Raw genomic sequence first — 112,721 nt, 5'->3', positions numbered from 1 at the left:
ATATTCGCTTGAACGTCGTTGCTACGCGTCACTCTCTGGTTCGGCTTCCGTTTTGGCTCCCGATCCAATCTCACTCCGATCGTCAAGCCCATGAATTAGCGGCTCCCGGAGGACATCTTCAGCAGCAATGTTCCACCCCTCAGGAAACGCCGGCTTGGTGTCGAGTCCAGGCAGGTCCGGGGAGACGAGCCCGCGTGGATAGCGGAATGAAACACCGGGATAGCTATACTCCATTCCTAACTCCGTTGAAATTCGCTTCCGTGCGTAGTAATCTTTTCTGTACTCCCCGAAGATGTGGTTTCCAGGGTGATCGTGCGTGCTGAGTTGCTCGATCCAGTCTTTGATAAACGGCCGGCACTCGCGTTCGAGTATCGGATCGTCGTTCTCGTGTTCAACGAGGAACGTTTCGAACGCTTGCTGATGGCTCTGTTCGTTCCGTGTGGACGCTTGTTCGACATCCCAGTGGGCGGTCATGTCCTGTTGAACGAGTTCTTGTGCCTCTGGATCATAGCAGTAAAGCGCCTCAACGAACTGAATATAGCTCAGATCAACGGGCCGATGACACGGGCGTAGTTTCGTGTTCTCGATGCCCGATTCCTCACTGCAAGTCTGTACCGGCTTCCCGTACTTGTTCTCGACAACGTAGTGGTCGCCATCTTCGTAATATCGTGGGACGTTGAACTCGAACGCCTCGAAGGGCTCCGTTGCGTCTCCCCGTGCAAGGATTTCGTCGTCATGGATGAGGAGATACTCGCTGTCACAGGTGAGCCACCATTTGGCTTCAGCGACCCCGTCGGGCAACAGCATTGTCTTCCCGTTGACGACGATTTCCCCTGAGCAGTTATGTACTCGTGTTTTGATGGGGTCTCGCTTCTTCATCGGGACAGCCAGACTGTTGAGTGCCCAGTTTCCAAGAGTATCGAGTGATTCGGTACGCCCGTTTTCATCCGTTTGGGGTACCATCACAGTAATTGTTTTGTAGCCCCAGACCGCCTGGCGGATGAGATTCGTGTAGAAACTCCCGGCCTTAGATCGCGTTCGATACTCAACTTCGACAGCGAAGATTTCGCCGTCGTCACGACGTACCCAGAGGTCCGGACGCGATCCGGTGTCTTGCCTGACGATAACCACATCGTACCCCTCGGTTTCGAAGGCGACAGCGACGTTCTTGATCGCTATCCAGTGGTCTTCTGTACCGTCATTGGCGGTTGTTGGCTCCTGATCGAATGCTGTGTCTTCGACCGGTGCATCAACGCTGATCGTCACTTCATCTGGGAGAATCTCGTCGGGGTCGATCCCGACTTCGTCGATGTCAGGGCCAGTCGCTTGTGGGGCCTTTTGCCATGGGTCAACGCCCGGATCCACGGTGCCAAGTCCGACGTAGTGTTCGAGATCAATCTCACGAGCGAGAAGACTCGTGTACGCACAGCGATTTTCAAGCACATCTGACGCTCCATACTGTCCCCGCCGCATCTGATCGAATTCTGCTTTGCCAGTGATAAGCGATTGGCCCGTACTGAAATGGGGTAGTTCGCTGTCACGGGCGGGCATCACTCCCTCCTGATCAAGCCACGAGACGTTATACCCGTCATCGATAACGGCGAGACTCGATGAGACTCCGAGGTTTGCAAACGAGTCGGCGGGGTCACACTTTCGGCCGAATCGAAGACAGTCGGCGTACTCACTCTCGGTGCTGATCTTGTATTTTGGATTAAACAGGAAAATCCGAACGGTGACTTGGTACTCGTTGCTCTCCGGGAGCTGGCTTGACCGGCGATACAGCGCGTGATAGAGGAACGGTTCACCGGCGAGAGACTCAAAAAGGGCGTTTGCGTCCGCATCGGCGACTTTCTCACGACCTGCTGGCTTCTGATTCTGATTTTCCATCACGAGCCGCGTTCCGAGTGCCGGTGACGAGTCGAAGGCTCCCATCGGCAATAGACCAGTACGGATCTCAAGTGACTCCGGGAGTTCGGCCTTCAGTTTCTGATATGTTGTGTGTAGCGGTTCTGGGAGTGAGTCGACGTCGCTCGAGAAATCTGTGGTTTTGCGCTGAACCGACGATTGTCGGGACGGTGTATACGCTCTGAAAGCGAACATCATCCCATCAGCGACTGGCCAGCCAAACTCCTCGACTCCGTCAAAGGTGAGTTCGGCGTCATCAAAGAGATCAGAAAGCACCGTCGAACCGCACTCTGGACCGGAATTGAATGTCTCACTCATTGATGCGGGTACTTTGACGAACACGACTTCTGTGCGGTCGTACTCAGGCGCTTCATGCTTTGATGGTTGGATGCTAATACTGTGATGATAGGAGGGTGATTGGCCCTCCGAGTCGGACTCTGTCTCCGACTGTGACTCTGTTTGGGTCGTTGCCATTGTGGTGGGTTCAGTGATTCGAGGCTGGTTGGTCGTTGGCTGGCGTTTCAGCGAGCGGCACTGAACTTTATGATGGGGCGTGATCAGTCAGTGCCAGCCGCTGGTCTTGCTGAGTCTCAGGTGGTAGTATTGAGTGGCTACTTGGGCAGCGTTAGTCGCCTGACGGCGACGGTGGGACGGCCCAAGCACGGCCACGGAGCTCTCGCTGACCGTCGACGGCTGTGCGCTGGATCGTGACGCTGTCTTCAGCAGTCAGTGCCTTGTTTAGCGCCGTTTTGTAGGGCTTGAACCCGCTCTCAGCTTGGAGTTGGTGAGTACACACCGCTGTGAACTCGTCGTAGCCAATCGTTGCTGTCGGGGACTCGACTGTCCGCTGGGCCAGCATTCGGCTGACGGTCGCGGTGACCTGCTGGAATCTAGCTCGGTCGTCGCGGGCGTCTTCTTGCGACAGTTCCTTCACCGGCGTTACCCCATCGCCGGACACGTCCGGGAGCGCGTACACAGTACTCTGTGTGAGCGGCGCTGTCGACGGGACGGTGAGGGGGAGTCCGACTGGATGCCAGGTGGTCGGCCGCGGGGTCGTCTGGTGGTCTTTGAGCGGTGTAATGGCTGGATGTGCCTGCTCCCCGGCCTGGCGCTGGATGTCGGTCCAGACGCCGTCTTCGAGTGTAACGGTGTCTTCTTCGAGGTCGTAGGTGGCCAGGATGCGATCTTCGTGTCGTAACTCGCAGACGCGAGCACGATCTGTGTCAGCGCCAGTGCCACGGACCCACCAGGCCGGCGCGGTGGTGTCGGCTGCGGTGACGACTACCGCGCCGTCGTGTTTGAGGACCTGCGTCCGGTTATAGAACCGGATGCCGTCGCCAGTCCACTTCATAACGGGAGCTTGCAGCCACTGGTAGATGCAGGTCCCGGTCACTTCGTCAGGGGTGACGATTATGTGGGCCCTGTCGCGTTGTGTGGCGTTATACGCTGCCTGTATCGCCGGCTCGGGTTTGTTCCCCGCGTTGATAACAGTCACATCTGCCGGCTCATCATCAAGATAACAGTGTAACTGGACGGCTGAGTGGCTGTCCGTACGCGCATCCCGTACGTGAGTAATGCGCGGTGTTGCCGCTAAGGCGTCGGCCACGTCGGTCGATATCGCCGAATGTGTATTGTGCTTGCTCATTGTTTCGTGGGGTCGACCCCCTACGAACACCATCGATAGGGGATGTAAAAATCGCTGTTAGAGTCAGTGGTCTGTCGAAGAATACTAAATATACATTTGGTATCGGTCGTAACAAAATCCAGTACTTGCGGGATTTTCATTCTGCGGTGGGTTCTTGCACTGTTTTTGCACTGTTTTTGCACTGTTCTTGCACTGTTTTTGCACTGTTCTTGCACTGTTTTTGCACTGTTCTTGCACTGTTCTTGCACTGTTCTTGGACCAGATCTTCGAGTATTCTTCAGTGGGAAAGGAGGGATTCAGCAGCTAGTCTTTCCCATGGGTTATGGGTTCAGCGGCCGGTTTCGGTTGTGAAGCTGTGGGTTTCTCGTCGAGTTTTGTCTGTGCTCAAGCGTGTACTGTCCTCAGGATGAACGTCGGTAGGTTTTGCGATAGACTCCTCTTCGTGTTCGCCAAGCAATCCACTGCGAGTTATCTGCGGGTGTCTCGACGCGGCTCTGCAGTGTCGCTGTTTTCATGGCGGCGCCCCCTGGAGAGTACAGAATGTTTGTAGCAGCGTTTGCAGTGAGTGCTTGAGTGTATTTAGGTCGTGCCTCGCTCCTTGCTGGCTAACTGGTGACGTTTGGGTGCTTTACCCCAGTTCAATCCCTGAGGTGCCTCAAGACGTGTAGTCGCAACCACTACGCATGATCGTGATCGCGGTGTGTGTCCGACGACCTTGCGATAGCCTTCGCACAGTCTCAGCCGATCGTTAGCTGGGCTCGCAACTGACTGGTGTCTTAGCGCTGTCCGTTTCTGTCCTTGATTGTGGATGGTCTCGCGCTGGCTGTTGTCTGCTGGGACTGAACGTGTCGCATAGACGTATCATGGCGTCGGGACACGGACACGTTGCTTTGGGCTTGGCTCTGTCATGGTTGAGTCCGTCCTCGATACTGCTAGCACGAGTGTCTGTGCTGAACTACCCTTGCGAAGCGGCGGAGCACGTGAGTTCTGCTGTGTCGTTGCTGGTGTGTAGGGAATGCTGGATTGTTGGAGAGCGTGTGATCGTGGCTTGCGAGAGTCATGCTGATTGTGCGTTGAGTTTTCACTGTTTGTGTAGTCAGTCTTCGTTGAGTTTTCGTTGTTTCTGTAGTCAGCCTTCGTTAGTTTTCGCTGTTTGTGTAGTCAGTCTTCGTTGAGTCTTCGCTGTTTGTGTAGTTAGTCTTCGTTAGTTTTCGCTGTTTGTGTAGTCAGTCTTCGTTGAGTCTTCGCTGTTTGTGTAGTCAGTCTTCGTTGAGTCTTCGCTGTTTGTGTAGTTAGTCTTCGTTAGTTTTCGCTGTTTGTGTAGTCAGTCTTCGTTGAGTTTTCGCTGTTTCTGTAGTCAGTCCTTGCTGAGTCTTCGCTGTGTGTGTGGCTGTCCTTTGTGGAGTAGCGTTGGCCGTTCGATGAAACTGTGACCAGGCCCCAATAGAGTAACAAAGCCATCTCGAGAGTGTGCTTGCACAGTGCTGAAAGTACACCGCGTGGTTGGTGACACGACGATGGGTCTGCTGGTGGCTTCGTGAGACACTCATCTGGCGGTGTGGCGTGTGACCGCCGCTTACCGCGGGCGGGAAGACATGAACCGACCGCTGGCTCAAGCCGGACGTCGAACCAGATCATATTTTGACCGGTACTGGACCGCTCTCTGGCGGCTGAAAGCCAGCTGTGTGGCATGGTGGAAGGCACCGACAGAGCTGTGAGGGACCGACCGGCACAATCGCAAGACGGCGGCGGCTGCAAGGCACCCACCACCGACTGATATAATACTAATATGCATGTCTCGTTGGGTACACAGGTGACTAACACAAACACCTCAGGGGGGGACCCGAGAGCAAGGACAACCGGCTCAATCTCAGCGCCAGCTAGGAGGCCCCGACACGGATACACTCCCCCAACTTCAAAACAGCATTCCGCTATAGAGACGGTCCCAGCAGACACCCCAACGATGACATCAGTATCAACGGTCGCAGACACCAGCCGATATCAGCCCCCAACTAGCCGATCGCAATCAAGCACCAGTCGACCGACGGTCAACACAGCAGTGCAGGTCTGTCCCACCAGAGACAGCGCAGTTGCGACGGCGGCAAGCGAACGCAACCGTTCGCACCCGACGACACCCGGGCCGTTCTCAGGGAAGCTGTCACACACCACTCAAATGGGGCCACCCACATCCGACCTACCACTCCACTTGACACTACTCCCACTCCTTCCTGTATGAGTCCCCACTCCGCTGCCGCCCGGAATCTAAAACTGCTGTCGACCTCCCTCGGATAGACACGGGCCAGTCTGGCCAGTAGCTTCGGCGCACGTTCATCGCCGCTGTAGTTACCGTGTGAGACATTCACAAAAAGATCTCATCCGACAGCGTCGATGTAGTCGCCAGTCCCAAGGCGAGTGAGCGATGGACCCGACACAGGTGCACGCAATTCCAAATCCATCGTGACATCCGGAGACGAACGAAGCGTACCCTGTGTCCCACTGGGTCGCGGTGGAAACAGATGTTTCGCGACCAGTCCTGTTCTCGCGGTCGGGGTGGCTCAACCGACTCCGATCGCGAGGGATGGGGGCGGGGCAACTGTCACCGCTTGTGTCTCCAACTCGGATCGAAGGACTGGCAACGCCGATCGAATCTCGGTCGTGAGCGATCTACCATGTGACTCGCTGTCATCTCCTGCGACCATCAGATACACTGCTGTTTGCATCCGGTTCCGTTACTCGTGTTGGGTCAGCTATGCCAATGGCCAAACCCCCGTGACCGAATCGTTGCCTCTCCGGGCCATTGGTAAAACATGTTTGATATTTTACCCTTCAATCGAGAATACTGTTATCAAGAGAAAACTGTTGGGAATTTTTGCCGTGTCGGTTTATGTGGCTTGGCTCGACCGAGCCGTACCGAGGCCAGGTCTAAGTTAACGACGCTTCAGTGTGGTGGCTACTCAGCTATGACCCAGCCCGCTTTGTGCCGACTCGACTGCCCGTCGTAGGGGTGTCGCCGTGTGCTGTCTACTGGGGTTTTTTCATCCCATTCAACTGCTTCGAGGACTTCCTGTTGGTCTATGCTTTTGCGGGCTGGCGGCCGATACGTGAGTCCCATTTCTTCGAGTTTCCGGGGCAAATATGCAGCCGCGTACTCGACGTCAAACTCGGTTTGCAGGATCGACTCGACTGTCTCTGTCGAGACCGGCTGTTGGCTGGCAATCCGCTCGAGGAACGCTTCCTGCTCTGACTCTGAGAGTTTTGGTGGCCGCCCACCCCCGTAATCAGGGAGCAAGGCGTCGAGGCCGCCATCGTTCCACCGGTGTAGCCAGCGATACCCGGTTGATTCCGAGCGGCCCTCCCGAACAATCGCTTCTGTAACCGAATCCCCCCGATACAGATTCTTGATAAATCCCAGTCGCCGGGCGCGTTTACCGTTATCGGCCGCTTTCAGTTGGTGGTCTAACTCCGCTTCGGAGAGCCAGCGTTTTACCGATACTGCATCGCCCATTGGCATGATACTATTCTCAATCCTTTTCTAAAATCTGTTGTCTCGGGACGGGGTATTATCTGACTGTTTTACCCGCCGTTGAGTCGTTTTGTTATCGGCCGTCGAGACGGGTTGGTCCCTTGCAACCGTCTTCGAATCTGGGTTCGCTGGCGGCCGCTATGTCCTGGGTTCCCCTAGGTGAATGGGGCTTCCGACCAACTCCTGGGTCCCTCCTGAATCAGTATTCACATGCCATCGGCAGAGTAGTACGGTGGGAGTATTAGTATTATATCAGTCGGTGGTGGGTGCCTTGCAGCCGCCGCCGTCTTGCGGTTTCTGGCAGTGTTGCTCCACAGTTATTTGGATGCCACACACCGTGGCTCACAGCTGCCTGACATAGGAACTGGATTGTGGGAGTGTCTGTGAGTTTCCGCTGGAGATCTCTCGTGAGTTCGCGCATACTCGGCTTATCGAACGAATATGAACAGCGATCGGTCGTCAATGGGGGCGTGTCTTATAATTCAGACAGCACATTGACCGGCAGATTATCTGGTTAGTAGTGTCCTAACTGGCAGAGAGTACACTATTCAACCTATTGAGGATAAACAAAAAGAGCGGGTAACCATCCCGTCCACTCGCAACACTCGATTGTTTACTTCCTGTTTTCGTCCACGCAGTCGATGGACCCGATTTGTGACTCCCAATCTTCCGTGGCGTAGCAATCGTCGGGTGCAGTGTCGAATAGTTGGGTCACTGCATCCAGTGACCTCAGCCGTCTGGCAAGCGTTTCGGCGGCGTCCGTGTGAATCTGAACCCCGTCAGTAACCCGTTCGATCGCTCCGATAGCTTCGAGACGGCTCAGCGCAGTCACAACCTTCGATTCTGGACATTCGGTTCCGTCAGCAATTGCTGCCGGTGTCACTGTCGATTTACGATGGGCACACAGGAAACGGAGGATAGCGTATGTGTCCGTTCCGGGCGTTGTTTGAAGGAGGTCACTGTGACGAAGCATCTCTTCAGGGGTCCCCATACCTGCAGATATAATTCGCCACAGTAAAGTAGGTTTTCTGGTCACCTCAAACGATGCTCATCGAGAGCGACCACGTCGATAGGGCCGTTCGTCGCAGTTCGGCGATACACGTCGTTCGCGTTTCCCTAAAGCGCCACACCTGCGACTTCGCCGCCAAACGCCACCTCGTACAGCGTCTCGCCAACGACGACATCCGGTGCGTACAGCACGTCCAGTCCGGCCTCGGCGCGGTCGAAGATCGTGCTTGCCTCCTCTGGGAGACTATCAACCAGATATCGCAGATACCCCATCGAACCGACGACATACTTCGTCACGTATCGGGCGTCTCCTTCGTCCGCCGGTCGTGTATCCGCTGAGTCAGTTCCTGTGCGATTTCTTCGCGCGTGTCCTCATCAGTATCATCGGGCACCAACATTCCGCGTCCGCCGCCGTCGACTGCCTTCGTTAGCATGACGCCATCTTCTGTCTCGACCCACTCCACGCTGTCACCCGGCTCGATACCGTACTTCTCACGGAGATCACGTGGAATCGTCGTTTGCCCCTTCTCCGTGACTTTCGTCGTTTCACCCATAACTGAGTATTACACCCCGTATTATTTGAATTCCCCGTCGGCCAGGTCGTAGTGGTTGGCTTGGAGCATCGTCCAGCATCCGAAGTGTCCACTGGACGTCGTAGGTTATCGCGACCCTGTTGACTACTTACCGAATGACTGGGTAGGTCGTTGCGTACACGATTAAAATATTGTTGGGCGGTACGTACTCCGTGCCGCTGGCAATCGCTTTGCGGACCGAAATGAAATCAAAAGGGCCGAAGCACGGATGCTCTGATCGTCTCGATTACGCAGATGTGACTTGTGTCACACCACGTTGTGTCACTCCTGTGACCGAGCATCGATGAACCATAGAATCTCGCAAAGAGTGTGACCGTAGAAAGACTAGAACGGCTCGTCTTCGTTAGACCCCGGATCGTCACCTGTGGTGCGTTCTCGTTCCGGAGGCTCCGGTGGCGCCAAAACCGAAACTGCGAATTTGTAGCCACGTGTCTCAGCAAGTGGGTCGAACACCCCCTCACTAAGGCGTTCGAACACACCTTCCGCGACCAAACCCACATGCGAGTGCTCCCATGCGTGCTTGACGTGCGGGATGATCCTATCTAGTAGTGCAATGAACGGACCGACAGTGTACGTCTCCCGAAGATCGATGACGATAACCTCTGGATCGGGCTCCTTGGTGAGCCAGCGATAGCAATACGACTCCTGAACAAAATCACTCGTTCGAGACCCGAGCGTTCGCACAGTGGTGATGACCCGTGATCCATCGCTAATGGCGCTTATTTTCTTTCCGACGGCATCAATGGGGCTCAGCGACCCGGATTCTTCGAACATCCGATTATATACTGGTTGGAGCGATTCAAGATATCGTTTGTGATGTGGGTCAGAAACCGATACTCACGACCGTCGCTTCGATAGTGATGGTCCCGAGATTGATTACAACTGTCGAGCCCTGCTGGACGGACTCGCCTTTGAACTGGACACCGTCTGTCGTTTCACGGACTCGGAGCTCTGTCGTGATGGTGACGTCACGCAGGTACGGATGATCGACAACGTTGACGGAGCCGTTTTCGCCCGTCGTAATAATGACAGATGGGTCAGTGGAGACACGACTGACGCGAGCGATTGTTTCGCCACCACTGGTTTCGGCCATGCCGGGTTCGATCGTATCGGCCATGTCCTCACGCATGTCGGTCATCCGCAGGGTTACCGTTCGATTGGCGAGCGCCCCGCGCGGTTCGAGTGCGCCAACACGTTCGATGGTCCCGGAGAGTTCGTAGCTTTGCGTCGAAATGGTGATGTCGTTCCCGCGCTGAACAGCAGCGCTGCCGAACTGCTGACGGCCAGCGTTTTCCAGGGTCGCCAGCGAGAGACCGACGAACACCTGTTTGCGGTCGGGGTTCTGTGTCGCGTACGTGGTGACCGTTCGTACTTCGGCGGCCTCGTACCCGGCGACGGTAGTGACGTCACCGGTAGCGATACGGCCAGCCGTTTCTGCATCGACGGTTGTTTCCAGGAGCACATCGGTAGTCGTTGGCTGGAGGCCGTTATCCACCTTTTCAATGCGACCGTCGAAGGTGTAGTCTTCGGCCGGGAGCGTGACTGTTTGCCCGCGCCGGATCTGTGTGCCGCCGAATCGACGGTCGGACTGCTGTCTGTGTGCGTCGAGTTCTGCTTCGACGAAGACGGTCTGTTCGGTTGAATTATCGGTTGTGTATGCAGCTACGTCTTCGATAGTCGCAACAGTGCGGCCAGCGAGGCGGATCTCATCACCGGGGGTAACGTCCCGGGCTTCGGCGGTGGCCATAGTGTCCCTGAGAACTACGGTCGTGTCCTCTTGGGCGAGACTGTTGTCACCACCTACAGCGCGTAGTTGACCGCTTACTTCGTATCGACTTGTCGCGATAGTCAGTGACCGGCCGAGGCGAGGGGGTGCATTCGCATATGTGAGACTATCCCCGTCAGGTGGTCCCTGCAGTGAGGCCCGAAGGATGACGCGTGTCTGATCGTCCTGCGGTGTCAGGTGAACGTCTGTGACGGTGAGCTTCGAATCGCCATCGGGACTGTACGTATCGCCTTCAGTGATCTCCGTGACGATGTACGATGGTTGTGTCCCGAGATCGAGGGTGACATTGGTTGTATTCGGTTCCGGTGACTCTGGCTCCGGCTGGAGAACGAGCGCAGCGCCTGCCACGACGACCGCAACGACGAGTAGGACGGCCAGCGCATCAACGACATTGACGAGGCCGAAAAGGTTCCCATTCTCGTCGAGGAGGGCCGACGAACGACTATCTGCCATGCTGTAGGCATTTCTTCCGAGTGGTTTGGGTGTTTCGTTGTCCTCTTTGTCGTCTGGGCGCGGCTATTCCTGCGTCCGGACTACACCGGATTGTTGACGCACAAAACGGCGCGACATTGCCTGAGGGTCGGTGATTGCGAAGGTGATTTACACGGTCGCGAAAATACCGACAGCGGGCGGGTACACTACCCCCGTGTTCGCTCTACAATCGCATCACGAGCCTTTTTTCCACACTCTCGGCCGCCGCGGTCGAAATGCAGCGTGTTCGGATTGACCGGGTCGCTCAGGAGGCCGCCACTTTCGACCGGGACATCCACCTGTTCGATCTGGATGTAGCCGATAGTGATGCCTCCGTCTTGACCCCCTCACCCGCCTGAAGGCGGGGTGAATCCCGACCGCACCGCAAGCGTTGGGATATTAGGGTTCGCGCGTCACTCGGCGGGTGCTCGCGGTTGGAATCCGCGAGTCCGGCTGAATTGAATGACGCAAGGCTGGGCCAAACAGCCGTTACCGCTATCCCCCAGTGGAGGAGTCACGGGTAGCGTTTTCTGTCTGATGTTATCGGCTCCATTCACGTCGCCGTGTGCGACAATGCCACAGCGGTCACACTTCCACAGTCCACGTTCAACACGGCTGTCTTCATCTTCGTGTCCACAGACACTACACGACGATGACGTGCCACGTTCGTCGGGCATTTCCACCTCGATGCCACGTTCACGGGCTTTGTAGTCGATGAGGTTCATCAATCGCTTGTACGCCCAGTTGTCGAGGCGTTTGTTGCCGTGTCTGCCCCAGTCGTCTTCATCGACACCACTTGGATCGCCCACAACAATAGTGCCAACGTCGTGGTCAACACACCGCTCAACAATGTCCTTCGACAGGGCGTGAAGGAAGTGGTCTTTACGCCGCGACAGCTTTTCACGCGCCCACTGTGCTTTCTGACTGGGGCCGTGCGGCCCTTCTGTCTGGTACTCTTCTTGCTGGAAGTAGTGCTTGTCTTCGCGCAACGTGTCGCCCGGATACAGCAGGGCGTCGTCAGGGAACGCGACAGCGGCGGGATTACAGATGCCAAGGTCAACGCCTGCCGTCTTCTCACCGGGTGACTCTGCGGTAATTTCCGTCTCACAGACGACGTGCAACTCCCATCGACGCTTCGCACTGTTGTAGACAGCACGAACCTGCTGGATGTTCTCCAAGTTAACTGCTGGTGGTGTCTGGTACTCGCAAAGGATGAAATCACGTCCGTCTTTGTGGTTTTTCCCTTTGCTCAGGCGGATTCTGTCGTGTTTTGTGTCGTGGCGGATGCCTTTTTTCTTCCACGTTACCGTTGAGCGGGGATGTTCTTCGTGGACTCTGTTGCCGTCGCTGTCGTAGTAGTTGGTTTTGCGGTAGCCCGGTGGGTTGTCCCGGTCGTCGTCGGAGCCAAACCACGAACTGAACGCTTCGGAAAGCTCTTCGAGAACTTTCTGGCTGGACTGGCTGTGCAGTCCCCTGTATTTTGGATGGGTTTTCAGCTCGCGTTTGAGTTCCTTTTCGTCGGGTATTTCGCCGGTTTCGTCCCACTGTTGTCGGGCGTAATAGAGTGCAACGTTCCAGAGTTTGCTGGCCGACCAGCCGTGTCTGTCCAGCACACCAGCCACTTGTGAGTGGTTGGTGATGCGACAGACATAGGTGCGGCGTGTTGTCGGCATCCGTTACGTATTGTTATGAGTCGCTAATTTTTAAGTACTTCAGAATATCCAGCAATAGTGTAGCCGGTGGATTGTTTCCCATCGTGTCGGCTTCATCACCCGCCTGTTCGTCGCTTGGTTCCGACAGTCGTCGGAACACTCCCTCCTCACGGGAAGGCGGGTGTATTCGCCTCGAATCTTTATAATCTGATTATCTGACCCGTGATACAGCTGTTTGTGCGGGACTACCGGCGACCCTTGACTCTACGCTATCGGCGGAGCCACCCAACGTTGCTCTACGGACCCTCTCTCAGCTGAAATTATCTTGTATTGACAGGTTGCCAAGCAAGCGATTCCACGAAGTGGCTATCCATATAGCACCTGAATTCGTGGCCACTATCTGTATAGTGGTAATATCCTTGTGTGCGATTCGTCTGGTGTCTACATGCGCAATACCGGCGACCAGGGGTCAGCGACCGAGGTGGACCAGCCAGTCGATGGCGCTGGGTACGGGCCGGCAAGCCCATCGGAGACAGATGGGACACCACGGGAGAAAAGCCTCGGTGTCGATCTGTGTCTGAGTCATCCGGAGCTGATTCTGACGGATGCAATTGAGAGCAGTCCAGATGTAACAGTCCGTCCGGAGCAGATGGTCAACGACGGCACGTCGAATTTTCTGGTGATAGAAGCCGTCGGTGAGGGTCTTGATCAGTTTGAAACAGAACTGGAGAGGGATAGCACGGTATGCGAGCCCGTCGTGTTAGACTGGACGGAGACGAACCGCGTCTATCGGGTTGAGGTGGCCGACAGCGCCGTCCGACTCACGCCCTCGCTCGTCCGCGCCGGTGGCCGGGCGCTCGACATCGAAGGGACGGGTGGACAGTGGCAGGTACAGGCACAGTTTCGGTCGCGAGCAGCACTGTCGCAGTTCCGATCTGAGTGTTCTGAACAGAATATCACGTTTAGACTGGATCGGCTGTACTGGACCTCTGGAGAGGCAAACGCCGGCGCATGCGGGCTGACCGCAGACCAGCAAGTCGCACTCGAGACGGCCCACAGCGAGGGGTACTTCGACGTGCCTCGCGGGATTTCGCAGGCCGAACTGGCGGACGAACTCGACATTTCACCATCGGCGATGTCACAGCGGATTCGGCGCGGGATGGATCAGGTCGTTGGGTCGGAGCTCGGACTATCAAACGAGTAGGTAGTCGGGCCGCGGGAAATATATCATTGAATTATCAAGTGTGTCTAGATGTGACAAGGAGACTATGTGCCAAAAAGGATATTGTCCCGCTGTGACACCCGTACTGTATGAGACACCGGATCGTGAGCGGGATATGCCCTTTCTTCCTCCTCCTGACAGTCGCGTCTGTCTCCGTAGGTGTCGCTGCTGCAGCGGACGCCGGGCAGTATGCTGAATACACAGCGACGGGCAACGAAACAGCACCAGCGATACAGTCGGCCGAGCCCACACAGGCTGTTGCGGATGGGCCGAACAGAACCTCGCTCGTCTGGGAACGGATAGACGGCGAGCGGGTCAGCGGATATCGGATCGCAGTGACCGTTAGCTCGCCGCAGGAAAACCTCTCAGTCTGTGCGCGTGCGAACGGGACGCTGAGTTGTACATCGGTCGGCCCGAACGGAACCGCAGCCCTCACAACCCCCGGAACCGCGGGGCTCGATGATCTCTCTATCTCGCTCTCCAACACGAGCTCTAACACCACGCTAGATCGGCAGTCGGTGTCTCTACAGCCGATTCAGCGTGCCGGTGATATTGACAACGACGGGCTCAACAACAGCAACGAGATCTCTCAGGGGACAAATATCACTGATGCTGACACTGACGGCGACGGGCTGACGGACGGTGCGGAGGTCCACCAGCACGGGACGGACCCAGCGGCCGCAGACACTGACGAAGACGGTGTCGCCGACAGGACTGAGCTTCAACAGGGCACTGACCCGCGACAGAGGGACACGGACGGCGACGGGCTATCGGATGAACGCGAACTGGCACTCGGGACGAACCCGACCGTCGCTGATACTGACGGCGATGGGCTGTCCGACCAGCGAGAGGCGTCCGGCACGACCGAACCGACTGACGCAGACACGGACGACGACGGCGTCGTCGACGGTCGTGAGCTGGCGGTCGGCACGAACCCGGTACAGGCCGACACTGACGACGATGAGGTCGCTGATGGCAGGGAGCTGGCCCTGGGCACGGACCCGACGGTCGCAGACACTGACGGTGATGGGATAGCAGATGGGACTGAACTCGAAGCGGGGACCGCACCCACCGAGAGTGATACAGATAGTGACGGTCTCAACGACGGAAAGGAACTGGCGGCTGGAACGTCCCCGACCACTGCAGATACAGACGGCGATGGTCTCAACGATGGACAAGAGGTTTCGGACCTTGGAACGGACCCACTCGCGTCCGATTCGGACGGTGACTTCCTGACCGACCCGCAGGAAGTCGCCTGGGGGACGAACCCGAACAGCGTGCTGACGCCAGTCTGGGTAACGAGTTCACTTCTGGGATTCCTGATCGGGATCGGGCTGACAGTCGCAGCAATCAGGCACGGCTGGGTCACGGGGCTCTCCACGGCGGCCAGACTGTTCATCTATCGCTCCCTCGAGCTGGACCGGGAGATACTCGAGGTTAACCGTGAAATCGAAGCCACGGACAGGGTGGTCGAAGCTGACAGTGCAGACATCGACGTGGACACTGCGGCTGAGGCCTTCGAGCAAGCCGACAGGGAACTCGCCCCTGACGCGCACCTCGTGAAGCTGATGCTGCGAGTTGAGAATGGCCGCATGCACCAGACCGATATCGTCGAGGCGACAGACTGGTCGAAAGCGAAGGTTAGCCGTCTCCTTTCGCGGATGGTCGACGAAGACGAGGTCGTAAAGATACGTCTCGGCAGGGAGAACCTCATCTGTCTGGAGCGGGCAAAGCCCGCAGCCGCGAACTCGCCACACGCGGGCGATATCAAGCCACCGACGCCCGGCGGATAAACTGGCTCACGGCTCGGATAGCCGGGTCGATAGTGGCATCACTGTTCGCTACCGGCGTTTTTCGGGTGTGTCTCCACCAAGTGAAACTATTCGCCACTGTCACGACAGTCGTAACTGAAGCCACACCGATAGCCGACAAGCACATAGAAACGATAACTTTCGCCCTCTGACTCTTCTATGGCCGACAAACGGCAGAATTAGCCCGAGAAACAACGCCTACCGCAACTGCATATATGTATATTTGTAGACATTATTTACCGTCGTAGTGATGAAACAATTTAGTATGCTGTGTGAAACAGCCGTAGAACAGAGTTCTTGACCCGAAACCCCCAGCAAATAGGTGTAGGCACTTCAGATCGCTGCTTTATCGCACGTTGGCCCCGGGTAAGTCGGCCATTATCGACCCGTTAAATCGGTGAAACAGTCGCAATCGGCGGAACAGTCGACCCGGTATATGTCGGTTGCTGGAAAAGGAACGAGCGAACATGTCCATAGCTGAAACGACTTCCGACCCCACGACAACTGAGGCCGAGGAGTCCGCGCCAGAGGAGTCGTCGTCTTCGGAGTCCACATCGAGCGACGAACTCACCCGCGACGACCTCTTCCACGTCCTCCAGTGTCGTCGCCGCCGTCTGGTCCTCAAATACCTCCACGAGTACCCCCGCGATGAGCCGGCCGATATGAGCGACATCGCAGAACACATCGCAGCGCTGGAACACGATACGACGGTCGATGCGCTCCGCTCGAAACAGCGCCAGCGCGTCTACATTGCCCTCTACCAGTCCCACCTCCCGAAGATGGACGATGCAGGCGTCATCAACTACAATCAGGACCGCGGACTCGTCGAAGCGACCGCACTCGCGGACTCCTTCGACGGGTATCTCGACGAGGAACCATCGCTCCTGTCGACGCCGGACGCGGAGTCGACGCCGTCGACTGAGTCCGTCACCAAGCATGATCGAACAGATGCTCACACGTCGGCCGGTGAGCGGTGGTCAGGTCGGTATCTCGGGACCGCGTGTGCCACGCTGATTGCGGTCGGTGGACTTGCACTCAGCGAGACCACAGTGTCAGGCGTCGCAATCGCGCTCGTCGTGAGCATGGTGTTTGTAGCACTGGCGGTGAGCCATCGACTCTCGCTGTCGGCACCGCAGTCGCTTTCCGACCGTCTACGGGCTGCCTTCGATACGGAGAGGTAAGCTACGTACTGGATAGATGTTTGGACACAGCGGCACATCCGGCGGGTGATAAACACATGCGACCGACGATCAGACTCGGCGCCGTCTTTGATGCTGGAAAGACGACTGAGCCCCCAGACCAGAACGGCCTCGGTGACGCAACAGTATTCGATATTCTCGGTAACGAGCGCCGCCGCGCATGCTTGCACTGTCTTGCCGAATGCGAGACAGCGCTCCCCGTCAGCGAACTTGGTAAACAGGTGGCGCGCGCCGTCGCCGATGCGGAGACCGATAGTGATGCGCTCTACGACAGCGTGTACGTTTCACTCTGTCAGACACACCTTCCCAGGCTCAACGCTGCTGGGCTGGTCGAGTACGAGCAAGACCGAAAGCGGGTCGGTCGGGGGCCCAGATTCGACGCTATCAGAGACCAGTTCGAAGCGGCCCGCACAACCGAGCAGCAGTCGGTCGATACCTTTCGAGTTGAGACCGTTGTGCGTATCCTGACGGTGGCGACAGGCGCGGCCGCGGTCGTAAGTCCACCGGCGGCCAGAACGGTACTGCTTCTGGGACTCGTTGCGGTTCACTGTCTCGTCCTCATACGTACATCCACGTCTACGTCCACCACTAGTCACTACGACTGTCTGTGTGGCTGGAAGTGACAGTCACACTGATAACCGATGGGATAGTAGTCACCTGTTACTATAATGAACAGTACGTCAGGCGGCCGCTGCGTGTTAGACAGGGCCGCAGACGAAAGACCTGTGTAGCTATGATGGCGAAGTGTTTGGCGGCGGTTCCCCGAACTGACCGGCAGAAGTACGCGTCTACCGGGGAGATAGCGGGCGTAAAGAAGCATATAATCAAACGGTGGGGCGACAGAGGAAATGTGTATGACCGACTACGCCAGTATGCGAAAGGCGATCGAAGAGACGAAAGAGTCGTTCGATTCGGTCGAACGGTTCCAACGTCGGTCAGCCCTCTTTCCCTGGCTGGACGTACCGCTTCGGGATGAGTCGTGAGCGGGTCGCAGGCTACATCTTGACCGACGATCGGCACTTGTGCACGGCCGGGTCTGGGAGCTTGTCCACCCCGGGAGAGCGGGCTCGCCGCTCGGATGAAAATACACTTCACCTGTCGGTGGAAAGCTGGTGCATATGTATCAGGCGGAGGCGCGGCCGTGTATATCGTAATTGTTGGCGCGGGCGAGGTCGGTTCGAACATCGCCGAGAGCCTCGCCGAAAGCCACGAAGTCGCCGTTGTGGATATCGACCCTGACCGTGTGGAGGCCCTGATGTACGAGGCTGACGTGCTCGGCGTTGAAGGAGATGGGGCGGAACTCGACACGCTCGCAGAGGCCGGTATCGAGAAAGCCGACGTACTCATCGCCAGCACCGACGATGACGAGACGAACATCGTCACCTGTGGGACGGCAATAACGGCCGCTGACCCGTTCACCATTTCGCGCGTCAAGAGTGCGAAGTTCCTCCGGACCTGGGAGAAATCTGGGGGCGCCTTCGGTGTGGACCACATGGTTGCGACAAACCTGCTCACCGCGGAGAATATCGCCCGAGTAATCGGCCTTCCCGGCTCGCGCGACGTGGAAACATTCGTTGACGGACAGATCCAGATGGGTGAGTTCGAGGTGCGTGAATCCAGTCCAATCGCGGACCAGACCGTCGCGGAGGCCGATCGCTACGAGTCGCTAACCTTCGCTGCCGTGTTGCGCGGTGACGAGGTCATTATCCCACGCGGAGAGACCGTTCTCAGGGAGGGAGACGACATCATCGTTATCGGCAGTTGCGAAAGCGTTCGTCTGTTTGCGACTGAAATCACACCGGAGTCAAAGACGACCCAGAACGTCCTCATCGTCGGCGGGAGCGATGTCGGCTATCACACTTCCCGGTTGCTTCAGGATCGTGGTATCAAACCGCGGCTCATCGAGCAAGATCATGACAGAGCGCGTGAACTCGCGGAGGACCTGCAGGGAACAACCGTACTTGAAAGTGACGCAACGGACAGGGAGTTCCTCGAACGAGAACACGTTTCAGACGCCGACGCCGTGGTTGCGACGCTCGACAGCGACGAGAAGAACCTTCTGGTGACGCTGCTGGCCAAGCGGCTCGGTGCGGAGCGAACCGTCGCTGTCGTCAACTCCGGCGAGTACGTCGACCTGTTCGAGGCCGTTGGCGTCGATGTGGCCGTCAATCCCCGTGAGACAACTGCCGAAGAGATTACGCGGTTCACCCGAGAGTACGACGCGACGAAGGTCGCTATCATCGAATCCGACCGCGCCGAGGTGCTGGAAATCGAGATAGCCGCCGACAGCGTCCTCGCTGGACGGCCGATTCAGGAATCAGTACAGGAACTGCCGACCGGCGTGGTCATCGGGGCTATCAGCCGCGGCGGCGAACTGGTCATCCCCCGTGGTGACACCATTATCGAACCCGGGGATCATGTCGTGGTGTTCGTCGACGCCGACTGCCTGGAAGCGGTCAACGACAAACTGTAGCCGCGCCGAGGCGGTCGCTCCCAAGGGACTAAGCCTGCCTCCCGCCTCAGCTAGTGCATGGCTTCCGTTGCGGACCGTATCGTGCTCTCGTTTGCCCCCAGCACCGCCGGTGGAGACCCGTGGTCAGGCGTCGACACCGAGTGGATAGTCGACGAACTCCGCGGGGACACCTATCAACAGTACCTCCGTCGCGCCCACGGCGGCCCGGTGGTTGTCGGCGAGGAGTGGGACGAGTTCGTGAGCTGTGGCTGTGCAACGCCACAGGACGTGGTGGTGCGCGTCGAACGCATCGAGGGCGGGACAGCACTCGGCGACGCGACGACGCTGGACGTTCGTCCCCGTGACGACGCCGAGACGGTGCCACAGTAGCCGGTTCTCGCTGTCGAGCGTCCCCGTCCCCGGATAGCACGCCCGCTGCTACCGTCGCGCCGGTCGGTATCGGGAGATATTGGGAGAAGGGAAAGGCTGATGCATACCACTAGCACATTCCGGACTATGCCACGCGATTCCTATCAGGAGGGACTGAACTCGCTCCGCGAGGATGTCCTCTATATGTCAGAAATCGTCCTCGAGCGGCTCAGGCTAGGTCTGGATGCGCTCGAACAGAAAGACGAGGAGATGGCCCGGGAAGTCATCGAGGGCGACCACGAGATCAATCAGCTGTATCTCGACCTTGAACAGGACTGTATCGACCTGCTGGCGCTGCAACAGCCGGTCGCGTCCGATCTCCGCTTTATCGCCGCATCGTTCAAGATCATCACCGATCTCGAACGGATCGGTGACCTCGCCACGAACCTCGGCGAGTATTCGCTCACTGCTGAACGCGATGTGTACCCCGAAGTTGATATTCAGGACGTCTCTGATGTGACGATCGAGATGGTTGAGAGCGCCATGGAGGCCTACAGCAATGAGGACGCCGACCAGTGCTATACCATCGCCGACGTTGACGACGAGGTGGACGAACGGTGTGAGGCCGCCTCCGAGACGGTCGTGCGCGACCTCATTGAGCGCGAAATCGACGCCGACTCCAGCGAAGCCGAGATCGAGCAACTGATGGCTGACGTGTCCCGTCTTCTGCTGACGATTCGTGACATCGAGCGGGTCGGGGACCACGCCGTCAACATCGCCGCGCGGACGCTGTACATGGCCGAGAACGACGACGACCTCATTTACTAGTACCTTTTTACTGCAGGGGGTTTCCTCGCGCCTGCGGCGCTGCGGGAACCCCCTTTGCAAAAATCTACGCTAAAAACGACCTCCGAGTCGCGGCCACGGCCGCGCTCGGAGCGAGACCGCGCTCGCTCCGCTCGCCCGGTATGCGTGAATCACAACAGCTACAAAACCGCGACAGCCACACGCCTCCCCAGCCGACTGCGTTGCTCGGCTCGCTCCGCTCGCCTGCGCGACTCGTCCCTCGCACTTGCGACGCGGCCGTCGCCGCGACGGCGCGCGCCCGAGACCAGTGTCGAAATTCGAGCGGTCTACTGCGGCGTTTCGGGCGTGTCATCGCCTACAAGTCCCGAGTCGGTGATGCGGAACTGAGCCGTGTCGCCGGCCGATTTGGCGCGGTGTTTCTCCAGCGTCGCGCGGCGGTTGCCGCCACGGAACCGGTCCAGACGGACGATTGCGCCGGACCAGTGGTTCAGAGTGTGGCCGCCAAGCGCCGTCGAGCGGTCGCTGTCCGGGTCGGTGAACACCTGATTCGTGTACAGGACGGCGATGTCATGTTTGCGGGCCAGCGAGAGCAGGTGCGTGATCTGGCGGGCCACGTCCCGCAGCGTCTCGCCGCCGTCCTCGTCGTCCCGGCGGAGCCGATAGAACCCGGTCGCGCTGTCCAGTACGATGAGTTCGACCTCGGCGGCGAACTCGGCGGCGTCCTGGACGGCTTCGGTCTGTTCGTCGTAGTCCAGCGCCTCCGTGATGATGAGTCGGCCGGCGAGGTCGTCCACAGTCTGGGCCGTCCCACGTGCGCGACCTCTTGCGACCTGCTCCATCCGGTCAGCCGAAAGCCCTTCGGTGTCGATGTACAGCGCCGCGTCGCCGGCAGCGGCGACTTCCATCACCGCCGACAGGGCGAAGTTGGTCTTGCCGGCCGCTGGCGGGCCGTACACCTGCGTGACCGCACCGCGCTCCAGCCCACCACCCAGAAGGTCGTCAATCGCGTCACACCCAGTCGAGACGTACTCACTCACGGGCAATGGTTGGGCAGGTTCGGGTAAAAACACTGGTACCTGACGGCACCGCTGTCAGTCGTCCGAAAGCCGCTCGGCCAGCGTCCATTCGGCGAGGGACACGTCGTCGATTTCGGCTGTTGCAAACCGCAGGTCTGCCCCCCATTTTCGGGTGATAACGAGCGATTCGGCGTCGAGGTCGTAGGATTCCAGTTCTTCCCAGGCATAGAACCGTCTGGCGACCGGCAATCTGATTTCGAGGCCGTTCTCGGTCGCAACGGCGGTTCGGGTTCCGCCCGTCGAGAGGAGGACGAACCCGGACGGGAACAGCACCTGACTGGTGTACTGGAGCAAGGCGATATCGAACACTGCGCCGATGGCGAAGCCGACAGTCGCGACGCCAGCGACGGCCCCGCCGACATACAGCCGCCGCCGCTGTGCGGACTCGGGCCAGCTCGCCCGCCAGCGAGTCAACTCCTCCGCCCCTGCGGTGACTGCCGCGGTGTACCGCGTCTGTGACATAACTGCGACAGCCACTCCGAACAAAAAGGCTAGCAGGCCGAAGAAAAACGCCAGCACGCCACTGACACCACTCATCCCCAGCGACGCAAAGCCGACGGCGGCGTACACGGCCGCTATCGCCACCGGAGACCAGCGCGCGCGAGTCGCGCCGAGTGTGACGGCCACTGTTGGTCGACCGGAGAGCACCCACCCCGTTACAGTGGTCACGACAGCGAACGTCCCGACCAGCGCGAGGTATAGCGCCCAGGCTTCGGTGACGCCGACCTGCTCCAGAACCGGTAGCACCGGCGGTGCCAGAAGCAAGCCCAGATAGGCACCGCTGATACCACCGAACAGCGGGTCGGACGCCGTACTCGCTCCACCAGCGCTGGCCGCCGGACACATCACTAACAGTTCATTCAGCTGTTATAAAAACCCAGTCAAACGTAATCGGAAGCAGAGAGATCTCTACATAGATGTATCAGCACGCGTCAAGCGATTATCTGCAACAGACACGCGGACCAACGGACTCCCACATCTGTAAGTAATCGGCGACCGAAATCCGGCCGTGATTGTCGTCGCCACAGCGGACTTCGAAGTGTACCACGGTGTCGTCAACGAGCTACGCGACCGTGGCGTGGCGTTCACAACCATCGAACCGGGCGACGAATGGCCCGAGGAGGCGGCGGTCGCGGTCATCGCGGCCGGGGAATCGGTCGAAATCCCCGACGGCGTCGACCTCGTGCAGGCTGACCCGGACACACCGCGTCGAGCCGTCGAAGCTGTTATCTCGACGCTTCGGGGTGGTGACGGCCGCACCGTCATCGGTATCGACCCCGGCGAACGGCCGGGCGTCGCGATTCTCCACGGCGATATGGTCGTCGCGGCGTTTCAGGTGCCTGCAGCGGACATCACCGAAATCGTTCGGGAAGAAGTCGAAGACGCGGTCGACCCGGTCGTTCGCATCGGCGACGGCGCGCGACTCGTCGGTGCACGTCTCATCGACGAGATCCAGTCTGTGCCGGTGGAGCTGGTCGACGAAACGGGGACGACGCCGTATCTCGGTTCCGGCGCACGCGGAATGGGCGACGTGCTGGCCGCGGTCAACATCGCTCGCCTCGACGGCGAGGAAATCGAGAGCCGGACCATCGAACCCACGGCCGGCGAACTCCAGAAGATCAAAGACCGCTCGCGGGAGGCAAGCGATACGAACCGGGCGATCAGCGAGGAACTCGCCCGACAGGTCGCGACCGGTGCACTCACCGTCGAGGAGGCGCTGGCCAAACACAACAGCGATAGTCCGACCGAGGAGGGTGAACCCGACAGTGGATAGCGTTACTCCCGGACCATCCGCTCGGCCCGGTGCATCACCTCGCGGACGGGGAGTCCGGTCGCGTCCGCGACAGCCGCGGCGTCATCGTATTCCGCGCTCACATCGAACACCGTGCCGTCCGTGTCACTTGCGATCTTGACCGTGACCTCGAACTGCTCGCCGTCAACGGAGAGTACGACTGTCTCGTACTCCCGGTCGGCGACCCAGCGGTGGCCGGCCCCGGATTCGCGCACGCCGAGCGTCCCGGTCGCTTCTGCGAGACGGCGCGCGACCCGTTCAGCGTCTTCCGGTCTGCAGATGACCTTGATGATGTGACCGGGCCGTGACTTCTTCATCGTCGTCGGGACTATCGACACATCGCGGGCACCGATGTCCGGGAGCGAGCGCTGGAGGTCGCCAAGCACCTCGGGCGGAGCGTCGTCGACGTTCGTCTCAAGCACCGTGATTTCGTCGCGGCGGAGTCGCCCCGCGCTGTCGCCGACCATCGCCCGCAAGACGTTGGGGCGGTCGTCAAGATCCCACCCGCCAGCGCCGTACCCCGACGCGTTGATGTCGAGCGGCGGCAGCGACTCAGTTCCCTCGGCGATGTGGGCGAGAATCGCCGCGCCGGTCGGCGTCAGGAGTTCCCTGTCGATGGGGCCACCCTGCAGCGACCAGTCGGCTTGCTCCGCGATTTCGACTACCGCCGGAGTCGGAACCGGGTAGGTACCGTGGCTCATCTCCACGGTGCCGCCCCCCGTCGCCGGCGTCGTCGTCACGACCTGTTCGACGTCGAGATCATCCAGCAGGAGGCAGGTACCGACGATGTCGGCGATGGCGTCGTCAGCCCCGACCTCGTGGAAGTGTGTGTCGTCAAGGTCCGTCCCATGAACCGACGCTTCGGCCTCGCCGAGTATCTCGAAGATCGCCAGCGCGTCCGCCCTGACGGCCGCCGACAGGTCCATCCCTTCGACGAGTTCGACGACTTCAGCGTACGTTCGGCTCGGGCCGTGGCCCTCGGCGTGGGTGTGCTCGTCGTGGGAGTGAGCATGTGCGTCGTCCCCAGTGTGGCCATGCCCCTCGTCATGGGTGTGAGAATGCGAGTGACCGTCATGAGCGTGGTCCTGAGACCCATCGCCGTCGCTAGCAGCGTTGGTCAGCAGCACGTCGACACGCGTTGCAGCAATCCCGCGGCGGTCCACCTCGGAGACAGCGTACTCGATATCCAGTGTGTCCTCAACGACCGACATGGCGTCGCGGTCGGCTCCGGCAGCCAGCAGCGCCCCCAGAAGCATATCACCGGCCGCGCCCATCCGGCCGTCGAAAGCGAGTGTTCGCATACCCGGAGGGTCAGGCCGCGCCAGTAAAAGCCCTCTTGCTACGTCCTCAAGTCCGGCGGACGATGTGGACGTCGTAGTCTTCGCCGTCTGTGACTTCGCCGATAGGGACGACGATATCCTCGGTGTCGTCGCTGCCGAGGAACACGACATTGGCGTCAACGTCGCGGGCGGTCTGTCTGATCGTCGTCGACAGTTCGCTGGTGGAGTGAGCGCTTACGTCGTCGTAGCGGAGTTCAGAGTCGTCGGTCGCCTCCTCGATCTTGCGCCGGAGGTCGTCCGCAGCGGTTTCGGCGGCGAAGTCCTCGGTCGGGTCGACGCGGCGGCGGCGCTCGGCGTAGTCGGCGCCAGTCGGAATAAACGCGACAGCGACGACGTCCTCGTCAAGCGCTTCAGCGTAGGTGACGGCGCGGTTGAGTGCCGCATCTGCAAGCGGTGACCCATCGAAGGGAACGAGAAATACCATACCGGCGCTATCGCGTCCAGCCTTATGAAACGCGGCGATGGCGGCAGTCTGTGTCACGGCAACCCAGACCGGTGGCTATTATTCCCTACTGTGCGGTGTGCTATTAGGTATCATATAAACCCGTCGCCCTGCGTCTTGGCCGCCGGTAGCATAAAGCATATCTCCGGGGCTACCCGAGTTCATTGTAAGCAGGCTCTACTATGAACGAAGTTCAATTGGAAGTGGCGAAGGCGTACCCGAACGACTCGGGACGCGGTATCGCCAGACTCGACCCCGATACGTTGTTGCATCTCAAGCTCTCCCCCGGAGACATCATCGAGATAGAGGGGAGCGACACGACCGCGGCCAAGGTGTGGCGGGCCGACCGGCAGGACTGGAACACTGACACTGTTCGTATCGACGGCTTCACGCGCCAGAACGCTGACGTGGGTATTGGCGAGCGCGTCACAATCCGGAAGGCCGAGGCCGAGAAGGCCGACAAGCTCGTTCTCGCGCCGCCCGAAGAAGCGTCGGTCCAGTTCGGCTCCGACGCCGCTGGCATGGTTAAGCGGCAGATATTGAAACGGCCGGTCGTCGAGCGCGACATCGTCCCGGTGATGTCCTCGACGAACCACCCGTTCATGCGCTCGCCCGGACAGGCCATCCCGCTCATCGCCGTCGAGACCGAGCCCGAGGGCGTCTGTCTCATCACCGAAGACACTGAGGTGGAACTCCGCGAGGAACCGATCTCCGGCTTCGAGAAAACCGGCGGCGGCATCACCTACGAGGACATCGGCGGCCTGCAAAACGAGATCCAGCGGGTGCGAGAGATGGTCGAGTTGCCGATGAAACACCCCCAGATCTTCAAGAAGCTCGGCATCGAGCCGCCACAGGGGGTTCTGCTCCACGGCCCGCCCGGCACCGGGAAGACGCTGCTTGCGAAGGCTGTCGCCAACGAGACCTCCGCTAGCTTCTTCTCTATTGCCGGCCCCGAGATCATCTCGAAGTACTACGGCGAGTCCGAACAGCAGTTACGCGAGATATTCGAGGACGCAAGCGAGGAATCGCCCTCGATCATCTTCATCGACGAGCTGGACTCCATCGCGCCCAAGCGCGAGGACGTAACCGGCGAGGTCGAGCGCCGTGTCGTCGCCCAGCTGCTGACGATGATGGACGGCCTCGAATCGCGAGGGCAGGTCATCGTCATCGCCGCGACGAACCGCGTCGACAGCGTCGACCCCGCGCTCCGTCGCCCGGGCCGCTTCGACCGCGAGATCGAGATCGGCGTGCCGGACGAGGTCGGCCGCGAGGAAATCCTGCAGATTCACACCCGCGGTATGCCGCTGTCGGACGACGTGAATCTCGCCAAGCTGGCGACGGACACGCACGGCTTCGTCGGGGCCGACATCGAGAGTCTGACCAAGGAGGCCGCAATGAAGGCGCTGCGGCGCTACCTCCCCGAAATCGACCTCGACGAGGAGGACATCCCGCCGAGCCTCATCGACCGGATGATAATCAAGCGCGACGACTTCAAAGGGGCGCTCAACGAGGTGAGTCCATCGGCGATGCGGGAGGTGCTGGTCGAGCTTCCGAAGATGTCCTGGGACAACGTTGGCGGGCTCAGTGGGCCTAAAGAGCAGGTCCAGGAGGCCGTCGAGTGGCCGATGAACTCCCCGGAGAAGTTCGAGCGCATGGGCGTGACGCCGCCGTCCGGAGTGTTGCTGTACGGCCCACCCGGCACCGGGAAGACGCTCATGGCGAAAGCTGTCGCCAACGAGACGGACGCAAACTTCATCTCGGTCCGTGGCCCGCAACTGCTCTCGAAGTGGGTCGGCGAGAGCGAGAAGGCCATCCGCCAGACGTTCCGGAAGGCCCGCCAGGTCGCCCCGACCATCATCTTCTTCGACGAACTCGACTCGTTGGCACCGGGTCGGGGCGGCGAGATGGGGTCGAACGTCTCCGAGCGCGTCGTCAATCAGCTCCTGACCGAACTCGACGGGCTTGAAGAGATGGAGGACGTGATGGTCATCGGCGCGACCAACCGGCCGGACATGATCGACCCGGCGCTAATCCGTTCGGGCCGGTTCGACCGGCTCGTGATGATCGGCGAGCCCGACATCGAGGGCCGTGAGCAGATCCTGAAGATCCACACGGACGACACGCCGCTGTCGCCCGACGTGAGCCTGCGCGAACTGGCCGAAGTCAGCGATGGGTTCGTCGGCTCGGACCTCGAATCTATCGCCCGGGAGGCTGCCATCGAGGCACTCCGTGAGGACGACGACGCGGAGGAAGTCAAGATGCGTCACTTCCGGCAGGCGATGGACAGCGTGCGCCCGACGATTACCGACGACATCCGCGAGTACTACGAGCAGATGGAAGAGGAGTTCAGAGGCGGTTCCAGCCCGCAGCGCCAGGCCGGAACCGGCGGCCGGATCGGCTTCCAGTAACTCCGGCGACCTCGATTCCTGTCCCTCACTGCGATTCGAACGCGTTTTTCTACGTCACCGCTCCTGAGCAGCGATGCGTTTTCGGTGGTTGCACAATATCCGTGTATAATTATTAGATAAACTATACAACCGGTGTTTGTTTCTCCTTTCGAAGCCCCCTTTCGGGTCCCAAGTGTATAGGGGGTGATGTCGAACACTAACCGCGTTTACAGGCTAGCGAAGCGCCCCGAAGGGACCCCCGACCACGATACGTTCGAGCTTTCCGAGGAAGAAATCCCTGAACCGGGGCCCGGCGAGGTGCTCATCAAGACGCTGTACCTCTCTGTCGACCCGTATATGCGCGACCGAATGCGTGACAGCGAATCGTACGAAGAGCCGTGGGACGTGGGCGACGCGCTCAAGGGTGCCGTTGTCGGTGAGGTCGTCGAATCCAACGGCGCACGCTTCGACGAAGGCGATGTCGTCACTGGTGAGCTAGAGTGGGCGGAGTACGCCACAGCACCTGGACCGGTACTCACAGAGGTCAACCCCGAACTCGCACCGATTTCGACGGCACTCGGCGTTCTGGGGATGCCGGGCCTGACAGCGTACTTCGGTACCCGGGAAGTCGCACAGCCTGCGGCCGGCGACACGTTCGTCGTCACCGGGGCCGCCGGGGCCGTCGGCTCCGTTGCGGGCCAGCTCGCCAAGCTACAGGGCGCACGCGTCGTTGGCTTCGCCGGCTCCGACGAGAAAGTCTCGTTCCTCGAAGACGATCTAGGCTTCGACGTGGGCATCAACTACAAGACGACCGACGACTACCGGGCCGCACTGGACGAGGCCGCACCGGACGGCGTCGACGCCTACTTCGACAACGTCGGCGGACCGATTACCGACGCGGTGTTCACGCGGCTCAACACCGACGCGCGCGTCGCCGTCTGCGGACAGATCTCGCTGTACAACAGCGAGGAGATACCGATGGGGCCGCGCAAGCTGACACAGGTCATCCAGTCCCGTGCGACCGTCGAAGGTCTCCTCGTCTCCGACTTCGAGCCGCGGTTCGAGGAAGCGACGAAGCAGCTCGGTCAGTGGGTCGCCTCGGGCGACATCTCCTATCGAGAGACCGTCACCGAAGGCATCGAGAACGCGCCCGACGCGTTCCTCGGGCTGTTCGAGGGTGAGAACATCGGCAAGCAGCTCGTGCAGGTCGCCGAACGGTAGAAAAGAGCGATTCCTCGGTTACAGTTCGCCGAGTTTGCGGAGGAGCTGGCCGCGGTACTCCTCGTCGGCCTGCACGCCCTTCAGTTCGAGCACGTTGCGCTCTAGCTTGTCGAGCGCGACGTTGAATGCGGTTTCAGCGCCGTAGCCTTCACCGGAGCCGGCCGCCTGACCCTTGTTGGTCCGCAGGCGGATCTGGCACTGGATGAGCGGCGTGCCACGGAGCTTCTCCTTGTGCTCGTGGAACCGGACGTGGGCGTGCTGGACCTGCATCGCCCCGTACTTGTCGGCGACCGTCTCGATGTCGGATCGGATGTCCGCACGGGAGATGGTGTCCAGCAGTTTGATGTTCGTGATCTGAACGTCCATGTGTTCCTCCTCGGTGTAGGTCAGTGCGCGGAGCACGTCGGTCTTCGTGAGGATGCCGGCGACGTGAGTGTCGTCGTCTTCCGGCGTGACGACGAGCCCGGCAAAATCGTTTTCGAGCATCCGCGCGACGGCATCCTCGACGGAGTCGCCGAGCTTCGCCGTCTCTACGGGGCTGCTCATCACGTCGTAGACGGGCATGTCGAGCACGCGCTCGATCTCGCCGGAGCGGTCGCCCCGCGTCGTCTTGTTCATGTCACGGACGACGACGTCGACGATGTCGTGGCGCGTGACCATCCCGGTCAGGCCATCGTCGTCACCGAGCACCGGAAGCCGGGAGATGCCGTGTTTCCGGAGGAGATTGACGACTTGCCCGACGTTGGTGTCTTCGGACACCGTGATGACATCCCGCGTGTAGATGTCGTCGACGCTCAGCGCGTCAAGGTTGTCGAGAACCGCATCGAGGATATCGTCCTCGGTGACGATACCCCAGAGCTCGCCCGCCTCGAACACCGGCGCGAGCTTGACACCACCCTCGACGAGGACGCGCGCGACTTCGCGCACGTCGTCGGTGCGCTCGACCTTCGGTGCCGAGCGCGTCATCGCCCCCGCTTTCGCGTTGTCCTCGACATGGGACTGGACCAGCTGTTTCTGCGTGATCACGCCAGTGTAGTCATCGTCTTCCGTGACGATGATACCCTTGGGATTCTCGCGTTCGAAGATAGACCGGACTTTCCCCAAGCGCTTGTTGGCGTCAACCTCGACAAATTCTCTGGTGGCGATATCAGCAATATCCATAGTTCTTCACAATTCGTAGATTCGACGTGTGGGGTTATCAAGGTTGGTTTAGTCCCCGGAAATCGAGAGACGAACTAAGCTTTAGGCCGTTGGATCTAAGGTGGCAGTATGCTACCTGACATCGGTGTCTTCGGCCCCTACACGTATCTGGTCACAGAGGTAGTCTGGGGGACTGTTGCGCTCGCGTTGCTCTGGCGTGCCAACGCCCTCCGGATGGCGGCCAAGACCATCGTCGTGCTTTATCCAATCGCGTACGTCTGGGACTGGTACACACTGACCGTCGGTGTCTTCGCGATCAAACTCCGAACCGGTGTCGACCTCCTCGGGATTCCCATTGAGGAGCATATCTTCATGATTGTCGTTCCCGCGCTCATCCTCGGCATCCACGAGAACCTCCACGGTCTTTCGTCTGGGTCGAACAGCGAATAGTTAGAAATCAGATATTGGTTTCAGCTGTTAACCGCTCCCGAGCCAGCGTTACGACTGGAAGGAGAGGTATGCACTGGAGCGGCTGATTTCACACTCTTCAGGCCCTGATGACACTATCTGCACTATGCAGGCATCTCTCACAGTATCTATATGTGTCAGCCGGGAGTGTCGTCCGATAGCTATGAGTGATACTACGCCGACACCTCACATCGAGCTGTATGTCCGGTCGATGCTGCCCGACGGCGCACACGAACGGCAGGAAGCTGTCATCGACCATCTCCAGACACTCGACGAGAACGACCACATCGACGGGTTCAACGTCATCGTCTGGGGCAAACAGATCGCGCCGCAGTCGGCCGCCGCACGGACGGAAGAAGGCAAGTACATTCTGAACCGTGTCGCCGAGTTCAAGCAGTGGGCACTGAGCAACAACGTCTCGCTCGAATCGTTCTATCAGGACACGACCGTTGATTCAGAAGTGGCGGAGTCGGCGTACGACGCCATGGCGCTGCCCGTCATGGGGCTGGCTGAGTACGACGGCAGCGAACTCGTCCATGTCGCACCGTGTACGAAAGACGACGTCGTCCATACGATCATGGACCGTCTCGAACGTCTCGAAGCGGGCCAGCCACCCGCCCTCGATCAGGAGCGCGGCGGCGTGAGCGTCGTCTAACGAGTGGGGCCCGCTATGAGGACCAGACCGCGTCGACGTACGGTTCAAACTCATCTGTCGCTGACAGCACTTCGAGCACTTCTTCTGGATCTCCGGCCAGTTCGTACCCCGGCCGTCCTTTCCCCGTCGGTGACTGCGTCTGTTCGGTGCGCAACAGCCCCTTGTCGGCGAGTTGGCCCAGCGCCGAGATGACCTTCTGGCGCTCGACGCCGCCGAACGGCTGTCGGTCGACATCCGCGAGATGTGCTTTCGCCGTCTGGGTCACATGATAGGAGTGGACTGGCGTTTCACCGGCCGTTTCGAGTTCTGCAACCGCAAGGAGCACGAACTGTTCGAACGCGTCCGCCGACTCGACCTGATCTCTCATATAGATGACTCTAACGCGGTTGGGGCAAGAAACTATGGGATGCCCCTGTCGGAGCGTCGAGATATGCGCCCTTGCACACGACTCTGCTTACTCCACAGGTCGCTGCCGACTCGCTCCGCTTGGGAGGTAGCGACAGTAGAAATGGGTTCGGGCGGATTTGAACCGCCGGCCTCCTCCATGTCAAGGAGGTGTCATAACCGACCTAGACCACGAACCCTCACTGCGAGGTACACCACATTGTTTTCGGTGGGTATAATTGAAGGTTTCGAATTCCGTATCACCACGTTGTCTGTTGATTGCCCACACATACTCGTCGGCGAGCAGGGGTCCCGATAGGCTTAAGTCAATGTACGGATTTGTACATCACAACACGAAAAAGTCCATTGGTGAATACAATGAAAGAGTATATTGAACGCGTCACTGACGGTGACGACCTGACACAGGTGGAAGCTCGAGCCGTTGCGACGACTGTTTTCGAGGATGCAACTGAGGCACAGATCGGTGCGCTCCTGACGGCACTGCGGGCAAAGGGGGAGACGGAGGCTGAGATCGCCGGCTTTGCCGAGGGGATGCGCGACGCCGCACGGACCATCCGGCCCGACCGCGAGGGGCTTGTCGACACCTGTGGAACCGGTGGCGACGACTACAACACAATCAACGTCTCGACAACGAGTGCCATTGTCGCCGCCGGGGCTGGCGTCCCCATCGCCAAACACGGCAACTACTCTGTCTCTTCATCTTCGGGGAGCGCCGACGTGCTCGAAGAGGTCGGCGTCGACATCGAGGCCGAACCGCCGGACGTTGAGGAGACGATCGAACGAGACGGCATCGGCTTCATGCTCGCGCCCGTATTCCATCCGGCGATGAAGGCCGTCATCGGCCCGCGACAGGAACTCGGAATGCGGACTGTGTTCAATATTCTCGGCCCGCTGACGAACCCTGCCGACGCGGATGCACAGGTGCTGGGCGTCTACGATCCGGACCTCGTGCCCGTGATGGCTGAGGCACTGGCCCGACTGGACGTTGAGCGGGCGCTGGTCGTCCACGGTGACGGCCTCGACGAGATCGCCATCCACGGCGAGACGGTTGTCGCGGAGGTCACCGACGACCGGATCGCGGAGTACACCATCACCCCAGAGGACATGGGTCTGGAAACCCGCGACATCGAGGCTATCTCCGGAGGATCGCCGGAAGAGAACGCGGCCGACCTTCGCGGCATCGTCACCGGTGACGTCACCGGCGCGAAGCGGGACATCATCCTCGCCAACGCCGGCGCAGCCATCTACGTCGCCGGCGTCGCCGACACGCACGAAGCGGGAGTCGAACAGGCCCGACAGGCCATCGAGTCGGGCGCGGCAGCCGACAAACTCGACGACCTGATCGGGGCATGACGCGCGTGAAGATCTGCGGCGTGACGGACACCGAGGACCGCGATGCTGTCGTTACAGCTGGTGCTGACGCGGTCGGTATCATCCACGGTGTCCCGGTCGATACGCCGCGGGAGGTCGACGAGGGAACGGCTGAGACGATCGCTGATGGCGTCCCGCCGTTCGTGACGAGCGTGCTGGTGATGATGCCGACGACGGTGCAAGAGGCCGTCAGACGTATCGACAGGATCGAGCCCGACGCGGTGCAGGTCCACGACGGCCTCTCGCCGGCGGAACTCGGGGCCCTCAACAACCGAATCACTCAGGACATTGTCGCCGTGGTCGAGGCAGACGCGCCGGCCATCGAGGACTACGCCACCCATGCCGACGCCCTGCTCGTCGATTCGGTCGACGCCGACGGCGGTGGCGGCACGGGCGAGACACACGACTGGGAGCGCACGCGCGATCTCGTTGACTCGCTTGACGTGCCTATCGTGCTGGCCGGCGGGCTGACCCCCGAGAACGTGACTGAGGCCGTCGAGACAGTCGAGCCGTTTGCCGTCGACGTGGCGAGCGGCGTGGAGTCCGCTGGCGGCATGAAAGACCACGACGCAGTTGGACGGTTCGTGCGGAACGCAAAGCAAGCGTCGGAGGGCGCAGTATGACTCTCGATATCTCCCGCGAGGAGTTCGTCGAACACGCCAAGGCCGACCGTCCGGTCGTCGTCCGCACCGCCGCGGAGCTGGCTGTCGACGTGGAGCCCCTGACCGCGTACGCGGCCCTGACTGGTCGCACGAGCGACGTGGCCGCCAACGACTACACGTTCCTGCTCGAAAGTGCCGAAAAGGTCGCCTCCAGCGACCCCGACGGCGCGTTCGCGCCGGAGACCGACGACCGTCACGCCCGCTTTTCCTTCGTCGGCTACGACCCGCGCGCCGTCGTCACCGCGACCGGTGACGAGAGCAAGGTCGAGGTCTTCGACGACCGCTACGCCGACCTCGTGACGACCGACGGCGGTGACGTGGTTGATGACCTCCGGGCGGCGATGCCCGATGTGGCACTGCGGAACTTCCCGGCGATGGACCGCCAGCACCTCGAAGGCGGCCTCGTGGGCTTTCTCTCGTACGACGCTGTCTACGACCTCTGGCTCGACGAGGTCGGCCTCGACCGCCCGGACTCGCGGTTCCCGGACGCGCAGTTCGTCCTCACCACGTCGACGGTCCGGTTCGACCACGTCGAGGACACTGTTTCGCTCGTGTTCACGCCGGTTGTCAGGCAAGGCGAGGACGCCGGCGAGCGCTACGGCGAACTGGTCGCCGAAGCTGAACGGGTCGAGGCCGTGCTCTCGGACCTGTCACCGCTTTCGACCGGCGGTTTCCGCCGCGAGGACGAAGTCGCCGGCCCCAGAGACGAGTACGAGGACGCCGTCGAACGCGCAAAGGAGTACGTCCTCTCGGGCGACATCTATCAGGGCGTTATCTCCCGAACCCGAGAGCTGTACGGCGACGTCGACCCGCTGGGCTTCTACGAGGCCCTCCGGGCGGTGAACCCTTCGCCGTATATGTACCTGCTGGGCTACGATGACCTGACCATCGTCGGCGCGAGTCCGGAGACGCTCGTCTCCGTCGCCGGCGACCACGTCGTCTCGAATCCTATCGCGGGGACGTGCCCGCGCGGGAACTCTCCAGTTGAGGACCGCCGCCTCGCCGGTGAGATGCTCGCCGACGGGAAGGAGCGGGCCGAACACACGATGCTGGTCGATCTGGCACGAAACGACGTGCGCCGCGTCGCCGAGGCCGGCAGCGTCCGAGTCCCCGAGTTCATGAACGTCCTCAAGTACAGCCACGTCCAGCATATCGAGTCCACCGTGACGGGTCGCCTAGCCGAAGACAAAGATGCCTTCGACGCCGCCCGCGCGACGTTCCCGGCGGGGACCCTCTCCGGTGCGCCGAAGATCCGCGCCATGGAGATTATCGACGAACTCGAACGCTCGCCCCGTGGCCCCTACGGCGGCGGCGTCGGTTACTTCGACTGGGACGGCGACACCGACTTCGCTATCGTCATCCGCTCGGCGACGGTCGAGGACGAGGGTGACCGGGACCGCATCACCGTGCAGGCCGGGGCTGGCATCGTCGCGGACTCGGACCCGGAAAGTGAGTACGTCGAGACTGAGCAGAAGATGGACGGCGTGTTGACCGCGCTTGAGGAAATCGAAGGGGAACCGGTCGACGTGGCAGAGCGCGCTGCAGGCCACGAGGAGGTGACCCGATGAGCACAGCACAGCCCGCTGGTGCGGACGCCGTCAGGGACGACCTCCGGGTGCTATTCGTCGATAACTTCGACTCGTTCACGTACAACCTCGTCGAGTACGTCTCCGAGCACGCCGAGACTGAAGTCGTCCGGAACACGGCATCGCTCGACGATGTCGAGGCGTTCGACCCCGACGCGATTATCCTTTCGCCGGGCCCGGGCCATCCGAAGAACGAACGCGATGTCGGGGTCACGCTGGATGTCCTCCGTGAGGTCAGTCCTGACGTGCCGACACTCGGTGTCTGTCTCGGCCTCGAATCGGCGGTGTACGCCTACGGCGGCACCATCGGTCGCGCGCCGGAGCCGATTCACGGCAAGGCGTTCCCCATCGACCACGACGGAAAGGGCGTTTTTGCAGGGCTGGAACAGGGGTTCCAGGGCGGACGCTATCACTCACTTATCGCCGACGACGTTCCTGAGGAGTTCGTCGTCAGCGCGACAACAGAGACCGAAGACGGCACGGAACTGGTGATGGGCGTCCGCCATCGTGAGCACCCCATCGAAGCCGTTCAGTTCCATCCGGAGTCGGTCCTGACCGCAGTCGGTCACGACGTGATCCGGAACTTCCTCGCGGGGCTCTAGATGACTTGAAAGCCCAGTATTCCGAGTATCCAGAGGACGGCGACGGCGATGATAGCGATGATGACGAGTCGCCACGCCACCTTCATCACGAGCCGACCGACCAGCAGTACCACGGCGATAGCCAGCAAGCCGACGAGTAACGCTGGCAGTGACGGAAGCGATCCGAGCTGGAGGAGTGGCAACATACTATAGAGAGGAATGGCCACGGGGAAATACTTCGTGGCCAGCAAGAGAGACTGTCCCGGCGTGGGGTTGGCGACCCGCTCCGGGTCACACCGCCAAAGATTCAAACGGTCAGCTATGCTACCAACTACCATGAGCGTAGCCGGACTGTGTGAAATCTGTGAGCGCCCCGACGTGGACCACACTTGCGACAGGTGCGGGCGACTCGTCTGTGACCGCCACTGGGACAAGGACATCGGGATGTGCGTCGAGTGCGGTGGGGAGGTCGGCCAGCCGGGCGACCAGAAGTCGCCGGAGAACATGCCCGACGGCGTGGACACGTACCGGTTCTAAGCTATCGGAACTGGTTCAGTCGCTGTTTGAGCTGTTTTGCCGACTGTCCGGCAGCTTTGAAGAACGCGTCGCCAGAATCGCCGCGCCGCGTGGCGGCGTCCTCGCCGGCGAAGATGATACCGCGCGAGGAGTTGACCAGACCGACGCCATCGGCGAGGCCGTGCTCGACAGCGGCCTCGGCGTCGCCGCCCTGCGCGCCGACGCCGGGAACGAGAAACGGGATGTCCGGGACCAGTTCGCGGATCTCTTCGAGTTCATCGGGGTTGGTCGCGCCGACGACAAGGCCGATGTTCCCGTTGCCGTTCCAGAGGTCCGCGAGGTGGACCACGCGCTCGTACAGTTTCTCACCGGAGGCCAGTTCGAGGTCCTGGAGGTCTTCGCCGCCGGGGTTCGACGTGCGCCCGAGGACGAACACACCCCTGTCCGCGCGCTGGAGGAACGGCTCCAATGAGTCGCGGCCGAGAAACGGGTTGACCGTGATGGCGTCGGCGGCAGGCCCTTCATCCTCGTCGAGAATCTGGGCGTACTGCCGTGCGGTGTTGCCGATGTCACCCCGCTTGGCGTCCAGCAGGACGGGCACGTTCTTCCCGTGTGCGTAGGCGATTGTTTCTTCGAGGGCGCGCCAGCCGTCGGGATCCTCGTAGAAGGCGGCGTTTGGCTTGTAGCACGCGGCGTGTTCGTGGGTTGCGTCGATAATCCGACGGTTGAACTGCCAGCGCGGGAGGTCGGCGTCCAGCACGCTGTCGGGCAGGCGGGCAGGGTCCGGATCGAGGCCGACCGACACCACGCTGTCGGCGGTCGCGATGCGGTCCGCGAGACGGTCGAAGAAGTGCATAGATACCGCAGCGGCTGGCAGCGATACAAGCGTTTCCTTCTCGTATCGTGGCCTGCTTTGGTGGAATCAGATTTGATATTTTCTCCCCCTGTCTATTTTACACCGTAGGCAAAAGCCCGCGTATGGATCGCTTCATGGATGTCGGCCACGTGGCCGAGACCCTCCCAGACCTGAGCGAAGCCCTGAACGACCCACGGCTACGGCAGTTCGGGCTCGTTGGTGGTGTCGTGCTCGTAGCCGTTGGCGCGTTTCTGTCGCTTGCGCCAGCGTCCGGGCAGTGGCTGTTCTGGTCGTATGCCGTCGCCGCGACGCTGGTGTTTCTCGGTGTCCCGCTGCTGTGTCTTGGCCTCGCTGCTCCCGACCCGGAGCCCGGGTCGCTGTTCCACCTCGGTATCGAACTGACGACGACACAGCGCCGGGCCGTCGCGCTTGGCTCGCTCTGTATCACCGTGACCCCGATTGTCCTCGCTGTCGGAACGCCGCTCGGTCTCCCGTCACTTGTGCTTGCTATCGCTGCCGCGACGGCCATACTCGGTTCCGTGCTCGTCCTCACTGGCTTCGTGGCGTGGACGTCCGCGGCTATTGCTGAGCCCAGCCGTCACTGATTCTAGGTAGTTCAGCTGGAGTGCAGTCGTGTCCTCACATCAAAAAAAGCCGTGCTACCCCGAGAGAGACCGCTCCAGCATGTCGACTGCAGTTTTTACCGCCGCGCCGCTGTGAACAACAACGGTTGTCCCGTCGACAGTGATATCATCACGCTCTGGCGCAGTCACGGGTGCCTGCTCTAGGACCAGTCGGGCCGTCTCCGGCGTTACTTCGACGACCGCAACCTCGGTGCCGTCGGCTGTCACGCGGTAGGCAAAGGCACCCGCCGGTGTCGGTTCCACGTCCCTGTCGGCATCGACGACAGAAACACCTGAGAGCGGTCCGCGCTGGAGGCCGGTCAGTTCCGAGGCAAGTAACTGCCCGATCCGTCGACCGTCAGAAATGCTGTCTTTGACCATTAGAGCTCCTCCCGGACATCCGCGGCGATGGCTTCGACATCGACGCCCTCACTGCGCGCATACACCACGGCTGCGGCCTCCAGTGTCACACCGATATCAGACTGAAGCGCGTTGATGCCGGCGACGGCGGTCTGTTTCTCGATGCCAGCCTCGATAACGGCGTCGAGTACCCGCTCGAACGTCGACCGCGACTGCAGGATTTCCTCGCCCGGTGTAAACCCGTCCGGAATCGCGGTGTGTGTCGCGTCGAAGGCGACAACGAGGTCGTCGTCGTCCCGCTCGACTAAGCCCTCGCTCGCGGCCACGTCGACCAGTGTCTTGGCCTGGTCGGGCGAGAACCAGTTCCGGTCTAGCGAGAGTGCAACGACGAACTCACTTTCCGCCATCCGGTCGGTTCCACGCTGGCGGAACGGCGCGGCGACGGCCGTCTTCAGACTCATCATCAGAGTAACCTGCCGGCGTGGGGGTAACGATTACGATGGCGCGTCGGCATCGAACGGTTCAAGTAGCCGCTGGGTCTTCCTTCCCGTATGAAAGACCAGGGACGCTCCCCTCGCAAGCGGACAGGCGGCCGACGACGACCGAACCACAAGAAGAAGAAACACGAGCTCGGTAAGGACACCGTTGAGACGCAGGTCGGCGAGCAGCGACTGAAGACTGTCGACTCACGCGGCAACACGCAGAAGGTCCGTGCGGTCAAGACCGACGTTGCGAGCATCGCCGACGGTGCGGAGACCATCGAAGCGACCATCGAAAACGTCGTCGAGAACCCGTCGAACCCGAACTACGCTCGGCGAAACATCATCACCAAAGGCGCAATCCTCGAGACCTCCGAGGGACAGGCCCGCGTGACCTCCCGCCCCGGACAGCACGGTCAGGTCAACGCCGTGCTGGTCGAGTAATCCGGCACGCAATCAGCTTTTTCAGCTGTTCACGAATTCGGAGCGACAGCGTCGGCTATGGCCGTGGGGCGGCCTTCTGGAGGGCGCTTTCGGCGATATTGCCGCCGTAGTCGGCGGTTCGGGACAGCGAGTCGACCACGCGGCCAAGCAACTGTGCGCTCTGTGGGTCTAGCTCTCTGACCTTTCCATCGACCTCGCGGGCGGTTTCGTCGACTTCGGGAATACGAGAGCGAGCCTCGTTTGCCAGTTCGACGGCCTCGTCGTTGTCGTCAGCTAACAGCGCATCCATCGCGGTTTCGGGGACAGCAATGGCCTCAGTCTCCAGTTGATCGAGAAGGTCAGCAGTCTCGCCGGTGATTTCACCGATCTCCTGAGAGAGGCTGGCAATCTTGGTCGCGTGGTCAGCGATACGCTCCAGCTGACGGGCGCTGGACTGGTAATCGAACACTGTCTCACGTGGGAAGCCGATCTCGTTGGCAGCCGTCGGATTGCGAAGGACGGTTCGGAACACTCGGGAGACCATGTACCAGAGGCGGTCCACGTCGTCGTCGCGCTGTATCACGTCCGCCGCAAGGTCATTGTCATCCTCGATGAGCGCCTCGACGGCGTCTGAGAGCATCGTCAACGAGACCAGCCGCATCCGTGTAATAGCATTAAGCACGGACAGTTCCGACGAATCGAGCAGGTCCTGCAGGACGACCCGGTCGGCCGTCTCCTCGATCATCTCTAGACCGACCAGTCCCTGTGTCGCATCGCGGATGATACGCCGCTGTTCGGCCGTTATCCGGGCGGCTTCCAGTCGGATGATATCGAAGCCGCTAACGTACATCGTCATCACCGCCCGCGTGAGTTCGTGCCTGTTTTCGAGGCCAGTCACGTCCAGCGTTCCCTCGACGTGGTCGTCGCCGTGCTGTGGTGAGACCAGTAGCAGGTCGTCTTCGGCATAAAACTCGACGACACTGCCGCTTTCGACGCCGTTCTCTGTTGCCCACTCCTTCGGTAACGAGACAGTATACGTGGACCCGCCCGTCAGCTGTACTTTGCGCGTCTCCATAGTACTTTGAATACGCGCTGCAGATTTATAAAATATACTGAGACTATATATCAACGGTCAAAACTCTGACTTGCGCTGTCATGGAATCACGACACGTGATGCGGGCGCTGAGCCAAGTGGTCTGCTAACAACATCATCCCGATGAATTGTTGCCTTGATCGGGGCTCAATCGGCTTTAGACAGCTTTTACGTCGTTTTTGCGGTGTAAGACGGTAGCGCCGCATAATAGTATATAGTAATATATAGTGTTTATACCTGGATATAGGGCTAATAGTAGGGTACTTATCCGCTCTTCATCTCCAATCTGATGATGACAGATTCACCGAGCGGTGGTATCTCTCGCCGTCGTTTTTTAACAAGTTCTGGTGCAATCGGGACACTGGCGCTGGCTGGCTGTGTCCAGAATACGAACAGTGGCGACGGCAGTGGCTCCGATGGCAGTGGGTCTGACGGTAGCGGTTCCGACGGGCTCTCGGGGCAGGTCATTATCAAGGGCAGCAGTACCGTGTTCCCCATCTCCGACGCGATGGCCGAGGAGTTCATGGCGGAGCATGGAAACGTCAACGTCACCGTCGACTCCACGGGGAGCGGCGGCGGTTTCGAGAACTGGTTCTGTCCCGGGGACTCCGATATTAACGGGGCCTCCCGTCCTATCACGGACGCCGAGATAGAGCAGTGTTCTGGCAACAATGTCGAGCCAGTTGAGTTCGAGATCGCGGGCGACGCTCTGACTGTCGCGGTCAACAACGATGCCGACTGGGTCGACTGCCTGACCTTCGACGAACTGCGCCAGATATGGAGCGATGAATCGGATGTCACGAACTGGTCAGACGTGCGTGACGAGTGGCCCGACATGGAGATCGAACGCTACGGCCCGGCGTCGACCTCTGGGACGTTTGACTACTTCAACGAGAACGTCGTCGGTGAGGACACCAAACACACGACCGAGTACCAGCCGACCGAAGAGGACGAGACTATTGTTCAGGGAATCCGTGACAACGAGGGCGGCATCGGATACTTCGGGTTCGCGTACTACAACTCAAACTCCGAAGCGGTGAAAGCCGTCGAAGTCAAGACCGAGGAGGACGGCGAATGCACCGCCCCGAGCCTGGCAAACGCCAAGGACGGCTCGTACCCGCTGGCCCGGCCGCTGTTCATCTATGCGTCCGAGTCATCCCTGCAGAACGAGGCGGTCTACGAGTTCATTCGGTTCTACCTCGAACAGGCCGAAACCGATATCGTTCAGGAGATCGGGTACGTGCCTTCGAGCGCCGAGCAGCGCGATGAAAACCTCGAAAAGCTGGACGAGGTTGCTGGCTAACACAGTATAGAGTCGGCTTACTCACATGAGCACATTATTGGAGACAACACAATGAGCACCGAGACGCCCGGGCCGGATATTACGTCCAGACCGAGCGGACGCGCAGCACGCGAGCGGATGTATCGATACGTCCTGCTCCTGTGTGCTGCCGCGTCGATTCTCGTCACCGTCAGCATCGTCGTGTTGCTCGCACGCGACGCGGTCACGTTCTTTACGCTGGTGAACCCGGTCGACTTCTTCACCGGAACGGAGTTTCTCATCAGCCGGAACGTCTATGGGTTGCTCCCGCTGTTGAGCGGCACACTGCTGGTGACGGTAATCTCTGCCGTCATCGCGCTCCCGACGGGCGTCGCGGCCGCGGTCTACCTCAGCGAGTACGCCAGCGACCAGATGCGCTCGGTTCTGAAGCCGGGGCTGGAAATCTTGGCTGGTATCCCGACGGTCGTCTACGGTATCTTTGCGCTCGTATACGTGACGCCGTTCCTCCAGACCATCGGGCTCCCGGTCAACACGTTCAACATCCTCAGCGCCTCCATCATGGTCGGCATCATGATTATCCCGATGGTCTCCAGTCTGAGCGAGGACGCGATGAGCGCCGTCCCGGACTCACTACGACAGGCCGGCTACGGGATGGGCGCGACGAAATTCGAGGTGACCACCGGCGTCGTCGTCCCCGCGGCGGCCTCGGGCATCTTCTCCTCGTTCATTCTCGCCCTGTCGCGGGCTATCGGCGAGACGATGATCGTCGTTGTCGCGGCCGGCAGTCGGCCACGGATGCTGAACCTCTCGGACCCACTGGCAAACCTCTTTCAGGGGTACCAGCCGATGACGGCAGCGATGGTCCAGATCAACAGCGCCGACAGCGTCAGTCAACTGGGCTTTACCAGTCTCTTCGCTATCGGCCTGACGCTGTTCGTCATCACGTTCCTGTTGAACCTGTTGAGCAACCGAATCGCGGCGCGCTACCGGGAGGAGTACGAATGAACACTGGGGGACTGAACTGATGGCAACACGAGAACCTGAAACAGGCTGGCACGGGGAGAACAGCGATGTCAACCATCTGCGTGGGCGTGCCTTTGAGGCGACCTGTCTCGCGGCGACCGCGTTCGGACTCGTCTCTGTCTTGATTCTCCTGCTGTTCGTCGCCAACGACGCGTTCCGGCCCTTTTCCGCCGACGCGGGCTGGCTGGCGACCTACGCCGCCACCGTGGTGGTGCCGCTGGCCGCACTGGCTGTCTACTACTATCGACTCGACGAACCGGCCGGCGAGGTTGCCTATGTCACCAGCGGACTCCCGGTCGTTGGACTCCTGCTTACCGGCGGATTTGCGGTGCTGTTCATCGAACTTATCTCCGTGCTTGGGTGGTTCGCCCTTCTCATTTCGCTGGCCGTGGCCGCCGGTCTAATTGTCGCCCACGGCCGACTGCGACCGAAGGCGGCGCTCGAACGGCTTGGTGTCGTGTTCCTCGCTCCGGTCATCACCGTGTTCGGTCTGCCACCTATCTGGTTCAATTCGTTCGTTACCGACGCCGCCGCGGCGCTCGGTCTCGATTTCGGGCTGTACTACCGCGTGATCAGCCTCCGGGAGGCGATCATGATGCTCCCGTTCGTGCCCACAGACTGGGTCATGTTGCTCCTGACGCTCGTGCTTCCAATCGCTGGTGCCGCAGGCTGGTTCGTCGAACAGCGACGCGAGTCGCGGCGTGACGGTCTGGCCGTCGTCGGGATGACGACGGCGGTTGCGGTGTTGGGCCCCGTCGCTGGGCCGCTACTCGGGATCGGGACTGAGGTGTGGCTACTTCTGGTCACCTTCGCCGCGCTCCCGCTTGGGGTCTACGTCGAAGGCGTGATTCGCCGTGGCGAGGGCGTCCGCGGACTCGCCTTCCCGGTCGTCGCCGTGCTGGGTGTGGCCGCTGGGGCCGTCGCCACCAGTGCGCTCGGGTTTGCCGGACCGAACCCATGGCTCGACTGGGGCTTCCTGACGAGCGCGACCTCACGGACCGCTGCTGATGCCGGTATCTACCCTTCGATGGTCGGCTCAGTGATGATGATTATCGTGATTGTGCTCACTACCTTCCCGGTCGGCGTCGGGGCGGCGATCTATCTTGAGGAGTACGCCCCCTCGCAGGGACTGATGGGGAAGTTCGTCACGCTCATCGAGATCAACATCGGAAACCTCGCCGGCGTCCCGTCGGTCGTATACGGCCTGCTCGGACTGGCGCTTTTCATCCGGGTTCTCCAGTGGCCCCAGGGGTCCGTCATCGTCGCCGGCCTCGCAGTCGGCCTGTTGATACTCCCTATCGTGATCATCTCCGCGCAGGAGGCGATCCGGTCTGTCCCCGACTCGTTCCGGCAGGCGTCCTATGGAATGGGTGCCACCCGCTGGCAGACGATCCGACAGGTCGTCCTTCCCGAAGCCCTGCCGGGCATTCTGACCGGAACGATACTGGCGCTGGGTCGGGCTATCGGCGAGACGGCCCCACTGCTGATGATTGGGGCGGCGGCGTCGGTCCGGCTCGCGCCGAACAGCTTCTTCGATGTGGCGAGTATGATGCCCCGCCAGATCTTCTCGTGGTCGTCGGAACTGGACCCGGCGTTCCGCCACGGCGTGCTGGCGGCCGGCGTGATTACACTGCTTGCAGTGTTGCTGGTGATGAACGCGACAGCGATTGTCATCCGGAACCGGTATCAGCGAACAGGATAATTCATGACAGAGAACGAGATGACGAGCAACGACAGTACCGAGCCCACACCGACCACTGAAACGGCCGCGTCGTCACCCGACCCGTCCGGCGACCCTCTCATCGAACAGTCGATCGACGTGGAGGGAACCGACTCGACCGCGGCCGAGACGGGGAAACCAGTCATCGAATCCAGTGACCTGAACGTGTTCTACGGCGAGACGCAGGCGCTACAGGGTATCGACCTAGCCATCCCGGAAAAACAGGTGACGGCCATGATCGGCCCCTCCGGCTGCGGGAAGTCGACGTTCCTGCGATGTATCAACCGTATGAACGACCTCATCGACGCGGCACGGGTCGAAGGGGACCTCCACTTCGAGGGGAAAAACGTCTACGACGCTGACGTGGACCCGGTGGCGCTGCGGCGACGCATTGGAATGGTGTTCCAGCACCCGAACCCCTTCCCCAAGAGTATCTACGACAACGTCGCCTACGGCCTCCGGATTCAGGACCAGACGGAGAACATCGATGAGAAAGTCGAGACGGCACTCAAGCGCGCCGCACTGTGGGAGGAAGTCAAAGACCAACTGGACAAGAGCGCACTCGACCTCTCAGGTGGTCAGCAACAGCGGCTCTGCATCGCCCGCGCTATTGCCGTCGACCCAGACGTGATTCTGATGGACGAGCCGGCGTCGGCGCTTGACCCGATCGCCACCTCGAAGATCGAGGACCTCATCGAGGAGTTGGCCGAGGAGTTCACTGTCGTCATCGTCACCCACAATATGCAGCAGGCGGCTCGCATCTCCGACAAGACGGCTGTCTTCCTCACTGGCGGCGAGCTCGTCGAGTTCGACGATACTGACAAGATTTTCGAGAACCCCGAGAGCCAGCGCGTCGAGGACTACATCACCGGCAAGTTCGGATAACCGCCACCACTCGCCATTCGCTGTCGCCACTCACCGCTCCAGCGTCGCTTCGGTGTCAATGCCGTACACCGCCTTCGGTGTCTCGACGTGTGCTGTTCTGACCGCGTCTTCGTCCCCGTGTTCGAGGAGCCAGCGGACGCGCCGCGGCACGGTCTTCGGGCCAAGTACTGCGCCGGGGCGGTCCGGGTCGTCGATGTAATCGGTCTCCATCAGGAACGGGTCGTCGGTCTCGACCGCGATTTCCAGTTCGTCCTTATCTGCAAGTACCGATTTGACCGGGCCGCGGAGTCGGCCCCCGGAGTAGTGTTTGACGACCTGCGTGCGGTCAAGGCCACGGTCTTCGGCCCAGCGAGCGACTGCTTCGAAGTCTTCGCCGCCCTCGGTGTGGAGCTGTATCGCACAGCCCACGTCGGCGGCGCGTTCGAACCCGTGGCACATCACTTCGTTCGAAGCCTCCCAGACGGCGTCGTCCACGTCGTAGTGCGGGCGGCCGGACTTCATCGCGAGCGCATCGCCGTTATCGACGTACTCCGCCGCCACGTCGAGGCCGGTCTGCATGATATCTCGCGCTTCCGGCGGCGTGTAGCCGTCGTCGACGAGCTTCGAAATTAGTGCCGGGTGGACGCCGAGGACGGGCCAGGCGCGCCCGTCCAGCACCTCGGTCGCTGTGGCGGCGGCCTCGACAGTCAGGTCGAACACTTCCCGGAAGATCGCCTCGTCAGTGGCCTTCTCAACAAGATGCCAGGACGGCTTGTTGAGCACCAGCAGGTGAGTTCCGCCCTGGGACGCGAACTCCTCGGCTGCCGCGACGTTCCGGCCGTTGACCGGGTCGAGATGGAGGTGGTTGTCCAGTACCGGCGTGTCGTCGATGTCCATACGTGCTCAATAGCACTGGCCGAAAAAACAGTTGGCGTCCTGGGCGTCGGAGATTAGAGCGTCACTGCGTCTTCAGCCGCGTTGCGTAACGCATCGGAGCGGCCGTACTCTCCCGGCGCGATGGCGACCGTCTTGACCCCTTCCCGTGCGGCCACTTCCAGCGCGGGCTTGAAATCCGTATCCCGCGAGGCGACGGCCAGCACGTCTATCTGTCCAGCAACGGCGGCGTCTGTCGCGTCAACAGCGAGTCGGACATCAACGTCACCGCTGGTTGTTCGAACCTCGAACCCGCGGGCTTCAGCGGCCTGAATGAGTCCGGGCGAGGCGTTCTGGTCGACGTAGAGACGGGTGACTGCCAGCGGACCGTACTCAGCTGCGATATCTCGGACCTCGTCTAAATCGACATCGAATTCAGACCTGAGCACATTTGGGCCATCGACGAACAGTCCGACGCGCTGGGGCGAGTCTTTGTCCTCGAATATCCGACGGAGCAGCTTCATGCGCCTCTTTCCCCGCCCGGCCCGCTTATGCGTGCCGCTTCGATCCGTAAACCGCCTCCCGCTATATAGAATGACACGGCACAAAACTTAGGATGATTCCTCCCACACACTACGGACACATTTGCATGCGGAGTCGGCCAGCAATAAGTGTGTATAAAGTGACACATGAGTAAAGAATCTCTTCACGATCAAGACGTGCTAAACGGGCTTTGTGAGATAATTTCAGACCCGGCTATCGTCCTAGACGCCGACGGCGTCTTTGTCGATGTTATCCACAACGCCCACAACGGGGCATTATTTTTCAAAGATCCGGAAACACTGCTGGGAACAGATCTCTGGGATATTTTCTCTACAGCACAGGCTGACCAGTTCTACGCGATTATCGAGGATGTTCTGGAAACAGGTGAACAGCAGCACTTCGAGTACCAGCTATCGCTTGATCATGGGGATCGACACTTTGAGGCTCGCGTCACGCCGGTCGGCAGTGACAACGTAGGGCGCGTGCTATGGCTGGCGGAGGATATCACACAGCGCAAGCGGCGGCGAGAAAAGCAGGCCCTCATTGAGCGGGTCTTCGAGGTCAGTCCGGTCGGCATCGTCGTCGTAGAACGATCTGGAAGAATTTCGCTGGCTAACGATCGTGCCGAGGAGCTACTCGGTCTTGAACGCGAGAAAATCACTCGAAGACGATACGACCAGCCGGAGTGGAACATATACTACAAAGACGGGACGGAAATCCCCGATTCGGAACACCCGGTTACGCAGGTGCTTGAATCGGGTGAACCGGTGTTTGGGTTCGAGCACTGGATAGAACTCGAGGATGGGAGCGAGCGGTGGCTTTCAAGCAATGCCGCGCCGATACTGGGCGACGATGGGACTGTCGAACGCGTCGTCGTTGGGCTGGACGACGCAACGAGATTGAAACAGCGGGAGGAACAACTGGAGTGGCTCGTCGGGACCGAAACCCTGGCCGACGTTGGCGGGTGGGAGCTCGATCTGGAGACGGGTCTGATAGAGGGAACTGCCGGCATGAAGCGCCTCTATGGAACGCCAGAGTACAATCCGACGCTTGAAGAGGCTATCAAACAGTACCATCCCAACGATAGAGCGGCCGTTCGCGACGCTATCGAGACCTGTCGTGAAACCGGCGAACCGATGGAACTAGAGGCGCGCCGTCAGACCGCTGACGAAACCGAGCGCTGGTTCCGACTCCGGGCCGAAAAAACGGTTCGCGACGGGACGCCGAAACTGCGAGGCATCGTTCGCGACATCACGCAGGACAAGGAGCGAGAGCAGCGGCTCATGGTCATGAGTCGGATTCTCCGGCATAACATCCGAAACAAGCTGACCGTGATACGGGGTAATTCAAGACTCCTCAAAGAAGAACTCGGCTCGTCCGATTTCTCTGTTGACGCCGCTAGCGGACACATCGACAGAATCGAAAACGCCTCGAAAGAACTTGATTCGCTGGCCGAGCGAGCACGGACGTTCGACCGGGCCATCGAGCGTGACCTCCGGAATGGGACACTCCACCTCGAGCAGGCGCTCACTGATATCCGAGACGACCTCACAGCACAACATTCTGAGGCAACCATTGAGGTCGCGCCGACCGACGTGGAGGTCTCGGGTGACAGGATGGCTATTGACCTGATACTGGAGGTTCTTGTCGAGAACGCGCTGGAATACAGTGATCTGCCCGCCCCGACAGTCAAGCTTACGGCCGAAGAGACGCCGATGGGTCAGGTGACAGTCAGCGTCGATACCGATGGGTCCGCTATCCCCGATATGGAACGCGACGTCCTGGATTCGGAGACCGAGGGGCCAGTGGCACACAGCCGTGGACTCGGATTGTGGGCGGTTACGTGGCTTGTCCGACGCCTTGGCGGGTCTGTAACGATCGACGAAGACCACGACGGCGAAACACGGGTCGAGCTCGTGTTCCCGCTGGCGCAAAGCGAGTAACGAAGGCCGACGGCGTATTTTCGGTCCCAGTCTTGTTGTCACATCTACCGCAGTAAGCGATTTGATATCGTCGTATATGGTTTATGAGAGGCCAGCAAGCGGTGGAGGGCCAAACGGTAAGACCACGGGGGACGAGAGGTCCGCGTATGACACTGCGGGCACCACCGCTCTCTGCGATTCACGAGCGAGCAGACGCTTCGTTCACCGATTTCGGCGGGTGGGAGATGCCGGTCGAGTTCGAGTCGATCCGCATAGAACACGAGGCAGTTCGGAGCGAAGCCGGGAAGTTCGACGTTTCGCACATGGGACAGATAACCGTGGCCGGGCCGGACGCGGCGACGCTGACACAGCGGCTGACCACCAACGACGTGACCGTGCTGGACCCGGGCGAGGCCCAGTACGGGGCCATCACAGATGAGGACGGGATTATGCTGGACGACACCGTTGTCTACCGACTGCCGGAAGGCGCGGCCGATGAGTTCCTGTTTATCCCGAACGCCGGGCACGACGGAGAGATGACCGAGCGGTGGCTCTCTGAGCGAGATGAGCGTGGGCTTGACGCGACGGTAACGAACCGGACAGAGGAGTACGCGATGATTGCCGTCCAAGGGCCTGACGCGCCGGACCTGCTGTCGGCCGAGACAGATGTCTCGCTCACTGCCCTGTCTCGGTTCGAGGTGGCTGCCGGGGCTGTCGCCGGCGTGGACTCGCTAATCGCCCGGACGGGCTACACTGGCGAACCGGGCTTTGAAATCCTCTGTCCGCCCGACGACGCCGAGGTGGTCTGGGACGCACTGGAGTGTCAACCCTGTGGGCTCGGCGCGCGCGACACCCTCCGCTTGGAAATGGGCTTTCTGCTCTCCGGCCAGGAGTTCCATCCGGTTGACGAGCCCAGAACGCCCTACGAGGCCGGTATCGGCTGGACAGTTAAGCTCGATACGGAGTTCGTCGGTCGGGACGCACTGGAGGGCGTCGCCGCGAACGGTCCCGAAGAGAAGCTCATCGGCATCGAGCTTGTCGACCGCGGCGTCCCGCGCCACGGGTACGACGTGACAACGCCGGACGGGGAGCCGATCGGCCACATCACCAGCGGAACGATGAGTCCGACACTGGGAGCACCGATTGCCCTCGCCTACGTCCCGTCGGCGTACGCTGAACCGGACAACTCCGTCCGCGTCGTCGTCCGCGGTGAACCGAAGAAAGCACGTACCAGGAGCACGCCATTCCTCGATAGATGAGCTTCGACGTTCCCGACGACCTGCGATATCTGGAGTCACACGAATGGGTACGCGTCGCCGGTGACACTGCCGAGGTCGGCATCACGGCGTTCGCACAGGACGAACTCGGCGACGTGGTGTTCGTCGAACTGCCCGATGAAGGCACGGACCTGACTGCGGGCGAGGACTTCGGCGTGGTGGAGTCTATCAAGGCTGTGTCCGACGTGTACGCCCCCGTCTCCGGCACCGTCACAGCAGTCAACGACCGACTCCGCGACGAGCCGGAACTGCTGAACGAGGACCCGTTCGGCGACGGCTGGATGCTCACTGTCGAGGTTGACGACAAGAGCGAAACCGACGACCTGCTTTCACCCGACGCGTACCGCGATCAGATCGAGTAACCCCGGTAGCAGCGGTCCCTTGCAGGGGGTGAAAGGAGTAACCTAATGTGGACACGGTCGCTAGCTGTCGATATCATGTCACCCCGGCGCTACTGGGTGGTTCTCAAATGAGTAACAGTAACTCACATGCGACAGGCAGTCCGTACGCACCGCAGACGGCCGCAGAAACCGCGGCGATGCTCGATGTCGTCGGAGCCGACGACCTCGAGTCGCTGTTCGACGTTCCCGAGTCCGTGGCCTTCGACGGCGAGTTCGGCATCGACGCCCGGAGCGAGCGGGCGACGCGCCGGGAAGTCGCTGGCCTTCTGAGCTGCAACGCCGACCTGACTGAGTTTCTCGGCCGCGGCCACTATGACCATTACGTCCCGAGCGTTGTTGACGACCTCGCAAGCCGGTCGGAGTTCCTGACCTCCTACACGCAGTACCAGCCCGAGGTCGCACAGGGATTCCTGCAGGCCCTCTTTGAGTTCCAGTCGATGCTGGTGGAACTCACAGGACTGGACGTTGCCAACTGCTCGATGTACGACGACGCGACGGCGCTGGGCGAGGCGGCGACGCTCTCCCAGCGCGTCCGCTCGGTGTCCGGCGACCGGATTCTGGTTCCTGAACACCTCCGGGAGGGCAAACGCGCCGTCCTGTCGAACTATGCCGAGGGACCAGACCTCACGGTCGAGTCCTACCCGATGACCGACGGCGTCGCCGACGTGCCGGCGCTGTCCGACCAGATAGGCGACGACACCGCGATGGTGTACGCCGAGTCGCCAACGGTCCGGGGCGTCATCGAAGAACGGCTCGGCGCAATCGGTGACCTTGCCCACGACCATGACGCGCTGTTCTGTCTCGGCTCGGATCCGATCGCGCTGTCCCTGCTGGAGCGCCCAGCCGATGTCGGAGCCGACGTGGTCGTCGGCGACGCCGCGTCGCTGGGGACTGGTACCGCCTACGGCTTCGGGCTGGGGATGTTCGTCACCCGCGAGGAGTATCTGCGGCAGGTCCCCGGTCGGCTGGTCGGGGCCAGCGAAGACGCAGCCGACCGTCGCGCGTACACGCTGACACTCCAGACGCGGGAGCAGCACATCCGCAAGGAACGGGCCACTTCGAACATCTGTACGAATCAGGCGTGGGTTGCGCTCCGGACCGCGATGCACGCCGCGTGGCTCGGTCCGGACGGGCTGGTCGATCTTGCTGAAGACTGCGTCACCCGCGCTCGTGACTTGGCCGACCGCCTCGACGATATTGTCGGGGTGACGGCCCCGATTCACGGCCGCCACCACTTCCGGGAGTTCCTCGCACACACGGACCAGCCCGCAAGCGCCATCGTTGCCGACCTCGCAGCCGATGGCTTCGCGGTCCACGCGGTCGACGACCACCTGGTGCAGGTGTGTGTGACCGAGACCACTACTGATGCCACAGACGAGTTCGTGGCGGCGTTCCGGGAGGTGGCGAAATGACACTCGCCTCGCGCTACTCGGCGAAACACCGTGGGACAAACCACGTCCCGCGAGCTTCACGCTCGACACGGGGGTGTCTCTTCGCCTCGCGCTACTCGGCGAAACACCGGGGGACAAACCACGTCCCACGAGCTTCACGCTCGACACGGGGGTGTCTCGCGTGAAATACGATCAAGCGCGCTGGACCGACGACAGCGACGACCTGTACGAGCCGCTGCTCTCGGAGAAGACGAGCAAGACAGTTGACATCGAGGATTCGCCGCTGCCAGATGATCTGACGCGGGACAGCCTCTCACTACCGGACCCGGCCGAGCCTGACCTGGCCCGGCACTATACGCGCCTCTCGCAGATGAACTACGGCGTCGAGAGCGGGCCGTTCCCGCTCGGCTCGTGTACGATGAAGTACAACCCCTCCTTCACCGAGGACGTGGCTGCACGGGCGGACGCCGCCATCCACCCTGGCCGACCCGATTCGACGGTACAGGGGACGCTGGCGCTGTGTCACCGGCTCCAGGACTATCTGGGCCGCATCGGCGGCATGGACGCCGTAACGCTGCAGCCGCCGGCCGGCGCGGCCGGTGAGTTCACCGGCATCCAGATCGCGAAGGCCTACCACGAACACAACGACGACGAGCGCTCGGAGGTCGTTATCCCGGACTCGGCGCACGGCACGAACTTCGCGACGGCGGCGATGGCTGGCTACGAGGTCGTGGAGCTACCGAGCGGTGACGACGGCCGCGTCGACATCGAGGCGCTGGAGGCGGCCGTCGGCGACGACACTGCCGCGCTGATGCTCACGAACCCCAACACGCTTGGGCTGTTCGAGCGCGATATCGAGCACGTCGCCGACATCGTCCACGACGCCGGCGGCCTGCTGTACTACGACGGCGCGAACCTCAACGCCTTGCTTGGGCGCGCTCGCCCCGGCGACATGGGCTTCGACGTGATGCACTACAACGTCCACAAGACGTTCGCGACACCCCACGGCGGCGGTGGCCCCGGTGCCGGCCCGGTCGGCGTCCGCGAGGAACTGGCCCAGTTCCTCCCGAACCCACACGTCAGGGAACGTGGTGGCAACTACGAACACTACGAGCCGGCGAACTCGATCGGGAAGGTGCATGGCTTCTATGGCAACTGGCCGGTATTGCTCAAGACCTTTGCGTACATCGCCAGATTGGGCGACGAAGGCCTCCGAGACGCCAGCGCGAAGGCCGTGCTGAACGCGAACTACCTCGCTGAGCAGATAGAGTACGAGGTGCCATTTGGCCCGTTCCATCACGAGTTCGTCGCCAGCGCGGGCGAGCAGGACGCTGCTGACGCGGCCAAGCGGATGCTCGATTACGGCGTCCATCCGCCGACGACGAAGTGGCCCGAAATCGTCGACGAGGCGTTGATGACCGAGCCCACGGAAGGAGAAACCAAGCGCTCGCTGGACCAGCTCGCGGCCGCGTTCAACGCCGTGGCTGGTGATTCGGACGCCGAACTGGCCGATGCGCCGTCGCGTCCGGCGGCGAAACGCATCGATCAGGTGACCGCGGCCCGGAACCCACAGCTCTCCTGGCAGGCGCTTGACGACACGTAGCCGCTCGTTTCGACATTTGATACTCTCGCCAGAGCGTATATGCCACCCCGTCGTATAGCAGTTACAACGGAACGCTATGTCCGATATGCCGAATTTGTTGTACGTATGCCCTGCCGGCGAAGACGCGGACACAGCCATACCTGACGCACCGGTCTCAGTCACGGCAGTCGCCACCGTGAGGGACGCGCTGTCGGAACTGGCCGAGCACGGCTACGATGCCGTCGTCTGTGAACAGCACCTGTCAGGGTCAGAAACCGGGCTAGATGTGTTAGCGGCGATACGTGAGGAGTACGACGCGCTCCCGGTCGTTCTCTGCACGGCCGAACCGGACGGGACGGTCGCCGCTCGCGCGACACGGCTCGATGTAACCGAGTACGTCCCTCGCAGCGAAGTGTCGCTGACGGATCGAGTGTACGACATCGTGACGCAGGGACGCGAACCGACAGGCCGGGACGACGAGAGCGACCCACCGGCTGCTCCCGATGACCGGCCGACGCGGCTCCCGCCGGAACTTGCAGACTCTTTTGATGCCATCGCCGGCAGTATCTCCGACGCCGTCGTCACCATCGACGCCGACAGCGAGGTCGTATACGCAAACGACGAGGCTGTCGAACTGACGGGCTACGACCGCAAGGAACTAGTTGGCGACGACTTCGCGAAAGTCATTCCCGAACATCTGCGAAGCGCTCACTTCGAGGGATTGGATCGATACCTTCGGACTGGCGACCGGAACGTCGACTGGGACTACCTCGAACTGCCGCTCGTGACCGCTGCCGGAGACCAGCTGACCGTCGCGGTGTCGTTCGGCGATTTCGAGCGAAACGGGCAGTGGTTCTGTACGGGCGTTCTCAGGGACATCTCCGACCGAAAGGAGCGCGAACGGGCCCTCGAAGAGACGAACCGGCGACTCGACCTGGCGCTGGACGGAACGGACACCGGCGTCTACGAGTGGAATCTAGAAACTGACGAGATGGTCTGGGACGAGGCGACCGCGGAACTCTTCGGGATGACACCGACGGCCTTCGAAGGCACCGCCTCGGCGTTCTACGAGTATATCCACCCCGACGACCGCCAGTCGCTCGAAGCGGCGTTCGAGCGGGTGTCTGAAAGCGATGAACGAGTCGACGCCGAGTTCCGTACCGACGTCGACGGGGAGACGCGGTGGCTCCGGACGCGCGGAGTCATCGAGGAACGCGACGCACAGGCTCCGCGTCTCGTCGCCATCGCCACGGATATCACAGCACGCAAGGAGCGCGAACGGACGCTGCGTGCCAACAACGACTCGCTACAGGAGCTGACACAGCTTGCTACCGGAAACGGACTCAGCGAGGCCGAGACCGTCGGTCGAGTCATCGAAATCGGGCTGGACCGACTCGACATGGCGTTTGGCTACCTGAGCCGTATCGAGGACGGAGTCCACGAAATCCAGACGGTCACTGGGAACACCCCTCTCGAATCCGGGACAGAGACGCCGCTTGCGGATACCTACTGCCAGCGAGTGCTCGACTCCGGTGACCTCTATGCGATTGCCGATGCCACCACCGAGGGGGGACACGCGGCGGACGTGTACCAGCAAAGCGGCGTCGCGTGCTACGCCGGTGGCCTCATCACGGTCGCCGGCGAGCCATACGGAACGCTCTGTTTCGGGGACGAACAGGCCCGGTCGGAGTCGTTCTCCGATAGCGAGGAGGCGTTCATGAAACTGCTCGTTGAGTGGGTCAACCACGAACTCGAACGCCGCCACCGTGAGGACGAACTCGAACGGTACGAGAACATCATCGAGGCGGTCGACGACGGCGTGTACGCCCTCGACTCCGAAGGGTACTTCCAGTTCGTCAATCGGGCGATGACCGACCTGACGGGCTACTCCGAGGAAGAGCTGCTTGGCTCGTACACCGGCTTCATCAAGAACGACGGCGTCGTCGAGCGCGCCGAATCCATCGTTCAGGAGATGATATTCGAGGACCGCGACGACGAGGAGACGTTCGAACTGGCGATCCAGCAGGCGTCGGGAGGGTCGTTCCCTGCGCAAGACCACATGACGCTACTGTACGACGACGACGAGCGATTCGCCGGGACCGCAGGCGTTATTCGGGATATCACGGAGCAGAAACGGCGTGACGAGGCGTTGTCCGGACTACTGGACACGACCCGGTCGCTCATGCAGGCACAGACGCCCCAGGAAGTCGCCGAAACGGTCATCGAGGCGACCCGGTCGGACCTCGGGTTCGACCACTCGCTCGTGCGGCTGTACGACGAGGAGACGGACACGCTCCGGCCAGCCGCTGCCAGCGACAAAGTCCCGGACCGGCCGGTATACAACGCCGACGAGGGGTTTCCCGGAGAAGCGTTCGAGCGCGGCGACCCGCTGGTCATCGACGAGTTCGACCGGGTCGACAACTACGACTCCGACGTTCTGTCGGCGACGATGTACCTCCCGATGGGTGACCACGGTGTCGTGAGTGTCGGTGCGCAACAGGGACACGAGTTCACCGAATCGGATGTCTCCGTCGGGAAGATTCTCGCGTCCAATGCAGCCGCCGCGTTCGACCGCGTCGAGCGCGAGCGGAGCCTGTTGCGGTACGAATCAGTGGTCGAAAATGTCCGTGATATGATGTACGTCCTCGACGACGAAGGCCGGTTCCAGCTGGTCACCGAACCGCTCGCGGAATGGCTCGGCTACGAGCGGGCGACGCTTCTGGGCCAGCACCCGCGCATTGTTCTCGATCAGGACGCGATTGATGAGTTTACATGTCGCATCGGTGACCTCTGTCAGCAGGGCGGAACCGGGGCGGTCCAGCTCGAAACGGCGCTGGAAACGGCACACGGAGAGCAGCGCCCGGCAGAGATCGAGGTGTCGCTGATCGACGCGGACCAGTTTCGTGGTACCGTCGGCGTCGTCCGGGACCTGACTGAACTCAAGCAGGCGCGGGCAGAGCTGGAAGACGAACGCGACCGGTTCTCGTACCTGTTTAACACGCTTCCAGACGCCGTCATCGAGACGGAGACAGTTGCGGATGAGTCGGTCGTCAGATCAGTCAACCCCGCGTTTTCCGACGTGTTCGGGTACGGTCAGGACACGGCCGTCGACAGTCCCCTATCCGACCTCCTCCGGCTGCCGGACACTACGAACGACGAACTACCCCAGTTTGACGATGGACAGGCAGACGGCGACCCTTTCCAGACTGAACTCCGACTGATGACCGAGACAGGGTTCCGTGACTTCCTCTTCCGGGGCGTGCCATACAGCCGGGACGGCGACAGCGTCCGCGGGTTCGGTATCTACACGGACATAACCGAACAGCGCGAGCGTGAGCGCCGGCTGAAACTGCTCAACCGGGTCCTGCGGCACAATCTCAGAAACGACCTGACCGTCGTCCTTGGCATGGCTGACGCGCTGGACGAGCGAATTGACGACGAGAATCATCGCTCCATTCTCCACAGGCTCCAGCGAAAGGCCGAAGAGATGGCGTCGCTGAGCGAGCGCGCACGCGACATGGAGCGGTCCGTGCGCCGCGACCAGTTTGGCACGGGCCCGGTCGACGTGTCAGCGACTATTACGGATATCGTGTCATCGTATCGTGATAAGCACGCCGGCAAAATTGAAACACACCTCCCGGAGACGCCGGTTACGGCGGGTGACGGGCGGCTACATCGAATTCTGGGCGAACTCGTCGAAAACAGCCTCGAACACGGCGGCGATGACCCTTCGGTCCGCGTCGACGTCCAGGTGGACCGACAAACCGTCTCTATCACGGTCGCTGACGACGGGCCGGGGATTCCACAGCACGAACTCGATGTTGTGACGGGCGACGAACCAATAACGCAACTGCGCCACGGAACCGGACTCGGCCTGTGGCTGGTCGTCTGGGTGGCCGAAACCTACGGCGGCACGGTGGACTTCGGTAGCGGTTCGGACGGCGGGGCAGTCGTCACGCTGAAACTGCCCCGGATAGACGTCTAGATAGTGTCGCGGATCCGGTCGGCGAGCACGCTGTACTGCTCCGTGCCCGTCCCTTTCTGGACCACGGCAGTGACGCCGTGCTCTGTGGCGGCATCTGCGACATCGTCGTGCTCACGGGCCGTAAACAGCAGGAACGGGATGTCAACGCCGTTCTCCCGAAGCGCGGCACACAGCTCCATCCCGTCGAGCCGGGGCATCTTGTAGTCACTGACGACTGCGTCGAAATCGCCGTCAGTGGCCAGGTCCAGTGCCGCCTCTGGGTCGGCCTCCGTCGTTATTTCGAATCCGTCTTCCTGTCCCAGAAACGTCCCGACGATTTCTAGAACGTCTACGTCCTCGTCTACCAGTAGGACCTCGATACTCATCGGTTCTATGTCTGTGGTTCCCCGATAAAAACTCTCGGTCACCGCATCGCATCTAGGTCGACCACGACTCGCTTGTCCACGGTAACCCACGTCGATAGCTTGGCAATGCCGGAAAGCCCCCGTGGTGACACGGTACAGCGGTCCGGTTCACCGGTGTACTCAACCACGGTCATCGACAGCTCGTGCGGGGCCTGCGCCTGTTCGGTGGTCGCGCTCCCTGCACCATCCGGGTCGAGATTCATCGGTAGTAGATATCTCTCGGGGAGAGTGTAAAACGGCTGCTAAGAGGTCTCTATACCGCTCCGGAGAGCTATGCCGCCTGCCCGGTGTCGACTTCGCCGTTGATACGAACGAACCCGTAGTCACACTCCGGGCAGTGCCACTTGACTTTGGTTCCCAGATGCATCGTCGTGCTCGCGACCTTCCAGAAATCGCGGTACTCTTCGCATTCAGGGCAGTAGTGTTCGAGTTCGAGGCTCATATCGAGTAGTTTCCGCGGGGGTACAGTTGAATTTCCCGGTTCCACTCGGGACGGCGAAGCAGGCAAACCACTCGAACCCCTGTCTTTCAGTATGACTCCGAGTGCGTACGAGCCGACCCATCCAACAGCACTGGCTGCCGATGCGGAGGCACCGCCGCCGTCGGCGACTGCAACGGCGACGTTCGGCATGGGCTGTTTCTGGGGCCCGGACGCGCGGTTCGGCGCGACACCAGGTGTGGTCAGGACCCGGGTCGGCTACGCTGGCGGAACGGAACCGGACCCGAGCTACTATTCGCTGGGCGACCACACCGAGGTTGTGCAGGTCGAGTACAACCCTGACACGGTGAGCTACGAAGCGCTGCTGGACGTGTTCTGGGCGAATCATGCACCGTTCTCTGCACCCCTGAAGCGCCAGTACCGCGGCGTGGTGTTGGCACACGACGACCAGCAGTGCGAGGCCGCCAAGCGGACACGAGACGACCTCGAATCGCGGACAGGGAAGGCCGTTGAGACGGCCATCGAAACACTCGACCAGTTCTATCTGGCGGAAGACTACCATCAGAAGTACGAACTCCGCTCGACGCCAGTAGTCGCCGACGAACTCGAAGACACCTACGGCGACGCGTTCGTCGATTCGACGGTCGCCGCCCGGCTCAACGGTTTCGTCGCCGGCCACGGCGAGGACGACGAACGCGAGGCGCTGTTTGCCGAACTGGATATTTCACCGGCTGCGCTCTCGGAGGTCCGCCGCCGACTCTGAACGCGGTGCCGGCGGTCCACAGTCGCCACGAGGCTCGGTCGCCTATGCTTGCCACGGGACTCGGCCGCCCACGCTCCCAAAGGATTCGCCCACGGCTATAAGACGCTGGCAGTGCCAGATTTAGTTATGACTATCTATACCGGCCGCGGCGATCAGGGCCAGACAGACCTCCGGAACATGGAGCGGGTCTCGAAGGACAGCCGCCGCATCGAGGCGTACGGCACCGTCGACGAAGTGAACGCGCTGGTCGGCGTCGTCAGACCGACCGGTCACGACGACATCGACGAGAAGCTCCGCGTCGTCCAGAACCATCTCCACATCGTGCAGGCCGACTTCGCCAACCCCAGCCCAGAGGAGGGCGACCCGCGGATACAGGAGTCCCACGTCGAGACGCTGGAAGAACTCATCGACGAGGCCGACTCAGAGATGGACCCGCTCGAATCGTTCATCCTCCCATCCGGGTCCGAACCCGGGGCGAAGCTCCACCACGCCCGCGCGGTCTGTCGCCGCGCAGAGCGCCGCTGTGTCTCCTTCGCCGCCGAGGAGGCTGGCGTCAATGAGACGGCTATCATCTACCTGAACCGGCTCTCTGACGCCCTGTTTACGCTTGCCCGCCTCGTCAACAAGCGTGAAGGCATCCGCGAGGAGAACCCCGAGTACTGACGACTACACCACTTTTGTCCGCCAGGTAGGTATCGGTGACTCGACGCCACGCCAGCGCCGGCGGTTCGCAATAGCAAAGTGACCGGCCCGGAAGGGTGAGGTATGAAAGCGACCGCGAAGGCACATCCGATTCAGGGGCTGGTCAAGTACCACGGGATGCGCGACGAGGAACTGCGACTGCCGTACCACGACAGCATCTCCGTCTGTACCGCGCCGAGCCACTCGAAGACGACGGCCGCCTTCGACCCGAACCGCGAGGAGGACGTGTACGTCATCGACGGCGAAACGGTCACCGGCCGCGGGGCCGAGCGTATCGACGCCGTCGTGGACCACGTCCGCGACCTCGCCGGCATCGACCACGGCGTCCGCTTCGAGTCGGCGAACAACTTCCCGACGAACATCGGCTTTGGCTCGTCCTCATCCGGCTTTGCCGCCGCGGCGATGGCCCTTGTCGAGGCGGCCGGTCTCGACATGACGCGACCGGAAATCTCGACCGTCGCACGCCGCGGCTCCTCCTCGGCCGCCCGCGCAGTGACGGGTGCGTTCTCTCACCTCCGGACCGGCATGAACGACAGGGACTGCCGGAGCGAGCGCATCGAGACGGACCTCGAAGACGACCTGCGAATTGTCGCCGGGATGGTCCCATCCTACAAGGAAACCGAGGAAGCCCACAAGGAGGCCGCCGAGAGCCACATGTTCGAATCCCGGATGGCCCACATTCACAGCCAGATTTCGGACATGCGCGACGCGCTGTACGACGGCGATTTCGACGCCGTCTTCGACCTCGCCGAGAAAGACTCGCTGTCGCTGGCCGCCGCAACAATGACCGGCCCCGCCGGCTGGGTGTACTGGCAGCCCCGCACCATCGAGATATTCAACGCGGTCAGAGAACTCCGGAACACCGAGGACGTGCCGGTGTACTTCTCCGTCGACACCGGCGCGAGCGTCTACATCAATACGACTGAGGAGTACGTCGGCCGCGTCGAAGAGACGGTCGCCGACTGCGGCGTCGACACCCGCGTCTGGGATGTTGGCGGCCCCGCACAGATTCTCGACGAGGACAAGGCGCTGTTCTGAACTAGTCGACTGGCCGCCGGAGGCGGATCTCGACTTCGGTTCCTCCGAACCGGCTCTCCGACACCGAGATCGACCCATCCGACTCGCGGACGATCCACTGCGTGAGCCACAGCCCCGTACCCGTGCTGTGCGTGAGCGGTGTCTCCGTTCCAGTTGTGAGAACCGCCTGCTCCGTCTCAGGGAGCCCCGGCCCGTTGTCAGCTACTCGGAGCACGACGCGGTCACCTTCGACCGCCGGTTCGACTACCACGTCGACCTGAGGCGTGTCGGCATCATTGTGTTCCACTGCGTTGTCGAGGACGTTATCAAGCGCGTACGGCAGGAGTTCGTGACCGACGACGTGGCCCTCGACCTGCATGTCTTGTTGGAGTTCGATGGTCGTGTGCTCGGCTTGCAGGCGGCCGGCCCGGTCACAGAGCAATACACGCGGGTCGAAGGTTGTCTGTTCTGTCTCGTCGCTGTTTTGTAGTTTCTCAATCTGGTGGGCAGCCTCACTCAAACCACGGATATCCTCGATACGGTCCGCAATAATGTCGATATGCTCGCTCTCCCGTTCGTCGCTGAGTAGCTCCAGATGCCCGCGGATGACGGTCACGTCGTTGCGGATGTTATGCCGAAACAGGCGGTTGAGGACCGTGAGTCGCTGCTCGCGTTGTTTTTGCTCCGAGATGTCGTGGACGAACAGCGATGCACCGTCCGTGCTCTCGCCGGTGAGTGGCGCACCCCACAGCCGCACGTCGAGCGATGACCCGTTGGCGTGCCGGTGACAGGATTCGACGCCGGTGAGCGATTCACCGTCGACAAGTGACGCCAGCAGCCTATCGAGCGTCTCCGGTGATTCGGCCAGCGTGTCGGCATACGGGCGGCCGACTACCTGACTCTCGTCCCAGCCAAACAGCCGCTCGGCACCGTCGTTCCAGAACTGAATCGACCTTTCAGCGTCCAGCACCACCACTGCGGCAGGTATTGACTGGACCATGGCTGAGAAGCGCTCCGTTAGCGACCCGACCGAATTCGCCAGTATTTCGACCTCCGTCTCGCGGTCGAGCCGAGCGTCCAGCAGCGCCAGTAGCTCAGACAGCAGCGTCCGAGACAGCGCCTCTCGCTCACGGACGGCGCTGTTCTGATACACGTCCAACAGCGCTTCGCGCGTTTCTGTGCGCCCTTCTTCAGCTAGCGATTGAAACAGCTCACCAACAAGTAACTCAGCGCCGTCGTCCATTTTAGGCTAGCCTAATCGGGGGGGTACATGAATATAAATGGAGCGATGGTCGCCGATTCGACTCTCTGCGGAGATAGGTCTATGAGCGTCTAGTTCCAACCGGGCAGTATGCGCGTCGCCGTCCTTGGAGCCGGATATGCCGGACTCACGCTCGCCAGAAAGCTCGAACAGACTCTCCCCGACAGCGTCTCACTGGTCGTCGTCGACGAACAGACGGAGCACCTCGTCCAGCACGAACTCCACCGGGTCGTCAGACGGCCGTCACTGGCCGAGGAAATTACCGTCGACCTCGATGACGTCCTCGACTGTGAGATTCGACAGGCGACGGTCACCGATGTCGACCCGGATGCCGGCGTGGCGACGCTGGACGGGTCGGAGACGCTGTCCTACGACGTGGGCGCGGTGTGTCTCGGCGCTCGGACGGCATTCTATGGGCTCCCGGGTGTGCGCGAGCACGCGACGCCGCTGAAGCGCCTTGCCGACGCCCACGATATCCGCGAGCGGTTCCACGGACTCAGTGACGGCGACCGTGTGGTTGTCGGCGGTGCTGGCCTGTCCGGCGTGCAGGTGGCCGGCGAACTGGCCGAGATGCGCGAGGACAGCGATATCGAGGTCCTCCTGCTCGAACAGGAAGACGCCGTCGCGCCGGCGTTCCCGGCGTCGTTCCAGTCGGCCGTCCACGACGCGCTGGTCGACGCCGGCGTGACAGTCAGGACCGGCACCGGTGTGGCCGAGGCCGATGCCGATGTCATTACGCTCACGGACGGCTCGGACCTGACGATGGACCAGTTCGTCTGGACCGGCGGTATCGAGGGGTCGCCGGCGCTTGACGCCGACCGACCCGTCGTCCGGGCGGACCTCCGACTCGGCGAGTCGACGTTCGCCGTCGGCGACGCCGCTCGGGTCGTCGACAGCGACGGCGAGGCTGTGCCAGCAAGCGCAGCGGCGGCCATCCGGGAGGCCCGCGTCGCCGCCGACAACATCGGAACACTCGTCGAGCGGTTACAGGGTAGCTCCGGCGAGTTCCAGCCCCGACTGACACAGTACCAGTTCAACGTGCCAGGGTGGCTCGTCTCGGTCGGCGACGACGCCGTGGCGAAGGTCGGTCCCTCTGTTCTCACCGGGCGGGCCGCGCTGGCGCTCAAGACAACTGTCGGCGCGGGCTATCTTGGAACGGTGGGTGCCGTCCAGAATGCCGTCGACCTCGTCAGCGAGGAATTGGATCTTACCGGCGAGGTAGAGAACGAGTAGAAATACTGCGACAACTGTCGACCGGCGCGTCAGTCCTCGCCGTCCGCGGTTGCGTTCCCGAGCACGTCGTCGGGTTCGATCCAGATGACGAATTCGTCTTCGCCGTCGCGGTCGACGACACCGTTGATGTAATCGCCGTCGACTGGGGCGGTGTTCACTTCGGATTCAGCGACAGGCACGACCTGCCGGACCTCGTCGACGATCCAGCCCATCGCGCCCTGTTCCTCGAACACACCTGCATCAAAGACGACGATGAGGTTCTCCGACCCGTCGCTTTCGATATCCATCATCTCCTTGGGGTTGAGGATCGTCGTAATCTGCCCCCGGAGGTCAACGACGCCCTCGACGTAGTCGTCGGTGTTGGGAACGCGGGTGACCGACTCGCGTTTGACAATCTCCTCAACGTAGTCGATGTCGAGACAGTAGTACTCGTCGCCAAGCGCGAATTCGAGTACCCGGACCAGTTCTTCTGTCTGGGTCGCGTCGTCGTCGATAGCCGCGGCGCGAGCGCCACCCTCGGTTGTGGCGGTGTTGTCCGACGCCATCGCCTCCTCAATGAGTTCCTGGTCCGGCAACTCGACGCCAGTCGGCCCCTGCATCGGGCTGGCCGACGCCGACAGGTCATCCGTTGGCTGGTCGGCAACACCGGCGTCGACGTTCTCAGGGGTCATCTGTGCGGAGGCCTCTGCCGCTCGCTGTGCGGCGGCCATCGCGTCGGTGTCGCTCTGGTCAGTGGCGGCGCTGTCGGAGTCAGTGTCGGTGTCGCCGTCATTGGCAACCTGTCCATCGGCCGCAGCCGCTTCGTTAGACGCGTCATCGCTGGCGGCGGTCGCCGGCTCCGCGTCGGCGGCCTCGCCCGCCGTCGCCTCGGTTTCGCCCTCATCGTCGGGCTGTTTGCCGGACCCGTCCGCGGAGGCCTCGTCTGACTCCGCGGTGTCGTCGGTAGTTTCTGCCTTGTTCCCCTCGCGCATCTGTCGGATGCGCTCCGCTCTGTCCATGCGTTCGTCGTCACTCATGCTGGTACCTCTGTGTCGGTAAAGCCGAACTGCTCGTCGAGTTCTTCGGCGATGTCCTCAAAGACAGCCGCCATGTCGCACGATTCCTCGGTCGCGAAGATAGACTGGCCGGCGCTGAACGCGCGCTGCAGCGCTACCCGTTTGCGGACCTCCCAGACGGGGCTGTCCGGGAACGCCATGTTGAACCATTCGAGCATCGTCTCGTCTTCTGATGTCGTTTCGACCCGGTTGGCGACGACGCCGAGCGTGTTGATCGACGCGTCGGTCTGGCGCTCCATTGCGGCCATCTGGTCCATCAGCAGTTCGATGGCTCGCTCGGAGGTGGCCTCAGTCAGTGCGGGAATGAGGACGTTCTGTGCGGCGTACATACCGGTGTCGGTCAGCTTCCCGTAGAACGGCGGGCAGTCGATGATAACGTAGTCGTAGTCGGCATCGAGTGTCGACAGCGCCCGGTCGAGCGTGTCGAGCGCGTGTGACCCTGTGACCATCTCCGGCGTGATGTTGATAGCGAACGAAGCCAGCGCGGCCTGGTCGATATCCCCGCCCTGGGTGTTGACCCGGGCGATGAGGTCGGCGATGGTCAGTTCGTGTTCGGTCTGGAGCATATCGATGCTGGAGGGGATCACGTCCATCTCCTCGCCCTCGCAGATTAGCTCACCCAGCGCCGATGGGTCGCCGGTCAGTGCGTCGAACAGCGTCGGCGGGTCGGCGTCGTACGCCTCGACGAGGCCGACGCCTTCCGTGGCGTTGCCCTGCGGGTCGAGGTCGATAAAGAGGACGTCCCGGCCGCGGTCGTTCAGTGCACCGGCTACGTTGATAGCAACTGTCGTCTTTCCGGTCCCGCCTTTCGCGTTGGTCACACAGAAGCGGGCTGGACCGGTTCCTGATTGCCGGTTCATCATCCAAGTATCCACAGGTCGACTCCGAGCCACTATAAAAATGTGGTCCCGATTATCAACGTCGCAACTGGGGGACGGAACGCGGACGAGACGGAAACACCCGCGAGCGTGTGCATGACGGCCGTCTGACGGTGTGCAAGATTTATGATTGTGTAGATTGAAGAGTCAGTATCATGACCATCAACCCGCGCGATTACGACCTCGACGAGTTACGGAAGATGGCTCGTCAGCGGGGCAACGGGATGGGCGACGAGGACGTCCCGGACCCGACGGACCTTGACATGGGGCTTGACGACGCCGATGAAGAGGTGCTTGCAGGAAGTTCGTTCCGCTCCGGGCTGTACCGTGAACTGCTGCCGTTCCTCAGTGGTGACGCACAGGAGAAGCCCTATCTCGAAGCACTGCCCGAGACCTACGCCGCAGAGTTCGTGGTCTTCGAGTGGCTTGAGTTCCTCCTGATGCACTCCGGGTATAAGGGAGCCGACGAAGCGCTCGATTACTATCGCTCGATCGACTGGCTAACCGAGGACGTACAGGACGACCTCTCGGATTACCTGCTTGGTATCGACGAGTCCGCGACCAACGACGACAACGAACTGAGCGTTGACGACCATATGCTAAGTCTCGTCTATATTGCGAAGCTCACTGCGATGACGTAACGTCCGTTTTCAGGACCAATTCTTTCCACCGAATTCCTGTTATTGAGCGGGATTCAGTATCAGCTCCCCGAGGGGACAGCTATCAGTCCTGAATACTAGGGAGAGGATATATATCGGGCGGTCGACAAGGACGACCGTATATGAGTGACGAGGATGCGGACGACGACACCGGGTCCGAATCGGACGCCGGTGTGTCGTCAGACGGCGCTGCCGCTGTTCCGGTCGGGGTCAAGCTCGGGAGCACCCGGACCGTCATTGCCCTGCCGGGCGAACACGGCACGGAGAACCAGATTATCAAGACACTGACGTGCATGGCGACGTACGAGGACGCCCTGACCGGCGAGGAGAAGATCCTCTACGGCGAAGAAGCGGCCCGCGAGTATCCGGACCGCGTCGAGTACATGCTTCGGTCGGGGCTCCCCGAGGACGCTGACCGGGCCGAGATGACCAAGACGTTCTTCGAGGCCATCATCGAGGAGCACGACATCCCGGCAAACAGCGGCGTCGTGTACGCCATCCCGACTATCGACAATCCGACCGGACTGGAGAACCTGCAGAACGTCATCGAGAACTCCTCTATCGGGCTGGACCTCGTCGAGAGCTATCCGGAGTCGCTGTGTGGCTCCATCCCGGCCTTTGGCGACGATCTTGAAGCTATCGACGAGATCTTCGTCGCTGTCAACATGGGGTCGACGAACCTCGAAGCCTCCGCGTACCGTCGCGGCGAGCAGCTCTCCCCCTTCACGACGGGCGCGGTGACCGGGAACGAAGTCGACCGGATGATCGCCAACTACGTTGAGGAAGAAACGCAGGGCCGTGTCAACATCGACAACCAGACTGCCCGAGAATACAAGGAAGAACACGCCGACTTCGTCGATTTCGAACCGTTCACCGATATCATCCAGCAGCCCGGCGGCGGCTCACACGAGTTCACTATCGAGCGCTCTGTGATGGACGCGGTCAACGAGTACCTCGACGACGCCGTCGACGAACTGGCGAACACGTTCCTGCCGGAGCTGGCAAACGACTACATGAAAGTGTACCAGCTCGCGCTGGACCGCCCGATCGCCATCACCGGCGGTATGGCCTGCATCCCCGGCATCGTCGACGAGTTCGAAGAACGACTCAGTGCGGAGCTGAACCGCGACATTGATGTCATCGCTGCCGACGAACCGGACATCGCGCCGACCATCGGCGCACAGCGGATCGCGGCGCGTCTCGTCGAGACCAACTAGGGATTCCGCCAGCAGTCCAGCCACCGCTCGATTCTGGGCTCGGACTGTTCCATCTTGTGACCACGATCGGCCGAGAGCAGTTCGAATACGTCAGTGTCGATTCCGAGGCTGGTCGCGCCGGTCGAGAGACCACCACCCTGTCGCTCCTGCGACGACCCCCCACCGAGTTGGGTACGTGGCATACACTCGGCTACAGGAGCCTGACACCTAAAGCCAAGTCAGACAACCGGCTGACGGACGCGGAACGGGCCCAGCGACTGTGTCTTTCCCCATCCCTGTTCTCGCTAGCCGCTTCGGAGAACCGTCAACTCTCGTTATTAATTGTGGCTGTTTACCACCCCTCATGTGATGTACTGCCACTAAGCGGCTGTTACAGCCTGTCTCCCGCCCAGACCGACTATGGTCAGGAGAAAATTTATATCCTTCAGTAGAATATATACAATTATAATGGATTGCACCAACTGTGGCACGCGGATGTCATACAACGACCAGACGACAAAACTCACCGAGTTCGTCTGTCCCAGTTGTCACGAAACCGTCATCGACTGGAAAGCCGAGGCCCGCAACGCCCGCGTTCACTGACCGGTCCCGTCCGCTTTTTGATCGATAGTCCACTGTCAGCCACTGCTCTGGCTATTGACTCTCTTTTCCGAACCGTTCCTGACTTCGACAGCGGCCCATGCTGGCGCTCCTGCGTCGGCCGGCGATGTGTCGCCGAGCGCTTTGCTGCCCACATCAACGATGGTGCCCACAAGAGTGTGCATATTCGTTCAGAAACGATTGCCGAATCTTTTTATATTTCAGGAGGAGATAACGAGGCAATGGCAGATTCGTCACGCATCGGCTGTCTCTTCGTCGACGCCTGTACGGACGAGCAGGCGACGGCGTACGACTGGTGTCAGGAGGCGGTCGACGGTGCGGAGCGATGTGCACTCTCTTCGGTCGAGCCGACCGAATACGACGTCCTCTGGTGGCATCGGGACGAACTGTTCGACGAGCGCTCGCTGGCTGACGCACCGGCGCTGGCTGCGTACGTTCGCGACGGCGGGACCCTCCTGCTGACGCTGAGTGCGCTCCCGGCTGTCGAACCGCTGGGGTTCGAGGAGGTCGCGCCAGACGCCACCGGCTGGGAAGAGGTTCCGGAGCCGACCGGCCACCTCTGGCAGGCGCTGTACGACGACCACCCGATTCACGCAGACTACGACACCCTTCGCGTTCACACCCGCGGTGCCGGTGTCACGATACCCTACGCGAGATACGAGTCTATCGCGCCCCGGTCAGGGGACGTGCTCGCGAGCACAATCCGGGGCGACACCGATGTAGTCAAACAGATGGCGATACTCTCTTGGGAGCCCGGCGACGGGCAGGTACTGGGCATCGGGTCCTCCGTCGCGTTCGCACAGCCGACCCACGACGTGTGTCAGGGCAACCGCGAGACGCTCATCGAGAACGCACTGGCGTTTCTGGCGGCAGACGAACGGCACCCGCTGACCGGCCGCCCGAAGGATGTTGACACGCTCGGGCAGTTGCGCGAGCGTCTCGACGACGACCCGAGTCGTCCGTCCTATCATGTGACGCCGCCGGCAAACTGGCTCAACGACCCGAACGGGCTCATCCACTGGAACGGTCGCTATCACCTGTTCTACCAGTACAACCCCGCCGGACCGTTTCACAACACGATCCACTGGGGCCACGCCGTCAGCGACGACCTCGTCCACTGGGAGGACCGCCCCGTCGCGCTCACGCCCTCGCCCGACGGGCCGGACCGGGATGGCTGCTGGTCCGGCTGTGCGGTCGACAACGCTGGCGTTCCGACCGTGCTGTACACGGGCGGCCGCGACAAGCGCCAGCTCCCCTGTATCGCCACCGCTGCGGACGACGACCTTACGGCCTGGGACAAGGACCCGGAAAACCCCATCATCGAGGAGCTACCGGCCGAACCGGAAGTGCTCCGCACCGAGGACTGGGAGGGAGAGTTCCGGGACCACTGCGTCTGGCGCGAGAACGAAACTTGGTACCAGCTCATCGGAGCCGGTATCGAGGGCGGCGGCGGCGCGGCGCTGCTGTACGAGTCCGCCGACCTCCGGAACTGGGAGTACCAGGGGCCGATCCTTGCTGGCGACCGCGACACCGCCGGGACTGTCTGGGAGTGCCCGGAACTACTCGATTTCGGCGACAGACAGCTCCTCCACATCTCGAACTACGAGGACGTGGTGTACTTTCTCGGCACCTATGAGGACGGCGAGTTCGATGTCGACCGGCGCGACAAGCTCGACCACGGCGACTTCTACGCCCCGCAGTCGATGTGGACCGACGACGGCCGCATCCTGACATGGGGATGGCTTCCTGAAGCCCGCGACGTGAGCGGGCAGTGGGACGCCGGCTGGTCCGGTGCGATGTCGCTGCCCCGGGAGTTGTCGCTGGCCGACGACGGCGGCCTCTGCCAGCGGCCAGCTCCTGAGCTCACAGAGCTACGGGGCGAGAACACCAGTTACGACGTGGTGCGCCTCGATGCCGGCGATACCGAGCAGTTGTCAGTCGAGAGCCGGTCATTCGAGCTTCGTGCCACGGTTCGACTGGAAGACGCCGAGGCCATCGAGCTGTCCGTCCTCGAATCGCCGGACGGCGAGGAACGGACGCCGATTCGATACTCGTATGAGAGCGAAATCGCCGTCGACCGGTCGGCCTCAAGCACTGACCCGCAGGCAACCGGCGACACCCAGACGATGCGAGTCCGACCGTACGACGCGCCGCTGTCGCTGCGTGTCTTCGTCGACGGGAGCGTTGTTGAGGTGTTCGCCAACGAACGGCACTGCCTGACCAGCCGTGTGTACCCGACCCGCGAGGACGCCACCGGCATCTCGCTGTCGGCCGAGGGCGGGCACGCGACTATCGCGTCGCTGGACGTCTGGGAACTGGACTCTGTCTGGTAGACAGTCCCGGCCGAATTCCTGTGAAAAGACCGCTTTGAGACGCTTTACTTCCGCTCAGCCTCGGCTCGCGCGCCGTAGCCACCGGTACTGGTATCGTTGTGTTTCCCGCGCCGAATCAGCTCTCGGTCCGTCAGTGGGAGTGTCTCGCCGTCCAGCGGGATGTGCCAGTGCCCGAGCGACCCGATAATGCGTGTCCGGCTCCCCTCCACCTCAAGCCGGAGCGTCGGGCCGAGTGAGCCGCCGAACCGGCGCATCTGCTCAGACTCGGACAGATGGGCGATTTCGTCCAGCGTCTCGCCGTCGAAGTCGTAGTAGTTGAAGAAGCTCTGGACCAGCACCTCGTCGCCGTGGGGAAACGCCATCCACGAGTAGGACTGGAACGGCGCGTTTTCGGGGTTCGTAGCGACGAGGCCCGACTCGTTTAGCGGGACGTAATCGCCGCGGAGGTCCTCGGCGACAAAGCCATACAGCGCGTCGAACCCCTCAAGGCCCGGCGCGAACGTGTGGAGGTGGCTGGAGATAAAGAGGTAGTAGAGGCCGTCCCGATACACGACGTGGGGTCGTTCGAGTTCCTGATTGACGCCCACAGCGTCCAGCAGTGGGTCTTCGAGCTCCCACGCCAGCGGGTCGCCCGTCGGCGAGCGAGCGATGCCCACGCTCCCGTTAAATTCCTGTAGCGCGTCGTCGCCACCACAGACGTCGCTGCCCTCCGGTACTGGCGTGTTCGCCTCGAACAGGAGCCACGTCTCGCCCGTTTCTGGGTCTTCGAAGAACCACGGGTCGCGGAAGGTGTATATCATCCTGCGGGACTGGTCTTCGCGCTCGTAGCGGTCGCCGTCGGGCTGGAGCAGTTCGTGATGGGTCCACGGACCGCAAAGCTCGAACTCGTCGGCCGTTTCGATGCTGCCGCCGCCCGCGCCGACGATGCGTTGTGTGTAGGTCAGGTCTTCGGCCCCTTCCTCGCCGGCCGCAGTGTAGAACAAATAAACGCTGCCGTCGTCGTCATACAGTGCCGACCCGGCCCACTGGCGCTGGCCCAGCGGCTCCTCGAACACCGGGCCGGCGTTGTGCCAGTTGCGACCGTCGTCGGAGTAGAAACAGCGGATGGTCGCCACATCGTGGCGCTTACCGGGCAACAGGTCCGATGGGGCGGTCAGCGAGAAACAGACCCGGTAGCCATCGACTGTCGCCAGCGTGCCGTCGCGGTTACGGAGGAACCAGGTATCCCAGATATGGACCTCGGGAATCTGTTCGGTTTGGGGCGGGTAGACGATGGGGGCAACGGTGTCGTCAGTCCGCTCGATCCGACTCGCCTGCTCGCGTGTCCACCCGGCGCGCCCCTTCGTTCCGGAACAACCCTCGCCGAGCGCCTCGTTTGTCATACCTCACGTTGGGCCGACCACGGCTATAAATGTTGCCGGGAAGGTACCACGGGTGTTGTATGAAGATTTTCTAATACGTGTGTTCTCGGGGGAGGGCTGGCTGAAAAAAACAGACAGTTAGTAGTTCAGAACCGGCAAGCAGTGCGTTACTCGCTTGAGTCCTCACTTCCGCTGGCACCCTCTGGGCCGGTGATATCGAGCGGCCGGACCCACTCATACCAGATGAAGACGACGCCGAGGCCGTACCCCAGCGCCCAGACAGCGCTCCCGACCCAGGGGTAGCCAAGCGTGCTGAATCCCCAGTTTGCGAGGCCCGGGAGGATGATAGCAGCGAGAACCGTCAGCACTAATATCGCTGTGTCTCGGGTATTCACAGTTGTGGCCTCCCAATCGCTGTGCCGTTCATACCTCAAGATAGGCTCGGACACTCGTGAGTCTGTCGGAACACCGAACCGTGACCGGGACGGAACTGACGCCGTAGCCGTCCCATTTTTATCATCGTATGCCCTACCCCGGATGTCGGGAATGTCTCAGAACCACACAGACCGGTCGTCTTCGGAAGACATCGAGTGGTGCTACGATGCTGTCCATCGTGTGTCGCGGACGTTTAGTCTCACAATTTCGGAACTCAACGAACCGATGGCCCGGGACATCTGTCTGGGCTATCTTCTTTGTCGTGTGGCTGACACGATTGAGGACGCCGGCCATCTCCCTCCAGCGGTACAGACCGAACTCTTGCAGACGTATAGTCGCTCGCTCGAACCATCGAGCGGGACGACCGTGTCATCGTTCCACGACGCCGTCGAGGAGTGGATTCCCACGACGACGAACGCTGACTGGGAAGTCGTCGAGAACGCGGGCCGTATCGTCGACGTGTTTCACACGCTTGACGACCACTCCACGCAGACCATCCGCGGGCCGGTCCGGGAGCTCGTCGATGGGATGGCGATGTTCGTCGACCGCTACGCCGACGCCGGTGGGCTTCGAATCAAGACGCTCGACGAACTCGAAGAGTACTGCTGGTACGCCGCAGGCACTGTGGGCACGCTGGTGACCGGGCTGGTTTCCCATGAAGCCACCGACGAGCAGATCGCCCAGATGGAGGAAAACGCCCGCTCCTTTGCCCTGCTGCTCCAGCTCGTCAACGTCGCCAAGGACGCCGCAACGGACATGGAAGAGGAGAACAACGTCTACCTCCCGCTGGAACTACTCCACGAACAGGGGCTTGATCACAGCGACGTGAGCGACACCGGCAACGTCGATTCGCTGGTGCCCGTCATCGAGCAGGTCACCGAGCGAGCAGAGGGCTATCTCGACGACGCACAGGCGTGGCTCGAAGCCATGCCCGAAACCCGCGGTAACACCCTCTCAGCGTGGGCCATTCCGTTCCTGCTCGCGGTCGGGACGATCCGTGAACTACGCGAACGACCCGCCGACGTCATCGAGCAGGGCAACGTCAAAATTTCTCGCGAGGAGGTCCACTCCGTGACACAGCAGTTCGGCGGCGACAACGACCCCTCTATCGGGGAACTGCGGGCCAAAATCCGCCAACAGCCGCTCCACCAGTACTGACGACCACCAGAGACATTCCCTTTTGCAGTCGCGTCCGTGGCCCGGCCATCGTTGCACATACACACGGACAGCGCCCCGCCCTATCGGTGACTGCTGGTCTCCGCCTCGCGTGCGTCGTACTTCTGAACGAGTTCGCGGAGCCACCAGAGCTTCAATCCGCCCATCGCAAGCGTTGCGACTGTGGCGCTGACCGGCCGACGACGCCAGGCAGCGTACAGAGCAACGACCGACGCTAGCGCGCCGCCGGTGTTACAGATGTTCGGGTACCTGAGGCCCATGGTCCCGTTGGCCTGTTCCGCGAGCCACCACCGCTCTGCCAGCACAGCACGGGTCATCCAGGCGTCCTCGGTCTCGGGCGGGGCAAACAGGACTGGATTGACCAGTGTCCACAGGAGGGCCGCAGTCAGGAGCCGCCAGTCCCGCTGATACACTGCGTACACGATGACAGCGCCGGTCGGCACGCGCGACCAGCCGCTCTTTGGATTCGCATGGCGGGTCCAGAACCAATCCCGCACGCTGTCCGCTCGCACTGTTGTCATATATCCAACTCAACGTGGTCGAGGGAAAACGCTACTGCCACTCGAAGCCGGGGACAGAACACTCATGTCCGCCCTGTGTGAACGCCGTCTATGGCCACAGCGGCGTCGGGACTCTCCGAGCCACAGGTACTCGCCCGGACGAAAGACCGGCTGTTTGCGGACCGCGAGGACGCCTACGTCGTCGCGGACACGCAGTTCGCACAGCAACGCTGGCTGGACGACACCCCTATCGAGGCGGCCGTGCAGGCGACGCTCGCGCCGTTCAACCACGTCCGGGTCGGAACGGGCTATCCCGACCTCGTCGGCGTACAGACGCTCTCGACGGACCTGCTGTCCGTCGACCGACTCGGTGACCGGCCGCCGCTGATCGCCATCGAGGCGAAGGGGTACACCGGCAACGGTGGCGTCGACGCTGAGCGCGGGGTCGTGCAGGCCCACGACCGACTCAACGAGGCCAACGTGGCCTTCCTGACCGCGCCACGGAGTGGCATCTCCACTGCCGCGCGGACGATGGCCCGCGAGCTAAACGTCGGCGTGCTGGGCATCGACTCCGATGGCTCAGTCTCGGTCCTCGAACGGCCCCGCGTGGTCGGCCACGGGTCGATGGACGCCGCTTCGGCGATCCGGTTCCAGGCCAGCGCTCAGGGTGTCGCCGACCAGAGTTTCGGACTCAACCACCCGAAGAACTACATTGCGGTGCCGCTGGCCGTCCACCACGAGGGCGACACGCGGGACCTGCTTGCGTCTCACGTGGTCAGAGCCGTCGACGGTGCTCTCGCCGGGGCGGCGTTTCTGAACCTGATCGACACCGGTCAGGGCACGCTCACGCTGACGCCGCTGGGTCGGGAGGTTGTCCGGTTCGCGCTCCGGACAGTCGGCGACATAGACGCCGCACTCCGCCGGTTCGAGGACTGGCAGCGGTCCCGCAAGCGATTCATCGACATCGCGCCACAGTGGGGCCAGCTCGTCCGCCGTGTCGTCTCCGACTATCCGGCCACGGACCTCCTCGTCGACGGGCTCTACGCCTGCCACCGGGACGGCTACGGCTCCCCGTCGCTCGTCGAATTCGTGGCGTACCTCCACGCGCTGCACCCCGAGTTCACCGTCGAACTGTTCCTCCGCGGCGACGAGACCGTCCGCCAGCGGGTGTTGACCGGCGACGGGGAACTCCGCCGCTCGGAACTCACCGACGGCAGCGTCTATCACTCCCCCACTGTGTTCCAACTGAAGGCGATCTACTACCACGCCGGCATCGTGACTGACCGGGGCGCAGAACCCTCGAATCTCGACCCCGAGACGGACGAGTGGGCGCTGTGTGACCCGCTCGCGTAGCGGCGGGCATCCAGGCGCTCCAGTAGCTCTACCGACACATAACGCTGAAGCGTGGGTAGCCCTTACTGTGATACAATGTCTCAGACCCTGGAGCTCCCCAACGGCGATGTCGTTTCGCCCGACGACGTGTTCTGCTACAACGACTACCCCTACCGACTCGTCTGGCTGGATGACGATACCCACGAGTTCGCGCTCTCCCCGCTGTACTGGGGCGACAGCGGCATGGACATCCCGTTCCGCGACCGGGAGGCACTCGTCGACCAGTGGGAAGTCGATTCTCACGGTCAGATGACGGCCGAAGAGTGGGCAGACTGGCTTGACGACGCGACAGAGGACCCCCGCTACAGCGACGACGAGGTCACGTCGCTTGCGGCCGCGCTCCCGACAGAGTGGGACTCCACGGGCGGGGACCCGGACTCCGGCGGCGGAATTCTGGACCGCCTCGGACTGTAAGCGCTGTCGCCGGACTCTGAAAGGTATTAATCCGTTCGTCCTGCAACCCCTGACATGGAACCACTCTGGCTCGCCGCTGGCGGGGCCGCTCTCGCCGTGGGCCTCGCGCTGGCGTTTGCGATTACCCGCCGCTCATCCAGCAGTGCGTCGAAACGCGCCCACGAGGCCGCACAGGAGCGAGAACCGCCGGTCGAACTCGGGGAGACCTACGAGTTCGGCATCACCGAATTCAGTGACCACCACTCCGGCGACCGCGTCGCTGTTGGGAAAGTTGAGGGCTTCGTCCTGTTCACCGAAGACGTGCCGTCGTCGGTGTCAGCTGGCGATGTGATCCGAGCGACGGTGCTGTCGTTCAACCGGGGCCACACCTCCGCCGACGCTCGATTCGTCGAACGCGCCTGAGCGAATTGAGCGTCGGCAGTAGCGGAAGCGAACACAGCCTGGCCGACGCCGACTCGCCAGTCCCGATGTGGATGGAGAAACCGATATGTGCCTACCACGATAAAACAGGGCATGAGCGAATCGGACGGGCAGAGCACGCCACAGGACACCCGGGAGGTCATTATGGAGGCCACCTTTCGGGCGCTGAGCAAGCACGGCTACAAGGACTTGCGGGTCCGGGACATCGGCGAGGAGATGGAGATGTCTCGGCAGGTGATCCACTATCATTTCGACGGCAAGTACGACCTGATATCTTCGTTTCTGGAGTACATTATCGACCAGTACGAGGGCAGTGTCGAAGTCGATGATGAAACCGACCCCCGTACAGAACTCGATGTCCGCATCGACCGGTGCCTGTTCGGTCCGGAATTCGACGACTTCTCACACTGGGACCGGATGAAGGTGTACCACGAGCTGTACGCCTACGCGCAAAACGACGACGAGCACCGGGCGCTGTTCAACGAGCACTACGACCGACTTCGCAAAAGCATCTCCACAGTCATCGAAGACGGAGTCGAGCAGGGCACGTTTCGCGATGTTGACGCTGAACTGATGGGGCAGCTCATCACGGACGTGATTCACGCGGCCCGCGGCCGGCGGATTGCGCTTGGCCACGAGGACGCACCCGACGAGGCCAAGCGGGCCGTCAACGACTTTATTCTCGACTCGCTGTACCCGCCGCAGTAGATTGGGCTGAAAAGGCAGCGTCAGAGGGGGCTAATACCGACGCTGAGCGCCCATGTTCCAGTTGCCGACGCCGCGACGACGAGCGCCCCGCCTGCAAGCGTCACGTTCTTCAGGAAACTGTTCAGTTCGTCCTGCCGGTCCTCGTCCGGCACGGCCCAGAAGTCGTGCATCGCAACCGCCGAGACGATGAGGAACACGGCGAGGGCGACCGCTGCGACGACTGGGAAGACACCCACGGTCACACCGAGCCCGCCAAGGATGAGGAGCCCACCGGACGCGAGGACGGAGAATCTCGGCGCCGGGAGGCCCTTGTACTCGGCGTAGCCGGCCATCTGTTCGGTCTGCGTAAAGTGGCTCAGGCCCGTAAAGGCGAGCACGCCGCCGAAGAGGACACGGCCGGCGACGAGCAACACGACGTTGAGTTCGGGTGCCATCACAAACTCACCACCGAGCCAACGCGGGCGTTTCCAGCAGTGTGATTCGGGATAGTAGCGGAATTCATTGTGGGAGTCGATTCTGGCTGCATCGTTAGAGTTCCGGCACGTCTGACGGCATATCGAAGTCGTGGTAGTACTCGCCTTTCTCTTTCGAGAGAATGTCGAGAACAGCGGCAGCACCGTCACCGGCTGCGATGACCGCCTGCCACTTCTCCGCTCGCCCCATCGCACCGGTCGCGTACACGTTCTCGACCGACGTTTCCATGTCGACAGTCACGTCGACGACATCCTCATCGGTGAACGCACAGCCGAGATCCTCGGCGAGGCTTCGGTCACCACCAGTCGCGAGAACGACGTACTCCGCGGTGTACTCGTCGTCGTCCGTTGTGAGGACAAATCCGTCGTCAGTCTGTTCGATGGCCGTGACTTCTGTCTCGTACAGCGTTGCGCCACGGTCCCGGGCCTGCCCACGGGCAATCGTGAGGAACTCCTCGCCGCTAATTGAGCGCACGGCGGGGTAATTGAACAGGTGCGCCTTGTGCATCCACGACTCGTCCGTATCGAAGGTGATCGTTTCGAGGTCGTTCTTCGCAGCGTACTGTGCCGCACTCAGGCCGGCGGGGCCGCCGCCGACAACTGCTACATCTGCCATGTTACAGGACACGGACCGCCCACAGAAGAGTTTTACCATCTGGTAAAATATAGTCGAAGCCTCACGTCTGGCCCTGACCCACGCGACGCCCTCACTTACAGAACGTACGGTCCGCGCTGTCGAATCGGCTCGCCGTGCGGGCGACCCGAGACGGCGACGACGCGGAGTGAGTCATCGCTCTGGAGCGTCACCGACCGCGTGTCAGTGACCGGCAGCACATCACCCGCAGTGAACGGTTGCCCCTCGACCGTTCCGTCGCCGGCGACACCGTAGAGAAATCCGGACCACCCTTCCGGGACCGACCACGTCCATGTGTCGGCCACGGCGGCATCGAGATACTCCATCGGCGTATGGAGGCTGATCGGTGAGCCCTCGCCGATAACTGTCGTGACCGTCGCGCTGCCCTGCTCCGCCGTCGGCAGCGTGTCGGCCGTCGCATCGCCGTAGTCCGGGTCAGCGTCCTTCTCCGCCTGCGGCAGGTTCACCCAGAGCTGGAGGCCGGTGCAGGCCTGCCCGTCGGCGGGGAATTCGGAGTGGCGTATCCCGCTCCCGGTCGTGATACGCATCGCGTCGTTCTCGTATGCGGTATTTGCAACGCCCAGCGAGTCTTCGTGCTCCATACCACCCTCAATCATGTACGAGACGATCTCGAACCCGCGATGGGGGTGCATCGGAAACCCGTTGTCGGGGTCGATGTAGAACTGCTCGAACAGGACAAACGGGTCCAGATTGTACGGATAGCTGTCCGTCGGAAACGCACGATTCGAATTCACGCCCGTCCCATGCCGGACTTTCTCTCCGGATAGCGGCCCGACAGCCGACGCCCGCGACTCGCTTTCGGTCATACACTTCCTTGTTTACCGAGCGGTAAAAACGGCGTGGCTGCAGCGCAACCGACCGCTATCTAGACTCCCCGTGGCGCTACGACGGTGGTACCAAACTCGTGCTGCGCTCACCGAGGCTAATTCTGGATACTCTGTGTGGCAACTCCGACTTACGAGAATGGTCCCAAACGGTCGTACGCCCCCATTCAAAAGCGTGCAGTGAGCGGATGGGTTGGGGCGGATTCGAACCGTGTGCAGACGTGCTCACTTCGTTGCGCGCGTCTGCCCTGCTTCGAACCTCATTTCGCATAAAGACGCCGATGGCTCCTCACTTGGTTCGTCGCAGTCGGCGTCAGAAGTGGGTTGGGGCGGATTCGAACCGCCGACTTCCTCCGTGTGAAGGAGGTATCATAACCGAACTAGATCACCAACCCAGTGCACTCAACTCTATTCGAGCGCATCCCTTAAGAATTGCTTTCCGACTACGCTTCCTGCTCTTCCGTACCGCGGTACTCGCTGATCTTTTCGCGGGCGTCAGCGATCGCTTCCTCGGCTTCCCCCTCTGCTTTTCCCTGCAGTTCCTTCAGGTCGGCCTTGACGGCCTCCAGTCGGCTGGGTTCCGGCTCTACTTCCTTCCCAGTGAGTTCTTGGAACCGTTCCTCGACCGGTTCGAGTTCCTCTTTGACGCCCTTGGTTGCGGTTTTGCCGGCGCGCTTCAGGTAGTATCGTGCGTCTTCGAAGTGTTTGTTCATATCTGACCCTACGAGAAGGACGAATTTATCATTTGTGCCCGGAAAACAATGAGGAACTACGGGTAACCGAGAGACGACGAGCGGCCACGATGGTAAACGTGTCGCACGGGTACGAACTGTTTTGCGCCACCACCTGCAACGAGGAGATATGTTCACACGGGTGTCGATTCCGACGCCGTTTCAGGTCGGGCCAGTCAATGCATACATCGCGCGACGAACTATCGTCGATCCGGGCCCCGACAGCGAGGAAGCGTGGTCGCGTCTGGTCGAGGCGCTTGAAGCACGCGAGCTGTCGCCGGATGACATCGAGCAGGTACTTGTCACACACCCGCATCCGGACCATTTCGGCATGGCGAACCGGTTTGCCGAGCGAGGGGCGCGTGTCCTCGCCAGCGAACCGGGAGCAGAAATCATGGGCGATTTTGCGGCGCAACTGCACACTGAGCAGTCCTACTTCGCGGATTTCTTCGAGCGCTGCGGTGTCTCACGCGAGACTGCTGAAACTGTCACCCAGCTACCGGAAGCCTTCCTGCCCTACGCTCAGAGCGTCGACACCGACCGCGCGCTCGCGGCCGGTGATACCGTCACCGTCGACGATACAGAACTTACGGTCGACACCGTTCAGGGCCACTCTGCGGGCGAAATAATCTTCTCATATGACTTTCAGGGCCGCCGCGAAGCGGTTGTCGGCGACAACGTGCTGGGTGACATCACGCCCAATCCGTTCCTGCAGGTGCCCGACGAGAGGGGGACGCGCCCGAAGGTGTTACCGGCATTTAACGACTCGCTACGATGGCTCCGCGAGCAGGGTCACGACCGCTTTCTCACCGGCCACCGCGAGCCCGTCGAATCACCGTCGGAACGCATCGACGACATCCTCGCGGAACACGACCAGCGCACCGCGGAGGTCGCCGACATCGTCTCTGGCGGAGCGACGACGCCGAGCGACGTGATGACCGCGCTGTTCGGCGACCTCCCGGCCACAGAGTACTTCGCCGGGATGAGCGAGGCTGTCGGCCACTTGGACGTACTCGAAGTCACTGACCGTGTGGAAAAACGCGAGAGCGGCGGCGTCTTCGTGTACGAATCAGCGTAAGCCGCTGCCGCACTGAACGAACGGGAGAAACGGAACGGAAGTCGGTCCGTTACAGCAACTGCGCGGCCTGGAACGCGATTTCGGAGACGCGGTTGAACCCAGGAACGAGTAGCACCGTCACGATGGCGGCACCCACCACGGCGGTGTACAGCCCCATCGGGTACGACTCAATGGTCCGGCTGCCGGTCGGTTCCTCGATCCACATCGCCTTGACGACGCGAGAGTAGTAGAACAGGCTGAGCGCACTGTTGATGATGAGCGCGGCGGCCAGTGACCACGCGCCGACGTTGAGCGTCGCCGAGAACAGGTAGAACTTCGAGAAGAACCCGCCGCCGATCGGCAGGCCGGCGAGGCTGAACAGGAACACCGTCATCGCCGCGCAGGCGACCGGCGCTTCCTTGCCGAGGCCGTTGTAGTCCTCGAAGCGGCGGCCGACGCCCCAGTACTCGGCCAGCGCAATGAACAGGAACGCGCCCGTGTTCATGAAGCCGTAGACGAGCAGGTGAGACATCCCAGCGCTCAGGCTGAGACTCAGGCCCTCACCGGAACCAGACACGGCGGCGAGTCCGATGAGGACGTACCCGGCGTGACCGACGCTGGAGTAGGCCAGCATCCGCTTGACCGTCTCTTGGGTCGCGGCGGCGAAGTTCCCGATGAACATCGTCGCGATAGCGAGGATCTGGAACGCCATCACCCAGTTGATCGCCCCGCCAGCGGCGAGCAGGTCACCGATGGGGAACGCAACGGCGAACGCGCGGAACGCCAGCACGAAGCCGGCGGCCTTCGACGCCGAGGAGAGGAACGCCGAGATCGGCGCTGGTGCGCCCTCGTATGCCTCGGGGGCCCAGAAGTGGAACGGCACGGAGGCGGTCTTGAACGCGACGCCGCCGATAATCATCAGGATACCGACGCCGAGGATAGCCATCGGGACGGCAGGGTCACCGGACTGGGCCTGTATCGACCCCTCGGAGATGGTCTGGATCGTGCCACTGGAGATAGCGGTTGCGACGCCGTCAAACCGAAGCACGCCCGTTGCAGCGTACACCAGCGAGATGCCGTAGGCCAGCACCGCCGAAGACACCGCGCCGATGAGGAAGTACTTCAGTCCCGCCTCGACGCTGCCCTTGTTCTCCTTGAGGAAGGCGACGAGCGCGTAGGACGGTAGCGACACCAGCTCGAGTGCGACGAAGGCCGTTGCTAGGCTGTTGGCCGCACTGAGGAGGCTCATCCCAGTCGCGGACAGCAGGACCAGCGCGAAGAACTCGGCCTGGTAGCTGTGTTCGGTGATGTAGTCGTAGCTCGCGAGCACGACCAGGGTCGTGACGCTGCCGACGATGGCCATGAAGAACAGGGCCATCTGGTCGACGACGAGCTGGCTGTTGAACAGCGCGACGCCAGTGTTGTCTGCCATCCCAGTCCCGGCGGTGATGAACCACCCGGCGAACCCGAAGGAAAGCAGGGAGCCGAGCACCGAGATACCGGCCAGCAGTCCCGTGTTCGTCGAGTCCGGATCAATCGAGTCCGCTAGCAACAACACCAGAGAGGCGAGGGCCAGCGAGAGTGCCGGAGCAAGCGCCATCCAGTCAGGGAGTGCGACCATCTATGCACCACCTCCGATATCAAGAACCGGTGAAATCGAGTCCTGTATCATACCAAAGGAGAGGTCCGGCGCGACACCGAGTGCGATGACCAGCAGGAGCAACACGGCCAGCGGTGCGACATCGTGGAACGCGGCCGGGCTGACCTCGTAGTCTGTTTCCAGATTGAAACCACCAAACAGCGTGCGCTGCATGGCCCACAGCAGGTAGCCGGCCACGATGACGATGCCAAACATCGCCAGTGAGGTCAGCACCGGTGCAGCCCCACCGAGCGTCGGCGCGTTGAACGAGCCCTGGAAGATGAAGTACTCCCCGGCGAAGCCAGCCATCAGCGGCAGGCCCATGTAGCCGAAGGCGGCGGCGACGAAGATGCCAACCGTCCAGGGCATACGGTCAGCGAGACCGGACATGTCGCCGACCATGCGCGTGTGCGTCGTGTTGTAGATGACACCGACAGACATGAACATCAGCCCCGAAATGAGGCCGTGGGCGATCATCTGGAAGGTCGCCCCGCCCATGCCGTAGGGCGTGAACGCGACTAGACCCAAGATGACGTAGCCCATCGACGAAATCGACGAGTAGGCGACGATGCGCTTGAGGTCGCGCTGTGCCAGCGCGAGCATCGCGCCGTAGATGACGCTGACAACGCCGATAATCGCCAGCGGAACCGCGAGCTGTCGTGCCGTGTCAGCGAGCATCGTGAAGTTGAACCGCAGCAGCGCGTAGGTCCCCATCTTCAGGAGGACGCCGGCCAGCATGACCGACACCGGCGTCGGGGCCTCAACGTGAGCGTCTGGCAGCCACGTGTGCAGCGGGAAGACGGGCACCTTCACCGCGAACCCGAAGAACATCAGGATAAAGGAGATGGTCATCAGGTTCACGCCGGCGATGGTCGGGAGACCGCTTGCGGTGCGGAACGCTTCGGCCATCGCGGGCAGGGACAGTGACGTGAGGTCAGTGCTGAACACGAGCGCGAACAGGCCCGCGAACATGACCAGCGACGCCACGTTCGTGTAGACGAAGAACTTGATCGCGGCGTACTTCCGGCGCGGGCCGCCCCAGACACCGATGAGCAGGTACATCGGGATGAGGACGCCCTCCCAGAAGACGAACCAGAGGAAGAAATCGAGCGCGGAGAACACGCCGATGAGGCTCACTTCCATGAACAGCATCAGCCCGTAGAACTGGGACTGGCGCTCGTCGATGGGCGTCCACGCGGACACGATGGCAAGCGTCGTCAGTACTGTCGTCAGCGCGAGCAGCGGCATACTGATGCCGTCAAGGCCGACGTAGTACGACACTTCCAGCTCACCCAGCGTGATCCACGGGATCTGCTGGCCGAACGCGATGTCGGCGGGCGACAGCAGTGCGTTGCCCGTCCCGCCGTACTGCGTGAGGTACACCCAGTACATGTAGATGCTGCCAAGTGCCGGCACCGCACTGACGGCTGCGGCGAGCTTTCCGGCGTACCGGTCAGGCGAGAGGAACACGAGGCCGGTTCCCAGCAGGGTCACGAGCAGGAGCGCGGCGACCCACATCAGAACCACCCTCCCATGATGCCGAAGGCAGCAAGCAAGAGCACGAGTCCAAGCGTCAGCAGCGTCGCGTAGTTGCTGACGACGCCGGACTGGATGCGTCGGATGCGGCTGCCGCCGAACAGGCTGACGCTGGAGATGCCGTTGACGACACCGTCGACGACACCCTGGTCGAACTTGTTCATCACACGGGCGAGCGGGTAGGTGACACCCGTCGCGAGCCACACCTGATATTCGTCCTGATAGTAGTTGTGCATAAGTAGCGTCTTCAGACCGCCAAGCTTGTCGGTATGCTCAACCGGGTCGGCACCGGCATAGAGGCTCCGGGCGACGAACACACCGGCGAGTGCCAGTCCGAGTGAGAGAGCCGCTGAAGCCAGCAGCGTCCCGGTTTCACCACCCAGCGGATACGCTGGGTCGACGTGGGGCACATTGTGGAGCAGCTCCTCGTAGTGGTGCAGGTCTGTCGAAAGGAGCGCCGGCCAGCCGCCCTCCTCCGGCCCGGTCAGCCATTTGTGGAGGAAGTCGATCTCCGCGCCGGTGAGCTTCTTGACCGGGGCCATGTTGATGAACCCGATGGTCGTTGCGAGGATGCCAAGCACCGTCAGCGGGCCCTTGACGTTCCAGCGGACGGGCTCGGGGTCACGCGCGGTGTCCGAGCGGGCGTCACCGTGGAAGGTCAGGTACACCATCCGGAAGGTGTAGAAGCCGGTGAAGAACACGGCCAGCAGCCCCATCGCGTACGCGACGAGATAGGCTGTGCCGAGACCACCCTCAGTGCCGAAGCCGTGGATAAGCGCCTCGTACAGCACCTCGTCCTTGGACCAGAAGCCGGCGAAGGGAACGATGCCAGCCAGTGCGAGCGAGCCAGCGAGGAACGTCCAGTAGGTCACCGGCATCCGGTCTTTCAGGCCGCCCATGTCCCACATATTCTCGTTGTGGTGCATGGCGATGATGACCGACCCTGCGCCGAGGAAGAGCAGCGCTTTGAACACGGCGTGGGTGGTCAGGTGGAAGACGGCGGCGATGTAGCCACCCGAGCCCAGCGCGAGCATCATGTACCCGTACTGGGAGATGGTGGAGTACGCGAGCACTTGCTTGATTTCCTGTTTGACCAGGCCCATCGTTGCCGCAAACAGTGCGGTGAAGCCGCCGATAAGGGCGATGACGGCCAGTGCCGTCGGCGAAAGCGCGTAGAAGCCGTACATACGCGCGACGAGGTACACACCAGCTGCGACCATCGTCGCTGCGTGAATCAGGGCCGAGACCGGCGTCGGACCTTCCATGGCGTCGGGCAGCCACGTGTGCAGCGGGAACTGCGCGGACTTGCCGACGACGCCGCCAAGCACGAGGAGGCCGAGCACGGTGAACCAGGCCTGTGGGCCCATGCCGACCGTCTCCAGCATCGCGATACCCTCAAGCTCGCCGTCAACGAGAGCGTGTTCGGCAAGCATCGGGAAGCTCTCAGCGACCACTTCGCCGCCCTGCGTAATCGGGGCGAACAGACCGGTACCGAAGGTGGCGAAGATGCCGACGACGCCGATAAGGAAGAAGTAGTCACCGAATCGGGTGACCAAGAACGCCTTCTTCGCGGCGCTCGGCGGGCCGTCGTCGCGGAACCAGAAGCCGATGAGCAGGTACGAACACAGGCCCACCAGCTCGAAGAACATGAACGCCATCAGGAGGTTGTTGGCGACGACGAACCCGAGCATGCTCGCCGTGAACAGGCCGAGCCCGGCGTAATAGCGCGGGAGGCCACTCTCGCCCTCGTCGTTCATGTATCCAAGCGAGAAGATGTGGACGAGGAACGAGATGAGACAGACGATAAGCAGCATGAGCGCCGACAGCGGGTCAAGTAGCAGGCCGAAGTTCAGCCGAAGTGACTCGACGCTTGCGGTCCACGTGTACAGTATCTCGTTGTGGACCTCACCGCCGGCCACCGTTAGCGCGACCCAGATCGACAGCAGGAGCGACCCACCCGTCGCGGTAATGCCTGCGAGCGCACCGCCTTTCGGCATGCGGTCGCCGGCAAACAGCGCGACGAGGAACGATACGAACGGCAGCAGGACAATCGCCGGAGCGTATGTGAATGCAGCCATCTGTTACCACCTCATCGTCGTCGCCTTCGTCACGTCCACGTCTGTGAAGTTGCGGTACAGGACCAGGACGATACCAATCCCGATGGCGACCTCTGCAGCGGCGAGTGCCATCGTGAACAGGCTGAACACCTGGCCGGTGAGGTTCCCGTGTTGCAGCGAGAACGCGACGAGGTTGATGTTCGCAGCGTTCAACATCAGCTCGACGGACATCAGGAAGATGAGCGCGTTCCGTCGCGTGAGGATGCCGAACAGGCCGATACAGAATATGGCCGCCGACAGGAGGAGATACGTCTCAGCCGGAATCACGAGTCGTCACCTCCCGGGCCACCGTCAGCGGCAACGGCCATGTCGTCGTCGTCCGTGGTTTCGACGCCGAGCGTTACCGATTCGCCGGCAACTTCGCGTCGGGCAAGCATGACGGCCCCGACGAGCGCGGCCACCAGCACGATGTCGATGATCTCGAAGGCGACGAGGAACCCTTCACCGGGAACGGCCGTCTCACCCTCGCCCATAATCGCGCTCGGGGCGATATCGAACAGCGCCGCGCCGAGGCTCTTGGTTATCGCCGCTCCCTCGCCAAAGCCCGCTGGTGCGGGAAACGAGACGCCCATGAACACTGCACCGAGAACGACGAACAAGGCGATTGCGGCCAGTCCAGCGACGAAACTCCCCTCCGTCTGTAGTTCGGGTTTTGTGGTCATGGTGTCACCTCGATCACCGACTCGTCCTCGCGGGTCAGCATCACCGCGAAGGTGATGAGAATGAGGACGCCGCCGACATACACCAGGATCTGCATCGTTGCGACGAACGCCGCCTGGTTCATGACGTAAAACACTGCGACGCTGATAAGGGACACGCCCAGTAACAGCGCCGAGTGCCAGACGTCCCGGACTAACACGACGCCCGCAGCGCTGCCCACCGTTACGATAGCGAACAGCGCGAACGCAATTGACTCTGCCAGTGCCATCTTACTTGGAGACTCTTTGCGGCGTCCCTTTGAAGATTCCTCTTTCGTCTCGCCAGTAGAGCCACTGTTTGCCGGGATAACCCCCCAGATTTCGGGGCACTCCCGTCTTGCTGGCGAAAAAGTGTTAAAGAATCCTCATTCACGGTGGCGCATACCGTTACTCCATCCCGACTCGACACTGTAAATCTGGCCTCTCAACGGCTGTGGCCATTCCGAAGAGGCCGGTGCTAGGCAGAATGGCGCAGTCGCTTCGGGTGTATTGATAGAAACCCGCTGAAAGTCCGTCGAAGAATTACTGGTAGTCGACTTCGCCGTCGCCCTCGCCGATCCACGCGCCCCGGTCAGGTTCGCGGGACTCCAGTGGGTCGATATCCTTGTACCACGGCACGTTCTTGAGCTGTTCCTTGTCGTAGGCGAACTCGTCTTTCGTGTCCGCGGTGAACTCGAAGTTCTGGGTCAGCAGGATCGCGTCGGTTGGGCAGACTTCCTCGCACAGTCGGCAGTAGATACACTGGCCGATGTGGAGGTTGTACTGCTCGCCGTTGCGCTGCTCGTCCATCACGATCTGGATGGTGTTGTTCGGGCAGACGTTTTCACACTGCCGGCACCAGATACACCGCTCCTGGCTCCACTTGTGGACGCCGCGGAAGCGGGGACTCACCTCAGGGGCGACGTCCGGGTATTCCACCGTGAACGTCTCCCCGTCGAGGGCGTGTTTCATCGTCGTCGCCATTGATTTCAGGATTCCAATCATGAGAGGTCTCCTCCGGTCGCTCGTGGGTCGGTTCGCGTGGCCGTCATTGGACGGTCACCCCGACGATAACCGCGGTCAGCAGCAGGTTCGCCAGCGAGAGCACCAGCATTCCCTTCCAGCCGATTTCGATGAGCTGGTCGATCCGGACACGCGGGACCGCCGAGCGGGCCCACTGCGTGAACAGGAAGACGCCCCAGATCTTGATGAGGAACCAGACGATGCCCGGTAGGACCGGACCGGCCGGTCCACCGAGGAAAATCGTGGCGATGATCGCCCCACCGAGGAAGATGTGGATGAACTCCCCGAGGTAAATCAGGACGAAGTACACCGAGGAGTACTCGGTCTGGTAGCCAGCGACAATCTCGGTTGGTGCCTCCGGGATGTCGAACGGATTCCGGCCGACCTCCGCGAGGTTTGCGATCATGAACAGCACGAACGCGAAGGGGTTCACGAACGCATACCACGACGGCAGCGGGCCGATCAGCGACTGCTGCTGTGCGGCGACGATCTCGCTCATCTGGAGCGAGCCGGCGAAGATAACCACCGACGCGCCGGTCAGGATGAGCGGGATCTCGTAGGCGAGGTTCTGCGCGACGGCGCGCAGCCCGCCAAGGAATGAGTACTTGTTGTTCGATGCGTAGCCGGCCATCACGAGGCCAATCGACGTGGTCGAGGCCACGGCGAACACGTACGCCAGTCCGACTTCGGGGTCGGCGAGATGGATGCCGTTCCCCATCGGAATCACAGCAAAACCAAGCAGCGCGGTACTGGCGATAATCAGCGGCGCGAGGTCCCACGCCGGTCGGTCGACGCCTTCGGGAACGATGAGTTCCTTCGACAGCAGGCGAACGGCGTCAGCCACGATAATGAACAGCCCGTACGGGCCGATACGGTCGACGGCGATACGGTCGGTGAACGCGGCCGTAATCTTTCGCTTTGCCCACGGACCGGCAAGCGCCGTGTTCGTCATCATGAGCGTCCCGATGAGACCAGCCCCAACGAGACTCAACAGGATCATCACGGCCGTGCTGTTGGGATCAAGCCCAAGCAGGTTCGCGAGCGTTTCCGGTAACGGCGCCGACTGCATTACCGGTCCACCTCCCCGAGGACAATGTCGAGGCTCCCGAGCGAGGCGATCATGTCAGGGATGTACTCGCCCTGAGACATCTCCGGCAGCGTCTGCAGGTTCGAGAAGCACGGGCTGCGGATCTTGAACCGGGCCGGCTTGTCCGTCCCATCCGAGCGGATGTAGATGCCGAGTTCGCCCTTCGCGCCCTCGACGGAGCGGTAGATCTCCTTGTCAGGGTCCGGGCGGAGCGTCCGCGGGACGTTGGCCTGAATCTCGCGGTCGTCTTCCGGCCACTGCTCCAGCAGGTCGACACACTGCTCGATGATGCGGGCGGACTCCTCGACCTCACGAAGGCGGACGAGAACGCGACTGAAGTTGTCGCCGCCCTGCTCGGTGACGACGTTCCAGTCGAGTTCGTCGTAGTAGCCGTATGGGTCGTCGCGCCGGATATCGTAGTCGACGCCCGAGCCGCGTGCCACGGGACCGGTCGCGCCGTACTGCTTGACCTGCTCCGGGGAGAGGACGCCGGTGTCGACACACCGCATCTGGAAGATCTCGTTACCGGTGACGAGGTCGTGGATCTCTTCGAGCTTGTGCGGGAGGTCATCGAGGAAGTCACGGATCTTCTCGAAGTACTCCTCGCGGGGCTCGGGCAGGTCCCAGGCAACGCCACCCAGCCGGAGGTAATTGAACATCAGCCGCTGGCCGGTCAGGTCTTCCAGCAGGTTCTGGACGATTTCGCGGTCGCGGATGCCGTACTGGAAGACAGCGGTGAAGTCGCCGAACACGTCCAGCGCAAACGTCGCCAGCGCGAGTTCGTGCGAGGCGATCCGGCACATCTCCGCCGACATCGTCCGGATGACCTGCGCGTACTCGGGAACGTCGATGTCCGCGAGGTCCTCGGCTGCGCGCGCGTACGCCCATTCGTTGAGGATCCCAGCAGAAATGTAGTCCCACCGGTCCGGGTACGGCATGATCTGGTGGCGGTAGGTGCCCTGCTGGCACATCTGCTCCTCACAGCGGTGCAGGTAGCCGATATCGGGTTCGAGGTCGGCGATCTGCTCGCCGTCAAGCACCGTCTCGACGTGGAGCACGCCGTGGGTCGCCGGGTGGTGCGGACCGATATTGACGAACATCGTGTCCGGGTCGTCCTCGCTGCGCTTGTCGTCTTTCAGTGGGTTCGCGTGCTCGCGCAGTGAGACGATCTGTGGCTGGTCCTGATTGTAGTCCTGGCTCAGGGGGTGGCCCTGCCAGGTCTCGGGCAGCAGGATGCGCCGGAGGTCCGGGTGGTCGTCGTAGTCGATACCGACCAAGTCGTAGGCCTCCCGCTCGTGCCAGTCTGCGGTGTCGTAAACGCGAGCGGCCGACTCGTTGTGCGGGTCGTCTTTCGGCGAGGGGACGACAATCGACAGCTCCTGTGTCGGGTCGTTGTACTTCCGCAGGTGGTAGATGGATTCGTACCGGTCGTCGTACTCCTGTGCCGTGACACAGGCGCAGTGGTCGAACCCAGCTTCCTCTTTCAGCGTCGAAAGGACTTCCTGAACCTCATCGGGACGGATGACGAACCCTTCAGCGTTGACGTGTTCCTCACGGTCGAGGACGTGGCCACCGAGCAGGTCCGCGAGCGCGTCGTAATCAAGGCCGTCCTCCGTAACGCCGACATCGAGCGCCGTATCGCGTGATGGTTTTTCTAAACTCATGGCAAGTTAGGGAGAGTCGTTCCAGTTGTACCGCATAACGAGGTCTTCCTCGTCGATTTCGCTGGCGAGTTTGTCCACGAGCTCGTCCTGTTCGAGGTCGCCGAACTGCTCCAGTTCGTAGGGTTTGACCGTCACCGGCGAGGACTCGCCCTCGGCGATGCGCTCTTGTAGCTTGGCAACGCCGTAGATGAGTGCCTCGGGGCGTGGCGGACAGCCCGGGACGTGGATGTCGACCGGGATGACCTCCTCAGCGCCCTTGATGACGTTGTACCCTTCCTGGAACGGACCGCCGGAAATGGTACAGGATCCCATCGAGACGACGAACTTCGGCTCAGGCATCTGGTCGTAGACGCGCTTCATCCGCGGCGCGAACTTCGAGACGATGGTCCCCGGAACGATGATAACGTCCGCCTGGCGTGGGGATGCGCGTGGCACCCCTGAACCGAAGCGGTCGAGGTCGTGTTTGATCGCGTAGGTGTGGATCATCTCGATGCTACAGCAGGCGATCCCGAACTGCAGCATGAACATCGAGGAGCCCCGGACCCAGTTCATGAACTTGTCGAACTTGGTCAGGATGAACGGCGTCGACCCGAACGCCTCGCGTAGCGTCGAGTTAAAGCGGTCGTCAGCCCCGTCACCCATGCGGGCCTCCTGTGTCGATACGTCTTCGACGGCCGGTGGTGTTTGGTCACTACTCATATGTGTCTGCCCCCTTCGTGGCGCGCGGACTGCGCACCCACTGAACTGCGCCGTTACGCCAGGCCCAACCGAGTCCGATGGCGAGAATCGTGATGAATACGACCATCGGTAGCAGTGCCGTGGTCATCCCGAGCTCAGCGGCGGCGTCGCTGTAGATGACCGTCCACGGGAAGATGAAGACGGTCTCGATGTCGAAGACGACGAACAGCAGCGCGACCATGTAGTACTGGATATTAAACTTGATCTGTCGACTGCTGCCAGTCGGCACTTCACCGGACTCGTAGGTGGTGCGTTTGCCTTGTTCCGGCACGCTGGGCCGCAAGAGGCTCGAAACTGCCATCATCGTTAGTGGGATGGCTAGCGCCACGACCGCGAGCGCGCCGATGGCGATCCATGGATTACTCATTCCGGTATCTCCTATCGTCTCTCGGTTAGAAGTACTCGCATATAAGGGTTCATTGTTCGGTTTTTCGGCCTTGCGGGTCTTTAAGAACCGACACGCTCTCGGATGGAAAGTGACCTGCATCGGCCACACCCCCCAGGGTATGACGCCCCTCGGGTATCACTCGTCCCAATACTCGCGTTTGAATCCGGGCGTCCCGAGTTCGTGGAGGTCACGCGACGCCTCGCCAACGTCGGCCTGGAGCCCCTCGTGGTACGAGACGAGCCGGTCACGGAGTTCGTCGTGCTGCCGTGCAAGGATTTGTGCCGCTGAGAGGGCGGCGTTGAACGACTTGCCGGCGTCGACCGCCGTCATCGGCGCGCCCTGTGGCATCCCGATAACCGAGTCGACGGATTTCTCCTGCACTGGGACACCGATGACTGGCAGCGGGTAGGCGATGCTGGCGGTCATGTTCGGCAGGTCAGCGGATTTACCGCCAGCGCCAGCGATTATCACGTCGATACCGCGGTCGGCGGCCGTCTCTGCGTACGCGTACATCAGGTCCGGCGTCCGATGGGCCGAGCAAACGAACGTTTCGAAGGTGAAGCGGCTCTCGGGCGCGTCAGTGTAGTCCGTCTGTTCCTCGAAGCCGAGTTCGTCGGCGAGCGCCGCGTAGGCTCCCGGTCGCTTGCCCTGTCCGCCGGCCATCGTCGGCAGGTCTGAGTCGGAGCCCATGATGATGCCGACATCGGGCGTCAGGTCGTTCGGTCGGTCCATCTCGGCCTCTTCGTGCAACTGGTCGATAAGCGACTGCACGTTGTCTGCGGGCATACGACCGACTGGAACGGGGACGGGCGTAAGTGTAGGCGATTTCCGGTCAATCGGCTAGCGCCTGCTCCAGTTCGGCAAGCAGCGCCTGTGGGTCCGCGGGGAAGCACCTGAGCGGGTCGGTACGCCCGGTGACCTGTACCCTGAGTGTGTACCGCTTGCGGTAGGTGAGCGCGAGACTGACAGCACCAGCGACAGCGAAGGCCCCGCCGAGGAGGACGGACCGTTCAAGCGACAGTAACCCGAACCCGATCAGCGCGACGCTCATCACCGCGAGGAACCAGTCGATGTCCTGCAGACTCACCTCGACCACGTCGTCGAGATCGACGACCACCGGCTCGTCATCGCGGTCGATCACAAGGCGGTCAGCACTGAGGACGACAGTCCCGCCGGTTCGGAGCGTGCCGGCGTACCGCTCGGTGTCGACAAGCGATGCGGCGTCTGCGGTCGTGCCGTCGCCGTCGTCGTCCACGGTCAGTCGTCGCTCACTGCAGCCGGGCGGTCGCCGCCGCGGCCGCGGATACGGTCTAGCGCTGAGACGTATTCACTGTCGTCCTCTGTGAGCGCGGCCCAGGCCGCGAGCCCGCGCTCCTCGCGGGTTCCGGGCACAGTGTTATCGAGAACGAAGGCGACGATGCCACCGACAACCATCCCGGTCCCGCCCATGACGAACAACGTGGTCGCGACCACATCAGTCCCGAGGACGCTCCCCAGCACCGGGACAGCCGCTAGACCCTGCTGGAGGGCTGTCGCGCCGCCGACATCCATTCCCTGTCCGACCTGGCTCATGTACTCGGGCACCGCGAGGCCGGCAAAAAGTGCGAAACCGACGATGAAGACGTTTCGGTTGGCATCGAGGTCGACGTACTTCAACTGTGAGAGCCCGACGGCGGCGATCTGTCCGAACATGACGATGTAGAGCCCACCGATAATCGGCGACGGGATGGTCGCGAACAACTGGCCCGCTGGGCCGAAGTATCCGACCAGAATCATCACCGCAGCGCCGATCTGCACGACGTAGCGGGACGCGACGCCGGTGATAGCGATTGCTCCAACGTTCTCAGTGTACGACGTACAGCCATTGCCGGTGCCCATAATGCCGGCAAACACGTTGCCGACCCCCTCCATGCCGATACCATCGTTGATTCGGCTGCTGTTCGGCGCGCCGCGGCCAGCAATGCGGGCAACAGAGTGGTAGTCGCCGAAACTCTCGACAACAGAGGCGAGCATCCCGGCGAACATCCCGACGATGAAGCCCGGCGTGAACTGCGGGAGCCCCCACTGGAACGGGTAGATCGGCTGGACCAGCGGGGCGCTCGTGACAGAACCGAGCGAGACGTAGCTGACCGAGCCCGCGGCGAAGACGCCAGTGACTGAGAGGAGAGCCGCGACGGTCCACGCAAACAGAATACCCAAGAGTACGGGAAAGAGCTTGAACGCGCGGTGGCGTCGGTCGAGGTACTGCGAACACGCGATAATCGAGAGCATCGTCAGCCCGAGCAGCCACCAGTTCTGCCCGGTCCCGGGGCTACCGAAGTTCGGGTTCGCAATCTGTGGAACATTAAACAGCGCTAGTCCAATAAGCGCAATGACCGGCGCGATGACGATCGGGCCGACATATCGCTTCAGCTTTCCCATGAGGCCGCTGTAGCCGATCACCACTTCGACGATGCCGGCGACGATGACAGCCCCCTGTAGTTCGACGAGCATGGTCTGCCAGTCCGCGCCCTGCTGGGACAGCACGCCGATGATGGCCAGCCCGGGCGCGAGCATGGAGAACGTCCCGCCCTGAACGATCGGATATCTGTTTCCGAGCGTTGTCTGGGCGAGCGTCGCGATACCCGAGACGACGAAGAACGTCCCGATGAGACGGCCGACCTGATCCGGCGCAGCCTCGAACATCCCCATCGCACCCGCGAGTCCGAGCGGAATCGCGACGGATGCGCCGATCATCGTCAGGTAGTGCTGGACGCCGAGCAGTATCGCTTGCTTTCGTGGTGGTTTGTCGTCGATGCCATACTCGACGAAGCCGGCGGTTTCCGGTTCCTCCGGTGTGGTCGGGTTTTGTCCGTCATCCGGCGGTGTCGCGTCAGTCATGCTCGCTACCCATGGCACTGCAACTCCCGATACATATTCTTTGCTCGTTGGCCCGGCGGCGGCGGGACCCGCCCGCCTCGAAAGGAAAACGCTCTTGGCCCGCTCCGACACAGTCTTGGACATGAGCAACGGGGACGATGAGGCCGACGCGTCGGACGACGCCGAGGCAACAGATGAGATCGACGTGACCGCCGAAGAACTGGAATCGCGTCTCACAGAGGCCGGCGACGCGTTAGAGGCCGCTGAGACGGAGGCCGACCTCGACGATGTCGAGTCGTCCCTCGACGACATCGAGAGTGACCTCGAGGCTGCCGACCTGCCCGAACCCGACGAGGACGATGACGACGCCGAGGACCCCCGCGAGGAACTGGAGTCCCAGCTTTCGGACCTCCGGGACGACCTTGACGAACAGCGCGGCCCCTACGCCGAAGACGTCGTCACCATCGTTTCCGACGCCGCCGACACCGTCACTGACAGCGAGTGGACCGACGACGGAGAGGGCGAGGCTCAGGAAGCCGTCGAGACGTTCCTCGACGAAAGCGCCGAGTTCATCGACCACGACGCTGACACGGGCGGCGATTTCGTCGCTGCCGGGGATGCGCTGACCACAGTCGCCGACGCCATTGAAGCGGCAAACCTCGACCCTGACGAGGACACGGAAACTATCGAAGGGCTCCTCGAAGCGGCGGAAGCGTTGGAAACAGGGCTGGACGAAGCCGAAGTCTGGGACGACCTCACGGTACAGGAGCAACTCGACGCCCGCGGCTTCTATGATATCCTGACCAACGAGAACCGGAAGGACTTCCCGCCGGAGTGGAACGCCGCCAAGCTCCACGCCGAGGAAGGGGACTTCGATCAGGTCCTGTTCGCCTACGACAAACTCGGGTCGGAGTTCTTCGACGGGTACATCGTCGACTTACTGTACAACCTTGGGAGCGACGCCGAACCGGCCTTCGACGCGATGCACCAGCGTGCACAGAAACGCGAGAAAGGGCCAATCGAGGTACTGGGGAAAATCGGCGACGAGCGTGCGACTGAGACGCTGCACGACTACATCGACGGCGACGGCGACCCTGCGCTCCAGAAAGTCACGCTGCGCGCACTGGGCGCTATCGGCAGTGCCGAGTCGGTCCAGCCGGTCGCCAACCGACTTGATGCCGACAGCGAGGAAGTCCGCTCAGTCGCGGCGCGCGCACTGGGGCTGCTCGGCGACACTCGCGCCATCGAGCCGCTGAGCGATGTCCTCAAATCCGGCGAAAGCGACTCCGTGCGTGCCTCCGCCGCGTGGGCGCTCCGACAGATCGGGACCGAAACGGCACTCGACGAAGCCGCCCGCTACACGGACGACCGCGCGTATATCGTCCAAGCCGAGGCCGAAAAGGCAGCCAGCGCCTGAGGCAGGATACCTTTTTATACGAGCGGGCGGCCAGACGCCCCGATGCGGTCGTTCGCCCCACTCGTCTGTTGCGTGCTCGTCCTCGCAGCGATAGGTCCATACACCGCCACTGGACAGGCGACTCCAACTGTAACAGCAGCCAGCGGTCCCGAAGAACCGTCGATTCACGCAGTGTATCCGGACCCCGTCGCCGGCGGTGACGAGGGGGAATTCATCGTCATCACAGTCCCTGCTGGGACAGACATCGGGCAGTATGCTATCACTGACGGTGACGGTACTGCAGGTGTTCCGAACACTACCGCTCGCGGGCGCGTCGTCCTCTCAATGGCACCGAACCGGACACGGGAACTCACCGACTGGCCGGTCGTCGGCCTCGATGGTCATCTTGCGCTGGCAAACGGCGGCGAGCGAATCCAGCTGCAGCGAGGCAACCGGACTGTTGACGCTGTCCGATACACGGATTCAGTCGAGGGTGAACTCGGCGTCATTAACGGGTCTGTCGTCCGTTGGCGGTCACTGGGTGCGACAGACCGCCCGGTCATCAGGGCTGCCGGCGGCGAGGTCCGCGCGTTCGCGCTGCCGGATGCCTCCGCCGCTCCGATTCGACCGATACGGAACGCGGACAAGCGAGTGTTCTTGGCCGGGTACACGCTCTCTTCGGCAAGGGTCGCCGACGCTCTTATCGCCGCCCAGCGCCGCGGTGCGACGGTTCGCGTCCTGCTCGAGGGCGAACCGGTCGGCAGCCGTACCGCCGCAGAGGCCAGCACTCTTGACCGACTGGCCGAGGCCGGTGTCTCCGTCCGAGTGATGACTGGCCCACGTGCCAGATACCGCTACCACCACGCGAAGTACGCTGTTGCCGACGGGCAGGCCGTCGTGCTGACAGAGAACTGGAAGCCCGCCGGCACTGGCGGCAACAGCAGCCGCGGCTGGGGGGTGGTCACGGCACAGCCGCGGGTCGTCGATGGGCTGAACCAGACGTTCCAGTCCGATACCGGCTGGCAAGACAGCGAGCGGTGGGGAGAGTACCGTCAGGGTCGACAGTTCGAGCGAGCTGAGCCAGCGACCGGGACGTATCCGACCGAATTCCAGGCTGAATCGGTGGTCGTCCAGCGGACAGACCTCCTAGTCACTCCCGATAACGCCCAGGGTGAACTTGTCGCGACGATAGACGACGCGAACGACTCGATTGACGTCATCCAGCCGACGGTCGGGGACTGGAACAGCCCGCTTTTGCGGGCGCTCCGCCGGGCTGCGTCGCGCGGCGTTGAGGTCCGTCTCCTGTTGAGTGACGCCTGGTACGTCCGCGAGGAGAACACGCAGACAGCACAGCGCTTTCGAGAATGGGCCGACCGCAACGACGCGCCGCTGACGGCGAAAGTGGCGGCCCCCGACGGTCGCTACGAAAAGATACACGCCAAGGGCGCAGTTATCGACGACAAACGGGCCGTCGTCGGCAGCCTCAACTGGAACGAACAGGCGGCGACTGCGAACCGAGAGGTCGTACTGGTGTTGCACGGCAGCGACGCGGCCGACTATTTCGGCGCGGTCTTTGACGCTGACTGGGGGGCCGGCGGGTTCGACACGCCAGTCGGTGTCATCGGGGCGCTGCTCGGACTCCTCGTGGTCACCGGGCTCGCCGCTCGTCGGGTCTCGTTTGAAACGTAGAAAACTGTGTCGCGGTCAGCCTGCGCAACGGGGGCGACGGCCTACACTTCTTCCGGCAGCGCCGTCGAACTTCCGAGCTCCTCGTCGATTTCGGCTTCGGCCATCTTCTCGACGAGGGCGTCGATGACTGACTCGCGGCGGCCCTTGACGAACTTGATGGAGCCGACGACGAGGTGGCCGCCACCGGAGACGCCGCCACCGTCGACCTCCTTGCTGAGCTCGGTTACCATCCGCGGGATGTCCAGACGGACACCGTCCGAGCGCAGGACGGCGAAGTCCGGGCCGTAGCCGATGGTGATGACGGGGTCACCGGTCTCGGCGACCTTCCGGTCGTGGATTTCGCCGGTCGTTTTGCCCGGCGCAGGGTAAGTAAAGCGATGGGCGTGGTTCTCCACGTCGATGGTGTAGAGGTGTGCGCCGTTGTCGAGCCGTTCGTGGTCAACGTGACTCATGGCGGCATCGAGCTGGTCCTCAACATCGCGTTCGGCGCGTTCGGAGAGGAACTCGACGACTTCGCCGTGGCGGTCTCGGTCGTCACAGTCGACGTTCAGCACGTCAGTGATCAGCTCTTCGCCGGAGTTGTAGCGCAGCCAGTGGGTCGCGTAGTCGAGGGCTTCGCCGATGTCGCGCAGATCGTTCTCGTCGTAGCCCTTCTCGCTTGCGAGGCCGATGTAGTCCCGCATCGCCTCAGCCTCGGAGCGGTCAGACAGGCCCGCGACCGCGGGAACGTGCTGGAGGTCCTCGGTGAGGTCGGGGTCGATCATCCGGGCGAGTTCGACACACAGCATCCCCGTGGTGATGCGGTAGTCCTCGTCGTGGAGGTACGGATTGACGTGCTGTTCGATGAGCGGCTCGACGGCTTCCGGGTCCGGGTGGTGGTGGTCGACGACGACCACCGGGATGTCGTAGTGTCGAAGGTTTCGGTAGGCCGGCGTGTCCTCTTCGGTGGAGCCGTTGTCGAGCATCAGCAGCATCGGGAGCTTCTGCCCGTGACGGGTGCGGTCCTCCAGCGCGAAGTTGAGGTCCCGCGTTACGTCCTCCATCTCGTAGTAGGGGGCCTTGCTCGGCAGGCGCTTGAGGAGGTGCTGGGGCGCGCTGGCGTCCTCGTACTGGGAGGCAATGAACGATTCCAGTGCGACCTGCAGCGGGACGCTCGCACAGAGCCCGTCACCGTCGGCGTGGTGACGCATCCGGATCGGACGGCCCGAAAGCACTGTCTTGCGGAGTTCCGTCGCGACTTCCCGGAGGTCGTCCCACAGCTTCTCGAAAGCAGGCCATTCGACCAGTGGTTCGACATCGGCTGGTTCGGCGGCCTCGGCCAGTGCGGCGTCGAGGTCACTCTCGACAGCGGCGGCTTCTTCGCCGTCGAGCACGGTCAGCGATTCGGCTTCGACCTGCAGGCCGTCGTCGCGCTCCTCTGCGCGCCCGGAGACGCGGACGATATCGTCGATTTCGACGTCGGGGTGCGCCCGGACACCGGCCTCCTCGAAGGCAGCACATGGGACGATACCGGTTTCGTCACGGACTTGGAACACGGTGGGACCGCCGGTCTGTTTGATCTGGACGACCTGTCCCTCGATGATGACCGTCTCACCGGTCGCGTCGTCGAGGTCAGCGACGGTGGTCGCGTTGCCGTGGGCAACACGCTGTTCCTCGTAGTCAGCAACCCGTACTTCCTCGAAGCTCAGGTCGCCGTCGGGACGGATCTCGCCGAGTTCGACAATAAGATCGTCACCCACGTCGTACTGGCCCAAGAGATTAGAGTCGTGGACGAGCCCGGAAACAGCGTCGGAAAGGTCGACGAATACGCCGTATTCGACGGTGCCGTTGACAGTTGCGTGGTACAGTGCGCCTTCTTCGAGATCATCGGACGTACATTGGTCCGCGAGATCGTAGACGATGGTCCCGCCGTCGGGGACCGTCGCACCGTCACCGGTGCCAGTTGGCGAAGACATTTGTCAATCCTTCGGTGCTCCCCCGTTTGTACTCTTCGGAATCCGCGGAGGGACGAACACAACGCGTAAAAAGCGTCCGACCTGACTGCGTGGTATGGGGTTGTTTCGAACGAGCGGGATACTCGGGATCGCGGAGTCCGCACTCGAGTTCGCGCTCGCTGCCTCCGAAGAGGCCCATCCTAACGAGTATATGGGCTTCCTCCGGGGCGATGACGCCAGCAAGCTCGGGCTCGACGAAGATGGGACAGTTCTGACCGACGTTCTCGTTATCCCGGGGACAGAGTCGAACCCGGTCAGTGCGACCGTCAAGACGAGCATGGTGCCGAATGATATGCGAGCAGCAGGGTCAATTCACTCGCACCCGAACGGTGTCCTCAAACCCAGCGACGCCGACCTCGCGACGTTTGGTCGCGGCGACGTCCATATCATCGTCGGCTACCCGTATGGCCACGATGACTGGAAGGCGTTCGACAGCGACGGAACAGAAGTCGAACTGCCGGTGCTCGACGTAGAGCCGCCCGAAGAGTCTTTTTTCGATTTCGACCAGGCTGACATCGACGCCGAGCTACGCGAGGAGGAGTTCGATCAGTGACCCGCGTCGTCGCACAGGGAACATTCGACATTCTGCACCCGGGCCACGTCCACTACCTGCAGGACGCCGCCGACATGGGTGATGAACTCCACGTCATCGTGGCCCGCTCGGTCAACGTCACGCACAAGGAGCCGCCTGTCGTCCCGGACGAGCAACGCCGGGAGATGGTCGGGGCGCTCAAGCCGGTTGACGAAGCACATCTCGGCCACTCCGAAGATATCTTCATCCCGATCGAGCGCATCGAACCGGACATCATCGCACTGGGCTACGACCAGCACCACGACGACGAGCAACTCGAAGCGGCGCTGTCCGCCCGGGGTATCGACTGTGATATCTGTCGGGCCAGTCCGCTGGAAACTGAGGCGGCTGACCGGGTCCTGTCGACTGGCCGGATTATCGACCGGATTCTCAACGAACGGAGCTGAGAAGACAACACTTTCGAGGTCGCAGGCCAACTAGTGGCTATGTCAACCGTCACGACAGGCCGGACGCTTGACGCCAACGGCGACCCAGTTCCGGGAACCGGGTTCGAACTGGACCCCGATAGCCAGTTCGCCGACCGAGTTCGGGAGCGAACCGGCCCTGTCACGTCACATCCGACCCGACCTGTGTGGGGCATTCCGCTGGAGGGATCGGGCGACACCATCCGGACGCTCAGCGTCTTCGGACCCGGCTACGGCGGGCCACCCGAACACTATCACGAGCAGAGCCCGGAACGCTTCGAAGTCGAACGGGGCTCGCTGACGATGATGCTTGATGGCACGGACCACGAGGTGACGGCGGGCGAAACGGCCACCGTCGAGACAGGCGTCACGCACACCTTCCGGAACGACACCGACAAGCGAGCCGTCGTCATCACGAACATCTACTCGCCGGGTCGACTCCGGCAAGTACTCCCGACACTCGGCGGTCTGGCCCACGACGACGATGGAAACTCCGAGAACCCGCTCCAGCAGGCCCTCGTCGCGGACCGTCTCGACGGCAACACAGTCTTCACGAGACAGGAACGGCTCGAACCGCTGTCACGGCTCCTCACGCCGGTTGCAGAACTCGCTGGCTATCAGGGCGCCTACGCGAAGTACACGCAGCCGGCCTTCTGGGAGCGCCACGTCGAACAGCCTGACCTATGACAGCCTCCCTGCGGTGAACGGCTGGGTTGTTCGCCATCACGCTGCCCCCTCGACGGTGACCGTTGCTTCCGAGACCACCCGTTCGTCAGAGGCATCCGTGCCGGCCTCAACCGCCAGCGCGTACTCGCCGGGTGACGCGTCGTTTGGGACGGCCACAGCCAGGGTACCGGTAACCGAATCAACAACAGGGTCCCAGACTAGCTCAGGTGGATACGACTCCCGAACGGCGGTCGGCTCCGGCTTGAATCCCTTGTGTGTCACCTGCCAGCGCTCGGGAATCTCGGCCAGTTGCCAGGTCAGGACGCCAACTGACGAGGCCTGCACTTCGATCCGTGCTGTCTCACCGGGCGCGACGGACGCATCTGCGGTCTCGACGGCGAGACCGCCGTTCGAGCCGTCGCCATGGGACCCACAGCCGGCCAGACAAAGTGTTCCGGCCGAGAGGACGAGCACCGTTCTCCGGGTACGCATACCGACTGTTCCAGCGGTTGGAGCAAAATAGTTCGCCGGCAACTGCTCGAAACAGCGTCTGGTTCGAACGCCATCGCTGTTCAGAAATCAAGTGGATTCCCACCAGAAAACTGTACATTCGTTTCATCCGCCAGCGAGCATGGTAAAACACAAGCATGAATACCGGGGGGTGGAAGTCATCGGTCCGGTGATTGCCCTCGCCGCCGAATGGAAAACTGCCATGTCAGGAACCGCAAGCGCGGTCGTGTTACAGACCGGCGGTCCAGCGATCTCCGCCGAGGCGGCCAGCTATCTCGCGGGGGGACTCGCAGCCCTCGCCGTCGGGTTAGCGGCGCTGGGATCCGGGTTCGCCGAGCGCGGTATCGGCGCGGCGGCGGTCGGGGCCATCGCCGAGGACCCCGATATGTTCGGTCGGGGCCTCATTCTCACAGTCCTGCCCGAGACCCTCGTCATCCTCACGCTGGTGACAGTGTTCGTCGTAACGTAGCAGAAGTAGCCGTTTCCGCGGCCTGTCCACTTTTTTTTGCGGTCCAGACGGCTGCGCTACCGAGTGTCGAAGAGAGTGAGCCGCAGCGAGGCGCTTAGATCAGGTCCGCCTCGGCGAGGTGGTCGACGGCTTCTTGCAGTCGCTCCTTGCTGTTGGCGTAAGAGATACGAGCGTAGCCGGGCGTCCCGAACGCGGTTCCGGGGACGGTCGCGACCTGTGCCTCGGAGATAGCCTGATCACACCATTCGGTATCGTCACCATCCGGCGCGATTTCGGGCATCATGTAGAACGCGCCCTGTGGCTCGGGGACGTGGACGCCGTGGTCTTCGAACAGGCCCATGAGGAACTCGCGGCGCTCGGCAAAGGCCTGACGCATCTCCTCGACGGCGTCGTCGGTGTTCGTGATGGCCTCGACGCCGGCATGCTGGACGAAGTTCACGGCACAGGAGACGGAGTGGGAGTGGACCTTGCCGGCCTGTGAGACCAGTTCTTCCGGGGCCGCGAAGTAACCCAGCCGCCAGCCGGTCATCGAGTAGGCCTTCGAGAAGCCGTTGAGGGTGATTGTTCGGTCTTCCATGCCTTCAAGCGTGCCCAGTGAGACGGCTTCGACGCCGTCGTAGGTGATCTCCTTGTAGATCTCGTCCGAGATGACCGTGATGTCGTGCTCGACAGCGAGGTCACGGACGCCCTCCAGCGCATCGCGGGAGTACACCGCGCCGTGGGGGTTGCCCGGCGAGTTGACGACAAGCAGTTCCGTCTCGTCGGATACGGCGTCAGCGAGGTCGTCGAGCGCGCCTTCAAGCTGGAAGTCGTGGGCGGCAGTGTCGACACGGGTCAGCGTCCCGCCGGCGAGTTTCGCCATCGCTTCGTAGGACACCCAGGCCGGGTCGAGCAGGGCGACCTCGTCGCCGTCATCGATGATGGTCTGGAAGATCTCGTACAGCGCCTGCTTACCGCCCGGCGTGACGATGAGGTTGTCCGGGCCGTACTGAGTGAGACCGTCATCGTGGAGACTGTCGGCGATTGCCTCCTTCAGTTCGGGGATGCCGTTGGAGGACGTGTAGCCGGTGTGGCCGGCGTCAAGTGCGTCCTTGGCGGCGTCTTTGATGTTCTCTGGCGTGTCGAAGTCGGGTTCGCCGACGCTCAGGTCGACGACGTCTTTCCCCTCGGCTTCCAGCTCTGCGGCCTTGTTGCTGATTGCGAGGGTCGCGCTCGGTTCTACACGTTCGACGCGGGATGCAAAGTCCATAGTCATTGTTCGAGTTCAGTGGCGAGTTCGATTGCGCTCCGGACGGCTGAGTCCCCCTTGTCGGTTCGGGCCTCGGCCTCGTCCTGGCTCATGCCCGGGCCGATGATGCCCAGCGTGACGGGGGTGTCTCGGTCGAGGGAGACGTCGGTCAGCCCCTGTGCGGCGGCGTTGCCGATGATCTGGTCGTGGTCGGTGTCGCCGCTGATGATTGCGCCGAGGACGGCCACGGCGTCGATGTCCGACCGGCGCGCGAGCCGGTCGGCGGCCAGCGGCGTATCGTAGGACCCCGGGACATCAATCGACGCGACAATCTCGGCGTCATTGTCGGCAGCGGCCTCGTAAGCCCCGTGCTCCATCTCCTCGATAACGGCCCCGTGTTTATCATACTGGGCAACAACCAGCCCGAGCTGCACCATACCTGACACCCGGGCAGGGGCGACTAAAGAACTACCGTTCCGTGCTTGCACGGCCACAGGTCGCTACGTCGATATCGGCGACGGGCGGGTAGCTTAAAATCCTGTTATAGAAACCAGAAGGATTCTAATGCCCCATGTGCTTGAGCCAGATATGGCTGAGTCGTCCCTGCTGTCTGCCCTCCACGATTTCCGGGACCGGAGCCGGTCCTGGTTCGCGGACGACCCCCGCGCCGCCGTGAAGCTCGTCGTCGCCGTGACGCTTCTCGGACTCGTCCTCAGAATCGCGGCGCTCGGGAGCCGCGTCGCCCACTTCGACGAGGGCCGCGTGGCCTACTGGGCGCTGCATCTCCGCGATTCTGGGTCGTTCGCGTATCGCTACATCATCCACGGCCCGTTCATTCAACACGTCGATAGCTGGATGTTCACCGTCGCTGCGCCGACCGACTTCACGATGCGGCTCCCGGTCGCGATTGTCGGCGGCCTGCTCCCGCTGACAGCGCTGCTCTTTCGCAAGCACCTCCGGTCCGACGAGACTGTTCTCATGGCTGTGTTTCTCGCACTCAATCCGGTGCTGTTGTACTTCTCGCGGTTCATGCGCAGCGACGTGCTGGTCGCGGCGTTCATGTTCACCGCCTTCGGCCTGCTCGTCCGGTTCGTTGACACTCGGAAGGCGCGGTATCTCTACGGCGTCGCCGCGTTCATGGCGCTCGGGTTCGCCTCGAAGGAGAACGCCATCGTCTACGTGCTAACGTGGCTCGGCGCGACCGGCCTTCTGCTGGCGAAGGTGCTCGTCCTCCCGAACGGCTACCGCGACGCCGTCGGCTTCCTCCGGACCGTCCCGAGCCTCGGTGCAATCTGGGGCCGGCTGTCGGGCCGGGTCCGGGCGGATGTAGGGCTCGTTGTCAACATCGTTCGCTCGTTCCGCGACCGCCATGACAGCGCCGCCTCCGTCCTCGCAGCGTACGCGAGCCACATCGTCCTTGCCGCGCTGGTGTTCGGCTTCGTCTCGTTGTTCTTCTACGCCCCGCGGGGGGCCGGTGTCGCGGGCATCGAACACCCGCCAGCACCGGTCGCGAGTGGCGACGTGAACTTTTGGTCCGGCGTGACGAACCCATCGCTGTTCCCGGAACTCGTCCAGACCACATGGGAGCGCGTCGTCGGCCAGTACAGCGAGTGGTTCTCGCCGGCCTCGGAGAAAGCCACGACCACTGAAACGGGCCTGGTCGACTCTATCGAAACGTTCTACGAGAGCGTCGACGGCCACTATGAGGTGCTGCTGAAAGCGCTGGGCTACACCGCCGCCCCGCTGGTCCTGTTCTCGGCGTTCGGGTACGCGCTCGACCGGCTCGGAACCGTCGAGCCGCGCCACCTCGTCCCGTTCGCGGCCTACGGCGGCTACGTCTCGATTCTGGGCTACCCCATCGGGACCGACATCGGCGCGCCGTGGCTCGCCGTCCACGTCGTGGTCCCGCTGTCGATTCCGGCCGCCGTCGGACTCGCTGCTGTGATCCGGTGGGGGAACGAATCGCTGTCGACCGACGACGTGACCGGCGCTGCCATCGCCGCTGCCATCGTCCTGCTCGTTACTGCACTCGTCGTCAACACGACCGCAACGCGGGTGTACACCAACGAGCATCTGGAGGGGAACCCGCTGGTCCAGTACGCCCAGCCACAGGAGTCGCTCCGTGCGGATCTGGCGGAGATGGACCGAATCGCGACGGCCAACGGAAACGGCACCGATGTCGTCATGTATCACGGAGAGCGCGGCGACGCCTACGACGGCGACGACGCGTACGTCAAAGAAGACCGCGGTCAGTGGAACGACTCGTGGTGGAACACCAGACCGACCTGCTTGCAATGGCACAATTCACTGCCGCTGCCGTGGTACTACGCGGCCGAGGACGTGAACGTCTCCTGTGAGAACCGGTCCGACAGGCTCGCCGAGCAGGCGCAGGCCGACCAGCCACCGATAGTCATCACCCAGCAGATTGATAGCACGGTCCCTGCCGAACAGCTCGAAGCCGCCGGATACGTGCCCAGAACCCACCGGATGCGAACGAAATACGGCTCGAACGACATGACGGTGTGGGTCCACGAGTCCTACGGCCGAGAACCGAACGGTTAACCCTGCTGCTGTGAAAGCGCGCGGTATGACGCTCACGTCACCAGGGCCGACCGTCGGCGTGGTCGGCGGTGGCCAACTCGGCCGGATGCTGGGCGAGGCGGCTGCACCGCTCGGTCTTGAACTGCTCGTGACCGACCCGACGCCGGACTGCCCGGCCGCGCCGGTCGTCCGCGACCAGATTGTCGGGGACTTCGACGAGGCGGCAACCCTGCGGGAACTCGCCGAGCGCGCCGACTACCTCACCTTCGAGATCGAACTGGCCGACCCGGACGTGCTTGAACGGGTCGCTGAAGAGACAGGGACGCCGGTACATCCCGCTCCCGAAACGCTCCGAACGATTCAGGACAAGCTCGTCCAGAAGCGCCGGCTGTCGGACGCTGGCGTTCCGGTCCCCGAGTTCCGCGCCGTTGACACCGCCGATGACCTCCGTGAGGCCTGCGAGGAACTGGGCTACCCCGCAATGCTCAAGGCCCGAACCGGCGGCTACGATGGCCGCGGGAACATCCGCGTTGAGGGCCCGGATGAAGTCGAGGACGCTGTCGACGAGATCGCCGGCCCCGCGATGGTCGAGGCAATGGTCGATTTCGAGCGGGAACTGGCGGTCATGGGCTGTCGCGGTGCAGACGAGCGAGACACGTTCCCGGTCACCGAGACGATTCACCGTGAGGAAATCCTCCGGGAGTCCGTCGCGCCGGCCAGAGCGTCACGAGCCGTCCGCGAACGCGCCCGAGATGTCGCGCACGACGTGCTCGACGTGATGGACGGCCGCGGCGTGTTCGGCATCGAACTGTTCGAGACGACCGACGGCGAGATTCTGCTCAACGAGATTGCGCCGCGCCCGCACAACTCCGGCCACTGGACTATCGAAGGGTGTCACACCTCGCAGTTTGAGCAACACCTCCGCGCTGTCACCGGCCAGCCGCTGGGGTCGACCGACCAGCGGTTCCCCACTGTGTCGACCAACATCCTCGGGGATGTCTCAGAGCGCCAGCCGGCGGAGCTACGGGGCGAGGACAGTGTGCTTGGGACGCCGCGGGCACACCTGCACTGGTACGGCAAGCGCGAAGTGTACGGCCTCCGGAAGATGGGGCACGTGACGATGACCGACGACGACCGCGACGGCCTGCTCGCCGACGCCCGCGACCTCCGTGACGGGCTGACCTTCGAGTGAGCGCCACTGACTGCGTCGTGAGTGGGATCTAGAGACTGACCACGGTCCGGAACCGAGCGGTCTTTGGCTCTGCAGTCCCGAGTCGGCGTATGGACCGACGGCAGTTTCTCCGTGCGGCCGGCCCGGCGGCAGTCGCAGGGCTCGCCGGTTGTCTCGGCGGTGGGAGCGCTGACACCGACTACGACGTGGGGATGTCGGCGGCGGCGTTTCGCCCGGTACAGATTACCGTCGAACCGGGGACGACCGTGCGGTGGCTCAACACGAGCAAGCAGGGCCATTCGGTCACGGCCTACGAGGACGATATCCCCGACGAGGCCGATTACTTCGCCTCCGGCGGCTTCGACACCGAGCAGGCGGCCCGTGACAACTGGGGGAACTCCTCTGGCGGGACGATGTACGAGGGTGACGATTTCACCCACACTTTCGAGACAGTCGGCGAGTATGCCTACTTCTGCATCCCACACGAACGAGCCGGAATGGTCGGGACTGTCGTCGTAACCGAAAACCCCGATACGGCGGCGAGCGGCGAGTAGCCACGTCATCACTTTTCTTGCAGCATCCTCGTCCGCGCTGAGCGAGCCGTTCACACGCTGTTTTGCGTTCTCGGTTGCTAGCTTATCGCCGTCGTGTGACAGTATACGTCACAGCAGAGACTCGCGTCTGCCGCGTCGCTGTTAGAGGGTTTCTCACTACGGCGGAAAAATCGAACGTCGGTGCTTGAACGTGTTAGGCTTCGACGTCGACGTCTTCTTCGTCCACGTCGACGGCCGTCTCTTCTTCGGCGGCGACTTCTTCGGGCCGCGCTTCGAGCGTGGTCTTCTTGATCTCGACGCGTCGGAGCGGGTAGATGTCCTTGGCCTCGCCGTAGATAGCCGAGGAGAGGCGCCCTTCGACGACACTGTCGATGAGCTGTTCGAAGGTGTGGTCTTCGGCCGTCTCGCGAACGAGGTCGATCATCGTTCGGCGGATGGCCTTCTCCTGAGAGGCGTCGGCCTTCTTGGTCGTCACGGCGACCGGCTGAATCTGGACGCGGTAGTCGTCCGTGGTCAGCACGGTGATGTAGGCCTCGACCTTCGAGGAGCCTCGGCGGACGAGCGAGCGGAGGTAGTCCCGCGTGAGTTCGTGACGGATGAACTCCGTGTACGCTGAGTCCGAGGCGACCTCGTTGATCTTGAAGGTCAGCTTCGTGTTGTTCTCGCTGGCGTCGTTGGTCAGTTCGCCGAGCGTTGTTTCGATGGTGCGTCCGAGCACCTTGTCCGGTTCCTCTGCCGGTGTCTTACCGAGAACCTCCCGGTCGAACTGCTCGGGAGCCTGCACGGTGTACCACCGTTTCTGTTCTGTGCGCTTGGAAACGCTTCGTTCACTCATGGTTGGATTGTGTGTGTTGGTCTGCGAGCTGTGCTGCAACCCGGATGTTGACGACGTAGTCGTCGACGGTCGCCTGCAGGCCGCCGGTCGAATCACGCTCGACAGTTGTGACCACGGCATCACCCTCGACACGCGTGGTCATTTCGTCGGTGTTGTCCGGCCGCACCGCGCGTGCGACGCGTTCGGGCGAGTCGTGTGTCGTCCGAATCTCGGCCCGTCTCATACTGCCTCCCGGAACGCTTCGATGAAGTCGGCCGTCGAAACGTCGAACCGGGCGCGTGCCCGGTCGCCCGTTCCAACGGCGTCGCCGCCGACTGTTTCGGCGGCTGCGCGCATCGTTTCGGCCACGTCCCGGCCGTCCGTGGCGCGGGCTGCGGCCCGGTCGTCGGTGACGACGAGCGTCACCGGTTCCGGCGCGCGGTAGTCTGCGAATAGGCGGGCGACAGTGCCGGTCGGCATCGCGTCGCCGCGAGCGACGAACAGGCCGTCGTACCGGCCCGTGGTCGCCTCGGACACTGCGTCGTGGGCGCGTGTGGCGTGACTGCGCCAGGCGGCCAGCGCGTCCTCGCTGACGGCCTCGTGGCCGAGTGCGAGTGCGACGGCGGTGCCCGGCTGTTCGCGGGCGACGGCGTCGAGCACGTCGGCGTAGCCACCGACAGTCTCGAAGGGGCCGCCTGCTGTCGGACGGAGTGCGCGCTGGACCGCGTTGGCGGCCCGGGGCGGCGCGTCCGTGGTTACTGTCAGCGCGACCAGCGACGCGAGGCGTCGGTGGTCGTCGGCCGACGGAGGTCCGTCGGGCGAGATGTCGAGTTCCGCCAGTGTGGCCCGCGCTGCGTCGGCGTCGCCCGAGAAGGGCGCGACGAACAGCGTCGAGTGGGCTAGCCCGTCCGCGAGGTCTGTACCCGGCACTGCGACGCCGGGCCGCTGGTCGAGCCCCGCCTGCTCGGCGGCTTCGGCGACGGTCCCGTCAACGTCCCCGGCGGCAATCGTGCCGGCCAGGGCGAGCGCGGGGTCGGCCGTACCGAGTTCGCGGGCGGTCTCGAAGGCAGTCGCGGCGGCGCGGTCGGTCAACGTTACGTCGGCGGTCGGCTGCGTGCGACCGATTGCGATGGTGATGTCGGTCTCAGTGGTCCGGTCGGGGTCCTCGAACGGGCGGACGACGCTCGCCTGGAACGGCGTGTCGTCTAGTGCCCGCGCCAGCAGGCCGGTCGCGGCCAGCGCCTCGCCGGTCGCGTCGCTGACGAGGCGCACAAAGGCGGCCTCCCGCAGCGACCCGGCGAGGTCACCGGGCGACGTGGCTGGCGTCGGTTCCCGACCGGTCGCCGACATCTATTCGAGACCCAGCGCCTCGACGGCGTTGTCGTAGCTGTAGGTGAAGTCCTCGTCGACCTCGTCACCACGGTAGTAGTCGATGAGGCGTCGGATCTTCGACTGCGTGTTCTGGAGCGCACGCTTGTTCTGGTAGTCACCGGGGTTCTCGTCCATGTGGTCGCGAAGGCGGACGGCCCGTTCGAGCAGGTTCCGAAGGTCTTCCGGCAGGTCCGGTTCGGCTTCGTTCTCCTCGAGGATCTCAGTGACTTTCTTGCCGGTCGCGAGCGAGACGTCAGGGATCGGCGTGCCCTGAACGCCCTCGTCGCGCAGCTTCAGGCCGATCTCGCTGGGCGAGTGGCCCTGTTCGGCCAGTTCGACGACGCGCGCTTCGATGGCGTCCTCGTCAACGTCGCTCCACTCCGGGGGTTCGTCTGCCGCCGGTTTGTCCGAGTCGGACGAACCGCGACGGCGTGTATGCATTCGTGCCATTGTAATCTGGTTGGAACCGCACGAACCGCTCTCGTTACGAGGCGTATTGGCACTGTACAGTGCCGAACACGGCCGCAATCCCGAGCTGTGAAAGTCCACAGCGAGTCAGATTTGCGGTCGTGCTGTTCCCATCTTCCTGTCTGAGAGGGCGCGACTAAACCGTTCCGCTTCCCAGCCGAGTCTCGAAACGACGACACCGTCCACGAATCCATACCACAGAGAACCTTCTTCGCAGTATTACAATTGATAACGTGCCCGACTGTTTTAAACTGTTTGCCGGAGTACGTCTGTGTAATATGGGTAGCGCTGGGTGGGGCCTCGGAAACCGTGGGCAAAGTGCTCCGCTCGGACTGGCGCTAGTTTTTGCGGTGATGATTGTATCGACGACAGCGGTCGTCGCACTGGGTGCTGACGCAATCACGACCACGCAGACGCAACTCGATGTGGAACGAACCGAAAAGTCGTTGACGGAACTCAACTCCAAAACCGCGCTCGTGGCACTGGGACAGACGGACGTACAACAGGTTTCCCTTCCCGCGAGCAGTTCAAGCACCTATCAAATCGACGAGGATGCCGGGTGGATGAACGTCTCCTATCAGAATACAACGTCCGGGAGTCGGACGACCGTATTCAACGAATCGATGGGTGAGGTGGCGTATCACGGCAGCGATGAGACGCGACTCGCGTATCAGGGGGGCGGCGTCTGGCGGACTAACGGCGACGGAACATCGGTGATGGTGTCCCCACCCGAGTTCCACTACCGGGATGCGACGCTAACGCTGCCGCTCGTAACGGTGAGTGGGTCCGGGGCAATCAGAGACAGCGCGTCGATCTCTCACAACCAAACAACGTCGCACTTTCCGAACAGCACGCGCAACGCGAATTTCACGAACCCGCTTGAAGATGGGAAAGTCAACGTTACCGTTCAGAGCGAGTACTACCGCGCATGGGGAGGGTACTTCGAGGAGCGAACGGACGGTGACGTGACGTACCACCCCGATAGGAATCGGGTTTCGATTATTCTCAAGGTCCCTGCAGGGCCGCGAACGGTGCGGAGCGCCGTCGCCGCGACGAGCGACGCCGGTTCGATCAAACTGAGCGGGAACGATGCATTTACCGACAGCTATACCTCGGCGGACGGGGACGGCTACGACGCCTCCGAGGCCGGTGATAGCGGCAATCTCACGACGGCAGGCGATATCACCGTCACCGGGAGTGCGGAACTGAACGGAAACATCACCTCGGGCGGTCGCGTCGAATTCAGTAGTAACTCGATGACGTTCAACGGCGACCGGGTAGAGTGGGCGGACACGTTCGACGACAAACACGGAGCGTGTTCGGGTTCCTGCTCCGACGAACAGATCAGTTCGTTCGGTGATACCACCAATATCAACTCCCATGTCGACACACAGGTCGACGACCTATCGTCGTCGAACGATAACGGGGGAACGATAGCCGACGACGGCGTCATCGACGGGACCGAGGGGACGACGACCCTGTCCGCGGGCCGCTATCACGTCGACAGAATCGACCTCAGTGACGACGTGGAGTTCGACACGACTGGTGGAAACGTAATCATTGGCGTCGAGAACTACGTGAGCCTCAACACCGGAAACGATATCACGGTGTCCGGCCCGAATCAGGTGAAGATTTACGTAAAAGGCGAGTCGCCCGCGTCGGGCGGGAGCGCTGACGGCTATCACTTCTTCACACGGGCGAGTGAGATCAGGACAACCGGGGCGGTCAGTGAGCGGTCGACGCAAGTGTGGATCTACGGCAAAGATAATCTCCAGGCCCGGATGGAGAAGAAAGGGTCAGACAAGTCCAAAGTCACTGGCGTCATCTACGCGCCGGGGGGAAAGACCGGAACGAGCAGGTTCGAGATATGGAAGAGCGAACTCTACGGCGGTGCGGTCACCAGCCAAGTCGAACTGGAAAAGGGTGGCAGAGTCCACTTTGACCGGGCACTCAAACAAGAGCGTACAATTCCCAAAGACACGAGCGTGGTTGCGATCACCTATCTCCACATCTCGACGAACGACGTCAACATCACGTCCAATTGACCGCCGACACACCTCACTTCATCACTACCAGAAATGGTAGCACTTAGCGTCGGTCGGTTTTTGTTGTGGCTGCCATAGACAGTCGCTGGTAGCGACTATTGACGGGACGGCCAGCAGCCTTATCAGCTGTGATAACTACTGTCGGATAATGCGATTCCCCTGGGGTCAGGGTCGGGGTCAGCAACGGGCACAATCAGCCCCGCTCGGGCTGATACTGGTTCTCAGTCTCGTCATCGTCGGTTCCGGCGTCGTTGTCAGCCTGGGAGCGACGGCGCTGGTCGATACTGAGGCCGGGCTCGATGTCTCCCGGGCGGAGACTGGGATGACCCAGCTGGACTCTCAGGCGGCGCTGGTGGCGCTTGGGAACTCTGACAGCCAGCGGGTGTCTCTCGTGGGGACGGACAGGTCCTCGTACCGAATCGACGACAGTGCCGGTCGGATGACCGTCAATATCACCAACCACTCGGCTTCGCCGTCGACGACAGTCACGCTGATGGACGAGCGGCTCGGGGCGGTCATCTACGAAAACGGGAACCAGAAAGTCGCCTATCAGGGCGGCGGGGTGTGGCGGCGTTCCGACAGTGGCAGTGTCATGGTTTCACCGCCGGAGTTCTACTACCGCGACGCGACGCTGACGCTCCCACTCATCACTGTCCGTGGCGACCGGTCGCTTGGCTCACGGGCGAGCATCTCGAAGGACGGCACGACGCAGGTGTATCCCGACCAGGCGGCTGGGAACATCAATCCGCTGGATACGGGGACGGTCAACATCACCGTCCAGAGCGAGTACTACCGGTCCTGGGGGCGCTACTTCGAAGAGCGGACCGATGGCGATGCGTACTACGACCACGAAAACGACAGCGTGACCACGACGCTTGTCGTGCCGACGGGGCCGCGAGAAGTGACGAGCGCCGTCGCGGCCACGTCCGCTGGCGGACAGATTGCGCTCTCCGGCAGTGGTACCGACCCCGCTCGAACGGATAGCTACAATTCGTCTGTCGGCGATTATTCGACCTCACGGGGGTCGTTCGGAACAATCACCACAGCCGGTGACGTGTACGTGAAAGGGAACAGCGAGGTGGATGGCGCTGTTCGGTCCGGAGACCGGGTCGAGGTCAAAGGAAGCGGTGTCGTCACCCGTGACGTGGAATACTCGACCACGAAGCATATCAAGGGCACTGTTAACGGCAATGTCAGACAGATTTCGGGTGTCGAGGGAGCTGGCGCTATCGATGGCTTGGTGAACCGGCGAGTCGCCAACGCAAGCGATACCAATGCCAACGGCGCGACCGGCAGCATTTCGGGGAACCAGCTTGCCGCTGGTGACCAGACGCTGGACGCGGGCACATACTACCTCGAAGACCTGACGCTGAGCGGCGAGACGCTGACGATTAACACAGGTGGTGACGACGTGACTATCGCTGTCCGGGACTACGTCTACATCGAGAACAACGGGCGGATCAAGGTCAACGGTGGCGGAAAGGTCCGTCTCTACGTCAAAGGCGAAGCAATGTCCCCCAGCGGCCACCACTTCCACATCTATCGCACCGGGGACGTCGACATCGATAACGCCAACAACTCCAAGCAGTTCT

The 112,721-nt window shown here is 62.1% G+C and carries 114 protein-coding genes and 2 tRNA genes; 56 read left to right on the top strand and 60 right to left on the bottom strand.

Features of this window, described 5'->3' with window-relative positions:
• Positions 1–21: 21 nt before the first annotated feature.
• From G9463_RS03860 to G9463_RS03825, 8 genes are all read right to left on the bottom strand, one after another.
• Positions 22–2,379, bottom strand: a complete 2,358-nt coding sequence (locus tag G9463_RS03860) for a hypothetical protein (RefSeq protein ID WP_165896003.1) — start codon at positions 2,377–2,379, stop codon at positions 22–24.
• A 151-nt stretch (positions 2,380–2,530) separates the two neighbouring features.
• The gene (locus tag G9463_RS03855) at positions 2,531–3,550 is read right to left on the bottom strand and encodes a hypothetical protein (protein WP_165896002.1); all 1,020 of its coding nucleotides are present in this window, start codon (positions 3,548–3,550) and stop codon (positions 2,531–2,533) included.
• Positions 3,551–6,500: 2,950 nt separating this feature from the next.
• Positions 6,501–7,061: a helix-turn-helix domain-containing protein gene (locus tag G9463_RS03850; RefSeq protein WP_165896001.1), complete on the bottom strand. Its 561-nt coding sequence runs from the start codon at positions 7,059–7,061 to the stop codon at positions 6,501–6,503.
• A 625-nt stretch (positions 7,062–7,686) separates the two neighbouring features.
• Positions 7,687–8,064 carry a hypothetical protein gene (locus tag G9463_RS03845; protein ID WP_165896000.1) on the bottom strand — a complete coding sequence of 126 codons (378 nt, stop codon included), beginning with the start codon at positions 8,062–8,064 and terminating at the stop codon, positions 7,687–7,689.
• A 125-nt stretch (positions 8,065–8,189) separates the two neighbouring features.
• Positions 8,190–8,378 carry a hypothetical protein gene (locus G9463_RS03840; protein ID WP_121303355.1) on the bottom strand — a complete coding sequence of 63 codons (189 nt, stop codon included), beginning with the start codon at positions 8,376–8,378 and terminating at the stop codon, positions 8,190–8,192.
• A complete protein-coding gene (locus tag G9463_RS03835) occupies positions 8,375–8,635 on the bottom strand; it encodes an AbrB/MazE/SpoVT family DNA-binding domain-containing protein (RefSeq protein ID WP_011223692.1) in 261 nt (86 codons plus the stop codon). Before G9463_RS03835 ends, G9463_RS03840 begins: the two co-directional genes overlap by 4 nt.
• A 363-nt stretch (positions 8,636–8,998) precedes the next feature.
• Entirely contained in the window at positions 8,999–9,448 is a 450-nt protein-coding gene (locus G9463_RS03830; RefSeq protein ID WP_165895999.1) for a hypothetical protein, read from the bottom strand.
• A 49-nt stretch (positions 9,449–9,497) separates the two neighbouring features.
• On the bottom strand, positions 9,498–10,913 hold the full coding sequence (locus tag G9463_RS03825) for a DUF4330 family protein (protein WP_165895998.1): 1,416 nt from the start codon (positions 10,911–10,913) through the stop codon (positions 9,498–9,500).
• Positions 10,914–11,167: 254 nt separating this feature from the next.
• Here G9463_RS03825 and G9463_RS24265 point away from each other — a divergent pair, with 254 nt between their 5' ends.
• Positions 11,168–11,290 (top strand): hypothetical protein, encoded by a 123-nt coding sequence (locus tag G9463_RS24265; protein WP_255458657.1) that lies wholly within the window; start codon positions 11,168–11,170, stop codon positions 11,288–11,290.
• A gap of 54 nt (positions 11,291–11,344) precedes the next feature.
• On the opposite strand, the gene G9463_RS03820 is transcribed toward G9463_RS24265, so the two are convergent.
• Entirely contained in the window at positions 11,345–12,604 is a 1,260-nt protein-coding gene (locus G9463_RS03820; RefSeq protein ID WP_193569524.1) for an RNA-guided endonuclease TnpB family protein, read from the bottom strand.
• Between the two features lie 424 nt (positions 12,605–13,028).
• Between G9463_RS03820 and G9463_RS03815 the strand changes: the two genes are divergently transcribed.
• From G9463_RS03815 to phoU, 8 genes are all read left to right on the top strand, one after another.
• On the top strand, positions 13,029–13,787 hold the full coding sequence (locus G9463_RS03815) for a helix-turn-helix domain-containing protein (RefSeq protein WP_165895997.1): 759 nt from the start codon (positions 13,029–13,031) through the stop codon (positions 13,785–13,787).
• A gap of 107 nt (positions 13,788–13,894) precedes the next feature.
• Positions 13,895–15,598 (top strand): hypothetical protein, encoded by a 1,704-nt coding sequence (locus tag G9463_RS03810; protein WP_165895996.1) that lies wholly within the window; start codon positions 13,895–13,897, stop codon positions 15,596–15,598.
• Between the two features lie 485 nt (positions 15,599–16,083).
• Positions 16,084–16,797 carry a hypothetical protein gene (locus G9463_RS03805; RefSeq protein ID WP_165895995.1) on the top strand — a complete coding sequence of 238 codons (714 nt, stop codon included), beginning with the start codon at positions 16,084–16,086 and terminating at the stop codon, positions 16,795–16,797.
• A 56-nt stretch (positions 16,798–16,853) separates the two neighbouring features.
• The gene (locus G9463_RS03800; protein ID WP_165895994.1) at positions 16,854–17,438 is read left to right on the top strand and encodes a hypothetical protein; all 585 of its coding nucleotides are present in this window, start codon (positions 16,854–16,856) and stop codon (positions 17,436–17,438) included.
• 231 nt (positions 17,439–17,669) lie between these two features.
• Positions 17,670–17,798: a hypothetical protein gene (locus G9463_RS24260; protein ID WP_255458656.1), complete on the top strand. Its 129-nt coding sequence runs from the start codon at positions 17,670–17,672 to the stop codon at positions 17,796–17,798.
• A 158-nt stretch (positions 17,799–17,956) separates the two neighbouring features.
• Complete coding sequence (trkA, locus tag G9463_RS03795; protein WP_165895993.1) at positions 17,957–19,288, top strand: Trk system potassium transporter TrkA; 1,332 nt, start codon at positions 17,957–17,959, stop codon at positions 19,286–19,288.
• Positions 19,289–19,345: 57 nt separating this feature from the next.
• Positions 19,346–19,657, top strand: a complete 312-nt coding sequence (locus G9463_RS03790; protein WP_165895992.1) for a hypothetical protein — start codon at positions 19,346–19,348, stop codon at positions 19,655–19,657.
• 126 nt (positions 19,658–19,783) lie between these two features.
• Positions 19,784–20,464, top strand: coding sequence for a phosphate signaling complex protein PhoU (phoU, locus tag G9463_RS03785; RefSeq protein WP_165895991.1), 681 nt, complete (start codon positions 19,784–19,786; stop codon positions 20,462–20,464).
• Positions 20,465–20,769: 305 nt separating this feature from the next.
• Here phoU and radB read toward each other — a convergent pair whose 3' ends face one another.
• Positions 20,770–21,480, bottom strand: a complete 711-nt coding sequence (gene radB / locus G9463_RS03780; protein ID WP_165895990.1) for a DNA repair and recombination protein RadB — start codon at positions 21,478–21,480, stop codon at positions 20,770–20,772.
• A 54-nt stretch (positions 21,481–21,534) separates the two neighbouring features.
• A complete protein-coding gene (locus tag G9463_RS03775; RefSeq protein WP_165895989.1) occupies positions 21,535–22,365 on the bottom strand; it encodes a hypothetical protein in 831 nt (276 codons plus the stop codon).
• 163 nt (positions 22,366–22,528) lie between these two features.
• Between G9463_RS03775 and G9463_RS03770 the strand changes: the two genes are divergently transcribed.
• The gene (locus G9463_RS03770) at positions 22,529–23,293 is read left to right on the top strand and encodes a hypothetical protein (protein WP_004957259.1); all 765 of its coding nucleotides are present in this window, start codon (positions 22,529–22,531) and stop codon (positions 23,291–23,293) included.
• Between the two features lie 2 nt (positions 23,294–23,295).
• Here the strand turns inward: G9463_RS03770 and larC are convergent, their stop codons facing one another.
• Positions 23,296–24,612: a nickel pincer cofactor biosynthesis protein LarC gene (gene larC / locus G9463_RS03765; protein ID WP_165895988.1), complete on the bottom strand. Its 1,317-nt coding sequence runs from the start codon at positions 24,610–24,612 to the stop codon at positions 23,296–23,298.
• 46 nt (positions 24,613–24,658) lie between these two features.
• Positions 24,659–25,075, bottom strand: a complete 417-nt coding sequence (locus G9463_RS03760) for a universal stress protein (RefSeq protein WP_007190760.1) — start codon at positions 25,073–25,075, stop codon at positions 24,659–24,661.
• A 200-nt stretch (positions 25,076–25,275) separates the two neighbouring features.
• On the opposite strand from G9463_RS03760, the gene G9463_RS03755 reads away from it, so the two are divergent.
• Complete coding sequence (locus tag G9463_RS03755; protein WP_165895987.1) at positions 25,276–27,501, top strand: CDC48 family AAA ATPase; 2,226 nt, start codon at positions 25,276–25,278, stop codon at positions 27,499–27,501.
• Positions 27,502–27,687: 186 nt separating this feature from the next.
• Positions 27,688–28,701: an NADP-dependent oxidoreductase gene (locus G9463_RS03750; protein ID WP_004957248.1), complete on the top strand. Its 1,014-nt coding sequence runs from the start codon at positions 27,688–27,690 to the stop codon at positions 28,699–28,701.
• A gap of 18 nt (positions 28,702–28,719) precedes the next feature.
• Here G9463_RS03750 and G9463_RS03745 read toward each other — a convergent pair whose 3' ends face one another.
• The gene (locus G9463_RS03745; RefSeq protein WP_165895986.1) at positions 28,720–29,862 is read right to left on the bottom strand and encodes a CBS domain-containing protein; all 1,143 of its coding nucleotides are present in this window, start codon (positions 29,860–29,862) and stop codon (positions 28,720–28,722) included.
• Positions 29,863–29,970: 108 nt separating this feature from the next.
• On the opposite strand from G9463_RS03745, the gene G9463_RS03740 reads away from it, so the two are divergent.
• Entirely contained in the window at positions 29,971–30,291 is a 321-nt protein-coding gene (locus G9463_RS03740; RefSeq protein ID WP_004957242.1) for a lycopene cyclase domain-containing protein, read from the top strand.
• Positions 30,292–30,472: 181 nt separating this feature from the next.
• Positions 30,473–30,964 (top strand): HTH domain-containing protein, encoded by a 492-nt coding sequence (locus G9463_RS03735; RefSeq protein ID WP_004957239.1) that lies wholly within the window; start codon positions 30,473–30,475, stop codon positions 30,962–30,964.
• A 13-nt stretch (positions 30,965–30,977) separates the two neighbouring features.
• On the opposite strand, the gene G9463_RS03730 is transcribed toward G9463_RS03735, so the two are convergent.
• Positions 30,978–31,331, bottom strand: a complete 354-nt coding sequence (locus tag G9463_RS03730) for a hypothetical protein (protein WP_007190763.1) — start codon at positions 31,329–31,331, stop codon at positions 30,978–30,980.
• Between the two features lie 142 nt (positions 31,332–31,473).
• Positions 31,474–31,548, bottom strand: a tRNA-Val gene (locus G9463_RS03725).
• Positions 31,549–31,726: 178 nt separating this feature from the next.
• Between G9463_RS03725 and trpD the strand changes: the two genes are divergently transcribed.
• The 4 genes from trpD to trpG are packed head-to-tail and all read left to right on the top strand — an operon-like array spanning position 31,727 to position 35,590.
• Positions 31,727–32,722 carry an anthranilate phosphoribosyltransferase gene (gene trpD, locus G9463_RS03720; protein ID WP_165895985.1) on the top strand — a complete coding sequence of 332 codons (996 nt, stop codon included), beginning with the start codon at positions 31,727–31,729 and terminating at the stop codon, positions 32,720–32,722.
• Positions 32,719–33,363: a phosphoribosylanthranilate isomerase gene (locus G9463_RS03715; protein WP_004957228.1), complete on the top strand. Its 645-nt coding sequence runs from the start codon at positions 32,719–32,721 to the stop codon at positions 33,361–33,363. The genes trpD and G9463_RS03715 overlap by 4 nt, the downstream gene beginning before the upstream one ends.
• Positions 33,360–34,970, top strand: a complete 1,611-nt coding sequence (gene trpE, locus G9463_RS03710) for an anthranilate synthase component I (RefSeq protein ID WP_165895984.1) — start codon at positions 33,360–33,362, stop codon at positions 34,968–34,970. The genes G9463_RS03715 and trpE overlap by 4 nt, the downstream gene beginning before the upstream one ends.
• Positions 34,967–35,590 (top strand): anthranilate synthase component II, encoded by a 624-nt coding sequence (trpG, locus tag G9463_RS03705; protein WP_011223671.1) that lies wholly within the window; start codon positions 34,967–34,969, stop codon positions 35,588–35,590. The genes trpE and trpG overlap by 4 nt, the downstream gene beginning before the upstream one ends.
• Here the strand turns inward: trpG and G9463_RS03700 are convergent.
• Positions 35,587–35,775 (bottom strand): hypothetical protein, encoded by a 189-nt coding sequence (locus tag G9463_RS03700; RefSeq protein ID WP_049938885.1) that lies wholly within the window; start codon positions 35,773–35,775, stop codon positions 35,587–35,589. The genes trpG and G9463_RS03700 overlap by 4 nt on opposite strands.
• Before the next feature lie 130 nt (positions 35,776–35,905).
• On the opposite strand from G9463_RS03700, the gene G9463_RS03695 reads away from it, so the two are divergent.
• The gene (locus tag G9463_RS03695) at positions 35,906–36,106 is read left to right on the top strand and encodes a hypothetical protein (protein ID WP_004957217.1); all 201 of its coding nucleotides are present in this window, start codon (positions 35,906–35,908) and stop codon (positions 36,104–36,106) included.
• Between the two features lies 1 nt (position 36,107).
• Here G9463_RS03695 and pyrF read toward each other — a convergent pair whose 3' ends face one another.
• Entirely contained in the window at positions 36,108–36,941 is an 834-nt protein-coding gene (gene pyrF, locus G9463_RS03690) for an orotidine-5'-phosphate decarboxylase (RefSeq protein WP_165895983.1), read from the bottom strand.
• A gap of 122 nt (positions 36,942–37,063) precedes the next feature.
• Here pyrF and G9463_RS03685 point away from each other — a divergent pair, with 122 nt between their 5' ends.
• Positions 37,064–37,546 (top strand): hypothetical protein, encoded by a 483-nt coding sequence (locus G9463_RS03685; RefSeq protein ID WP_004957211.1) that lies wholly within the window; start codon positions 37,064–37,066, stop codon positions 37,544–37,546.
• A 54-nt stretch (positions 37,547–37,600) separates the two neighbouring features.
• On the opposite strand, the gene G9463_RS03680 is transcribed toward G9463_RS03685, so the two are convergent.
• Both G9463_RS03680 and G9463_RS03675 read right to left on the bottom strand, forming a co-directional pair.
• Positions 37,601–37,945 carry a hypothetical protein gene (locus G9463_RS03680; protein ID WP_004957209.1) on the bottom strand — a complete coding sequence of 115 codons (345 nt, stop codon included), beginning with the start codon at positions 37,943–37,945 and terminating at the stop codon, positions 37,601–37,603.
• Positions 37,945–38,385 carry a DUF2240 family protein gene (locus G9463_RS03675; protein WP_007190770.1) on the bottom strand — a complete coding sequence of 147 codons (441 nt, stop codon included), beginning with the start codon at positions 38,383–38,385 and terminating at the stop codon, positions 37,945–37,947. The genes G9463_RS03680 and G9463_RS03675 overlap by 1 nt, the downstream gene beginning before the upstream one ends.
• Positions 38,386–38,475: 90 nt before the next feature.
• Between G9463_RS03675 and G9463_RS03670 the strand changes: the two genes are divergently transcribed.
• Positions 38,476–38,847, top strand: a complete 372-nt coding sequence (locus G9463_RS03670) for a 30S ribosomal protein S8e (RefSeq protein ID WP_004957203.1) — start codon at positions 38,476–38,478, stop codon at positions 38,845–38,847.
• A 55-nt stretch (positions 38,848–38,902) separates the two neighbouring features.
• Here G9463_RS03670 and G9463_RS03665 read toward each other — a convergent pair whose 3' ends face one another.
• Complete coding sequence (locus G9463_RS03665; protein ID WP_004957198.1) at positions 38,903–39,901, bottom strand: phosphate uptake regulator PhoU; 999 nt, start codon at positions 39,899–39,901, stop codon at positions 38,903–38,905.
• A gap of 310 nt (positions 39,902–40,211) precedes the next feature.
• Between G9463_RS03665 and G9463_RS03660 the strand changes: the two genes are divergently transcribed.
• From G9463_RS03660 to pstB, 4 genes are read left to right on the top strand one after another with little or no spacing between them, the layout of a single operon-like run.
• Positions 40,212–41,222 carry a PstS family phosphate ABC transporter substrate-binding protein gene (locus tag G9463_RS03660; RefSeq protein WP_165895982.1) on the top strand — a complete coding sequence of 337 codons (1,011 nt, stop codon included), beginning with the start codon at positions 40,212–40,214 and terminating at the stop codon, positions 41,220–41,222.
• Positions 41,223–41,273: 51 nt separating this feature from the next.
• Positions 41,274–42,206, top strand: coding sequence for a phosphate ABC transporter permease subunit PstC (gene pstC / locus G9463_RS03655; RefSeq protein WP_165895981.1), 933 nt, complete (start codon positions 41,274–41,276; stop codon positions 42,204–42,206).
• Positions 42,207–42,225: 19 nt separating this feature from the next.
• Positions 42,226–43,926 carry a phosphate ABC transporter permease PstA gene (gene pstA / locus G9463_RS03650; RefSeq protein ID WP_004957190.1) on the top strand — a complete coding sequence of 567 codons (1,701 nt, stop codon included), beginning with the start codon at positions 42,226–42,228 and terminating at the stop codon, positions 43,924–43,926.
• Between the two features lie 3 nt (positions 43,927–43,929).
• On the top strand, positions 43,930–44,829 hold the full coding sequence (pstB, locus tag G9463_RS03645; protein ID WP_165895980.1) for a phosphate ABC transporter ATP-binding protein PstB: 900 nt from the start codon (positions 43,930–43,932) through the stop codon (positions 44,827–44,829).
• A gap of 30 nt (positions 44,830–44,859) precedes the next feature.
• Here the strand turns inward: pstB and G9463_RS03640 are convergent, their stop codons facing one another.
• A complete protein-coding gene (locus G9463_RS03640) occupies positions 44,860–45,705 on the bottom strand; it encodes a TatD family hydrolase (protein WP_165895979.1) in 846 nt (281 codons plus the stop codon).
• A 53-nt stretch (positions 45,706–45,758) separates the two neighbouring features.
• Positions 45,759–46,205, bottom strand: coding sequence for an NYN domain-containing protein (locus G9463_RS03635; RefSeq protein ID WP_004957185.1), 447 nt, complete (start codon positions 46,203–46,205; stop codon positions 45,759–45,761).
• A 165-nt stretch (positions 46,206–46,370) separates the two neighbouring features.
• On the opposite strand from G9463_RS03635, the gene G9463_RS03630 reads away from it, so the two are divergent.
• The 6 genes from G9463_RS03630 to G9463_RS03605 all read left to right on the top strand — a co-directional run bounded on the left by G9463_RS03630 (position 46,371) and on the right by G9463_RS03605 (position 56,782).
• The gene (locus G9463_RS03630) at positions 46,371–48,167 is read left to right on the top strand and encodes a PAS domain-containing sensor histidine kinase (protein ID WP_165895978.1); all 1,797 of its coding nucleotides are present in this window, start codon (positions 46,371–46,373) and stop codon (positions 48,165–48,167) included.
• A 146-nt stretch (positions 48,168–48,313) separates the two neighbouring features.
• The gene (gene gcvT / locus G9463_RS03625) at positions 48,314–49,405 is read left to right on the top strand and encodes a glycine cleavage system aminomethyltransferase GcvT (protein WP_165895977.1); all 1,092 of its coding nucleotides are present in this window, start codon (positions 48,314–48,316) and stop codon (positions 49,403–49,405) included.
• Positions 49,402–49,785, top strand: coding sequence for a glycine cleavage system protein GcvH (gcvH, locus tag G9463_RS03620; protein WP_127014822.1), 384 nt, complete (start codon positions 49,402–49,404; stop codon positions 49,783–49,785). The genes gcvT and gcvH overlap by 4 nt, the downstream gene beginning before the upstream one ends.
• A 107-nt stretch (positions 49,786–49,892) precedes the next feature.
• A complete protein-coding gene (gcvPA, locus tag G9463_RS03615; RefSeq protein ID WP_165895976.1) occupies positions 49,893–51,236 on the top strand; it encodes an aminomethyl-transferring glycine dehydrogenase subunit GcvPA in 1,344 nt (447 codons plus the stop codon).
• A 160-nt stretch (positions 51,237–51,396) separates the two neighbouring features.
• Positions 51,397–52,818: an aminomethyl-transferring glycine dehydrogenase subunit GcvPB gene (gcvPB, locus tag G9463_RS03610; RefSeq protein WP_165896018.1), complete on the top strand. Its 1,422-nt coding sequence runs from the start codon at positions 51,397–51,399 to the stop codon at positions 52,816–52,818.
• 76 nt (positions 52,819–52,894) lie between these two features.
• The gene (locus tag G9463_RS03605) at positions 52,895–56,782 is read left to right on the top strand and encodes a PAS domain S-box protein (protein ID WP_165895975.1); all 3,888 of its coding nucleotides are present in this window, start codon (positions 52,895–52,897) and stop codon (positions 56,780–56,782) included.
• Here G9463_RS03605 and G9463_RS03600 read toward each other — a convergent pair.
• The 3 genes from G9463_RS03600 to G9463_RS03590 form a co-directional block, all read right to left on the bottom strand.
• Positions 56,779–57,147 carry a response regulator gene (locus tag G9463_RS03600; RefSeq protein ID WP_004957169.1) on the bottom strand — a complete coding sequence of 123 codons (369 nt, stop codon included), beginning with the start codon at positions 57,145–57,147 and terminating at the stop codon, positions 56,779–56,781. The genes G9463_RS03605 and G9463_RS03600 overlap by 4 nt on opposite strands.
• 38 nt (positions 57,148–57,185) lie before the next feature.
• A complete protein-coding gene (locus tag G9463_RS03595) occupies positions 57,186–57,389 on the bottom strand; it encodes a hypothetical protein (RefSeq protein ID WP_165895974.1) in 204 nt (67 codons plus the stop codon).
• A gap of 68 nt (positions 57,390–57,457) precedes the next feature.
• Entirely contained in the window at positions 57,458–57,628 is a 171-nt protein-coding gene (locus G9463_RS03590) for a hypothetical protein (RefSeq protein ID WP_004518162.1), read from the bottom strand.
• A 91-nt stretch (positions 57,629–57,719) separates the two neighbouring features.
• Between G9463_RS03590 and msrA the strand changes: the two genes are divergently transcribed.
• The 3 genes from msrA to mvaD all read left to right on the top strand — a co-directional run bounded on the left by msrA (position 57,720) and on the right by mvaD (position 60,128).
• Positions 57,720–58,388: a peptide-methionine (S)-S-oxide reductase MsrA gene (gene msrA / locus G9463_RS03585; protein ID WP_004957165.1), complete on the top strand. Its 669-nt coding sequence runs from the start codon at positions 57,720–57,722 to the stop codon at positions 58,386–58,388.
• Positions 58,389–58,514: 126 nt separating this feature from the next.
• Positions 58,515–59,051 carry a cob(I)yrinic acid a,c-diamide adenosyltransferase gene (locus G9463_RS03580; protein WP_165895973.1) on the top strand — a complete coding sequence of 179 codons (537 nt, stop codon included), beginning with the start codon at positions 58,515–58,517 and terminating at the stop codon, positions 59,049–59,051.
• 102 nt (positions 59,052–59,153) lie between these two features.
• Positions 59,154–60,128 (top strand): phosphomevalonate decarboxylase MvaD, encoded by a 975-nt coding sequence (gene mvaD / locus G9463_RS03575; RefSeq protein ID WP_127014817.1) that lies wholly within the window; start codon positions 59,154–59,156, stop codon positions 60,126–60,128.
• A gap of 1 nt (position 60,129) precedes the next feature.
• Here mvaD and G9463_RS03570 read toward each other — a convergent pair whose 3' ends face one another.
• On the bottom strand, positions 60,130–61,350 hold the full coding sequence (locus G9463_RS03570) for a PAS domain-containing protein (RefSeq protein WP_165895972.1): 1,221 nt from the start codon (positions 61,348–61,350) through the stop codon (positions 60,130–60,132).
• 108 nt (positions 61,351–61,458) lie between these two features.
• Here G9463_RS03570 and G9463_RS03565 point away from each other — a divergent pair, with 108 nt between their 5' ends.
• Positions 61,459–62,601, top strand: a complete 1,143-nt coding sequence (locus tag G9463_RS03565; RefSeq protein ID WP_165895971.1) for an NAD(P)/FAD-dependent oxidoreductase — start codon at positions 61,459–61,461, stop codon at positions 62,599–62,601.
• Positions 62,602–62,630: 29 nt separating this feature from the next.
• Here the strand turns inward: G9463_RS03565 and G9463_RS03560 are convergent, their stop codons facing one another.
• Entirely contained in the window at positions 62,631–63,617 is a 987-nt protein-coding gene (locus G9463_RS03560) for a chemotaxis protein CheW (RefSeq protein WP_004957150.1), read from the bottom strand.
• Positions 63,614–64,519 carry a ParA family protein gene (locus G9463_RS03555; protein WP_165895970.1) on the bottom strand — a complete coding sequence of 302 codons (906 nt, stop codon included), beginning with the start codon at positions 64,517–64,519 and terminating at the stop codon, positions 63,614–63,616. The genes G9463_RS03560 and G9463_RS03555 overlap by 4 nt, the downstream gene beginning before the upstream one ends.
• A 170-nt stretch (positions 64,520–64,689) precedes the next feature.
• On the opposite strand from G9463_RS03555, the gene G9463_RS03550 reads away from it, so the two are divergent.
• Both G9463_RS03550 and G9463_RS03545 read left to right on the top strand, forming a co-directional pair.
• A complete protein-coding gene (locus G9463_RS03550; RefSeq protein WP_004957147.1) occupies positions 64,690–65,175 on the top strand; it encodes a FlaD/FlaE family flagellar protein in 486 nt (161 codons plus the stop codon).
• Positions 65,176–65,315: 140 nt separating this feature from the next.
• On the top strand, positions 65,316–66,410 hold the full coding sequence (locus G9463_RS03545; protein ID WP_004957146.1) for a rod shape-determining protein: 1,095 nt from the start codon (positions 65,316–65,318) through the stop codon (positions 66,408–66,410).
• On the opposite strand, the gene G9463_RS03540 is transcribed toward G9463_RS03545, so the two are convergent.
• Positions 66,407–66,592 (bottom strand): hypothetical protein, encoded by a 186-nt coding sequence (locus tag G9463_RS03540; protein ID WP_007190784.1) that lies wholly within the window; start codon positions 66,590–66,592, stop codon positions 66,407–66,409. The two genes, G9463_RS03545 and G9463_RS03540, sit on opposite strands and share 4 nt — an antisense overlap.
• 265 nt (positions 66,593–66,857) lie before the next feature.
• Here G9463_RS03540 and G9463_RS24255 point away from each other — a divergent pair, with 265 nt between their 5' ends.
• Together G9463_RS24255 and G9463_RS03535 are read left to right on the top strand one after the other, a co-directional pair.
• Complete coding sequence (locus tag G9463_RS24255) at positions 66,858–66,992, top strand: hypothetical protein (RefSeq protein ID WP_023843340.1); 135 nt, start codon at positions 66,858–66,860, stop codon at positions 66,990–66,992.
• Positions 66,993–67,231: 239 nt separating this feature from the next.
• On the top strand, positions 67,232–69,343 hold the full coding sequence (locus G9463_RS03535; RefSeq protein ID WP_127014813.1) for a GH32 C-terminal domain-containing protein: 2,112 nt from the start codon (positions 67,232–67,234) through the stop codon (positions 69,341–69,343).
• A gap of 44 nt (positions 69,344–69,387) precedes the next feature.
• On the opposite strand, the gene G9463_RS03530 is transcribed toward G9463_RS03535, so the two are convergent.
• Positions 69,388–70,725 (bottom strand): glycoside hydrolase family 68 protein, encoded by a 1,338-nt coding sequence (locus G9463_RS03530; protein WP_127014812.1) that lies wholly within the window; start codon positions 70,723–70,725, stop codon positions 69,388–69,390.
• Between the two features lie 146 nt (positions 70,726–70,871).
• A complete protein-coding gene (locus G9463_RS03525) occupies positions 70,872–71,099 on the bottom strand; it encodes a hypothetical protein (RefSeq protein ID WP_241244130.1) in 228 nt (75 codons plus the stop codon).
• A gap of 151 nt (positions 71,100–71,250) precedes the next feature.
• Between G9463_RS03525 and G9463_RS03520 the strand changes: the two genes are divergently transcribed.
• The gene (locus G9463_RS03520) at positions 71,251–72,297 is read left to right on the top strand and encodes a phytoene/squalene synthase family protein (protein ID WP_004957137.1); all 1,047 of its coding nucleotides are present in this window, start codon (positions 71,251–71,253) and stop codon (positions 72,295–72,297) included.
• Positions 72,298–72,377: 80 nt separating this feature from the next.
• Here the strand turns inward: G9463_RS03520 and G9463_RS03515 are convergent, their stop codons facing one another.
• Positions 72,378–72,836, bottom strand: coding sequence for a DUF6653 family protein (locus G9463_RS03515; protein WP_007190790.1), 459 nt, complete (start codon positions 72,834–72,836; stop codon positions 72,378–72,380).
• Between the two features lie 90 nt (positions 72,837–72,926).
• On the opposite strand from G9463_RS03515, the gene G9463_RS03510 reads away from it, so the two are divergent.
• From G9463_RS03510 to G9463_RS03495, 4 genes are all read left to right on the top strand, one after another.
• Positions 72,927–74,168: a hypothetical protein gene (locus G9463_RS03510; protein ID WP_165895969.1), complete on the top strand. Its 1,242-nt coding sequence runs from the start codon at positions 72,927–72,929 to the stop codon at positions 74,166–74,168.
• 75 nt (positions 74,169–74,243) lie between these two features.
• Entirely contained in the window at positions 74,244–74,621 is a 378-nt protein-coding gene (locus tag G9463_RS03505) for a hypothetical protein (RefSeq protein WP_007190792.1), read from the top strand.
• Between the two features lie 54 nt (positions 74,622–74,675).
• The gene (locus G9463_RS03500; protein ID WP_004957129.1) at positions 74,676–75,023 is read left to right on the top strand and encodes a TRAM domain-containing protein; all 348 of its coding nucleotides are present in this window, start codon (positions 74,676–74,678) and stop codon (positions 75,021–75,023) included.
• A 111-nt stretch (positions 75,024–75,134) separates the two neighbouring features.
• Complete coding sequence (locus G9463_RS03495; RefSeq protein ID WP_004957127.1) at positions 75,135–75,749, top strand: TetR/AcrR family transcriptional regulator; 615 nt, start codon at positions 75,135–75,137, stop codon at positions 75,747–75,749.
• Between the two features lie 20 nt (positions 75,750–75,769).
• On the opposite strand, the gene G9463_RS03490 is transcribed toward G9463_RS03495, so the two are convergent.
• The 5 genes from G9463_RS03490 to G9463_RS03470 all read right to left on the bottom strand — a co-directional run bounded on the left by G9463_RS03490 (position 75,770) and on the right by G9463_RS03470 (position 78,414).
• Entirely contained in the window at positions 75,770–76,183 is a 414-nt protein-coding gene (locus tag G9463_RS03490) for a DoxX family membrane protein (RefSeq protein ID WP_007190793.1), read from the bottom strand.
• Between the two features lie 94 nt (positions 76,184–76,277).
• Complete coding sequence (locus G9463_RS03485; RefSeq protein ID WP_049939154.1) at positions 76,278–76,838, bottom strand: NAD(P)/FAD-dependent oxidoreductase; 561 nt, start codon at positions 76,836–76,838, stop codon at positions 76,278–76,280.
• A 95-nt stretch (positions 76,839–76,933) separates the two neighbouring features.
• Positions 76,934–77,683 carry a pirin family protein gene (locus G9463_RS03480; RefSeq protein ID WP_165895968.1) on the bottom strand — a complete coding sequence of 250 codons (750 nt, stop codon included), beginning with the start codon at positions 77,681–77,683 and terminating at the stop codon, positions 76,934–76,936.
• Positions 77,684–78,021: 338 nt separating this feature from the next.
• Positions 78,022–78,096 (bottom strand) — tRNA-Val (locus G9463_RS03475).
• A gap of 48 nt (positions 78,097–78,144) precedes the next feature.
• A complete protein-coding gene (locus G9463_RS03470; RefSeq protein WP_165895967.1) occupies positions 78,145–78,414 on the bottom strand; it encodes a hypothetical protein in 270 nt (89 codons plus the stop codon).
• A gap of 148 nt (positions 78,415–78,562) precedes the next feature.
• Here G9463_RS03470 and G9463_RS03465 point away from each other — a divergent pair, with 148 nt between their 5' ends.
• Complete coding sequence (locus G9463_RS03465; protein WP_165895966.1) at positions 78,563–79,510, top strand: MBL fold metallo-hydrolase; 948 nt, start codon at positions 78,563–78,565, stop codon at positions 79,508–79,510.
• Positions 79,511–79,559: 49 nt separating this feature from the next.
• Here G9463_RS03465 and G9463_RS03460 read toward each other — a convergent pair whose 3' ends face one another.
• From G9463_RS03460 to G9463_RS03395, 14 genes are all read right to left on the bottom strand, one after another.
• Positions 79,560–81,110 carry an NADH-quinone oxidoreductase subunit N gene (locus G9463_RS03460; RefSeq protein ID WP_007190797.1) on the bottom strand — a complete coding sequence of 517 codons (1,551 nt, stop codon included), beginning with the start codon at positions 81,108–81,110 and terminating at the stop codon, positions 79,560–79,562.
• On the bottom strand, positions 81,111–82,646 hold the full coding sequence (locus G9463_RS03455) for a NuoM family protein (RefSeq protein ID WP_165895965.1): 1,536 nt from the start codon (positions 82,644–82,646) through the stop codon (positions 81,111–81,113). It lies immediately after the preceding gene.
• Positions 82,646–84,742, bottom strand: a complete 2,097-nt coding sequence (gene nuoL / locus G9463_RS03450) for an NADH-quinone oxidoreductase subunit L (RefSeq protein ID WP_165895964.1) — start codon at positions 84,740–84,742, stop codon at positions 82,646–82,648. The genes G9463_RS03455 and nuoL overlap by 1 nt, the downstream gene beginning before the upstream one ends.
• A gap of 3 nt (positions 84,743–84,745) precedes the next feature.
• Complete coding sequence (nuoK, locus tag G9463_RS03445) at positions 84,746–85,048, bottom strand: NADH-quinone oxidoreductase subunit NuoK (protein ID WP_004591676.1); 303 nt, start codon at positions 85,046–85,048, stop codon at positions 84,746–84,748.
• Positions 85,045–85,443: a hypothetical protein gene (locus G9463_RS03440; RefSeq protein ID WP_004957109.1), complete on the bottom strand. Its 399-nt coding sequence runs from the start codon at positions 85,441–85,443 to the stop codon at positions 85,045–85,047. Before G9463_RS03440 ends, nuoK begins: the two co-directional genes overlap by 4 nt.
• Positions 85,440–85,709 (bottom strand): NADH-quinone oxidoreductase subunit J, encoded by a 270-nt coding sequence (locus G9463_RS03435; protein WP_004518193.1) that lies wholly within the window; start codon positions 85,707–85,709, stop codon positions 85,440–85,442. Before G9463_RS03435 ends, G9463_RS03440 begins: the two co-directional genes overlap by 4 nt.
• A 292-nt stretch (positions 85,710–86,001) precedes the next feature.
• Entirely contained in the window at positions 86,002–86,463 is a 462-nt protein-coding gene (locus tag G9463_RS03430) for an NADH-quinone oxidoreductase subunit I (protein WP_004518194.1), read from the bottom strand.
• 43 nt (positions 86,464–86,506) lie between these two features.
• The gene (locus G9463_RS03425) at positions 86,507–87,550 is read right to left on the bottom strand and encodes a complex I subunit 1 family protein (RefSeq protein WP_004957106.1); all 1,044 of its coding nucleotides are present in this window, start codon (positions 87,548–87,550) and stop codon (positions 86,507–86,509) included.
• Positions 87,550–89,232 (bottom strand): NADH-quinone oxidoreductase subunit D, encoded by a 1,683-nt coding sequence (locus G9463_RS03420; RefSeq protein ID WP_004957103.1) that lies wholly within the window; start codon positions 89,230–89,232, stop codon positions 87,550–87,552. The genes G9463_RS03425 and G9463_RS03420 overlap by 1 nt, the downstream gene beginning before the upstream one ends.
• A gap of 6 nt (positions 89,233–89,238) precedes the next feature.
• The gene (locus G9463_RS03415) at positions 89,239–89,931 is read right to left on the bottom strand and encodes an NADH-quinone oxidoreductase subunit B (RefSeq protein WP_004957101.1); all 693 of its coding nucleotides are present in this window, start codon (positions 89,929–89,931) and stop codon (positions 89,239–89,241) included.
• The gene (locus tag G9463_RS03410; protein WP_004957100.1) at positions 89,924–90,337 is read right to left on the bottom strand and encodes an NADH-quinone oxidoreductase subunit A; all 414 of its coding nucleotides are present in this window, start codon (positions 90,335–90,337) and stop codon (positions 89,924–89,926) included. Before G9463_RS03410 ends, G9463_RS03415 begins: the two co-directional genes overlap by 8 nt.
• A gap of 156 nt (positions 90,338–90,493) precedes the next feature.
• Positions 90,494–91,144: an AIR carboxylase family protein gene (locus G9463_RS03405; protein ID WP_004957098.1), complete on the bottom strand. Its 651-nt coding sequence runs from the start codon at positions 91,142–91,144 to the stop codon at positions 90,494–90,496.
• A gap of 46 nt (positions 91,145–91,190) precedes the next feature.
• Entirely contained in the window at positions 91,191–91,613 is a 423-nt protein-coding gene (locus tag G9463_RS03400; protein WP_165895963.1) for a hypothetical protein, read from the bottom strand.
• Between the two features lie 2 nt (positions 91,614–91,615).
• Positions 91,616–93,238: a uracil-xanthine permease family protein gene (locus G9463_RS03395; protein WP_165895962.1), complete on the bottom strand. Its 1,623-nt coding sequence runs from the start codon at positions 93,236–93,238 to the stop codon at positions 91,616–91,618.
• A 121-nt stretch (positions 93,239–93,359) separates the two neighbouring features.
• On the opposite strand from G9463_RS03395, the gene G9463_RS03390 reads away from it, so the two are divergent.
• Both G9463_RS03390 and G9463_RS03385 read left to right on the top strand, forming a co-directional pair.
• Positions 93,360–94,634: a HEAT repeat domain-containing protein gene (locus G9463_RS03390; protein WP_165895961.1), complete on the top strand. Its 1,275-nt coding sequence runs from the start codon at positions 93,360–93,362 to the stop codon at positions 94,632–94,634.
• A 42-nt stretch (positions 94,635–94,676) separates the two neighbouring features.
• A complete protein-coding gene (locus tag G9463_RS03385; protein ID WP_165895960.1) occupies positions 94,677–96,302 on the top strand; it encodes a phospholipase D-like domain-containing protein in 1,626 nt (541 codons plus the stop codon).
• Positions 96,303–96,343: 41 nt separating this feature from the next.
• Here the strand turns inward: G9463_RS03385 and G9463_RS03380 are convergent, their stop codons facing one another.
• On the bottom strand, positions 96,344–98,257 hold the full coding sequence (locus G9463_RS03380; RefSeq protein ID WP_165895959.1) for a DHH family phosphoesterase: 1,914 nt from the start codon (positions 98,255–98,257) through the stop codon (positions 96,344–96,346).
• A gap of 94 nt (positions 98,258–98,351) precedes the next feature.
• Between G9463_RS03380 and G9463_RS03375 the strand changes: the two genes are divergently transcribed.
• The 3 genes from G9463_RS03375 to G9463_RS03365 are packed head-to-tail and all read left to right on the top strand — an operon-like array spanning position 98,352 to position 99,979.
• On the top strand, positions 98,352–98,849 hold the full coding sequence (locus G9463_RS03375; RefSeq protein WP_004957088.1) for a Mov34/MPN/PAD-1 family protein: 498 nt from the start codon (positions 98,352–98,354) through the stop codon (positions 98,847–98,849).
• Positions 98,846–99,274: an adenylyltransferase/cytidyltransferase family protein gene (locus G9463_RS03370; RefSeq protein ID WP_165895958.1), complete on the top strand. Its 429-nt coding sequence runs from the start codon at positions 98,846–98,848 to the stop codon at positions 99,272–99,274. The genes G9463_RS03375 and G9463_RS03370 overlap by 4 nt, the downstream gene beginning before the upstream one ends.
• 39 nt (positions 99,275–99,313) lie before the next feature.
• Positions 99,314–99,979 (top strand): cupin domain-containing protein, encoded by a 666-nt coding sequence (locus tag G9463_RS03365; protein WP_165895957.1) that lies wholly within the window; start codon positions 99,314–99,316, stop codon positions 99,977–99,979.
• Between the two features lie 36 nt (positions 99,980–100,015).
• Here G9463_RS03365 and G9463_RS03360 read toward each other — a convergent pair whose 3' ends face one another.
• Positions 100,016–100,450, bottom strand: a complete 435-nt coding sequence (locus G9463_RS03360; protein WP_165895956.1) for a hypothetical protein — start codon at positions 100,448–100,450, stop codon at positions 100,016–100,018.
• 220 nt (positions 100,451–100,670) lie between these two features.
• On the opposite strand from G9463_RS03360, the gene G9463_RS03355 reads away from it, so the two are divergent.
• Positions 100,671–100,937: an ATP synthase subunit C gene (locus tag G9463_RS03355; RefSeq protein ID WP_121303933.1), complete on the top strand. Its 267-nt coding sequence runs from the start codon at positions 100,671–100,673 to the stop codon at positions 100,935–100,937.
• 94 nt (positions 100,938–101,031) lie between these two features.
• On the opposite strand, the gene G9463_RS03350 is transcribed toward G9463_RS03355, so the two are convergent.
• Entirely contained in the window at positions 101,032–102,192 is a 1,161-nt protein-coding gene (locus G9463_RS03350; protein ID WP_165895955.1) for a pyridoxal phosphate-dependent aminotransferase, read from the bottom strand.
• Positions 102,189–102,602, bottom strand: coding sequence for a 6,7-dimethyl-8-ribityllumazine synthase (gene ribH, locus G9463_RS03345; protein ID WP_007190811.1), 414 nt, complete (start codon positions 102,600–102,602; stop codon positions 102,189–102,191). Before ribH ends, G9463_RS03350 begins: the two co-directional genes overlap by 4 nt.
• Before the next feature lie 151 nt (positions 102,603–102,753).
• Here ribH and G9463_RS03340 point away from each other — a divergent pair, with 151 nt between their 5' ends.
• From G9463_RS03340 to G9463_RS03330, 3 genes are all read left to right on the top strand, one after another.
• A complete protein-coding gene (locus G9463_RS03340) occupies positions 102,754–104,727 on the top strand; it encodes a flippase activity-associated protein Agl23 (RefSeq protein WP_165895954.1) in 1,974 nt (657 codons plus the stop codon).
• 25 nt (positions 104,728–104,752) lie between these two features.
• Positions 104,753–105,898, top strand: coding sequence for a 5-(carboxyamino)imidazole ribonucleotide synthase (locus G9463_RS03335; protein ID WP_165895953.1), 1,146 nt, complete (start codon positions 104,753–104,755; stop codon positions 105,896–105,898).
• An 89-nt stretch (positions 105,899–105,987) separates the two neighbouring features.
• Positions 105,988–106,431 carry a plastocyanin/azurin family copper-binding protein gene (locus G9463_RS03330; RefSeq protein WP_004957066.1) on the top strand — a complete coding sequence of 148 codons (444 nt, stop codon included), beginning with the start codon at positions 105,988–105,990 and terminating at the stop codon, positions 106,429–106,431.
• 193 nt (positions 106,432–106,624) lie between these two features.
• Here G9463_RS03330 and G9463_RS03325 read toward each other — a convergent pair whose 3' ends face one another.
• From G9463_RS03325 to G9463_RS03310, 4 genes are read right to left on the bottom strand one after another with little or no spacing between them, the layout of a single operon-like run.
• Positions 106,625–107,266 carry a 30S ribosomal protein S3ae gene (locus G9463_RS03325; protein WP_004957064.1) on the bottom strand — a complete coding sequence of 214 codons (642 nt, stop codon included), beginning with the start codon at positions 107,264–107,266 and terminating at the stop codon, positions 106,625–106,627.
• Positions 107,259–107,489 (bottom strand): KEOPS complex subunit Pcc1, encoded by a 231-nt coding sequence (locus G9463_RS03320; RefSeq protein ID WP_004518217.1) that lies wholly within the window; start codon positions 107,487–107,489, stop codon positions 107,259–107,261. Before G9463_RS03320 ends, G9463_RS03325 begins: the two co-directional genes overlap by 8 nt.
• On the bottom strand, positions 107,486–108,595 hold the full coding sequence (locus tag G9463_RS03315) for a hypothetical protein (protein WP_165895952.1): 1,110 nt from the start codon (positions 108,593–108,595) through the stop codon (positions 107,486–107,488). Before G9463_RS03315 ends, G9463_RS03320 begins: the two co-directional genes overlap by 4 nt.
• Complete coding sequence (locus G9463_RS03310; protein WP_004957060.1) at positions 108,596–109,066, bottom strand: 30S ribosomal protein S15; 471 nt, start codon at positions 109,064–109,066, stop codon at positions 108,596–108,598.
• Between the two features lie 371 nt (positions 109,067–109,437).
• On the opposite strand from G9463_RS03310, the gene G9463_RS03305 reads away from it, so the two are divergent.
• Together G9463_RS03305 and G9463_RS03300 are read left to right on the top strand one after the other, a co-directional pair.
• The gene (locus tag G9463_RS03305; protein ID WP_165896017.1) at positions 109,438–111,129 is read left to right on the top strand and encodes a hypothetical protein; all 1,692 of its coding nucleotides are present in this window, start codon (positions 109,438–109,440) and stop codon (positions 111,127–111,129) included.
• Positions 111,130–111,277: 148 nt separating this feature from the next.
• The coding region (locus G9463_RS03300) for a polymer-forming cytoskeletal protein (RefSeq protein ID WP_240149923.1) at positions 111,278–112,721 on the top strand (1,444 nt) is incomplete at its 3' end.

This window comes from Haloarcula sp. JP-Z28 (genome assembly GCF_011440255.1).
Taxonomy (GTDB): Archaea; Halobacteriota; Halobacteria; order Halobacteriales; family Haloarculaceae; genus Haloarcula; species Haloarcula marismortui.
The sequence above is the reverse complement of the archived record's forward strand: the minus strand, read 5'-3'. Positions and strand labels throughout refer to the sequence as shown.

Coding starts and splice junctions, on each gene's coding strand:
- G9463_RS03825 (WP_165895998.1), bottom strand. CDS start 10,913: ATGGCAGATAGTCGTTCGTCGGCCCTCCTCGACGAGAATGGGAACCTT.
- G9463_RS03745 (WP_165895986.1), bottom strand. CDS start 29,862: ATGGATATTGCTGATATCGCCACCAGAGAATTTGTCGAGGTTGACGCC.
- G9463_RS03680 (WP_004957209.1), bottom strand. CDS start 37,945: ATGGTCAAAGACAGCATTTCTGACGGTCGACGGATCGGGCAGTTACTT.
- G9463_RS03325 (WP_004957064.1), bottom strand. CDS start 107,266: ATGAGTGAACGAAGCGTTTCCAAGCGCACAGAACAGAAACGGTGGTAC.
- G9463_RS24265 (WP_255458657.1), top strand. CDS start 11,168: ATGCAGCGTGTTCGGATTGACCGGGTCGCTCAGGAGGCCGCCACTTTC.
- nuoL (WP_165895964.1), bottom strand. CDS start 84,742: ATGGCTGCATTCACATACGCTCCGGCGATTGTCCTGCTGCCGTTCGTA.
- G9463_RS03755 (WP_165895987.1), top strand. CDS start 25,276: ATGAACGAAGTTCAATTGGAAGTGGCGAAGGCGTACCCGAACGACTCG.
- G9463_RS03855 (WP_165896002.1), bottom strand. CDS start 3,550: ATGAGCAAGCACAATACACATTCGGCGATATCGACCGACGTGGCCGAC.
- G9463_RS03730 (WP_007190763.1), bottom strand. CDS start 31,331: ATGAGAGATCAGGTCGAGTCGGCGGACGCGTTCGAACAGTTCGTGCTC.
- G9463_RS03810 (WP_165895996.1), top strand. CDS start 13,895: ATGAGACACCGGATCGTGAGCGGGATATGCCCTTTCTTCCTCCTCCTG.
- G9463_RS03455 (WP_165895965.1), bottom strand. CDS start 82,646: ATGTGGGTCGCCGCGCTCCTGCTCGTGACCCTGCTGGGAACCGGCCTC.
- G9463_RS03415 (WP_004957101.1), bottom strand. CDS start 89,931: ATGAGTAGTGACCAAACACCACCGGCCGTCGAAGACGTATCGACACAG.
- G9463_RS03440 (WP_004957109.1), bottom strand. CDS start 85,443: ATGACCACAAAACCCGAACTACAGACGGAGGGGAGTTTCGTCGCTGGA.
- G9463_RS03635 (WP_004957185.1), bottom strand. CDS start 46,205: ATGAAGCTGCTCCGTCGGATATTCGAGGACAAAGACTCGCCCCAGCGC.
- G9463_RS03665 (WP_004957198.1), bottom strand. CDS start 39,901: ATGGAGACGCGCAAAGTACAGCTGACGGGCGGGTCCACGTATACTGTC.
- gcvT (WP_165895977.1), top strand. CDS start 48,314: ATGACACTGCGGGCACCACCGCTCTCTGCGATTCACGAGCGAGCAGAC.
- G9463_RS03775 (WP_165895989.1), bottom strand. CDS start 22,365: ATGTGTCCGGCGGCCAGCGCTGGTGGAGCGAGTACGGCGTCCGACCCG.
- msrA (WP_004957165.1), top strand. CDS start 57,720: ATGACTCCGAGTGCGTACGAGCCGACCCATCCAACAGCACTGGCTGCC.
- G9463_RS03600 (WP_004957169.1), bottom strand. CDS start 57,147: ATGAGTATCGAGGTCCTACTGGTAGACGAGGACGTAGACGTTCTAGAA.
- gcvPA (WP_165895976.1), top strand. CDS start 49,893: ATGAGTAACAGTAACTCACATGCGACAGGCAGTCCGTACGCACCGCAG.
- G9463_RS03595 (WP_165895974.1), bottom strand. CDS start 57,389: ATGAATCTCGACCCGGATGGTGCAGGGAGCGCGACCACCGAACAGGCG.
- G9463_RS03355 (WP_121303933.1), top strand. CDS start 100,671: ATGTCAGGAACCGCAAGCGCGGTCGTGTTACAGACCGGCGGTCCAGCG.
- G9463_RS03550 (WP_004957147.1), top strand. CDS start 64,690: ATGACCATCAACCCGCGCGATTACGACCTCGACGAGTTACGGAAGATG.
- G9463_RS03305 (WP_165896017.1), top strand. CDS start 109,438: ATGATTGTATCGACGACAGCGGTCGTCGCACTGGGTGCTGACGCAATC.
- pstA (WP_004957190.1), top strand. CDS start 42,226: ATGGCAACACGAGAACCTGAAACAGGCTGGCACGGGGAGAACAGCGAT.
- G9463_RS03315 (WP_165895952.1), bottom strand. CDS start 108,595: ATGTCGGCGACCGGTCGGGAACCGACGCCAGCCACGTCGCCCGGTGAC.
- G9463_RS03700 (WP_049938885.1), bottom strand. CDS start 35,775: ATGTTGCCACTCCTCCAGCTCGGATCGCTTCCGTCACTGCCAGCGTTA.
- G9463_RS03350 (WP_165895955.1), bottom strand. CDS start 102,192: ATGACTATGGACTTTGCATCCCGCGTCGAACGTGTAGAACCGAGCGCG.
- G9463_RS03805 (WP_165895995.1), top strand. CDS start 16,084: ATGTCCATAGCTGAAACGACTTCCGACCCCACGACAACTGAGGCCGAG.
- G9463_RS03330 (WP_004957066.1), top strand. CDS start 105,988: ATGGACCGACGGCAGTTTCTCCGTGCGGCCGGCCCGGCGGCAGTCGCA.
- G9463_RS03800 (WP_165895994.1), top strand. CDS start 16,854: ATGCGACCGACGATCAGACTCGGCGCCGTCTTTGATGCTGGAAAGACG.
- G9463_RS03505 (WP_007190792.1), top strand. CDS start 74,244: ATGTCTCAGACCCTGGAGCTCCCCAACGGCGATGTCGTTTCGCCCGAC.
- trpE (WP_165895984.1), top strand. CDS start 33,360: ATGACTCTCGATATCTCCCGCGAGGAGTTCGTCGAACACGCCAAGGCC.
- G9463_RS03310 (WP_004957060.1), bottom strand. CDS start 109,066: ATGGCACGAATGCATACACGCCGTCGCGGTTCGTCCGACTCGGACAAA.
- G9463_RS03570 (WP_165895972.1), bottom strand. CDS start 61,350: ATGGACGACGGCGCTGAGTTACTTGTTGGTGAGCTGTTTCAATCGCTA.
- G9463_RS03375 (WP_004957088.1), top strand. CDS start 98,352: ATGGGGTTGTTTCGAACGAGCGGGATACTCGGGATCGCGGAGTCCGCA.
- G9463_RS03835 (WP_011223692.1), bottom strand. CDS start 8,635: ATGGGTGAAACGACGAAAGTCACGGAGAAGGGGCAAACGACGATTCCA.
- G9463_RS24260 (WP_255458656.1), top strand. CDS start 17,670: ATGACCGACTACGCCAGTATGCGAAAGGCGATCGAAGAGACGAAAGAG.
- G9463_RS03465 (WP_165895966.1), top strand. CDS start 78,563: ATGTTCACACGGGTGTCGATTCCGACGCCGTTTCAGGTCGGGCCAGTC.
- G9463_RS03605 (WP_165895975.1), top strand. CDS start 52,895: ATGTCCGATATGCCGAATTTGTTGTACGTATGCCCTGCCGGCGAAGAC.
- G9463_RS03560 (WP_004957150.1), bottom strand. CDS start 63,617: ATGAGTGACGACGAACGCATGGACAGAGCGGAGCGCATCCGACAGATG.
- larC (WP_165895988.1), bottom strand. CDS start 24,612: ATGCGAACACTCGCTTTCGACGGCCGGATGGGCGCGGCCGGTGATATG.
- G9463_RS03545 (WP_004957146.1), top strand. CDS start 65,316: ATGAGTGACGAGGATGCGGACGACGACACCGGGTCCGAATCGGACGCC.
- G9463_RS03470 (WP_165895967.1), bottom strand. CDS start 78,414: ATGAACAAACACTTCGAAGACGCACGATACTACCTGAAGCGCGCCGGC.
- G9463_RS03820 (WP_193569524.1), bottom strand. CDS start 12,604: ATGCCGACAACACGCCGCACCTATGTCTGTCGCATCACCAACCACTCA.
- G9463_RS03845 (WP_165896000.1), bottom strand. CDS start 8,064: ATGGGGACCCCTGAAGAGATGCTTCGTCACAGTGACCTCCTTCAAACA.
- G9463_RS03735 (WP_004957239.1), top strand. CDS start 30,473: ATGAGTGATACTACGCCGACACCTCACATCGAGCTGTATGTCCGGTCG.
- G9463_RS03580 (WP_165895973.1), top strand. CDS start 58,515: ATGACTATCTATACCGGCCGCGGCGATCAGGGCCAGACAGACCTCCGG.
- G9463_RS03535 (WP_127014813.1), top strand. CDS start 67,232: ATGGCAGATTCGTCACGCATCGGCTGTCTCTTCGTCGACGCCTGTACG.
- G9463_RS24255 (WP_023843340.1), top strand. CDS start 66,858: ATGGATTGCACCAACTGTGGCACGCGGATGTCATACAACGACCAGACG.
- pyrF (WP_165895983.1), bottom strand. CDS start 36,941: ATGCACTTCTTCGACCGTCTCGCGGACCGCATCGCGACCGCCGACAGC.
- G9463_RS03385 (WP_165895960.1), top strand. CDS start 94,677: ATGCGGTCGTTCGCCCCACTCGTCTGTTGCGTGCTCGTCCTCGCAGCG.
- G9463_RS03530 (WP_127014812.1), bottom strand. CDS start 70,725: ATGACAAACGAGGCGCTCGGCGAGGGTTGTTCCGGAACGAAGGGGCGC.
- G9463_RS03715 (WP_004957228.1), top strand. CDS start 32,719: ATGACGCGCGTGAAGATCTGCGGCGTGACGGACACCGAGGACCGCGAT.
- G9463_RS03335 (WP_165895953.1), top strand. CDS start 104,753: ATGACGCTCACGTCACCAGGGCCGACCGTCGGCGTGGTCGGCGGTGGC.
- G9463_RS03515 (WP_007190790.1), bottom strand. CDS start 72,836: ATGACAACAGTGCGAGCGGACAGCGTGCGGGATTGGTTCTGGACCCGC.
- G9463_RS03405 (WP_004957098.1), bottom strand. CDS start 91,144: ATGCCCGCAGACAACGTGCAGTCGCTTATCGACCAGTTGCACGAAGAG.
- G9463_RS03670 (WP_004957203.1), top strand. CDS start 38,476: ATGAAAGACCAGGGACGCTCCCCTCGCAAGCGGACAGGCGGCCGACGA.
- G9463_RS03850 (WP_165896001.1), bottom strand. CDS start 7,061: ATGCCAATGGGCGATGCAGTATCGGTAAAACGCTGGCTCTCCGAAGCG.
- G9463_RS03660 (WP_165895982.1), top strand. CDS start 40,212: ATGACAGATTCACCGAGCGGTGGTATCTCTCGCCGTCGTTTTTTAACA.
- G9463_RS03685 (WP_004957211.1), top strand. CDS start 37,064: ATGGATCGCTTCATGGATGTCGGCCACGTGGCCGAGACCCTCCCAGAC.
- G9463_RS03540 (WP_007190784.1), bottom strand. CDS start 66,592: ATGCCACGTACCCAACTCGGTGGGGGGTCGTCGCAGGAGCGACAGGGT.
- G9463_RS03640 (WP_165895979.1), bottom strand. CDS start 45,705: ATGGACATCGACGACACGCCGGTACTGGACAACCACCTCCATCTCGAC.
- G9463_RS03830 (WP_165895999.1), bottom strand. CDS start 9,448: ATGTTCGAAGAATCCGGGTCGCTGAGCCCCATTGATGCCGTCGGAAAG.
- G9463_RS03360 (WP_165895956.1), bottom strand. CDS start 100,450: ATGCGTACCCGGAGAACGGTGCTCGTCCTCTCGGCCGGAACACTTTGT.
- G9463_RS03495 (WP_004957127.1), top strand. CDS start 75,135: ATGAGCGAATCGGACGGGCAGAGCACGCCACAGGACACCCGGGAGGTC.
- mvaD (WP_127014817.1), top strand. CDS start 59,154: ATGAAAGCGACCGCGAAGGCACATCCGATTCAGGGGCTGGTCAAGTAC.
- G9463_RS03420 (WP_004957103.1), bottom strand. CDS start 89,232: ATGAGTTTAGAAAAACCATCACGCGATACGGCGCTCGATGTCGGCGTT.
- G9463_RS03485 (WP_049939154.1), bottom strand. CDS start 76,838: ATGGCAGATGTAGCAGTTGTCGGCGGCGGCCCCGCCGGCCTGAGTGCG.
- G9463_RS03390 (WP_165895961.1), top strand. CDS start 93,360: ATGAGCAACGGGGACGATGAGGCCGACGCGTCGGACGACGCCGAGGCA.
- G9463_RS03510 (WP_165895969.1), top strand. CDS start 72,927: ATGGCCACAGCGGCGTCGGGACTCTCCGAGCCACAGGTACTCGCCCGG.
- G9463_RS03675 (WP_007190770.1), bottom strand. CDS start 38,385: ATGAGTCTGAAGACGGCCGTCGCCGCGCCGTTCCGCCAGCGTGGAACC.
- G9463_RS03365 (WP_165895957.1), top strand. CDS start 99,314: ATGTCAACCGTCACGACAGGCCGGACGCTTGACGCCAACGGCGACCCA.
- G9463_RS03460 (WP_007190797.1), bottom strand. CDS start 81,110: ATGGTCGCACTCCCTGACTGGATGGCGCTTGCTCCGGCACTCTCGCTG.
- G9463_RS03340 (WP_165895954.1), top strand. CDS start 102,754: ATGGCTGAGTCGTCCCTGCTGTCTGCCCTCCACGATTTCCGGGACCGG.
- G9463_RS03520 (WP_004957137.1), top strand. CDS start 71,251: ATGTCTCAGAACCACACAGACCGGTCGTCTTCGGAAGACATCGAGTGG.
- G9463_RS03430 (WP_004518194.1), bottom strand. CDS start 86,463: ATGATTGGAATCCTGAAATCAATGGCGACGACGATGAAACACGCCCTC.
- G9463_RS03320 (WP_004518217.1), bottom strand. CDS start 107,489: ATGAGACGGGCCGAGATTCGGACGACACACGACTCGCCCGAACGCGTC.
- phoU (WP_165895991.1), top strand. CDS start 19,784: ATGCCACGCGATTCCTATCAGGAGGGACTGAACTCGCTCCGCGAGGAT.
- G9463_RS03695 (WP_004957217.1), top strand. CDS start 35,906: ATGAGCGTAGCCGGACTGTGTGAAATCTGTGAGCGCCCCGACGTGGAC.
- pstC (WP_165895981.1), top strand. CDS start 41,274: ATGAGCACCGAGACGCCCGGGCCGGATATTACGTCCAGACCGAGCGGA.
- ribH (WP_007190811.1), bottom strand. CDS start 102,602: ATGGTGCAGCTCGGGCTGGTTGTTGCCCAGTATGATAAACACGGGGCC.
- G9463_RS03425 (WP_004957106.1), bottom strand. CDS start 87,550: ATGCAGTCGGCGCCGTTACCGGAAACGCTCGCGAACCTGCTTGGGCTT.
- gcvH (WP_127014822.1), top strand. CDS start 49,402: ATGAGCTTCGACGTTCCCGACGACCTGCGATATCTGGAGTCACACGAA.
- pstB (WP_165895980.1), top strand. CDS start 43,930: ATGACAGAGAACGAGATGACGAGCAACGACAGTACCGAGCCCACACCG.
- G9463_RS03740 (WP_004957242.1), top strand. CDS start 29,971: ATGCTACCTGACATCGGTGTCTTCGGCCCCTACACGTATCTGGTCACA.
- G9463_RS03395 (WP_165895962.1), bottom strand. CDS start 93,238: ATGACTGACGCGACACCGCCGGATGACGGACAAAACCCGACCACACCG.
- G9463_RS03435 (WP_004518193.1), bottom strand. CDS start 85,709: ATGGCACTGGCAGAGTCAATTGCGTTCGCGCTGTTCGCTATCGTAACG.
- G9463_RS03565 (WP_165895971.1), top strand. CDS start 61,459: ATGCGCGTCGCCGTCCTTGGAGCCGGATATGCCGGACTCACGCTCGCC.
- G9463_RS03630 (WP_165895978.1), top strand. CDS start 46,371: ATGAGTAAAGAATCTCTTCACGATCAAGACGTGCTAAACGGGCTTTGT.
- G9463_RS03555 (WP_165895970.1), bottom strand. CDS start 64,519: ATGATGAACCGGCAATCAGGAACCGGTCCAGCCCGCTTCTGTGTGACC.
- G9463_RS03760 (WP_007190760.1), bottom strand. CDS start 25,075: ATGGTATTTCTCGTTCCCTTCGATGGGTCACCGCTTGCAGATGCGGCA.
- G9463_RS03480 (WP_165895968.1), bottom strand. CDS start 77,683: ATGACCGAAAGCGAGTCGCGGGCGTCGGCTGTCGGGCCGCTATCCGGA.
- trpG (WP_011223671.1), top strand. CDS start 34,967: ATGAGCACAGCACAGCCCGCTGGTGCGGACGCCGTCAGGGACGACCTC.
- G9463_RS03380 (WP_165895959.1), bottom strand. CDS start 98,257: ATGTCTTCGCCAACTGGCACCGGTGACGGTGCGACGGTCCCCGACGGC.
- G9463_RS03815 (WP_165895997.1), top strand. CDS start 13,029: ATGCGCAATACCGGCGACCAGGGGTCAGCGACCGAGGTGGACCAGCCA.
- G9463_RS03790 (WP_165895992.1), top strand. CDS start 19,346: ATGGCTTCCGTTGCGGACCGTATCGTGCTCTCGTTTGCCCCCAGCACC.
- G9463_RS03490 (WP_007190793.1), bottom strand. CDS start 76,183: ATGGCACCCGAACTCAACGTCGTGTTGCTCGTCGCCGGCCGTGTCCTC.
- trpD (WP_165895985.1), top strand. CDS start 31,727: ATGAAAGAGTATATTGAACGCGTCACTGACGGTGACGACCTGACACAG.
- G9463_RS03750 (WP_004957248.1), top strand. CDS start 27,688: ATGTCGAACACTAACCGCGTTTACAGGCTAGCGAAGCGCCCCGAAGGG.
- G9463_RS03410 (WP_004957100.1), bottom strand. CDS start 90,337: ATGAGTAATCCATGGATCGCCATCGGCGCGCTCGCGGTCGTGGCGCTA.
- G9463_RS03500 (WP_004957129.1), top strand. CDS start 74,676: ATGGAACCACTCTGGCTCGCCGCTGGCGGGGCCGCTCTCGCCGTGGGC.
- G9463_RS03860 (WP_165896003.1), bottom strand. CDS start 2,379: ATGGCAACGACCCAAACAGAGTCACAGTCGGAGACAGAGTCCGACTCG.
- G9463_RS03590 (WP_004518162.1), bottom strand. CDS start 57,628: ATGAGCCTCGAACTCGAACACTACTGCCCTGAATGCGAAGAGTACCGC.